This window comes from Arthrobacter sp. 05T444, from assembly GCF_056395905.1.
Window position 1 is genome coordinate 55,063 of the sequence record NZ_JBFTKK010000008.1, and the last position, 114,388, is coordinate 169,450.

Annotated in this window: 104 protein-coding genes and 3 pseudogenes (2 of these 107 running past the window's edge); 50 read left to right on the forward strand and 57 right to left on the reverse strand. The window is 63.9% G+C overall.

What is annotated here, in order from left to right; genetic code table 11:
* A protein-coding gene (locus AC1DD3_RS09810; RefSeq protein ID WP_476881526.1) for an MDR family MFS transporter crosses the window boundary here: on the forward strand, nt 1-1,023 show its 3' portion. 489 nt of this gene lie to the left of the window's left edge; only the last 1,023 of its 1,512 coding nucleotides appear in the window; the start codon falls outside the window, past its left edge; the stop codon is at nt 1,021-1,023.
* Nucleotides 1,024-1,069: 46 nt separating this feature from the next.
* Here the strand turns inward: AC1DD3_RS09810 and AC1DD3_RS09815 are convergent, their stop codons facing one another.
* Together AC1DD3_RS09815 and AC1DD3_RS09820 are read right to left on the reverse strand one after the other, a co-directional pair.
* Entirely contained in the window at nt 1,070-1,906 is an 837-nt protein-coding gene (locus tag AC1DD3_RS09815; RefSeq protein WP_230117875.1) for an alpha/beta fold hydrolase, read from the reverse strand.
* Nucleotides 1,907-1,947: 41 nt separating this feature from the next.
* Nucleotides 1,948-2,934 carry an alpha/beta fold hydrolase gene (locus tag AC1DD3_RS09820; protein ID WP_230117876.1) on the reverse strand — a complete coding sequence of 329 codons (987 nt, stop codon included), beginning with the start codon at nt 2,932-2,934 and terminating at the stop codon, nt 1,948-1,950.
* 98 nt (nt 2,935-3,032) lie between these two features.
* Here AC1DD3_RS09820 and lysS point away from each other — a divergent pair, with 98 nt between their 5' ends.
* The 9 genes from lysS (at nt 3,033) to dhaM (ending at nt 13,845) form a co-directional block, all read left to right on the forward strand.
* Nucleotides 3,033-4,571 (forward strand): lysine--tRNA ligase, encoded by a 1,539-nt coding sequence (lysS, locus tag AC1DD3_RS09825; protein WP_230117877.1) that lies wholly within the window; start codon nt 3,033-3,035, stop codon nt 4,569-4,571.
* Between the two features lie 2 nt (nt 4,572-4,573).
* On the forward strand, nt 4,574-4,840 hold the full coding sequence (locus AC1DD3_RS09830; RefSeq protein ID WP_476881586.1) for a hypothetical protein: 267 nt from the start codon (nt 4,574-4,576) through the stop codon (nt 4,838-4,840).
* A gap of 137 nt (nt 4,841-4,977) precedes the next feature.
* Nucleotides 4,978-5,304: a histone-like nucleoid-structuring protein Lsr2 gene (locus AC1DD3_RS09835; RefSeq protein ID WP_230117878.1), complete on the forward strand. Its 327-nt coding sequence runs from the start codon at nt 4,978-4,980 to the stop codon at nt 5,302-5,304.
* A 491-nt stretch (nt 5,305-5,795) separates the two neighbouring features.
* A complete protein-coding gene (locus AC1DD3_RS09840) occupies nt 5,796-8,288 on the forward strand; it encodes an ATP-dependent Clp protease ATP-binding subunit (protein WP_230117879.1) in 2,493 nt (830 codons plus the stop codon).
* A gap of 186 nt (nt 8,289-8,474) precedes the next feature.
* Nucleotides 8,475-10,598, forward strand: a complete 2,124-nt coding sequence (locus AC1DD3_RS09845; RefSeq protein WP_476881527.1) for a S9 family peptidase — start codon at nt 8,475-8,477, stop codon at nt 10,596-10,598.
* A 15-nt stretch (nt 10,599-10,613) separates the two neighbouring features.
* A complete protein-coding gene (locus tag AC1DD3_RS09850) occupies nt 10,614-11,132 on the forward strand; it encodes an amino-acid N-acetyltransferase (protein ID WP_476881528.1) in 519 nt (172 codons plus the stop codon).
* A gap of 345 nt (nt 11,133-11,477) precedes the next feature.
* A complete protein-coding gene (dhaK, locus tag AC1DD3_RS09855; RefSeq protein WP_230117882.1) occupies nt 11,478-12,479 on the forward strand; it encodes a dihydroxyacetone kinase subunit DhaK in 1,002 nt (333 codons plus the stop codon).
* A gap of 2 nt (nt 12,480-12,481) precedes the next feature.
* The gene (dhaL, locus tag AC1DD3_RS09860) at nt 12,482-13,108 is read left to right on the forward strand and encodes a dihydroxyacetone kinase subunit DhaL (protein ID WP_230117883.1); all 627 of its coding nucleotides are present in this window, start codon (nt 12,482-12,484) and stop codon (nt 13,106-13,108) included.
* On the forward strand, nt 13,105-13,845 hold the full coding sequence (gene dhaM, locus AC1DD3_RS09865) for a dihydroxyacetone kinase phosphoryl donor subunit DhaM (protein ID WP_476881529.1): 741 nt from the start codon (nt 13,105-13,107) through the stop codon (nt 13,843-13,845). The genes dhaL and dhaM overlap by 4 nt, the downstream gene beginning before the upstream one ends.
* A 3-nt stretch (nt 13,846-13,848) precedes the next feature.
* Here the strand turns inward: dhaM and AC1DD3_RS09870 are convergent, their stop codons facing one another.
* The 3 genes from AC1DD3_RS09870 to AC1DD3_RS09880 all read right to left on the reverse strand — a co-directional run bounded on the left by AC1DD3_RS09870 (nt 13,849) and on the right by AC1DD3_RS09880 (nt 16,014).
* The gene (locus tag AC1DD3_RS09870) at nt 13,849-14,352 is read right to left on the reverse strand and encodes a hypothetical protein (protein WP_476881530.1); all 504 of its coding nucleotides are present in this window, start codon (nt 14,350-14,352) and stop codon (nt 13,849-13,851) included.
* 175 nt (nt 14,353-14,527) lie between these two features.
* Nucleotides 14,528-15,346, reverse strand: coding sequence for an HhH-GPD family protein (locus AC1DD3_RS09875; RefSeq protein WP_476881582.1), 819 nt, complete (start codon nt 15,344-15,346; stop codon nt 14,528-14,530).
* A 221-nt stretch (nt 15,347-15,567) separates the two neighbouring features.
* Complete coding sequence (locus AC1DD3_RS09880) at nt 15,568-16,014, reverse strand: hypothetical protein (protein ID WP_230117886.1); 447 nt, start codon at nt 16,012-16,014, stop codon at nt 15,568-15,570.
* 258 nt (nt 16,015-16,272) lie between these two features.
* Between AC1DD3_RS09880 and AC1DD3_RS09885 the strand changes: the two genes are divergently transcribed.
* Nucleotides 16,273-16,977, forward strand: coding sequence for a hypothetical protein (locus tag AC1DD3_RS09885; protein ID WP_230117887.1), 705 nt, complete (start codon nt 16,273-16,275; stop codon nt 16,975-16,977).
* A 15-nt stretch (nt 16,978-16,992) separates the two neighbouring features.
* Here the strand turns inward: AC1DD3_RS09885 and disA are convergent, their stop codons facing one another.
* Entirely contained in the window at nt 16,993-18,069 is a 1,077-nt protein-coding gene (gene disA / locus AC1DD3_RS09890) for a DNA integrity scanning diadenylate cyclase DisA (protein WP_230117888.1), read from the reverse strand.
* Nucleotides 18,070-18,450: 381 nt separating this feature from the next.
* On the opposite strand from disA, the gene AC1DD3_RS09895 reads away from it, so the two are divergent.
* Nucleotides 18,451-20,064 carry a peptide chain release factor 3 gene (locus tag AC1DD3_RS09895; RefSeq protein ID WP_230117889.1) on the forward strand — a complete coding sequence of 538 codons (1,614 nt, stop codon included), beginning with the start codon at nt 18,451-18,453 and terminating at the stop codon, nt 20,062-20,064.
* A 77-nt stretch (nt 20,065-20,141) separates the two neighbouring features.
* The gene (locus tag AC1DD3_RS09900; RefSeq protein ID WP_476881531.1) at nt 20,142-21,362 is read left to right on the forward strand and encodes a beta-ketoacyl-[acyl-carrier-protein] synthase family protein; all 1,221 of its coding nucleotides are present in this window, start codon (nt 20,142-20,144) and stop codon (nt 21,360-21,362) included.
* 296 nt (nt 21,363-21,658) lie between these two features.
* On the opposite strand, the gene radA is transcribed toward AC1DD3_RS09900, so the two are convergent.
* The 3 genes and pseudogenes from radA to AC1DD3_RS09915 form a co-directional block, all read right to left on the reverse strand.
* The gene (radA, locus tag AC1DD3_RS09905) at nt 21,659-23,032 is read right to left on the reverse strand and encodes a DNA repair protein RadA (RefSeq protein ID WP_230117891.1); all 1,374 of its coding nucleotides are present in this window, start codon (nt 23,030-23,032) and stop codon (nt 21,659-21,661) included.
* A 213-nt stretch (nt 23,033-23,245) separates the two neighbouring features.
* Nucleotides 23,246-23,464, reverse strand: a pseudogene (locus tag AC1DD3_RS09910) (recombinase family protein); the annotation flags it as partial.
* Nucleotides 23,465-23,744: 280 nt separating this feature from the next.
* On the reverse strand, nt 23,745-24,644 hold the full coding sequence (locus AC1DD3_RS09915; RefSeq protein ID WP_476881532.1) for a helix-turn-helix domain-containing protein: 900 nt from the start codon (nt 24,642-24,644) through the stop codon (nt 23,745-23,747).
* Between the two features lie 371 nt (nt 24,645-25,015).
* On the opposite strand from AC1DD3_RS09915, the gene AC1DD3_RS09920 reads away from it, so the two are divergent.
* On the forward strand, nt 25,016-26,059 hold the full coding sequence (locus tag AC1DD3_RS09920; protein ID WP_476881533.1) for an NAD(P)-dependent alcohol dehydrogenase: 1,044 nt from the start codon (nt 25,016-25,018) through the stop codon (nt 26,057-26,059).
* Here the strand turns inward: AC1DD3_RS09920 and AC1DD3_RS09925 are convergent.
* From AC1DD3_RS09925 to AC1DD3_RS09965, 9 genes and pseudogenes are all read right to left on the reverse strand, one after another.
* Nucleotides 26,023-26,268: a hypothetical protein gene (locus AC1DD3_RS09925; RefSeq protein WP_476881534.1), complete on the reverse strand. Its 246-nt coding sequence runs from the start codon at nt 26,266-26,268 to the stop codon at nt 26,023-26,025. The two genes, AC1DD3_RS09920 and AC1DD3_RS09925, sit on opposite strands and share 37 nt — an antisense overlap.
* A gap of 157 nt (nt 26,269-26,425) precedes the next feature.
* A complete protein-coding gene (locus AC1DD3_RS09930) occupies nt 26,426-26,677 on the reverse strand; it encodes a hypothetical protein (RefSeq protein WP_476881535.1) in 252 nt (83 codons plus the stop codon).
* Nucleotides 26,678-27,751: 1,074 nt separating this feature from the next.
* The gene (locus AC1DD3_RS09935) at nt 27,752-28,216 is read right to left on the reverse strand and encodes a type II 3-dehydroquinate dehydratase (RefSeq protein WP_476881583.1); all 465 of its coding nucleotides are present in this window, start codon (nt 28,214-28,216) and stop codon (nt 27,752-27,754) included.
* Between the two features lie 33 nt (nt 28,217-28,249).
* A pseudogene (locus AC1DD3_RS09940) lies at nt 28,250-28,456 on the reverse strand (LacI family DNA-binding transcriptional regulator); the annotation flags it as partial.
* Between the two features lie 88 nt (nt 28,457-28,544).
* Nucleotides 28,545-29,558 (reverse strand): UDP-glucose 4-epimerase GalE, encoded by a 1,014-nt coding sequence (galE, locus tag AC1DD3_RS09945; protein ID WP_476881536.1) that lies wholly within the window; start codon nt 29,556-29,558, stop codon nt 28,545-28,547.
* 97 nt (nt 29,559-29,655) lie between these two features.
* Nucleotides 29,656-31,860 (reverse strand): alpha-galactosidase, encoded by a 2,205-nt coding sequence (locus tag AC1DD3_RS09950; protein ID WP_476881537.1) that lies wholly within the window; start codon nt 31,858-31,860, stop codon nt 29,656-29,658.
* 93 nt (nt 31,861-31,953) lie between these two features.
* Nucleotides 31,954-33,300: an ABC transporter substrate-binding protein gene (locus tag AC1DD3_RS09955; protein WP_476881538.1), complete on the reverse strand. Its 1,347-nt coding sequence runs from the start codon at nt 33,298-33,300 to the stop codon at nt 31,954-31,956.
* A 74-nt stretch (nt 33,301-33,374) separates the two neighbouring features.
* On the reverse strand, nt 33,375-34,277 hold the full coding sequence (locus AC1DD3_RS09960; protein WP_476881539.1) for a carbohydrate ABC transporter permease: 903 nt from the start codon (nt 34,275-34,277) through the stop codon (nt 33,375-33,377).
* Nucleotides 34,278-34,289: 12 nt separating this feature from the next.
* Nucleotides 34,290-35,234, reverse strand: a complete 945-nt coding sequence (locus AC1DD3_RS09965) for a carbohydrate ABC transporter permease (RefSeq protein ID WP_476881584.1) — start codon at nt 35,232-35,234, stop codon at nt 34,290-34,292.
* Between the two features lie 193 nt (nt 35,235-35,427).
* On the opposite strand from AC1DD3_RS09965, the gene AC1DD3_RS09970 reads away from it, so the two are divergent.
* A complete protein-coding gene (locus tag AC1DD3_RS09970) occupies nt 35,428-36,630 on the forward strand; it encodes a Gfo/Idh/MocA family protein (protein WP_476881540.1) in 1,203 nt (400 codons plus the stop codon).
* A 14-nt stretch (nt 36,631-36,644) separates the two neighbouring features.
* Nucleotides 36,645-37,664, forward strand: a complete 1,020-nt coding sequence (locus tag AC1DD3_RS09975; protein WP_476881541.1) for a LacI family DNA-binding transcriptional regulator — start codon at nt 36,645-36,647, stop codon at nt 37,662-37,664.
* 240 nt (nt 37,665-37,904) lie between these two features.
* Here the strand turns inward: AC1DD3_RS09975 and AC1DD3_RS09980 are convergent, their stop codons facing one another.
* The 4 genes from AC1DD3_RS09980 to AC1DD3_RS09995 form a co-directional block, all read right to left on the reverse strand.
* A complete protein-coding gene (locus AC1DD3_RS09980; RefSeq protein ID WP_476881542.1) occupies nt 37,905-38,201 on the reverse strand; it encodes a hypothetical protein in 297 nt (98 codons plus the stop codon).
* Between the two features lie 349 nt (nt 38,202-38,550).
* Nucleotides 38,551-39,528 (reverse strand): ornithine cyclodeaminase family protein, encoded by a 978-nt coding sequence (locus tag AC1DD3_RS09985; RefSeq protein WP_476881543.1) that lies wholly within the window; start codon nt 39,526-39,528, stop codon nt 38,551-38,553.
* A 207-nt stretch (nt 39,529-39,735) separates the two neighbouring features.
* Nucleotides 39,736-40,953 carry a CaiB/BaiF CoA transferase family protein gene (locus tag AC1DD3_RS09990; RefSeq protein ID WP_476881544.1) on the reverse strand — a complete coding sequence of 406 codons (1,218 nt, stop codon included), beginning with the start codon at nt 40,951-40,953 and terminating at the stop codon, nt 39,736-39,738.
* Between the two features lie 37 nt (nt 40,954-40,990).
* Nucleotides 40,991-42,106 carry a hypothetical protein gene (locus tag AC1DD3_RS09995; RefSeq protein ID WP_476881545.1) on the reverse strand — a complete coding sequence of 372 codons (1,116 nt, stop codon included), beginning with the start codon at nt 42,104-42,106 and terminating at the stop codon, nt 40,991-40,993.
* 204 nt (nt 42,107-42,310) lie between these two features.
* Between AC1DD3_RS09995 and AC1DD3_RS10000 the strand changes: the two genes are divergently transcribed.
* A complete protein-coding gene (locus AC1DD3_RS10000) occupies nt 42,311-43,087 on the forward strand; it encodes an IclR family transcriptional regulator (protein WP_251424542.1) in 777 nt (258 codons plus the stop codon).
* On the opposite strand, the gene AC1DD3_RS10005 is transcribed toward AC1DD3_RS10000, so the two are convergent.
* Nucleotides 43,018-44,196 carry an alcohol dehydrogenase catalytic domain-containing protein gene (locus AC1DD3_RS10005; RefSeq protein ID WP_476881546.1) on the reverse strand — a complete coding sequence of 393 codons (1,179 nt, stop codon included), beginning with the start codon at nt 44,194-44,196 and terminating at the stop codon, nt 43,018-43,020. The genes AC1DD3_RS10000 and AC1DD3_RS10005 overlap by 70 nt on opposite strands.
* A 450-nt stretch (nt 44,197-44,646) precedes the next feature.
* Between AC1DD3_RS10005 and AC1DD3_RS10010 the strand changes: the two genes are divergently transcribed.
* The 11 genes and pseudogenes from AC1DD3_RS10010 (at nt 44,647) to AC1DD3_RS10060 (ending at nt 57,132) form a co-directional block, all read left to right on the forward strand.
* Complete coding sequence (locus AC1DD3_RS10010) at nt 44,647-46,014, forward strand: MFS transporter (protein WP_476881547.1); 1,368 nt, start codon at nt 44,647-44,649, stop codon at nt 46,012-46,014.
* A gap of 109 nt (nt 46,015-46,123) precedes the next feature.
* A complete protein-coding gene (locus AC1DD3_RS10015) occupies nt 46,124-47,314 on the forward strand; it encodes a CaiB/BaiF CoA transferase family protein (protein WP_251424548.1) in 1,191 nt (396 codons plus the stop codon).
* A 73-nt stretch (nt 47,315-47,387) separates the two neighbouring features.
* Entirely contained in the window at nt 47,388-48,893 is a 1,506-nt protein-coding gene (locus AC1DD3_RS10020; protein WP_476881548.1) for an aldehyde dehydrogenase (NADP(+)), read from the forward strand.
* 223 nt (nt 48,894-49,116) lie between these two features.
* The gene (locus AC1DD3_RS10025; protein ID WP_476881549.1) at nt 49,117-50,814 is read left to right on the forward strand and encodes a class I adenylate-forming enzyme family protein; all 1,698 of its coding nucleotides are present in this window, start codon (nt 49,117-49,119) and stop codon (nt 50,812-50,814) included.
* Nucleotides 50,815-50,944: 130 nt separating this feature from the next.
* Complete coding sequence (locus tag AC1DD3_RS10030) at nt 50,945-52,156, forward strand: acyl-CoA dehydrogenase family protein (RefSeq protein ID WP_476881550.1); 1,212 nt, start codon at nt 50,945-50,947, stop codon at nt 52,154-52,156.
* A 383-nt stretch (nt 52,157-52,539) separates the two neighbouring features.
* A pseudogene (locus AC1DD3_RS10035) lies at nt 52,540-52,965 on the forward strand (acyl-CoA thioesterase); the annotation flags it as partial.
* A gap of 108 nt (nt 52,966-53,073) precedes the next feature.
* Nucleotides 53,074-54,039 (forward strand): zinc-binding dehydrogenase, encoded by a 966-nt coding sequence (locus tag AC1DD3_RS10040; protein WP_476881551.1) that lies wholly within the window; start codon nt 53,074-53,076, stop codon nt 54,037-54,039.
* 501 nt (nt 54,040-54,540) lie between these two features.
* The gene (locus tag AC1DD3_RS10045; protein ID WP_476881552.1) at nt 54,541-55,491 is read left to right on the forward strand and encodes a DMT family transporter; all 951 of its coding nucleotides are present in this window, start codon (nt 54,541-54,543) and stop codon (nt 55,489-55,491) included.
* Nucleotides 55,484-55,732 (forward strand): PhzF family phenazine biosynthesis protein, encoded by a 249-nt coding sequence (locus AC1DD3_RS10050; protein ID WP_476881553.1) that lies wholly within the window; start codon nt 55,484-55,486, stop codon nt 55,730-55,732. The genes AC1DD3_RS10045 and AC1DD3_RS10050 overlap by 8 nt, the downstream gene beginning before the upstream one ends.
* A gap of 181 nt (nt 55,733-55,913) precedes the next feature.
* Nucleotides 55,914-56,180, forward strand: coding sequence for a hypothetical protein (locus tag AC1DD3_RS10055; protein WP_230117820.1), 267 nt, complete (start codon nt 55,914-55,916; stop codon nt 56,178-56,180).
* Between the two features lie 145 nt (nt 56,181-56,325).
* On the forward strand, nt 56,326-57,132 hold the full coding sequence (locus AC1DD3_RS10060) for an ETEC_3214 domain-containing protein (RefSeq protein ID WP_476881554.1): 807 nt from the start codon (nt 56,326-56,328) through the stop codon (nt 57,130-57,132).
* Between the two features lie 381 nt (nt 57,133-57,513).
* On the opposite strand, the gene AC1DD3_RS10065 is transcribed toward AC1DD3_RS10060, so the two are convergent.
* Entirely contained in the window at nt 57,514-58,425 is a 912-nt protein-coding gene (locus AC1DD3_RS10065) for a DMT family protein (RefSeq protein ID WP_230117818.1), read from the reverse strand.
* A gap of 565 nt (nt 58,426-58,990) precedes the next feature.
* Between AC1DD3_RS10065 and AC1DD3_RS10070 the strand changes: the two genes are divergently transcribed.
* Entirely contained in the window at nt 58,991-59,383 is a 393-nt protein-coding gene (locus AC1DD3_RS10070; protein ID WP_230117817.1) for a hypothetical protein, read from the forward strand.
* Between the two features lie 4 nt (nt 59,384-59,387).
* Nucleotides 59,388-60,092, forward strand: a complete 705-nt coding sequence (locus AC1DD3_RS10075) for an RES domain-containing protein (protein ID WP_230117816.1) — start codon at nt 59,388-59,390, stop codon at nt 60,090-60,092.
* 392 nt (nt 60,093-60,484) lie between these two features.
* Here AC1DD3_RS10075 and AC1DD3_RS10080 read toward each other — a convergent pair whose 3' ends face one another.
* The 3 genes from AC1DD3_RS10080 to AC1DD3_RS10090 all read right to left on the reverse strand — a co-directional run bounded on the left by AC1DD3_RS10080 (nt 60,485) and on the right by AC1DD3_RS10090 (nt 62,657).
* Nucleotides 60,485-60,631: a lmo0937 family membrane protein gene (locus AC1DD3_RS10080; protein ID WP_230117815.1), complete on the reverse strand. Its 147-nt coding sequence runs from the start codon at nt 60,629-60,631 to the stop codon at nt 60,485-60,487.
* Nucleotides 60,632-61,066: 435 nt separating this feature from the next.
* Entirely contained in the window at nt 61,067-61,339 is a 273-nt protein-coding gene (locus AC1DD3_RS10085; protein WP_354962132.1) for a HutD family protein, read from the reverse strand.
* Nucleotides 61,340-61,367: 28 nt separating this feature from the next.
* Nucleotides 61,368-62,657 carry an ammonium transporter gene (locus tag AC1DD3_RS10090; RefSeq protein ID WP_230117814.1) on the reverse strand — a complete coding sequence of 430 codons (1,290 nt, stop codon included), beginning with the start codon at nt 62,655-62,657 and terminating at the stop codon, nt 61,368-61,370.
* A 254-nt stretch (nt 62,658-62,911) separates the two neighbouring features.
* Here AC1DD3_RS10090 and glnT point away from each other — a divergent pair, with 254 nt between their 5' ends.
* The 7 genes from glnT (at nt 62,912) to AC1DD3_RS10125 (ending at nt 70,436) form a co-directional block, all read left to right on the forward strand.
* Nucleotides 62,912-64,285: a type III glutamate--ammonia ligase gene (glnT, locus tag AC1DD3_RS10095; RefSeq protein WP_476881555.1), complete on the forward strand. Its 1,374-nt coding sequence runs from the start codon at nt 62,912-62,914 to the stop codon at nt 64,283-64,285.
* Between the two features lie 25 nt (nt 64,286-64,310).
* Nucleotides 64,311-65,219: a class II glutamine amidotransferase domain-containing protein gene (locus AC1DD3_RS10100; protein ID WP_476881556.1), complete on the forward strand. Its 909-nt coding sequence runs from the start codon at nt 64,311-64,313 to the stop codon at nt 65,217-65,219.
* Nucleotides 65,207-65,926, forward strand: a complete 720-nt coding sequence (locus tag AC1DD3_RS10105) for a GltB/FmdC/FwdC-like GXGXG domain-containing protein (RefSeq protein ID WP_230117811.1) — start codon at nt 65,207-65,209, stop codon at nt 65,924-65,926. The genes AC1DD3_RS10100 and AC1DD3_RS10105 overlap by 13 nt, the downstream gene beginning before the upstream one ends.
* A gap of 13 nt (nt 65,927-65,939) precedes the next feature.
* Complete coding sequence (locus AC1DD3_RS10110; protein ID WP_230117810.1) at nt 65,940-67,310, forward strand: FMN-binding glutamate synthase family protein; 1,371 nt, start codon at nt 65,940-65,942, stop codon at nt 67,308-67,310.
* A complete protein-coding gene (locus AC1DD3_RS10115; RefSeq protein WP_476881557.1) occupies nt 67,310-68,455 on the forward strand; it encodes an FAD-dependent oxidoreductase in 1,146 nt (381 codons plus the stop codon). Before AC1DD3_RS10110 ends, AC1DD3_RS10115 begins: the two co-directional genes overlap by 1 nt.
* Nucleotides 68,456-68,531: 76 nt before the next feature.
* Nucleotides 68,532-69,788: an allantoate amidohydrolase gene (locus AC1DD3_RS10120; protein ID WP_476881558.1), complete on the forward strand. Its 1,257-nt coding sequence runs from the start codon at nt 68,532-68,534 to the stop codon at nt 69,786-69,788.
* A 27-nt stretch (nt 69,789-69,815) separates the two neighbouring features.
* Entirely contained in the window at nt 69,816-70,436 is a 621-nt protein-coding gene (locus AC1DD3_RS10125; protein WP_230117808.1) for a helix-turn-helix domain-containing protein, read from the forward strand.
* Nucleotides 70,437-70,717: 281 nt separating this feature from the next.
* Here AC1DD3_RS10125 and AC1DD3_RS10130 read toward each other — a convergent pair whose 3' ends face one another.
* The 7 genes from AC1DD3_RS10130 to AC1DD3_RS10160 all read right to left on the reverse strand — a co-directional run bounded on the left by AC1DD3_RS10130 (nt 70,718) and on the right by AC1DD3_RS10160 (nt 76,236).
* A complete protein-coding gene (locus tag AC1DD3_RS10130; protein ID WP_230117807.1) occupies nt 70,718-71,785 on the reverse strand; it encodes an LLM class flavin-dependent oxidoreductase in 1,068 nt (355 codons plus the stop codon).
* The gene (locus AC1DD3_RS10135) at nt 71,785-72,042 is read right to left on the reverse strand and encodes a tautomerase family protein (protein WP_354962131.1); all 258 of its coding nucleotides are present in this window, start codon (nt 72,040-72,042) and stop codon (nt 71,785-71,787) included. The genes AC1DD3_RS10130 and AC1DD3_RS10135 overlap by 1 nt, the downstream gene beginning before the upstream one ends.
* Nucleotides 72,043-72,047: 5 nt before the next feature.
* Entirely contained in the window at nt 72,048-73,535 is a 1,488-nt protein-coding gene (locus AC1DD3_RS10140; protein WP_230117806.1) for an aldehyde dehydrogenase, read from the reverse strand.
* Nucleotides 73,525-74,277, reverse strand: coding sequence for an alpha/beta fold hydrolase (locus tag AC1DD3_RS10145; protein WP_230117805.1), 753 nt, complete (start codon nt 74,275-74,277; stop codon nt 73,525-73,527). Before AC1DD3_RS10145 ends, AC1DD3_RS10140 begins: the two co-directional genes overlap by 11 nt.
* The gene (locus AC1DD3_RS10150) at nt 74,278-74,832 is read right to left on the reverse strand and encodes an amino acid synthesis family protein (RefSeq protein ID WP_230117804.1); all 555 of its coding nucleotides are present in this window, start codon (nt 74,830-74,832) and stop codon (nt 74,278-74,280) included.
* On the reverse strand, nt 74,829-75,440 hold the full coding sequence (locus tag AC1DD3_RS10155) for an amino acid synthesis family protein (RefSeq protein ID WP_230117803.1): 612 nt from the start codon (nt 75,438-75,440) through the stop codon (nt 74,829-74,831). Before AC1DD3_RS10155 ends, AC1DD3_RS10150 begins: the two co-directional genes overlap by 4 nt.
* A gap of 115 nt (nt 75,441-75,555) precedes the next feature.
* A complete protein-coding gene (locus tag AC1DD3_RS10160) occupies nt 75,556-76,236 on the reverse strand; it encodes a GntR family transcriptional regulator (RefSeq protein ID WP_476881559.1) in 681 nt (226 codons plus the stop codon).
* A 141-nt stretch (nt 76,237-76,377) separates the two neighbouring features.
* Here AC1DD3_RS10160 and AC1DD3_RS10165 point away from each other — a divergent pair, with 141 nt between their 5' ends.
* From AC1DD3_RS10165 to AC1DD3_RS10190, 6 genes are all read left to right on the forward strand, one after another.
* Entirely contained in the window at nt 76,378-77,316 is a 939-nt protein-coding gene (locus AC1DD3_RS10165; protein ID WP_230117801.1) for a flavin reductase, read from the forward strand.
* Between the two features lie 101 nt (nt 77,317-77,417).
* Nucleotides 77,418-78,848, forward strand: coding sequence for a purine-cytosine permease family protein (locus AC1DD3_RS10170; RefSeq protein WP_230117800.1), 1,431 nt, complete (start codon nt 77,418-77,420; stop codon nt 78,846-78,848).
* A gap of 121 nt (nt 78,849-78,969) precedes the next feature.
* On the forward strand, nt 78,970-79,455 hold the full coding sequence (locus AC1DD3_RS10175; RefSeq protein ID WP_230117799.1) for an NUDIX domain-containing protein: 486 nt from the start codon (nt 78,970-78,972) through the stop codon (nt 79,453-79,455).
* Nucleotides 79,452-79,907, forward strand: coding sequence for a riboflavin kinase (locus AC1DD3_RS10180; protein WP_230117798.1), 456 nt, complete (start codon nt 79,452-79,454; stop codon nt 79,905-79,907). The genes AC1DD3_RS10175 and AC1DD3_RS10180 overlap by 4 nt, the downstream gene beginning before the upstream one ends.
* Before the next feature lie 32 nt (nt 79,908-79,939).
* The gene (locus AC1DD3_RS10185; RefSeq protein WP_230117797.1) at nt 79,940-81,466 is read left to right on the forward strand and encodes an NAD-dependent succinate-semialdehyde dehydrogenase; all 1,527 of its coding nucleotides are present in this window, start codon (nt 79,940-79,942) and stop codon (nt 81,464-81,466) included.
* Entirely contained in the window at nt 81,463-82,026 is a 564-nt protein-coding gene (locus AC1DD3_RS10190; protein WP_476881560.1) for a cysteine hydrolase family protein, read from the forward strand. Before AC1DD3_RS10185 ends, AC1DD3_RS10190 begins: the two co-directional genes overlap by 4 nt.
* A 458-nt stretch (nt 82,027-82,484) precedes the next feature.
* Here the strand turns inward: AC1DD3_RS10190 and AC1DD3_RS10195 are convergent, their stop codons facing one another.
* Complete coding sequence (locus tag AC1DD3_RS10195) at nt 82,485-82,997, reverse strand: hypothetical protein (RefSeq protein WP_476881561.1); 513 nt, start codon at nt 82,995-82,997, stop codon at nt 82,485-82,487.
* A gap of 746 nt (nt 82,998-83,743) precedes the next feature.
* On the opposite strand from AC1DD3_RS10195, the gene AC1DD3_RS10200 reads away from it, so the two are divergent.
* Nucleotides 83,744-84,310: a recombinase family protein gene (locus tag AC1DD3_RS10200; protein ID WP_230117795.1), complete on the forward strand. Its 567-nt coding sequence runs from the start codon at nt 83,744-83,746 to the stop codon at nt 84,308-84,310.
* Nucleotides 84,311-84,808: 498 nt separating this feature from the next.
* Nucleotides 84,809-85,384, forward strand: a complete 576-nt coding sequence (locus AC1DD3_RS10205) for a hypothetical protein (RefSeq protein ID WP_230117794.1) — start codon at nt 84,809-84,811, stop codon at nt 85,382-85,384.
* Between the two features lie 19 nt (nt 85,385-85,403).
* On the opposite strand, the gene AC1DD3_RS10210 is transcribed toward AC1DD3_RS10205, so the two are convergent.
* The 13 genes from AC1DD3_RS10210 to AC1DD3_RS10270 all read right to left on the reverse strand — a co-directional run bounded on the left by AC1DD3_RS10210 (nt 85,404) and on the right by AC1DD3_RS10270 (nt 100,064).
* Complete coding sequence (locus AC1DD3_RS10210; protein WP_230117793.1) at nt 85,404-85,601, reverse strand: hypothetical protein; 198 nt, start codon at nt 85,599-85,601, stop codon at nt 85,404-85,406.
* A gap of 709 nt (nt 85,602-86,310) precedes the next feature.
* Nucleotides 86,311-87,252 carry an aldo/keto reductase gene (locus AC1DD3_RS10215; RefSeq protein ID WP_476881562.1) on the reverse strand — a complete coding sequence of 314 codons (942 nt, stop codon included), beginning with the start codon at nt 87,250-87,252 and terminating at the stop codon, nt 86,311-86,313.
* Nucleotides 87,253-87,316: 64 nt separating this feature from the next.
* Nucleotides 87,317-88,429, reverse strand: coding sequence for a Gfo/Idh/MocA family protein (locus AC1DD3_RS10220; protein WP_476875779.1), 1,113 nt, complete (start codon nt 88,427-88,429; stop codon nt 87,317-87,319).
* The gene (locus AC1DD3_RS10225) at nt 88,426-89,439 is read right to left on the reverse strand and encodes an alcohol dehydrogenase catalytic domain-containing protein (protein ID WP_476875778.1); all 1,014 of its coding nucleotides are present in this window, start codon (nt 89,437-89,439) and stop codon (nt 88,426-88,428) included. Before AC1DD3_RS10225 ends, AC1DD3_RS10220 begins: the two co-directional genes overlap by 4 nt.
* Before the next feature lie 123 nt (nt 89,440-89,562).
* Nucleotides 89,563-90,657: a nitrilase-related carbon-nitrogen hydrolase gene (locus AC1DD3_RS10230; RefSeq protein ID WP_476875777.1), complete on the reverse strand. Its 1,095-nt coding sequence runs from the start codon at nt 90,655-90,657 to the stop codon at nt 89,563-89,565.
* Between the two features lie 105 nt (nt 90,658-90,762).
* The gene (locus AC1DD3_RS10235; RefSeq protein ID WP_476875776.1) at nt 90,763-92,460 is read right to left on the reverse strand and encodes a GMC family oxidoreductase; all 1,698 of its coding nucleotides are present in this window, start codon (nt 92,458-92,460) and stop codon (nt 90,763-90,765) included.
* Nucleotides 92,453-93,013, reverse strand: a complete 561-nt coding sequence (locus AC1DD3_RS10240; RefSeq protein ID WP_476881563.1) for a gluconate 2-dehydrogenase subunit 3 family protein — start codon at nt 93,011-93,013, stop codon at nt 92,453-92,455. Before AC1DD3_RS10240 ends, AC1DD3_RS10235 begins: the two co-directional genes overlap by 8 nt.
* Complete coding sequence (locus AC1DD3_RS10245) at nt 93,000-94,112, reverse strand: ABC transporter permease (protein WP_476875774.1); 1,113 nt, start codon at nt 94,110-94,112, stop codon at nt 93,000-93,002. The genes AC1DD3_RS10240 and AC1DD3_RS10245 overlap by 14 nt, the downstream gene beginning before the upstream one ends.
* Before the next feature lie 38 nt (nt 94,113-94,150).
* On the reverse strand, nt 94,151-95,695 hold the full coding sequence (locus AC1DD3_RS10250) for a sugar ABC transporter ATP-binding protein (RefSeq protein ID WP_476875773.1): 1,545 nt from the start codon (nt 95,693-95,695) through the stop codon (nt 94,151-94,153).
* 12 nt (nt 95,696-95,707) lie between these two features.
* Complete coding sequence (locus AC1DD3_RS10255; protein WP_476875772.1) at nt 95,708-96,784, reverse strand: sugar ABC transporter substrate-binding protein; 1,077 nt, start codon at nt 96,782-96,784, stop codon at nt 95,708-95,710.
* Nucleotides 96,785-96,889: 105 nt separating this feature from the next.
* The gene (locus tag AC1DD3_RS10260) at nt 96,890-97,861 is read right to left on the reverse strand and encodes a 1-phosphofructokinase family hexose kinase (RefSeq protein WP_476875771.1); all 972 of its coding nucleotides are present in this window, start codon (nt 97,859-97,861) and stop codon (nt 96,890-96,892) included.
* Nucleotides 97,858-98,658, reverse strand: coding sequence for a DeoR/GlpR family DNA-binding transcription regulator (locus tag AC1DD3_RS10265; protein WP_476875770.1), 801 nt, complete (start codon nt 98,656-98,658; stop codon nt 97,858-97,860). The genes AC1DD3_RS10260 and AC1DD3_RS10265 overlap by 4 nt, the downstream gene beginning before the upstream one ends.
* Nucleotides 98,655-100,064, reverse strand: a complete 1,410-nt coding sequence (locus tag AC1DD3_RS10270; protein ID WP_476875769.1) for an FGGY-family carbohydrate kinase — start codon at nt 100,062-100,064, stop codon at nt 98,655-98,657. The genes AC1DD3_RS10265 and AC1DD3_RS10270 overlap by 4 nt, the downstream gene beginning before the upstream one ends.
* A 15-nt stretch (nt 100,065-100,079) precedes the next feature.
* Between AC1DD3_RS10270 and AC1DD3_RS10275 the strand changes: the two genes are divergently transcribed.
* From AC1DD3_RS10275 to AC1DD3_RS10290, 4 genes are all read left to right on the forward strand, one after another.
* Nucleotides 100,080-101,075 carry a class II fructose-bisphosphate aldolase gene (locus AC1DD3_RS10275; protein WP_476875768.1) on the forward strand — a complete coding sequence of 332 codons (996 nt, stop codon included), beginning with the start codon at nt 100,080-100,082 and terminating at the stop codon, nt 101,073-101,075.
* Nucleotides 101,072-101,797, forward strand: a complete 726-nt coding sequence (locus tag AC1DD3_RS10280; RefSeq protein ID WP_476875767.1) for an SDR family oxidoreductase — start codon at nt 101,072-101,074, stop codon at nt 101,795-101,797. Before AC1DD3_RS10275 ends, AC1DD3_RS10280 begins: the two co-directional genes overlap by 4 nt.
* A 34-nt stretch (nt 101,798-101,831) precedes the next feature.
* A complete protein-coding gene (locus AC1DD3_RS10285; protein WP_476875766.1) occupies nt 101,832-102,791 on the forward strand; it encodes an aldose 1-epimerase family protein in 960 nt (319 codons plus the stop codon).
* A gap of 229 nt (nt 102,792-103,020) precedes the next feature.
* On the forward strand, nt 103,021-103,827 hold the full coding sequence (locus AC1DD3_RS10290; protein ID WP_476881564.1) for a DeoR/GlpR family DNA-binding transcription regulator: 807 nt from the start codon (nt 103,021-103,023) through the stop codon (nt 103,825-103,827).
* 132 nt (nt 103,828-103,959) lie between these two features.
* Here AC1DD3_RS10290 and AC1DD3_RS10295 read toward each other — a convergent pair whose 3' ends face one another.
* From AC1DD3_RS10295 to AC1DD3_RS10330, 8 genes are all read right to left on the reverse strand, one after another.
* Entirely contained in the window at nt 103,960-104,466 is a 507-nt protein-coding gene (locus AC1DD3_RS10295) for a hypothetical protein (protein WP_476875764.1), read from the reverse strand.
* Nucleotides 104,467-104,855: 389 nt separating this feature from the next.
* Nucleotides 104,856-105,932 carry an SIS domain-containing protein gene (locus tag AC1DD3_RS10300; protein ID WP_476881565.1) on the reverse strand — a complete coding sequence of 359 codons (1,077 nt, stop codon included), beginning with the start codon at nt 105,930-105,932 and terminating at the stop codon, nt 104,856-104,858.
* Nucleotides 105,929-106,711, reverse strand: a complete 783-nt coding sequence (locus AC1DD3_RS10305) for an ATP-binding cassette domain-containing protein (RefSeq protein WP_476881566.1) — start codon at nt 106,709-106,711, stop codon at nt 105,929-105,931. The genes AC1DD3_RS10300 and AC1DD3_RS10305 overlap by 4 nt, the downstream gene beginning before the upstream one ends.
* Nucleotides 106,712-106,735: 24 nt before the next feature.
* Complete coding sequence (locus AC1DD3_RS10310) at nt 106,736-107,941, reverse strand: alanine racemase (RefSeq protein ID WP_476881567.1); 1,206 nt, start codon at nt 107,939-107,941, stop codon at nt 106,736-106,738.
* A gap of 13 nt (nt 107,942-107,954) precedes the next feature.
* The gene (locus tag AC1DD3_RS10315; protein WP_476875760.1) at nt 107,955-108,929 is read right to left on the reverse strand and encodes an ABC transporter permease; all 975 of its coding nucleotides are present in this window, start codon (nt 108,927-108,929) and stop codon (nt 107,955-107,957) included.
* Nucleotides 108,926-109,924, reverse strand: a complete 999-nt coding sequence (locus AC1DD3_RS10320; protein ID WP_476881568.1) for an ROK family protein — start codon at nt 109,922-109,924, stop codon at nt 108,926-108,928. The genes AC1DD3_RS10315 and AC1DD3_RS10320 overlap by 4 nt, the downstream gene beginning before the upstream one ends.
* Nucleotides 109,921-110,994, reverse strand: coding sequence for a phosphotriesterase family protein (locus AC1DD3_RS10325; RefSeq protein WP_476881569.1), 1,074 nt, complete (start codon nt 110,992-110,994; stop codon nt 109,921-109,923). Before AC1DD3_RS10325 ends, AC1DD3_RS10320 begins: the two co-directional genes overlap by 4 nt.
* A 136-nt stretch (nt 110,995-111,130) precedes the next feature.
* The gene (locus tag AC1DD3_RS10330) at nt 111,131-112,264 is read right to left on the reverse strand and encodes a substrate-binding domain-containing protein (RefSeq protein WP_476881570.1); all 1,134 of its coding nucleotides are present in this window, start codon (nt 112,262-112,264) and stop codon (nt 111,131-111,133) included.
* Between the two features lie 239 nt (nt 112,265-112,503).
* On the opposite strand from AC1DD3_RS10330, the gene AC1DD3_RS10335 reads away from it, so the two are divergent.
* Nucleotides 112,504-113,721, forward strand: coding sequence for an ROK family transcriptional regulator (locus tag AC1DD3_RS10335; protein ID WP_230117770.1), 1,218 nt, complete (start codon nt 112,504-112,506; stop codon nt 113,719-113,721).
* A gap of 161 nt (nt 113,722-113,882) precedes the next feature.
* Here AC1DD3_RS10335 and AC1DD3_RS10340 read toward each other — a convergent pair whose 3' ends face one another.
* Nucleotides 113,883-114,388 carry the 3' portion of a recombinase family protein gene (locus AC1DD3_RS10340; RefSeq protein WP_476881571.1) on the reverse strand. It continues 37 nt past the right edge of the window, so 506 of the gene's 543 nt are visible here — the last part of the coding sequence; its start codon lies beyond the right edge, outside the window; the stop codon is at nt 113,883-113,885.

Below are 114,388 nucleotides of genomic sequence, written 5' to 3' on the forward strand. Positions count from 1 at the left end.
GCCAAGCGCGGTGCCGTCATGGGCAATGTCAGCATCGCCATCTCCGTGGCCCCGGCCATGGGCCCCACGGTGTCCGGCCTGATCCTGCAACACTTCTCCTGGCGCTTCATGTTCGTCTTCGTGCTGCCCATTGCCCTGGCGGCGCTGGCGATCGGCGCCAAGTACCTGACCAATGTCGGCGAAACGGAGAAATCCCGGCTCGACTTCCTGTCGGTAGTGCTGACCATCCCGGCTTTCGGCGGGCTGGTCTACGGTCTCAGCCAGATCGGCGGCGGCCACGGCGGCGACGGCGGTCCGGGCACGCTTGCCGTGGCGGCACTGGTTGTCGGCGTCACAGGGCTGGTGGCCTTCGTGCTGCGCCAGCTGCGGCTGCAGAAGTCCAAGGCGCCCCTGCTTGACCTGAGGGCCTTCAACTTCCGCATGTTCACGGTATCCGTGCTGCTGATGGTGGTGGCCATGGTGGCACTGTTCGGTGCAGTGATCCTGCTGCCGCTGTACCTGCAGGAGATCCGGGGCCTGAAGTCCCTCGAGACGGGCCTGGCGCTGCTGCCCGGCGGGCTGGCGATGGGCCTGCTCGGCCCGGTCATCGGACGCCTGTTCGACAAAGTGGGCCCCCTGCCGCTGACAGTGACAGGGTCGTCCCTCATGGTGCTGGCGCTGTGGCAGTTTTCCATGCTCGACGCCGGCACTCCCGTGTTGTGGATCGTCACCCTTCACGTCGGGTTGAGTCTTGGTCTCGCGCTGCTGTTCACCCCGGCTTTCACCACCGGGCTTAACCCTCTGCCGCCGCACCTGTACTCGCATGGTTCGGCCATCATGAGCACCCTGCAGCAGGTGGCCGGCGCCGCCGGTACCGCGCTGCTCGTGTCGATCTTCGCCGTCGTCTCGGCGGGCTCGGGCCTTGTCGCCGGAATGAGCGCCGCCTTCCTGACGGCCACGGTGATAGCCGTAGCCGCCGTCGTCCTCTCCGCCATGATGCGCAAGACGGCCGGACCCGAAGGCGCACCAGCCGCCCCTCACTAAGCGCGGACAGACACTTCAGCCCCTCAGGGGGACCTGGCGAGCGGGCTCAGCCTGCGAAGAAGTCACTCAGTTCCGTGATGAGCTTGTCCGGGGCGCGGTTGACGCCGTCGTGCCCGAAGCCCGGCAGGATGGTGTAGCTGGAGCCGGACAGGACGTCGTGGATCTGGCCGCAGGCCACGCCGAAGTAGGCCGGGCTCTTCTCGCCCACGATGATGAGCGTCTCCAGCGGCAGTTCAAGGAACGGTTCGGCCGGCATGTCGGCCGCGATGATCGCCTTGATCTCGCGGACGCCGGTGCGCATCATCTCGCGCTGCTGCTTGCCCACGGTGGTGGCCGCCGTGAACTTGTTGGCCAGGGTCAGCATGGACAGCGGCATCCGGGATGAGAAAGCGCCGCCGGTCTCCAGCCCGCGCAGCAGGACCGCGAGGGCGCGGTCGTCATCCCCCGCCGCAGTCGCGCGCTCATACTCGGTGGTCCAGTCGGCCTTAACGCTGTGGTTTACCGAGACTGCGGGGTCGTAGACCGCGAGCCGTTCCACCGGGAGGTGCCTGGCCGCGTGGAGAGCCACAGCGCCACCGAAGCTGTGGCCGAAAACGTCCGTGCTGGACGTGTGCTTCATGACGGCATCGAGGTCGTGGATGTCGACGTCCAGGGTGTAGTCGCCCGGCTGCTCCGACGACCCCCCCCGGCCGCGGCGGTTAAAGGTGTGGACCGGACGGCCGAGGGCCGCACTCAGCTTTTGGGCGAAGCGGGTGTAGTCGGCGGCAGTCACCATGGAGGCCGTTACGACCACGACGCCGGAGCCGGCCGACGCGAGCTCCGCGCCGGTGCTGAACAGCTCAAGTTTGCCGCCGTCAGGTGTGCTGATGATCTCGCTCGTCATGCTCCGAGCCTATCGGAGGCGGGGCCCGGCTGACAGCCGGGTCACGCTCGGAAGGAGTCCGAGATGTCGGTCACCAGTCCGGGCGGCAGCGACCCGCGCCGTCGCCGCCGGCTCAGCGAGTGGACGCCGCCGTCGGTGCCGTTGAGAAAGCGCGCCATACGGACGGCCAGGCGCTTTCCGGGGCGGATCGGGCCTTCGTGGAGCTGACCAGGGACCAGCGCAAACTCGATCGCCGGAACGGCCGCGGCCAGCTGGCGGCCGGTGTCCGCGAAATACCCCGGGCTCCAGCCGCCGCTGAGCATGAGCGTGGGGGTGGTGAGACCGGTGAAATCGCCCAATTCGGCGTCGGCGTCGAGCACGGCCCGCATTTCCTTGACGGCGGTGGGCAGGAGCTGCCTCATTTCGGCGCCGACGTGGGTCCGGGCGGACATGATGCTCAGCATCCGGAGCGCCCCCAGCGGCAGGTAGGACACCGGCCCCGCCGTCGCCAGCCCCTGGACCAGATGTGCCCATGCGTGGTTGAGCTGCCCTTCCGTCACGGCCACTTCCAGCTCCGGACGCCAGCGGTGGTTCAGATTGCCGGAGAGCGAGACTGCTGCGTCATAGGTTATGAGCCGCCTGACCGGAATGCTGCGGGCCGCCTGCAAGGCCACGAAGCCGCCGTAACTGTGGGCCACCACATCCTCGGATCCGGTGGCGCGCATCACGGCGGCCAGGTCACTGATCTCGGTGGCCGCAGAATACCCGTCCGGCTGCGGTGCGGACCCCGCGCGCCCACGGCGGTTGTAGCAGTGCACCGGCCGGCTGAGCAGGAGGCTGAGTTTGCGGGCGAACGGCCGGTACAGTGCGTCCGTCACCAGCGTGCCGTGGATAACGACGACGCCGGGCGCCTCCGCCACAGGTCGGGCGCCACCCGCGGTGGTCACCGGGGCGGGGGTCCCGCCGGCGGTGGCGGGCAATGCGGGCCGGAAGGAATGCACCTCAAGCTGGCCGCCGTCGTCGTCCGTCTGAACAGTCCAGGTCTCCACAGCCCGAGTCTATGCCCCACCCCTGGCGGGCTCTTGAAGGGGTGGGGCGGGCGCCCGTGGAGCCCGAAAGCCGCGCAGGCGAAGTCCCGGTAAACTTGATGCTTGTGACTTCCCAAAACACCCCCGCCCCCAAGAATGCCCCAGAGCCGCTCGACGCCAGCGAGCAGATGCGCATCCGCATGGAAAAGCGCGCCAAGCTGATCGAACGCGGTACCGAGGCGTATCCGGTGGGTGTTGAGCGGACGCATTCGCTCACCGAAATCCGTGAAAAGTACGCGCACCTGGAAGCCGACGAGACCACCGGGGACGTCGTCGGCGTGACCGGCAGGATCGTGTTTGTCCGGAACACCGGCAAGCTGTGCTTCGCCACGCTGCAGGAAGGCGGCGTGGACGGCAAGGGCACCCGGCTGCAGGCCATGCTCAGCCTGGCCAACGTGGGCGAAGAGGCGCTCGCGGACTGGAAGGCCCTGGTGGACCTTGGCGACCACGTCTTCATCAAGGGCGAGGTCATTTCCTCCCGCCGCGGCGAGCTGTCCGTCATGGCCGACTCCTGGTCCATGGCGTCCAAGGCATTGCGTCCGCTGCCGGTGCTGCACGCCGAGCTGAGCGAGGAAACCCGCGTCCGCCAGCGCTACGTGGACCTCATGGTGCGTGACGAAGCCCGCGAGATGGTCTACACCCGCGCGGCGATCACCCGCTCCATTCGCGAAAGCCTGCACCGCCACAGCTACGTGGAAGTGGAAACACCCATCCTCCAGCTGGTCCACGGCGGCGCGCTGGCGCGCCCGTTCGAGACGCACATGAACGCCTTCGACCAGAAGATGACCCTCCGCATCGCCACCGAGCTGTACCTCAAGCGCGCCGTGGTGGGCGGCATCGACCGCGTCTACGACATGGGCCGCGTGTTCCGCAACGAGGGCGTGGACTCCACCCACAGCCCGGAATTCACCACGCTGGAATGCTACGAGGCCTGGGCTGACCAGTTCGTCATGGCGGACCGGATCAAAGAGATGATCCTGGACGCGGCGGACGCCGTGGGCGCCGGGCGCACCCTGCAGAGCGAAGCCGGAGAGATCAACCTCGACGGCGACTGGGCCTGGCTGGCCGTGTACCCCGGGCTCTCCGACGCCGTGGGCCAGGAGATCACCCCGGAAACGCCGCTGGAAGAATTGCGCGCCGTGGCGGCGAAGCACGAGGTCAAGGTGGATCCCAAGTGGGACGCCGAGAAGCTCGCCGTGGAACTGTTCGGCGAGATCGTGGAGCCCACGCTGCTGAACCCGACCTTCGTCTACGACTACCCGCCGTCCGCGCAGCCGCTGGCCCGCCCCCACCGCGAGGACGGCCGCCTGATCGAGGCCTGGGACCTCATCATCGGCGGCATGGAGCGCGGCACCGCCTTCTCCGAGCTCATCGACCCCGTGATCCAGCGCGAACGACTCACCGAGCAGTCGCGCCACGCCGCCGCCGGTGATGTCGAGGCCATGCAGCTGGACGAGGACTTCCTCCGTGCCCTCGAGTACGGAGCGCCGCCCATGGGCGGCATCGGCTTGGGCATCGACCGCCTCGTGATGCTCTTCACCGGCGCCGGGATTCGGGAGACCATCCTGTTCCCGCTCCTGAAGCCCGAGGGGCACTGACCATGGAGTATGTAGCCGTACTGCTGCCCTCCCTCGTGGTGGGCCTGATCTTCTGGTTCGCCATGAAGTCGATCTTCAACGCGGACAAGTCCGAGCGCCAGGCCGAGGCCAGGGCGCAGGCCGAAGCCGACGCGCAGGCGGAAGCGGCCGCGCAGGCCGCGGGGCAGGAAAAGAGGCAGCCGGGTACCCGCCCGGATTTGCAGCCGAATGCCCGGGAGGCATTTCCGCCCGCAGGCCCTTCGGCTCCCTCGACGGAATCCGACAAATAACAGGCAACATTTCTTCCCCGGGTTTTCCCCATGGAACCAAAGCGTGTTTTGACGCGTTGCCTTATTGAGGGACATACTTCATAGGGAAACATCCTGCTTTTCTGATTACACGTCCCTTTCCCAAAGAGAGAACTTTGATGGCACAGAAAGTTAATATCGTCCTCGTTGACGATCTGGATGGGGGATCGGCGGACGAAACTGTCCGTTTTGGGCTGGATGGCGTCGGTTACGAAATTGACCTGTCATCTGCCAATGCTTCAGAACTGCGGTCAGCCCTGGAACGCTTTGTTGCAGCTGGCCGCAAAACTTCCGGCGGACGCCCTGCCCGCACCAAGGCAGCAGGCGGACGCAACCAAGACTCTGCGCAGATACGCCAGTGGGCCAGGGACCACGGCTACACGGTTAATAGCCGCGGCCGCATCCAGGCTGAAATCCAGGAAGCGTACCAAAAGGCTAATTCCTAGATTGCTGAAGTCCTGAGCATTAAGAGCGGCGCCCCCGGCCTGACCCGGGGGCGCCGCTCTTTAAGCACCGAGTACTGCACGCGGCATTAATCAGCAGGCTTCCCTCTTTGTTCGGAGGAATCTGCGGGCAACTGTATTCGGTTTACCGAAGGAATCCTCCTCATCCCCGCGAATCTTCGCGGGCGAGCGAAACTTCCTGGCCCCACAGTCCGGATTGGCCCTTCCCGTAGTTCGGCCGGGACGAAATTCCGAATGTTCCGGGTCGGTCATTAAAATCCCCATTTGCGGTCCGGCTGCTAATTAGCGCCCGGGCAGCGCGCAACTGGACGTGAACATGCGCTGCGGCCCTTTCCCGACACCGGAGAGATGGTTCCGGCGGCCCGCGGAAGGAGGTGCGCAACAGTTGCGGTTTCCCCTGTGGCGAACAAGCTCCCCAAGTCATGCCTTGCCCACGTAGCATCAAAGTACGTCGTAGCTAGGAGTGTGGCGAAATGTTTGAGCGATTTACGGACCGTGCCCGTCGCGTAGTTGTGCTTGCCCAAGAAGAGGCACGCATGCTGAACCACAATTACATTGGTACCGAACACATCCTCTTGGGTCTGATCCATGAAGGTGAGGGCGTTGCCGCCAAAGCTCTTGAGTCCTTGAGCATTTCGCTCGACGGCGTCCGCGAGCAGGTGCAGGAGATCATCGGGCAGGGCCAGCAGGCCCCCTCCGGCCACATCCCCTTCACCCCCCGTGCAAAGAAGGTGCTGGAGCTCTCGCTGCGCGAAGCCCTGCAGCTCGGCCACAACTACATCGGCACGGAGCACATCCTGCTGGGCCTTATCCGTGAGGGTGAGGGCGTTGCGGCCCAGGTGCTGGTGAAGCTCGGGGCGGACCTCAACCGTGTCCGCCAGCAGGTCATCCAGCTGCTGTCCGGCTACCAGGGCAAAGAGACCACTGGGGCCGGCGTCGGCCAGGGCCAGGCCGAAGGCACCCCTGCGGGTTCAGTTGTCCTGGACCAGTTCGGCCGGAACCTGACGCAGGCTGCCCGCGAGAACAAGCTGGACCCCGTCATCGGACGCGAGCAGGAAATGGAACGCGTCATGCAGGTCCTTTCCCGCCGCACCAAGAACAATCCGGTGCTGATCGGCGAGCCCGGCGTCGGCAAGACCGCCGTCGTCGAGGGCCTTGCCCAGGCGATTGTCCGCGGCGACGTGCCGGAGACCATCAAGGACAAGCAGCTGTACACGCTGGACCTCGGGTCCCTCGTGGCCGGCTCCCGCTACCGCGGTGACTTCGAAGAGCGGCTGAAGAAGGTCCTCAAGGAGATCCGCACCCGCGGTGACATCATCCTGTTCATCGATGAGATCCACACCCTGGTGGGTGCCGGTGCCGCTGAAGGCGCGATCGATGCGGCCTCGATCCTGAAGCCCATGCTGGCCCGCGGCGAGCTCCAGACCATCGGCGCCACCACGCTGGATGAGTACCGCAAGCACATCGAGAAGGACGCCGCCCTCGAGCGCCGCTTCCAGCCCATCCAGGTCAAGGAGCCTTCGGTTGCGCACGCGATCGAGATCCTCAAGGGCCTGCGTGACCGCTACGAGGCGCACCACCGCGTCACGATTACCGACGGCGCCCTCGCCTCGGCAGCGAACCTCTCCGAACGCTACATCTCGGACCGCTTCCTGCCGGACAAGGCGATCGACCTCATCGACGAAGCCGGTGCCCGGCTCCGCATCCGCCGCATGACCGCTCCGCCGGAGCTCAAGGAGATGGACGAACGCATCTCCGAGCTGAAGATGGAGAAGGAGTCCGCGATTGACGCGCAGGACTTCGAAGGCGCCGCAGCGCTCCGCGACAAGGAGCAGAAGCTCATCACCGAGCGCTCGGAGAAGGAACGCCACTGGAAGACCGGCGGGATGGACGACATCTCCGAGGTTGACGAGGACCTGATCGCTGAAGTCCTGGCCAACTCAACGGGCATTCCGGTCTTCAAACTGACCGAGGAAGAGTCCTCGCGACTGCTCAAGATGGAAGACGAGCTGCACAAGCGCGTAGTCGGCCAGAACGAGGCCATCCGGGCCCTGTCCCAGGCCATACGCCGCACCCGTGCAGGGCTGAAGGATCCGAAGCGCCCCGGCGGCTCGTTCATCTTTGCCGGCCCCACCGGCGTCGGCAAGACCGAGCTGGCCAAGGCCCTTGCCGAGTTCCTGTTCGGCGAAGAGGACGCCCTGATCACCCTGGACATGTCCGAGTACTCGGAGAAGCACACGGTATCGCGGCTCTTCGGTGCCCCTCCGGGCTACGTCGGCTACGAAGAGGGCGGTCAGCTGACCGAGAAGGTCCGCCGCCGTCCGTTCTCCGTGGTCCTGTTCGACGAAGTTGAAAAGGCCCACGCGGACCTCTTCAACTCCCTGCTGCAGATCCTGGAGGACGGCCGCCTGACCGACTCCCAGGGCCGTGTGGTGGACTTCAAGAACACCGTGATCATCATGACCACCAACCTCGGCACCCGGGACATCTCCAAGAGCGTCGCCACCGGCTTCCAGTCCGGCACGGACACGCAGACCGGTTACAACCGGATGCGGGCGCGGGTCACGGAAGAGCTCAAGCAGCACTTCCGGCCTGAGTTCCTGAACCGTGTTGACGACGTCGTGGTGTTCCCGCAGCTGACCCAGGACGAGATCATCGAGATCGTGGACATGTTCGTGGGCCGCCTCGAGAAGCGCCTCAAGGACAAGGACATGGGAATCGAGCTCACCACGGCAGCCAAGGTGCTCCTGGCCACGCGCGGTTACGATCCCGCAATGGGTGCGCGGCCGCTGCGCCGCACCATACAGCGCGAGATTGAGGACCAGCTATCCGAGAAGATCCTCTTCGGAGAGATCCACGCGGGCGACATCGTTGTGGTGGATGTGGACGGCGAGGGAGACGAAGCCAAGTTCACCTTCGCCGGCAACGCCAAGCCGCGCATCCCGGAGATCGCTCCGAGCGCCTAGGCTCCAGCCGCACTCTGCTCCATCGAGGCCCCGCCCGCACCCGCAAGGGAGCAGGCGGGGTCTCCTGCGTGCCGCTGCCGCAGCGCACAGGCCGATCACGCGTACCGCCCGCGTAGTCTGAAAGTACTGTTTCACTGTCAGTGAACGCATCTGTGATCCATGGCACAGGCAGTGTTGAATCGGCACATGGCTTCTGATGACGCAGCGATCCTGCGCGACCAACCTGCGACCCCCTTCCACGACGTTGGCCACTATCTGGCGATCCCGCGCGTCAGCGGCCTTGCCCTGAGCCCGGACGGGCGCCGGCTGGTCACCACCGTTGCCACGCTGAACAGCACGGGCACCGAGTACGGCACGGCCCTGTGGGAAATCGACCCTGCGGGCGAGAAACAGGCCCGCCGGATCACGCGCAGCGCCAAGGGCGAGGCCGGTGCCGTGTTCGCGGCCAACGGGGACGTCTACTTCACCTCGGCCCGCCCCGATCCGGAGAAGACGGACACCGACAGTGACCCCGTGAACGCCCTCTGGCTCCTGCCAGCCAGCGGCGGCGAGGCCCGGGTGGTGCTGGCCCGGGCCGGCGGCGTGGAGAAGGTCATGGCGGCGAGGAACGCGGACGCGGCTTTCGTCGCGGCATCGGTGCTTGCCGGTTCCACGGACGAGGACAACGACGCCGAACGCCGGAAAGCGCGCAAGGACAACAAAGTGGCGGCCATCCTCCACAGCGAATACCCCGTGCGGTATTGGGACGCCGACCTCGGCCCCGCGCAGCCGCGCCTCTTCGCAGTGGAACCCGGGCCCGACAAGGAGCCGTCAAAGCCAGACACGGTGGACAGCGCCGCGCCCCTGAAGCTGCGGAATCTCACCCCGAACGCGGGGTCCAGGCTCCGCGAGGCCGAGTCCGTTGTCAGCCCGGACGGCACAACCATCTACACGAGCTTCGCCAAGCCCCTGCCCAAGGCGGACCTCCGCTCGGTCCTCGTGGCCGTGGACGTCGCCACCGGCACGCAGAAAGTCCTTCTCGACAAGGAAGGCATGAGCTACTTCCCGGGCCCGGTCAGCCCCGACGGGCGGACGCTCGCCGTTGTCAGTGAAAGCGACACGACTCCCCAGGAGGCCCCGCAGGTCAAGCTTCACCTGCTCGACGTGTCCGGGGAGGCGGACGCGGAAGACCTCACGCCACTGGCCCACGACTGGGACCGCTGGGCCCACCCTGAAGCGTGGCTCCCGGACGGTTCCGCACTGCTGGTCACGGCTGACGACGACGGCGCGTCCCCGGTTTTCAGTGTCACGGTTGCGGCAGGAGCCGCCCGGGGGAGCGTCGCCCGGGTGACGCCGGACGCAGCCGCCTACACCGACGTCGTGGTCTCACCGGACGGCCGGAGCGCGTACGCGCTGCGCAGCTCCTACGAGTTTCCGTCGGAACCGGTGCGCATCGACCTCGCCGCCGGGGCGGTCACCAGGCTCCCGGCACCGGCCGGGCGGCCGCACTTTGAGGGGACGCTGGAGCGCGTGGAGACGACCGCGGCGGACGGCTCCCGGATTCCCGCTTACCTTGCCCTGCCGGCGGGGGCGTCAGCGGAAAGCCCGGCACCTCTGCTCCTCTGGATCCACGGCGGCCCGTTGGGATCCTGGAATGCGTGGACGTGGCGCTGGAACCCCTGGCTGCTCACGGCCAAAGGCTACGCGGTCCTGCTGCCGGACCCGGCCCTGTCCACGGGCTACGGCCAGGCATACATCCAGCGCGGCTGGGGCGGCTGGGGCAAGGCGCCCTTCACCGACCTGATGGCGATCACAGACGCTGTGGTACAGCGGCCGGACATCGACGAAACGCGGACAGCCGCGATGGGTGGATCCTTCGGCGGCTACATGGCGAACTGGGTGGCCGGGCAGACCAGCCGGTTCAAGGCGATTGTGACCCACGCCAGCCTGTGGGCACTGGACCAGTTCGGGCCCACGACTGACGCCTCGCAGTACTGGCTCAAGGAAATGACGGCGGAGATGGCGCTGGAGAATTCGCCGCACCTCCATGTGGAGAAGATCAGGACGCCCATGCTCGTGATTCATGGGGACAAGGACTACCGGGTGCCCATCGGCGAAGGCCTGCGGCTTTGGTACGAACTGCTCTCCAAGTCCGGGCTCGCCGCCGACGAGAACGGGCAGACCAGCCACCGCTTCCTATTCTATCCGGACGAGAACCACTGGATCCTGCAGCCGCAGCACGCCAAGGTCTGGTACGGCGTGGTTGAACACTTCCTCGCCAAAAACCTGCTGGACAAGAACATCCCGCTGCCTGCCGAACTGGGCCTGTGAGCTGGCCGCCGTAAGATGGGGGCTGTGACTGACTCCTTCACCATCCGCCCCGCCCGCACCAGCGACGTGACTGCCATCAAGCGACTGGTGGCGCCCCTGGCGGAGCAGCGGATCCTGATGGCCAAGGAGACGGTGGCCTACTACGAAAGCCTGCAGGAGTTCCGGATTGCGGAGTCGACCGACGGCGAGGTGATCGGCTGCGGAGCCCTGCACGTGATGTGGGAGGATCTCGCGGAGGTCCGCACGCTGGCTGCTTCGGACGCCTGGCGCGGCCAGGGCGTTGGCCATGTCCTGGTGGAAAGCCTCCTGGAGGAAGCAGCGGCGCTCGGCGTCTCGCGCGTGTTCTGCCTGACATTCGAGGTGGACTTCTTCAAGCGGCATGGCTTCGAGGTGATGGCCGATCAGTCGGCGCTGGACCCCCAGGTCTACTCGGAACTGCTGCGCTCGCACGACGAAGGCGTGGCAGAATTCCTGGACCTCGCCCGGGTTAAGCCGAACACGCTCGGCAACACCCGGATGATCAGGACCCTTTAGGTTCCTTGCCGGGGGCGTTGCGTCGCCGGGCGGGCGGCTGCCCGCCCGGGTTGATGCTGCCGCTCTCCGAGCGTTGCCCGCGCCGAATTTACGCTGGAACAGACCAAAATCCGCTCAACTTCCCCAAAGTCATATCTTTTCTTTTGTACATTTGCTGGATAAACTTTTCGGACGCCGGAAGGGACAGTCATTGGGGGCTGTCCCTTCCGGCGTTTCCGCAGCTGGGGCCGCGGTTTGGGCACATGGCAGCAGCCAGAGCTACCGAAGGGGCGGTGCCGGTAGTAGGGTCAAAGCACATCCTGACCGATGTCAATGACGAAGCACCGAGAGCCCAGGAGCCCGGCCGTGAAAAAGCTCATAAATGACCCCCGCGCTGTGGTGGACGAATCAGTGGAAGGCTTCGGGCTTGCCCATGCCGACCTCGTGACCGTCAGCGCAGAACCGAAGTATGTCACCCGCCGGGATGCCCCCGTTGCGGGCAAAGTTGGCCTTGTGTCCGGCGGCGGCAGCGGGCATGAACCGCTCCACGCCGGTTTCGTGGGTCTGGGAATGCTCGACGCCGCCGTGCCGGGCGCCGTCTTCACTTCACCCACCCCCGACCAGATCCTCCCGGCCACCCTCGCCGTCAATTCGGGGGCAGGAGTGGTGCACATCGTCAAGAACTACACCGGTGACGTCCTGAACTTCGAGACGGCCGCGGAAATGGCGCAGGCAGAGGGGGTGGAGGTCCGCACGGTGCTGGTCAACGACGACGTCGCCGTGGAGGATTCCCTGTACACGGCCGGCCGCCGGGGTGTGGGCGGCACAGTGCTGGTCGAGAAGATCGCCGGTGCCGCAGCCGAGCGCGGTGACGACCTTGACGCGGTGGCCGCCATCGGGGACCGGGTGAACCAGAATGTCCGGACCATGGGCGTGGCCCTCTCCGCATGCACGGTCCCGCACGCGGGCAAGCCCAGCTTCGACCTTGAGGACAACGAAATCGAGATCGGCATCGGAATCCACGGCGAGCCGGGGCGGCACCGGATCGCCATGGAACCCGCGGACGGCATTACGGACCGCCTGATGGAGCCGATACTGAGCGACCTCGGCGTGGCTTCCGGAGACAAGGTACTCCTCTTCGTCAACGGCATGGGCGGCACGCCGCTGGGCGAGCTCTACATCGTGTACCGCCGCGCGGCCCAGGTCCTGGCGGACAGGGGCGCCACCGTGGAGCGTTCGCTCGTGGGCAACTACATCACATCGCTCGAAATGCAGGGCTGCTCCATTTCGGTGCTGCGGCTCGACGACGACATGACGGCGCTGTGGGATGCCCCCGTCCACACCGCCGCCCTGCGCCGGGGCGTGTGACCGTGACCCTGGACGTCACCTGGGCTGTCAAGTGGCTGACGCTGTCCGCGCAGGCCATGGCCGAGCACCGGGTGGAGCTCATCGAGTTGGACAGGGCGATCGGCGACTCGGACCACGGTGAAAACATGGACCGCGGCTTTCAGGCCGTCCTGGACAAGCTGGCTGAAACCCCGCCCGAGACTCCCGGGGCTGCGCTCAAGCTGACAGCCATGGCTCTGATGTCCAAGGTGGGTGGCGCGGCGGGCCCGCTCTATGGCACGGCGTTCCTGCGGGCGGCAACGGCTCTAGGCGACGCGGCATATGTCGATGCTCCGGCTCTCGCCGCAGCGCTCGGAGCCGCGCGGGACGGCATCGTCGCCCGGGGCAAAGCCGAGTCCGGCGACAAGACCATGGTGGATGCGTGGACTCCGGCCGTCGAAGCGGCCATGGCGGCGGCAGGTGACGGCGACACACTCGCGGTGCTGATCGCGGCGGCCGAGGCCGCCGAAGCCGGCGCTGTGGCCACCGATCCCCTCGTGGCCCGCAAGGGACGCGCAAGCTACCTCGGCGAGAGAAGCGCCGGGCACCGCGATCCGGGGGCGGCCTCCAGCGCCCTGATCCTCCGGGCAGCAGCCGGAGCCGCCGCATGACCGTGCGGATCGTGGTGGTTTCCCATAGCGACAAGATCGCCGACGGCGCCGTGGAACTGGCAGCCCAGATGGCGCCGGACGTGATGATGGTGCCGGCCGGCGGAACCTCGGACGGCGGAATCGGCACCAGCCTGGACAAGGTGATGGCCGCCCTCGAGCAGGCATCAGGCGGCGACGGCGTGGTGGTGCTTACCGACCTCGGATCAGCCGTGATGACCGCAGAATCGGCCCTGGAGTTTGCCGAGGGAACGGCTACTGTTCTGCTCGCCGACGCGCCGATTGTTGAGGGCCTGGTGGCGGCGGCCGTGGCTGCGCAGGGCGGCGCCAGCGTCCATGCTGTCAGGCGCGCTGCCGAGGCCACCCACGGTTACCCCGCCTCACGCCCCAAGGACGAGCAACACGTTCCTGCGGGTGGGCATGCCCCTGCCAGGCACGGAACTGCGTCCGCGGGCGCCTTTGCTGAGGACGGCCAGACGCCGCCGGATGCGAGCGGAGACTTTGAGCTGGTGAACCTGGCGGGCATGCACGCCAGGCCTGCGGCGAAGATCGCCGGCGGCATCTCCGGGATGGACGCCGAGGTCACCGTGAACGGCGTGGACGGGGCATCGATGACCGGGCTCATGACGCTGGGAGCAGGCAAGGGGTCGGTGCTGCATGTGGAGGCGTCCGGTCCGGATGCGGAGCGCGCGGTCGAATATGTCGGCAGCCTCGTCAGGGCAGGTTTCGGCGAACCCTGATGGCTAGCCTGCCGTGCCGTCCTGACGGAGACCGGCTGCGTTCAGCACCACCGACGCCGAAACGAACCGACCGCACTGCTCGCCGAAGGGGTAATTCCCCTTGGGCGTGAAGTGCAGGGTCCGGGACGGAAGCGGTTTGCCGTCCCTGAGGGCCCCCGTAACCGTGACGTCCAGGGGCGACTCGCTCAGCGTGGCCAGCTGGAGGATGCCCCTCTTAGTCCCGTCGGGTGAGGACGTGGCGGAGCAGACGCTGCCGGGGCCGTAGCCGCCCGGCGGCTCGGCATCGGGGGAGCAGCCCTGGTCTGCCGATGCAGTGCCCGGTACCAGTTGAACGTCCGCCGCCTTGCAGGTGCCGTCCTGGCAGGCCTTGACGTGGAGCGCCTTGACCGCGGCAGCGTAGTCATTTGCCACTGTCACCGCCACCCCGGGGGCCTGGGCAATCGACGGACACGCGACCTCGAACGACTGACAGCCGGAGACGAGGACTGTTGTTGTGATTGTGGCCAAAAGTACCCCTGCCTTGCCCATACTTCAGCGTAGAGCCGCTGCCGGGCAGCCCGGTCCGCCGCACGGAAACTGGTGCAGACATCGTTATGGCCCTGGGCGCATCGACTCCCAAACTGTGACCAAAACGCGCCCCCGGCTCCAGGTTTCCGGCCGGGTCCGGCCGGGCCTGCACTCATCAGCCGGGCAGCCGGTAGCCGCCCTGATGGAGCTCGGTAAGGCCGTCCTCCAGAAGCCCGGCGAGTGCCCGCTCGAGCTGTTCCGGTGCCGAGTTCAGCCGGTGCAGGGCGGCGAGCGGAACGCCGATCCCGGACGCCTCGAAGCCGAGATCTGCAGGTGCCTGCTGGAACATTTCCGCAGGTACGGGTGCATCAGCCAGCCGAAGCACGGCCATCACGGCACCGCGGACCTGCCGGTCCGTGCCGTGCCATGCCTGTCCTTTCGGCGTGTACGACGGCGGCGGCTCACCGGCGGCCCGCCAGGCGCACCTTTCGCGTACCGGGCACGCGGAACACTTCGGCGCGCGCGCCGTGCAGACCAGGGCGCCCAGCTCCATGACCGAAGCGTTCCACCGGACTGAAGTGCCGGCGTCGTCCGGCAGCAGCCCTGCCGCCAGCCGCATTTCTGCTGCCGTCAGCGCGGGCGACGGCAGCGCCGTCCCCGAAAAGAGGCGCGCATGGACGCGCCTGATGTTGGTGTCCACCACGGTCTCGCGCCGGCCATAGGCAAAGGCGGCGACGGCGGCAGCCGTGTAACTGCCGACGCCCGGCAGGCTGAGCAGCTGGGCGTAGTCCGCGGGCACCTGCCCGCCGTGGTCCTGCCCGATGGCAACGGCTGCGGCGTGGAGCCGGAGGGCGCGCCGCGGGTAGCCCAGCCGGCCCCAGGAACGGACGGCTTCTCCTGCGGGTTCTCGGGCGAGGTCCGCCGGCTCGGGCCAGCGGCGGAGCCATTCCTCCCAGACAGGCAGGACGCGCACCACGGGCGTCTGCTGGAGCATGATCTCGCTGACAAGGACGCCCCAGGGCGGGCAGGCGGCTGACCGCCACGGCAAGTCCCGCGCCTCAGCCGCGAACCAGCTGCCCAGGGAATCGTGGATCTCGGTCAGCTCCGGACGGGCGGTCGCGGACGTGGCGGGGTAATCGGTTGTGGTTTTGATGCCAACACTCTAGTTGAAATCCGCTCGGTTGAAATCCGGTCGGGCGAATCGGAGCGGAACTGTCAGCTGGCCTCCTGGTGTACGTCCGGGCTGGGTTCCGGCCGGTGATAGAGGCGCTTCACGTGGCCGTGGATGGTTTCACCGCCCCGGCCATTCGCAGCCGGCACGGCCAGTGCAACCACGAAGCTTGCACCTTCGGCGTCCACTGACCGGATGGTCAAGCTCCGGGTTCCGGGTGGAATCGAAGGCGCAAAGAACTGCAGCTGCCGGGAACCGATCGTAGCAACCTGGTCGAGCCCGTACTCGGTACCGAAATGATCGTGGATGACGATTTCTGGGGTGTGGGGTTCGGTTCCGTTGGTTGAAGCCAGGTGCAGGTTCACCACGATGCCGGTGTCCCAGATCTCAACGGCGAGAACTGTGAACTCCGTCCCGTGGCTCTGGTGTTTTCCGAAAGTCAGCGGCAGCAGGACGCGTTCGAGTTGACCGCCAGACACATGATCTACCATCAGTGGTCCTTTCCTACTTGGCCCGATAAGTGGTAACCGGGATTCAATTTTAGTAAGCGTGCTGACAGTTGTCACGGGAAATTGTGCAACGAATTGGGCATGGTTTGTGCCGCGGCACGGCGTGGTGGGGCACCGGAAACCCCGGCGTTCTCTAGCCTAGAAAGACGGGCAGGCGGCAAACCGGCATTCGGGTTGTGCCGGTCCCCGGCGCCATGGGCGGCCGCGAAAATCAGCAGACACAACGGGGACGAAGAAGCAGTGAAAACACCGGCAGGAAAAACATCGGCAAGCAAGGCGCCGGCGGGCAAAAGCACAGGAAAAGGCGCCGGCGTTACGGCGCCCCGTGCCGCCCGCAAGCCGAGCGCCGCCGTCTACCGCCGACGTCGGCTGTTCGCCGGGGGAGCGCTCCTGCTGGTCCTGGGACTCACGGCGGGCGGCGTTGCCACCGTGTCCGGCGCCCTGAACGCCAAGACGGAGCAGGCTTCCTCGACTGAAGGAGGGGGCGCATCCGAGCCGAGCGGCGGCCAGACTGCGCCGGCGGCCTCCGCCGCTCCGTCCGCCACGCCGACGGCGTCGCCCACCTGCGACCAAAAACTCGTGACGGTCTCGGCGGCCACAAACAAGACGTCGTATGGTCCGGACGAGAAGCCGGTACTCACGCTGAAGGTAGCCAACGGCGGAAAGCTGCCGTGCAAGGTGAACATCGGCACATCCCAGATGGAGTACCTCGTCACCAGCGGTTCTGACCGGATTTTCTCGTCAAAGGACTGCCAGGCTTCCAGCAACGACCTGGTAAAGACGATCGCCCCGGGCAAGAGCGAAACCGCGAACTTCCCCTGGCCCCGCAACCGCTCCGTGCAGGGCTGCGAGAAGATCTCGGACGCGGCCGGCGCCGGATACTACGTGTTCATTGCCAAGCTCGGCGCCAAGGTAAGCCCGCCCACCGTCTTCCAGCTGAACTGACACTCTGACCAGGATCTAGAGGAAGCGGTCCAGCAGGCTGGCTTCGGCCATGCGGCTGAGGCCTTCACGAACTGTGCGGGCGCGCTGGTCCCCGATTCCGTCCACCGTCATGAGATCGTCGATGGTGGCGGCCATCAGGTGCTGCAGCCCGCCGAAGTGGTCCACAAGCCGGTCCGCCACGGCCTTGGGGACGGCCTTGAGCCCGGAAAGGAGCCGGTAGCCCCGCGGCTGCACCACGGCGTCGAGGGTGTCCACTCCGCCCGCGAAGCCGATGATCCCGGCGATTTTTCCTAGGTCGATCAGTTCGGTGGGGCCGAGGCTGAGCAGCGCGTTGACGGCGCCGTCGATGTCCTCAGGGGAGGCCTTCGGCCCGGCGTAGTCGCGGATGATGATGTCGCTGCCCGGCCCGCGGCCAACGGTGAGCTCGTCCAGCTGGAGGGACAGCAGCCTGCCGTCCTCACCCAGTTCCAGCACATACTGCGAGATTTCCTCGGAAATCCGGCGCACCATTTCCTGGCGCTGCAGTGTGACGGCCACGTCCCGGACGGTGACCATAGCCTCGATCTCCAGGGCGGACAGTGAGCTCGTGACCTGGTCCAGCCGGGACCGGTAACGTTCGAGCGTTGCGAGGGCCTGGTTGGCGCGGGCCAGTACCTTTTCCGAACCCTCCAGCACGTGCCGCAGCCCGTTCACGTACAGCGCGATGATCTGCATGGACTGGCTCACCGAGATCACCGGAACGCCGGTCTGGATGGCCACCCGCTCGGCGGTCCTGTGCCGGGTGCCGGATTCCTGCGTCTCGATGCTCGAGTCGGGCACCAGCTGCACGGCGGCGCGGAGGATGTTGCCGGCGTCCTTGTCGCAGATGATGGCACCGTCCATTTTGGCCAGTTCGCGAAGCCGTGTGGGGGAAAAGTCGATGCCAATGTCGAAGCCGCCCGAACAGATCGATTCGATGGTCCGGTCCGAGCCCAATACGATCAGTGCGCCGGTGCGTCCGCGGAGAATGCGTTCCAGGCCATCCCGCAGGGGGGTTCCCGGGGCTACCCTCCCCAAAGTCGCCTTCAGCGATTCTTCAGGGCTCCGAGCCATAAACATTCCCTTCACAGGTGCAGGCCGGGCCTGCAGGTATGCCGGTTTTCGGAAGTCTGCCGGCAGGATCAAAAGTACTCGGTTTCCCGCTTGCACCATCCTAGACGTAGATTACAGCAACAACCGCACAGACAAGCCTTAAAGTGCCCCATTTGAGACCTGCGGGGAGGGCGTTCGGAGTGCACCCGACGGCGGCCGGCGAGACTCCATTTTGGCCCTGTTTCGGCGTTGCTTCCGGCCCTGCGATAAACTTGAACCCTTGGCTGGTGCGCCCTGCCGCCGCCCGCCTCCAGATTCCGGGAACCCGGTTTCCAGGAATCCGGTGTCAAGTCTCCATTCCCACATCCAGGGTCCTCCGCGGATCCCAGCGAAAGTAGCACCGTGTCCCAAGAAGTCCTCAGCCCCGCCCGGGTCCACGAGATTCACAAGCAGGCGGCCCGGCGCCGGACGTTCGCTGTCATCTCCCACCCGGACGCCGGCAAGTCCACGCTGACAGAGGCCCTGGCGCTGCACGCCAAGGTGATCGGCACGGCCGGCGCGTCCAGCGGCAAGTCCAACCGCAAGGAAACGGTCTCGGACTGGATGCAGATGGAAAAGGACCGCGGCATCTCCATCAGCTCCGCTGCGCTCCAGTTCTCCTACCGCGACACCGTCATCAACCTGCTGGACACCCCGGGCCACGCCGACTTCTCCGAGGACACGTACCGGGTGCTGGCCGCCGTCGACTGCGCAGTGATGCTCGTGGACGCCGCCAAGGGCCTGGAAACGCAGACCATGAAGCTCTTCGAGGTCTGCAAGCAGCGCAACCTGCCCATCATCACCGTCATCAACAAGTGGGACCGCCCGGGCCTGGACGCCCTGGCGCTCATGGACGAGATCACGGAGCGCACCGGCCTGCAGCCCATGCCGCTGACCTGGGCCGTGGGCATCTCCGGCGACTTCCGCGGCGTGTGGGACCTGCGCAATGACAGGTTCGCGCGGTTCCAACGGAACAACGCCGGGGCCAACATCGCCCTCACCGAGTACTTCACCCCGGAGGAGGCAGCGGAGAGCCAGGGCAACAACTGGACCGACGCCGTGGACGAGGCCGGACTGGTCATCGAATCCAACCTTGAATTCAACGTGGAGAGCTTCCACGCGGGCAAGGCCACCCCTATCCTGTTCAGCTCCGCCGCGTTGAACTTCGGCGTCAAGGAGATCCTGGACGCTCTGGTTGACTTCGCGCCGCCCGCCGCGCCGCGTCCGGACGTCGAAGGCCAGCCCCGTGCTGTTGAGTCACCGTTCGCAGGGTTCGTCTTCAAGGTCCAGGCCGGCATGAACAAGGCCCACCGTGACCACGTGGCCTTCATCCGCGTCTGCTCGGGCGTGTTCGAGCGCGGCATGGTGGTTACCCAGACGCGCACCGGCAAGTCCTTCGCCACCAAGTACGCCCAGCAGGTTTTCGGCCGCGAACGCGAGGTCATCGACGAGGCCTTCCCGGGCGACGTCGTGGGGCTGGTCAACGCCTCGTCGCTTCGGGTGGGGGACAGCCTTTTCCTCGAGGAGCCGGTGGAGTTTCCGGCCATCCCACTGTTCGCGCCCGAGCACTTCCAGGTTGCGCGTTCCAAGGACCCCAGCCGCTTCAAGCAGTTCCGCCGCGGCATCGAGCAGCTCGAACACGAGGGCGTCATCCAGGTGCTGCGCTCCGACGTCCGCGGTGACCAGGCACCGGTGCTTGCCGCCGTCGGCCCCATGCAGTTCGAAGTGGTGGAGGACCGCATGGCGCACGACTTCAGCGCACCGATGCGGCTGGAGCGCCTCCCGTACTCCATGGCGAGGATTTCGACGGCGGATGCCATGCCCGCGCTGGCCAACGTGGTCGGGGCTGAGGTTCTTCTGCGGTCCGACGGCGAGTACCTCGCCCTGTTCAACGACGTGTGGGCGCTGCGCCGCATAGAGAAAAACCACCCTGACCTCACGCTGGTGCCGATCGGGACGCACAACCCGGCCAAGTAGCCGCGGCCATCCGGCTGCCGGCCGGTTCCGAATACTCAACGGGAGTTTCGCTCCAGTTCCAGGAAGCAAGGTGTGTCATGTCTGCAGTTCCGCCCCGGGCCGTCGTCACCGGAACGGGCACGATGAATCCGCTCGGGTCCACGGTCCCCGAAACCTGGACCTCCATGCTGGCCGGGCGATCAGGCATTGCCGCCCTTGACGAGGACTGGGCGCAGGCCCTGCCGGTGCGGATCGCGGGGCGGGTCACGGCTGACGTGGCGTCGTTGCTGACCACCCGCGAGTTCAAGCGGATGGACCGCTGCGGGCAGCTTGCGCTTGTCGCTGCCCGTGAGGCCTGGGTGCAGGCCGGGACCCCCGACGTCGACCCCGAAAGGCTCGCCGTGGTGATCGGCTCGGGCTACGGGGGACTGGACACCACGCTCGCGCAGACCCGGGAGCTGGACGGCGGTGGCCCGCGAAAGGTCTCACCGCACACGCTGACCCGGATCATGGTCAACGGCCCGTCGGCCTGGGTCTCCATCGACCTCGGTGCCCGCGGCGGGGCACGCACACCGGTCAGCGCCTGCGCGTCCGGGGCCGAGGCGATCGCCCAAGGCGCCGAAATGATCCGGTCCGGAACGGCCGACGTCGTCATCGCCGGAGGCGTGGATGCGTGCATCAACGACCTGATCATCAGCGGCTTCGCGCAGATCCGGGCCCTTTCCACCCGCAACGGCGATCCGCAGGGCGCTTCCCGTCCCTTTGACCGGGACCGCGACGGATTCGTCATCGCGGAAGGCGCCGGAATCCTGGTGCTGGAGAGCGAGGACCATGCCCGGGGGCGCGGCGCGGAAATCCTGGGTGCGGTCGCGGGAGGCGCAGTGACCTCGGACGCCAGCGACATCGTGGCCGCGGATCCGGAGATGCAGCGCCGGGTCATGCAGAAGGCGCTCGCTTCGGCCGGGCTCAGCGGGGCGGATATCGGGTTCGTTCACGCCCACGCCACGTCCACCCCGGTGGGCGACCGCCTCGAGGCCCAGGCCATCAAGGCGGTGGTGGGAGACGGAGTGCCGGTGACCTCGACCAAGTCGCTCACCGGACATCTGCTCGGCGGGGCGGGCGCGCTTGGCGCCATTGCCACGCTCCAGGCCCTCAGGACCGGCGAACTGCCCGGGACATACAACATCGGCAGCCTTGATCCCGAGGTCGATTTGAACATCATCACCGGAACCGTGCGCGGCAGCACCGCGACGGCGGGACTCGTCAATGCGTTCGGCTTCGGCGGCCACAGCGTGGCGCTGGTGGTCACCGGGTCCTAGGTGTGCTGGCAAGCGTGGCGCTCGGCGTCTCCGCCGCCCTTGAGATCCCCGCCCTGCTCGTCATCGGCCGGCTGGGCCGCGGCTTCTCAAGCCGGGCGCTCATAGCCTCGGGGTGCCTTGCCGGAATCGCCTACTATGCCGCGATGGCATTTGTCGGCGGCCGGCTATCAGGGGATCTTTGTTGTCTGCGCGGCTCTCACCGTCCCCGCTCTGGCGATCCTCAACACGGCAGGCCGGCCGCCCAGGCTCACGCGGAGGGCTGCGGCCGAAAAGGCCGGCGCAACCGCTTACCCTGTCTAGCTGATCAGCAGGCTCAGCGCCTCGGCCAGGTGGCTGACCTCCCGCACCGAGAAGCCCGATGGAATGGGGCCCGGGCCGTTGTGGCTGGACGGAACCACGGCGTGCGTGAAACCCAGCCGGTGCGCCTCCTGAATGCGCTGGTTGATGCCGGGAACCGGCCGCACCTCGCCGGCCAGTCCCACCTCGCCGAACGCGATCAGCCGCTGCGGCAGCGGCTTTTTGGCCTTCGCGGACGCAACGGCCAGAGCAACGGCCAGGTCTGTGGCAGGTTCGCTGAGCTTCACGCCGCCCACCGTGGCCACGTAGGAATCGTCCTTGTGCAGCAGGCAGCCCGCCCGCTGCTGGAGCACTGCCAGCAGCATGGCCACGCGGGAGCTGTCCAGACCGCTCGTCGCCCGCCGCGGCTGCGAATTGGGGCTTTCCGCCAGCAGCGACTGGACTTCGGCCAGCAACGGGCGCCTGCCCTCCATCGTGACGGTGATGCAGGTGCCGGACACGGGATCCTTGGTGCGCGTGACGAACAGTCCGCTCGGATCGGCGAGACCGACGATGCCATCCTCGTTGAGGTCGAAGCAGCCGACGTCGTCCGTGGGCCCGTACCGGTTCTTGACCGCGCGCAGCAGCCGGAGCCGTGAGTGGCGTTCGCCTTCGAACTGGCACACCACGTCCACCAGGTGCTCGAGCAGCCGCGGCCCGGCGATGGAGCCGTCCTTGGTCACGTGTCCCACCAGCAGGGTGGTCATGTTACGGCGCTTGGCGGCCGCGATGATGGAGGCCGCCACCTCGCGCACTTGTGAGACGCCGCCGGAACTGCCTTCCACGTCGGCGCTGCTGAGCGTCTGCACCGAGTCCACCACGAGGAGCTTGGGTTCCACCTTTTCCACCTGGCCCAGGGCCTGGCCAAGGTCGGTCTCCGCCGACAGGTAGAGGGTGTCCGCTATGGCATCGATGCGTTCGGCCCGCAGTTTCACCTGGGCGGCGGATTCCTCGCCCGTGACGTACAGGACGCTCTGGCCGGTCCGGGCGAACTTGGCCGCGACGTCCAGCAGCAACGTGGATTTCCCGACGCCGGGTTCCCCGGCCAGCAGGATGACGGCACCGGGCACCACGCCGCCGCCCAGGACGCGGTCAAGCTCGTCCACGCCTGTCGGCAGGAAGGCCGCCGTCGTGGCGTCCACCTCAGCGATAGGGCGGGCCGGCTCCAAAACTGTGGTGGCCGCCGTCGTACGCGCAACCGCGGTGCCGGTTTCCTCAACGGTTCCCCACGCCTGGCACTCGCCGCAGCGTCCCACCCACTTGACCGTCGTCCAGCCGCATTCCGCGCATTTATAGCCCGGGGCCTTGGCGGCCCGGGAAGTCTTTGTAGCCATTGCTCCACACTATCGGGCGGTTCCGACATTCCAGTTCCGGGGTTCCGCACCGCAAGCGCGAGCCGGTGCGGTGGTCGCCTCGTCGAACAAGCGCGACATCATGGACGTCACACGCGCGATCCGGTCAGCGGCAGGCGACGTGTGGGTTTTTGATCCCCAAGGGACGGGAGACCCTTTGCGGGTTGGGGGCGGAAACCTGGACCAGTGCACGCAGAGGTCATCCAGGTTGCGGGGAAGCCGGTCCATGCTATGGACCACGACAGTGTCTCCGTCACGGGCGAAGCGCAGCAGTACAGCCAATTGGGGCCGGAGTGTGTCCCGGCCCGAGGCCTTGTTGCTGAAAATCCGATCCGGAGCTTGGCCGTCGAGCTGCCGCGATTCATTCTGGTCCAGCGTGCTGACCCTCGTATACCCGATTCGTTGACCCGCCACCGAAGTCACCCCTACCGAAGCTGTCAGGATGAAACCTATGACTTTCCAAAAGGTATGTCTAGAAAAGGAACTTCAGATCCTATTCTGACAGCCGCTCCGGGTGGTGCCTGACGTCAGGGTGGGGTGTAGTTCAATTTGACTGCTATACAGCGACATCAGCGCCGCCGGGCGTGACATAGAGCGGATAGCCCAAATGCGTCCAGTGTTTGGGGTCTTGGGCTCTGAGCCCCGGATTTCAAAATCCAGGGCGGAATACTGGCGGCATGACAGAATAGGCTGCCTAGTTCTTGGATTCTGCTGCTTCTGCGACAGCTGTGGCCGCCCAGCTTGTCAGGAGCCTGATGCGTTCTTCGTTAGTGGTTCCTGGTTCTGCGGTGTACACACTAAGTTCCTGCCGGGACGGCGACGACGTCTGCAAAAGGAGAGATTGGTAAGTCAGCTCTAGTTCGCCGACCACAGGGTGCCGTAGCCGCTTGCTTCCTTCATGGCGAAAACGGATGTCGTGCGAGGCCCACAGGATGCGGAACTCCGGGCTCAGAGTAGACAATTCGCCCACCAGCGCACGCACGGCTGGGTCGTTCGGGTTGCGGCCGGCTTCTGTCCGCAAGAGCGCAGCGGTCGTAGCCGCGCCGCCGTCCCAATCCACGAAGAACTCCCGCGAGGCCGCATCTAGGAAGTGGAATCGGGCGAAGTTGGCCCGGCCATGGGAGGTGGTGATGTCGCTGGCGAACATTGGTGCGTGAAGTGCTCGAGCCAGTGGATTGGTGGCTATGACATCAAGACAACCATTGTGGATGAAGGCCGCTGACATGTTCATGGAATCAAGCAGCCAGTGGACGGGGGCCGCGACTACAGTTTCATTCCGGCGGGAAGGAACGCGGCGTTGGGGTCGAGCAGCGCGGGCCAGCTCGAAAAGGTAGGCGCACTCCTCATCGTTCAGGTGCAATGCCTTAGCCACTGCCTTAAGGACATCTTCGGACACGCCACCGATGTTGCCTTTTTCCAATCGCGCGTACCACTCCGGGCTCACTCCCGAGAGAATCGCTACCTCCTCCCGGTGTAATCCGGGAACGCGCCGCCGGCTCCCAGCGGGCAGGCCGACCTGCTCCGGGCGAAGCTTTGCCCGACGACTTGCCAGGAAGTCCCGGATGTCGGCGCGGTTGTCAGAGTGATTGACCATGCCTACACGATAGCCCCGGTACCTTCGGGTTAAGGGGGGTCAGTTTGTCCCCCCTATAAACGCAGTCTTCTTCAGGCTTTATGGACGCGGTCTCATTGATAAAGACATCATCGATGGCAACGAGGAGCTTTTATGACGGCGGAATCCCATACCCCCTCCGGAAGGTTGGCCCTGCTGCTGCGCCTTTTCGCAGGGTCGTCCGATGTCACTTTCCGCTCCGGGCAGCGTCGTCTGCCCGCCACCAGTTCTCGGATGCTCTTTAAGCCCTTCAGTCTTCGCCGTTGGGACTTCTCACCAAAATTTCTCGTCGGCAACTGAGCCATTTGGATGTCAAGAACCAAACCAGTCCGCCACACAACAACAGGAGAATCATGCTTACTGTCAAAGCCTATGCAGCACCGTCCGCCACCGGAGATCTGGTGCCCATCACGATCGAACGACGGACTCCCGGCCCCCACGATGTCCTCATTGACATCGATTACGCCGGAATTTGCCATTCCGACATCCACACCGTCCGCGGTGACTGGGGTCCGGTCACGTACCCTCAGGTCGTAGGCCACGAAATCGTCGGCCACGTCGCCGACATCGGATCCGCCGTCACTAAACACAAGGTCGGGGACCGAGTGGGCGTCGGCTGCGAAGCCGGGTCGTGCGGTGAGTGCGCACAGTGCGTCAAGGGTGAAGAGGTGTACTGCCTGAAGGGCAACGTGCAGACATACAACGGTGTCGACGGTGACGGCTCGATCACTCAGGGCGGGTATTCGCAGGCGATCGTCGTGAATGAGGACTTCGTGCTCAGTGTTCCTGAGTCCCTGGACCTTGAGAAGGTCGCACCGTTGCTGTGCGCTGGCGTCACGCTTTACTCACCGCTGAAGCACTGGAACGCCGGACCGGGTACGAAGGTCGCGATCATCGGCATGGGTGGGCTCGGCCACGTCGGTGTGAAACTGGCCCACGCCCTTGGCACGGAAGTCACTGTGCTGTCCCGGACTCTGGCGAAGCAGGAAGACGGCCTGAAACTCGGCGCAGACCACTACTACGCCACCAGCGAGCCGGCGACGTTTGAGAAGCTGGCAGGTGAGTTCGACTTGATCCTGAACACCGTGTCGGCAGGGTTGGATTACAACCAGTACGTCAACCTCCTCGCCGTCGACGGCACCCTCGTAATCCTAGGCGCCCCGAGCGAGCCCGTGTCAGTCGATGCCATGTCGCTCGTGGCAGCGCGGCGCAGTATCGCCGGTTCGGCTAACGGCGGTATCCCTATCACCCAGGAGATGCTGGACTTCTGCGCCGAGCACAACATCCTTCCCGAGACGGAACTGATTAAAGCCTCGCAAATCAATGAGGCTTACGGGCGGGTCCTCGCCTCGGACGTGCGCTACCGCTTCGTGATCGACGCGAAGACATTCGCCTGAGCGCCGGCCGGCGAAAACAGGACACAGTGAACGGATGGCGGGTTCCCGACGCTGTCGTATTTTTCACTGGCCGGGACCAGACCGCACTTGATGACGGCAAAGGCTTCTAGAAGGCCGCTGCCGCGGAAACCGGTGGGGCCTTCTTCGTGCTGGTCTCCGCCTTTGCCGGCATCGAGCGTGCTGACGGTGTCGGTGAAGGCGTCGAACACTACTTCGAGGTGACACGGGTGCAGAATTCTATTCGCCTCGCACGGAACGAAAGTGGGTCATCGTCCGACCGGGACACCGCCTCGGCGCGGGCGATGGGCTGATTGCGGCCGGGCTCGCGCTGCGGGAGAGCGACATCCGAACAGGTGATCGATGACCCTAGCCGGCCAGGTTGGCGGTCCATCCAATGACCGGCAGAAGGTCAGCAGCAATCTGCTGGACGCTGCGGTTGTCCGTGGGGCAGCGATGGACCCACTGTGGCGTCAAGCGATCCAGTTCCCCGGCAGCGGCTTTGCTGCGGTCTAGATGTTCCTGAAAGTCACTGCCCTGGATGCGCCGGCGCAGACGCGCCGATGATGTCTCATCGTTGGCGGTAAGCAGAACAGCAGTAATTTTGGGTTCATCTCCCATGGCGGCGGCCAATTCCTGGGTGATCGGACGCTGACTGTGTTGGTGTAGATCATCCGCCGGTAGCCAAGGGCGCGGTAGTTTGCCCAGATCGCTGTCAGATTCCGCTCAGCCAGACGGTGTTCCCTAGGGTGGGGGAAGGCCAGATCGAGGCTGTCCCCTTCGATCAGGCAATGTTTGATGTTCAGAGCGGCGAGCTGAGCATGGAGTTCAAACGCCACGGAACTCTTCCCAACGCCAGACCGGCCACCTATGAAGAGAACCTCACTCCGCATATTCATCTCCCGAGTATCGTCGATAAGCCACCCGGAGGATGAACCGTTCCGGATCGCAGAGGGCCGCACTTGCAGGACGGGGTAGGAATGGCCCGGTGGGATGGCTGGATCTCTCCGCGGGCACAGCCGCAGAGGTGATCGGCACGTCGTCCTGACGGGCGCAAAGGAGATTCGAGGTTCGACAAGTCACCACAGGTAAGGTTCCTCAAACGGAACCACCGACCCGGTTCAAGCGGTAATCTAACCGCCATGTCCATCAGAGTCTAGCCAAGGGGTATAAGCGACGCCCGCAGGAAACCCGCAACGTACGCTGGCTGAGCGTCCTTCATCAGGTACCAGGACTCCCCACCGCTCATTCCAAAGATCTGCCTGATGGGCTGGCGGGAGGCCGGGTGTCCTCACCGGAGCCCACCGCTGTCCTGCTATCCCTGGTGCTCGGACTCTTGTTCGTGCGTGAGGCCGTATGGGACTTGGTCGCTCAGTTCCAGCACGTAAAGGTCCGGCTGGCGCCTCGTTGCCAATATGCCATGTGTTCCGTTGCAGATGGCGGCCGCCCGCAAATCCCTCTCTGCGGCATTCAAGAGGTCCTCGAGCTGGCTACGGCTTGAAATTTGTACTTCTCGGCGTTGATGTTGAAGAGCCATTCTGGTCATTGTCCTTCTGGATTTATTTCCCACCCGTTTGTCTGCCTGCTGGGCCACGGATTTTCTCGATCGGCGAGATGACGACAGAGGGCCGGGAGGGGGCGGTGATGGCCGGGAGCGGCGGGCAGATCTTGTGCCCGCCTAACGGTGACTTGTGGCTAGACGGCTGTGCTCAGATAGTCGATGGCCAGTTTGTAGCCGTGGATGCCGGCGCCGGAGATCACGACGGTGTATGTGGAGGGTGGAGGGGAGATGTTGATTTTTTCCCTGCGGTAGTAGTCGTTGTTGATGTGGATTTCGACGGCGGGTACGTGTGCGGAGGCCAGCGCAAGGTGCAGCTCGGTTGAGGCGGGACTGAGGCCGCCTGTGTTGATGACAATCCCGACGGCCGATGCAGCGGCGGCCCGAACGGTATCCAGCATGCCGGCTTCATTGCAGTACTTTATGCATGCGGTGAAGCCGTGTGCCGACGCAACCGACTGGACGAGGCGCTCGATCTCGGCTGGTGCAGGCGCGGGGCGTTCTTCGGATTTGCCTGTGCCGCTCAAGTGCCCGTTGACAACGAGGATGGTCCCCCTGCTGGCTGAGGGCCGGTGAACGGAAGCGTCGAAGGGGTCAGCCATGGGGGATCTGGCGGCGTTCGTAGCAGGAGGTTCAAACCGGTTCAGCTGCTCAGAGAGGGTGGCCCTCGGGGTGCCCCGTCCCCGTGCAAGCTCCGATGCTGCGGAAGAAGCAACGTAGCCTAGGTTGGCTGCGGCAGCCAGGATTTTTTGTCGCGTGGGTTGTGAGACGTGTGGGAGTCCGCGCACGGCACGCGAGACGGTGGCGGTCGATACGCCGGCGGCGGCCGCGACGTCTCGGATGCTTGTGGCATGTAGGGATTGGTCCGGATGTGCCTTCGCCGCCCCGGCGGCCGTGTGATCGCCCGCGTTGGTCATGGGGGTCTTCGACCTAGCCGGCATAGCCATTGGGGTTGTTTTTCTGCCAGCGCCAGTGGTCCTCGCACATCTGGTCTACGGTCTTGGTGGTGGACCAGCTGAGGTCGGCAAGGGCGGACGTGGCATCAGCCCAGAACGCGGGAAGGTCGCCGCCGCGGCGTGCGGTCATTTCGGATGGGATGGGCTGGCCCACGGCTTTTTCGAAGGACCGCAGGATCTCCAGCACCGAGGAGCCTTTGCCTGAGCCGAGGTTCCAGCGGAACACCCCGGTGCGGTCGGCCACGTGTTTCAGGGCTGCAACGTGGCCTTCGGCCAGGTCGACGACGTGGATGTAGTCGCGCAGGCACGTGCCGTCCGGAGTGTCGTAGTCGCCGCCGAACACCATGAGCTTGTCGCGGCGTCCCACGGCCACCTGGGCGATGAAGGGCACGAGGTTGTTGGGTATGCCCTGGGGGTCTTCGCCGATGCGGCCTGAGGGGTGTGCGCCCACCGGGTTGAAGTAGCGCAGCAGGGCGATGTGCCAGCGGGTGTCGGCGTCGCCGAGGTCTGTGAGGATGTCCTCGATCTGTTCCTTGGTGCGGCCGTAGGGGTTGTTGGCGCCGATTTCCATCTTTTCGACGTAGGGGATGGGATTGTGTTCCCCATACACGGTGGCGGACGAGCTGAAGACCAACGAGCGGACGTCGTGCCAGTCCATGATACGGATCAGGTTCAGCGTGCCTACAAGGTTGTTGTAGTAGTACTTGAGTGATTCGCGGACTGACTCACCCACGGCTTTGAGCCCGGCGAAGTGGATCACAGCGTCGATGGCGTTGGCGGCGAAGACGCTTTCCACCGCGGCCTCGTCTGTCAGGTCAACGTTGTGGAACTCAGCAGTCCTGCCGGTGAGCTCGGCAACCCGGCGGAGCGATTCCTCACTGGAGTTCACGAGGTTGTCGATGACCACCACGTCATGGCCGGCTTCCAGCAGGGACAGAACTGTGTGGGAGCCGATGTATCCGGTGCCACCTGTGACCAGTATTCTCATATGCCTTCCTCTGCCTGGGCGAAGACCGCCCCGATGTCCCGGCAACCCCTGAGAGGTGGGGAACGGCGGGGCAGTCTTCAATTGGTTTTGTCGACCGCTAGAGCGCCGTGAATCTCAGCAGCAGGGCGTGTTCCGGGTTGAGGACCGGCATGGGCAGCCCGACCTCGGCCAGGAAGCTGCCGCTGGCCTCGGCCCCTGAAGCCAGCCAGACCGGCGGCTGGGCCTGCGTGAACGTGTGGGCATAGTCGGCGTCGCTGGGCGCGGGGAAGATGGCCTCCACGCGGTAGTTCCGTGCTGCCTCCAGTCCTGGAACGGTGATCCGTCCGGGCTGCTCGGCAAACGACGTCCGCGTGCTCACGAGGGCGAACAGCGCCGCGGTCGTGCCCGGTGCGGCGGGATCCGCCGCCGCGGCATCCGCAACAACACCGTGCAGCATCAGCGAGTCGTCGGGAACGTCCGCGCGGACCATCCGTCCGCTGTGGATAAGCCCGCGGTGCTCCTTGTAAATCCCGATGAAGCGCTTGAGTTCGTCGCGTTCCGCCCCCTGCACCTGCCGGACGTCCCATTCCATGCCGAAGTGCCCAAACAGCGCCGTGATGGCGCGGAATGACAGATCGTGCGTGCGGGCCGTGGTGTGGGAGGTGGTGGGGCCGATGTGGCCGCCCACGAGCTCCGGCGGGACCACCAGGCCGGTCCAGCGCTGGATGGTCTGGCGCTCAAGGGCATCGTTGCAGTCTGAGGCCCAGATCCGGTCCGTCCGCTCCAGGATGCCCAGGTCCACGCGGGCACCGCCGGAGGAGCAGCTTTCAATCTCGACGCCGGGATGGGCCTTTCGGAGTTCGTCGAACAGCCGGTAGGCGGCGAGCGTCTGTTCGTGGACGGAGGAGCGGCCGCCGTGGCCGTGCTCCAAATGGTCCCGGTTCTGGTCCCATTTGAGGTAGCTGATGTTGTTTTCGCGCAGCAGGGCATCGATTCGTTCGTAGATGTATTGCCAGGCGGCGGGGTTTGCGAGGTCGATGATGTGCTGGTGCCGCCATTCCAGGGGCAGGCGTCCGCCGTCCTTGTAGCTCTGGACCGAAGGTCCCACGATCCATTCCGGGTGTGCCCGGACGGTGTCGGAGTCCAGGTTGACCATTTCCGGTTCCACCCAGAGTCCGAATTCCATCCCGCGCGATGTCACGGCATCGATCAGCGGTGTGAGCCCGTTGGGCCAGAGCGTCTCGTCCACGTACCAGTCACCCAGGCCGGCGTGGTCGTCGCGGCGGCCGCGGAACCAGCCGTCGTCGAGGACGAAGCGCTCGACGCCGAGGTCGGCGGCGGAATCGGCCAGTTCGATGAGCGTGGACAGGTCGTGGTCGAAGTAGACCGCTTCCCAGGTGTTGAGCACCACCGGGCGCGGTTTTCCGGTTCCGGCATTGGCAGAAGCCGCGGGCAGGACATGGTGCGGGCGGGAACGGAACCAGCTGTAGAACGCCTCGCTGATCCCGTCCAGGCCGCGGTCAGAATAGGCCGCGAAGAGTGCCGGCGTGGTGTAGCTTCCGCCCGGTTGGAGGATCACTTCGGCCGGTCCCAGGAGCTCCGAGCCGCCGATCATGGTGCGGCCGTCGCCGATGGTGTCGGCGAACTGTTCGTGGTTGCCGCTCCAGGCCAGGTGCGTGGCCCAGACTTTCCCGTGCCGGTTGCCGAAGCCGGCGGTGCCGGCGGCGAAGAGCAGCGAGGAATCATGCCCGGTGCGGCCGTGCCGGCCGGTGCGGACCCAGGTGCCCTGCTGGATGGGGCGGCGCTGCGGGTGGCGTTCCCGGCACCAGCGTCCGGTCAGGTCAAGGAGTTCGACGGCGTCCGGAGCCACCGGGAGGACAGTGGCAAGTTCGTCGACTTGGAACGGGGAGGTGCCGGAGTTGGTGACGGTGTGGCGCAGTTCCAGCAGGCCGCCGTCGTGCAGGGCGAGCGTGGACTCCACGGTGATGCCGGCGTCGGCATCCTCCTGGGTGATGACGGCGGAGTTGCCGTTCACGGCCGAATGCAGGGCGCGCAGGCGGACGGAGAAGTCGAGGCCCGAGGCGCCGTCGGCAATCCGGTGGCCGCGAAGGGCGGGACGGCCGCGCCAACTGGACGATGTTTGCGGCAGGAGGCCGGCGGGCACGGTGGCGTCGACGGCGGAGGGCGGGATCGCTTCAGTGAGAATGGCGAGGTCCGGCAGGGCGGTGCCAAGTTCGGCGCCCCAGTGGATGACCTCGGCTTCTCCGCTGTCGAAGCTGATCACCAGGCTGGTGCCGGCGGAACGGAGGTGGAGGGGGTCCATAAATGCTGTCCTTCTGCGTGGTGGGGGAGTAGGTGGGGCTGCGCGCCACGGGGAAAACGATGCCCGCGGCGCGCAGCCGGTGTAGCGGATGGCCTACTTGAAGAGGGCGTTGACCTTCTCGTTGGCCTGGCCCAGGGTGCTGGCGTCCTTCTTGCCGGACAGCACAGCGTCCATTGCGGGGCCCATGAGCCCATCGACCTTCGCCGCGTTCTCGGTAATGGGGAAGAGGAAGGTCGTGCTGTCCTTGACGTGCGTGGTGAAGGCGCTGACGTCGATGCCCTTGGCCTTGAAGGCAGCTGCGGCCTTCTCGGAGGAGGTCTTGATGGCGGGGAAGACGACGGCCTTGGAGGCCACGACGTCCTGGCAGGCGCTGGAGGCCAGGTACTCGACCCACTTCAGGGAAGCAGCCGGGTTCTTAGTGCCGGCGTAGACGGAGTCGGCCAGGCCGTTGAACATGGACGCGCGCTTTCCCTCAGGTCCCTTGGGGGTCGGGGCGATGCCGGTTTCGATGCCCTTGTAGCTGGTGTACTGACCGATCATCCAGGAGCCGTTGGTGTTGATGGCTGCCTTCCCGGCGCCGAAGGCATCAGCAACGCTGGCGCCCACAGTGGTTTCCAGCTTGGGCATGTAGCCCTTGTCGGCCAGACCCTTCCACCAGTTGATGGTTTCCTGGAACTTGGGATCGTCGTAGTTGAACTTCGTGCCCCACGGATTCTTGTCCGTGTGGGTCCAGCCGGTGGTCGCGGTGAGGAAGCTCCACTGGGTCTGGCCCTGGCCGTTGCCGGAGTTTTCCAGGCCGAGGCCGTAGACGGCCACATTGTTCTTGTCGAAGCCTGGCTCGTCGCCGCGCTTGCCGCTCTTGTCCACGCTCAGGTGGGCGATGGCCTTTTCGTAGCTGCCGCCGTCCTGCGGGTTCCAATCCAGGTTTCCGAGCTGTTCGTCCGTGTAGCCGGCGTCCTTGACGAGCTTCTTGTTGTAGAACATCGCGACGGTGTCCCAGTCCTTCGGCAGTCCGTAGCGCTTGCCGTCCTGGCCAACCCACAGGTCCGCGAGGCCCTCGTTGTAGACGTCCAGCTTGACCCCGTCCTTCTTGACGGCGTCGTCGAGTGCCAGGAGCTGCTTCTTGGCGGCGAATTCGGGGTACTTGGACAGGTGGTCGGCGAAGACGTCCGGGGCGTTTCCTGCCACGAAGCCGTTGGTCAGAGTGGTCCAGTAATCGCCCCAGCCGCGCTGGGTGATTTTGACCTTAATGTCCGGGTTTGCCTTGGTGAAATCCGCGGCGCACTGCTTGTAGGCCGGGAGCTGGTTGGCATCCCACATCCAATAGTTGATGTCGCCCTTGGCCTCACCCGCGGTGGCGGAGGGGGATCCCCCGCCGCAGGCGGAGAGGGAGATGGCGATGGCTGCGGCGGCAGCGACGGCGCCGAGGGTTTTCTTCATGATTGGCCTTTCGAAGAGGGCAGGAGGTTGCCCGGAGTGGAGTGTGTGGAGGGTGAGCGGTTGGGGTTAGCGGTCTATTTGATGCCGGAGAATCCGATGGAGTTGACCACCTTTTTGCCGAAGGCAAGGAACAGGATGAGGATGGGCACTGCCGCAACGATGGTGGCGGCCATGAGTCCGGACCAGTCCGGGGCGCCCTGGGGGGCCTGGGACTTAAAGACGCTCAGGCCCACGGTGAGGACGCGGACGTTTTCGTCATTGCCCACCAGCAGTGGCCAGAAGTATTCGTTCCATTGGCCGATGAAGGTCAGTAGCGCGAGGGTGGCCATTGGTGCGGCGGCGTTGGGCAGGACGATCTGGAAGAAGATGCGCAGGTGCTTGGCGCCGTCGAGCATGGCTGCCTCCTCCACTTCGCGGGACATGCTCAGGAAGAACTGCCGCAGGAAGAAGATGGCGAACGCGGACATAAACAGGAAAGGCAGTGTTAGGCCGGCAAACGTGTTCAGCAGTCCTAGGTTCTTGATGAGCAGGAAGTTGGGCAGGGCGGTGAAGATCCCCGGAATCATCATGGTGGCCAGGAACACGGAGAAGACCTTGTCCCGTCCGGGCCAGCGGAGCCGGGCGAAGGCGTAAGCGGCAAGTGCGCTGAAAAAGACCTGGGCTGCGGTAGTGACGGTGGAAAAAATTATCGAGTTGCGCAGGTACAGCCAGAAGTCGATGGCTGCCCCGGAACCTCCGTCGGCGAGGGCCTCCTCGGTGGTCTGCATTCCAAAGACACGCTTGAAAGCGCCCCAGGAGAAGTCCGCCGGCAGGAGGTTCCCGGAGTTGGAGGCCAGCGAGTGGTTGCTGGAGAGGGCCGTGCGAAGCATCCAGAGGAACGGGAAGATGGTGATGGCCAGGGCCAGGGCGATGATGGCCCACGCCCCGATGCGGTGCCAGTCGAGGGCTTTGCGGGTGGTGAGGGTTTGAGTGGTCATGGCAGGGGTTCCTTAGTCCAGATCCGATTCGTTGCCCTTGAGGAACTTCATCTGGATGAAGGCCACGAGTGCGAGGATCACGAAGAGAATGACGGACAGGGCGGAGGCGTAGCCGAAGTCCGATTCGCCGAAGGCTTTTTGGTAGATGTACATCTGGATGACGCGGGTGGCGTTGACCGGACCGCCGCCGGTGGTGACCGCGACGGTGTCGAAGACCTGGAACGACCCGATGACGGTGACCACCAGGACCAGTGCCAGGACCGGGCGAAGGAGCGGCATGGTAATGCTCCAGAACGTCCTGGTGGGCGACGCCCCGTCCAGCGAGGCCACTTCGTAGACGTGGTGGGGGATGGCCTGGAGGCCGGCGAAGATCAGCAGGGCGGTGTAGCCCATGTGGCGCCAGACGTTCACGAAGGCGATGGTGGGGATGGCCCACTGTTCACTGCCGAAGAAGGCAATGCGGGGGAGTCCCATCCAGCTGATGATCTCGTTGACGATGCCCAGCTGATAGTCGAGCATCCAGAACCACAGCAGGGCAACGATCACGTTGGCTACCAGGAACGGAAGCAGCAGGGCGCCACGGATGAACGTGGACTTGGCCACGCGGTGCATCAGCAGCGCCAGGCCGAGGGCGATGACTGTCTGGAAGACGATGTTGATGGCGACGTACTGGACGGTTACAGCCAGCGCGTTCCAGAACAGTTCGTCCTGGAAGATCGCCGTGTAGTTGTCGATCCCGATCCATTCGGGCTCTCCGAGCAGGCTGTACTCGGTGAAGCTCAGGTAGACGCCGCGGATGGTCGGGACCAGACAAAAGGCAACGAGGCCGATCATCGCCGGGAGGATGAACAGCAGCGCGACTTTGAGGTCACGCAGTTTGGTCATGGCACGGACCCGCTTGGAACCCTGCGGCGCCTTGTGCGCTGCGGTGGGTGGGTGCTTGGTAAGGGTGGTCATCATCGACCCTTCCTGAAGATGTGATGTGACTAACAATCGACACTGAATCTACACGTATAGAAGTAGATGGGCAACCCCACCGCCCGAACTTTAAGGCAAAATCCGTGTTTTCAGTGCTGGTGGTTGACGCGTGTAGATTAATTGCGGAAGATTTGAAGAACAAGTCAGCGCACTCAGAGGAGATAGAGGAACAATGACGTTTTCCATCGGAGTAGTGGGCGCGGGTCAGTTCGGTGGCCAGTTCGCGCATCTGTTCAACCTGCACCCGGGGGTGAGTGAAGTCTTCGTTGTCGATGAGCGGCCCGAACGGGCTGCGGAAGCGATCGAGCGGTATGGCCTTGCCGGCGCCAAAGGCAGCTTCGAGGAGCTCCTGGAGTCAGACGTCGACGCCGTCGCCATCTTCACCCAGCGATGGACCCACGGCCCGCTCGTGGAGCGGGCCCTCCGGGCCGGCAAGCACGTCTACTCGGCGGTGCCCATGGCGGTCTCCGAAGACGAAATTGCCCGCATCATCGATGCCGTCCGGGAGACCCGGAACGTCTACATGATGGGTGAGACCAGTTACTACAACCCGGCCACCGTCTACGCCCGGAAGCAACATGCCGACGGCAAATTCGGCCGGGTCTTCTACGCCGAGGGTGACTATGTCCACGACATGGATCTCGGCTTCTACGACGCCTACCAGTACAGCGGAGGTGATCGCTGGAAGGAAACCGCGAGCTACCCTCCCATGCTGTACCCGACCCATGCGATCGGCGGAGTCCTTGGCGCCATTCCCGCCCACGCCGTCAGCGTCAGCTGCGTCGGGGTGAAGGACGACCGCAAGGACGGCGTCTTCGACAAGGGCATCAGCATGTTCGACAACGACTTTTCCAACGCCACGGCCCTCTTCGAACTGAACGACGGCGGCGCGATGCGGACCAACGAGATGCGCCGCGTGGGCTACCCGTCCCACATCAGGGAGTCCCGGTTCAGGTTCTTTGGCACAGAGGCCAGCTTTGAACAGCTGGCCAGGGTTACCGTGTGGCAAGACAAGGCCAACGTCCACGACATTTCTGAACAGATGGAGTCCCGGCCCAGCATGTCCCTCGATGACCCCTCACTGGCCAACGTGGCGCCCGAGCTCCGCGATGCCTTCGTGTCGGGCCTTGCGCCCGTCCACGACAGCAGCCGCCTTCCGGAGGAATTCCAAGGAGCCCCGAACGGACACGAGGGCAGCCACCACTTCCTCGTTGATGACTTCGTCACGGCGGTCAATAACCGCGCGCTTCCGCCGGTCAACGCCTGGACCGCGGCACGGTTTACCCTGCCGGGCATCGTGGCCCACGAGTCCGCCCTCCGCGGCGGAGAACGCCTGCCTATCCGGGACTTTGGCGATGCGCCGGCCTCACTCTAGCTAGCATGGACCTCATGACAACTTCGGCAGTGCCCGCCCCGCGTACCCAGGTGACCCGCAAGGATGTTGCCCGGTACGCCGGGGTGAGCACCGCCGTCGTCAGTTACGTGGTCAACAAAGGTCCTAAGAAGGTCGCGCCGGCCACGGAAGCTAAAGTGCAGGAAGCCATCCGTCTCCTGGGGTACCGGCCCAACGCCGCAGCGCGGGCGTTGAAGCTGGGCTCGACCGAGACAATCGGCCTCATCATCCCGGACAATAGCAACCCGTTCTTCGCTTCGCTGGCCCGCGCGGTGGAGGACGCGGCAGCCGAGCTCGGTTACGCCCTCTTGCTGACTAACTCCGACGGGAACCTCGCCAAGGAACGCAGGAACCTTCGCAACCTCGCCGCCCGGCAGGTGGATGGCGTGATTTTGTCCAGCGTCCTGTTCGAGCCAGACCTCGCCGAACTTGCGTTCGACGAAATCCCAGCCGTGCTCCTGGACCATGATGCCGATACTCCCGGTTTCAACAGCGTGGGCGTGGACCGGGTCGCGGCTGCAAGATCCGCGGTGGAGCATCTCATCGGTCACGGACACACGAACATCGCCCTCGCCATGGGCACGAACACCGGTAACTTTTTTGACGGACGTGAACAGGGCTGGCTACAGGCCCTAGCCGAGGCAGGACTCCCCGAAGGCCCCATCGTACGCAGCTTTTTCACGCGCGACGGCGGCTACATCGCAGGCCAGCGGTTGCTGGCAGCAGCGAACCGGCCGACCGCGATTTTCGCCAGCTCGGACATGCAGGCCATTGGCGTCCTCCGTGCACTCCGGGAAGCCGGCCTGTCGGTGCCCGAGGACATGGCCCTGGCCTCATTCGACGGTTCCGCGGAGGCTGAGTACAGCTGGCCGCCACTGACCACGGTGGAACAGCCCGCGCAGGCCATGGCCGAAGCGGCCGTCACGGCACTTATCGGAGCTCGACGCGGAGAAAAGTCGGAGCACCGGACCTTCCCCACGCACCTGCGCGTCCGAAACTCCTGCGGCTGCCACTAAGGCACACTGCCAAAGACACCCTGCATACGCCCACCAGCCGGCATCGGCGGCAGGGCTCTCAAAGCTGAGACGAGGGATGCAGGGTAGCGGTGATCGAGGAAGTTGCCGCATTCCGGCCCGAGGTTAACCCATTTTCCCCTGAGAATCACAGCCCGGGACATGTGCTCTTCCCCGGCATGCTGCCGTCGTGCCCGCGGGGCAATGGTTGCGGTCCTGAGGTCAGCTGCTGATCCCCGGCCCCTATGCTGTAGTGCCGGCGGGGCTGCCGCGGAGCATGGCCTTGTAGAGAGCCTCGTGCCCGGGCGAGGGGGGCAGGGGGCCGCGGGCGGGGGCCTCGAAGGACTGAATCATCAGGGCCACGACACGTCGCCAGGCATCGGGTGCTGCGTCGCCGGTGGCGTTGACGACACCGGCATTGGCCATGTGCATCAGCACCAGGTCCGAGGGGGCGAAGTCCTCGCGCAGGCGGCCTGTGGCCTTGGCACGGTTGATGAGCCGCACCATCGCCTCGTATGCCTCGTTACGGCGCTGCTCCAAGGTTCCGAAACGCCGATAACGGATCTTCCGTCAAGCTAGCTGTTGTATGATCGGCTTCTTCGACGAGCTGCGCAGGCGGGGCGTCAATCTCCGTGTCTTGAACCTCGACGGCGGCAACGTCGACACCGGCACTCCGATGGGCAAGCACAGTGTTCACCGCCATGGCCGCGTTGGCGTAGATGGAGCTGGCGATCAAGCGGGAACGGATCCACGACAACCTGAGGAAGAAGCGTGCCGCCGGCAAGGACCTGGGCCGCCGATGGCAACAGACAGCGGAGAACAGGCCACACGAGTAGCCAAAGACCTGGAGTGTCGTGCGCCACCCTGTACGGGGCGCATTCATGAACTGTCATGAAACCAAGACAGAGTCGCTGACTTCCGAGGCGATTGCCTCGTAGGCAGCGGTGGCGATGGCTAGATCTTGCCAGGGCATGCCGGTGGTCTTTAGCACGGCGGGTCGCCCATGTGGGATGTGCTTAAGGCCGGACACGATGTCCGCCAGTGTGATGAGGCTTTCCGGGCCTTCGATCGCGCCAGATTCCATCGCCTGGATGATGTCGCCTGCTTCGAGCTGTGAAGTGCGTAGTGATTCGACGCAGATGCTCGCGTGTGCCATGAGGGCGTCATCCAGTTCGCGTCGTGCCGGTTCATGTGAGCCTATGGCGATGACGACTGCGGTTTCTTTTACCTGTGAACCGTCAAAGAGTGGCTCGGCTGAGCCGGTGCAACAGATGATCAGATCGGCATTCGCGACCTCTTCGGTGCTGCAGACCTTGGACTTTAGCCCGAGTCCGGCTGCGCGGGCAGACAATGACTTTGCAGCACCTGGGTTCCGCCCTACGATGCCGACATGGTTCAGTGTTAGTACGGTGCTGAAGGCCTTGATGTGTTCCCAGGCTTGTGGTCCGGTACCGAAAATCAGGAGATTCTTGGGCCCTGGTGAGGTCAGTCGTAAGGCGCCTAAGGCAGATACGGCGGGAGTGCGAATATTTGTCAGTGCCGTACCATCAAGGACCGCCAGCGGGCGCTGCTCCGCGCCGCCGAAAAGTGCGTAGAGGCCTTGAATCACGGGCCGGTTGGAGGATGCATTTTCGGGGCTTATGGTGAGCAGCTTCGTTCCTGTGTAGTTTCCCGAGGTGGAGGGCATCTGTAGGAAAAGCCCCCGGTCGGTCTTTAGACTCGAACGCAGGCCATCACGTTCAGGATCAAAGCCTGCCAAGAGGAAACTCTCGAGCAATTTGACGGCATCCGGGAAAGGGACAGCCCTTTGGATGTCACAGCTGCTGATAAAAACCGGAGCAGGAAAGGATGACGACTGGGGATTCATTGGCGTTCCTGGTTCTATTGTTCGCATGCTCTGGTTGGCGTTGTGGAGGCTTCGATGACGGCGTATGCGCCGCCATCGAAGCCTTTCCGGTTTACAGCGATTTGCTGTTCCCCATAGATGCTCCGACGTTCGTGGGATCTGCCATCGGCGTCGGCGTTGGCGGAGCGCTGCCCGGGCAGTTCTTGCCGGGGACATGGCGTTGTTGCCTTAAGCGAAGCTGGGTCGGGAGGGGCTGCTTATGAGGCCGTCGACGCGAAGTTCATCGATCTCGGCGGATGAGTAGCCGAGCTCGGCCAGGATTTCCTCCGAGTGTTGTCCGAGCAGTGGTGCGGGGGAGTACTCCCTGCTGCCTGCGGCGGACAGGCGGATCGGGTTGTCGATGACTTTGATGGGTCCGGCGGTTGGGTGGTCCACTGTCCGGATGATGTCGTTGTTTATGACCTGGGGGTGGGCCAGTACTTCGTCGTAGTCCAGCACCTGTGCGCAGAGGACGCTGCGGGCGCTGAGTTTCTGGACGGCTTCGTCGGTGGTGAACCTGCTCAGTTCGTGATCCAGAATCGACCACAGGGCTTCCCTGTTTTCCATCTGGAGTTCCGAGGTTGCAAATTGGGGTCGGGTGGTGAGGTTGTCGATGCCCAGAGCATCACATACGGCTTCGAGGGGGTCCGGGCGGAAGAGGCCGACGATGTTGACCCATCCGTCGGAGGTTTTGAATGAGCCGACGAGGTTGTCCCTTTCCCAGTTGATCTCGAAGCGCCTCATCATCCACTGGGTGTATTCGTTCATTTGGGCGAACAGCGCGGTGTCCAGCAGGGATACGTCGACTCGTTGACCTTTGCCCGAGACAGATCGCTCGACGAGGGCCATCAGGATCCCCTGCACGAGGGCCATGCCTGCGCCGAAGTCGACGAAGGGGATCGGGAATATTCCCGGGCGGCCTGTGTCGTCTCTGTTGTGCCAGGTGGATCCGCTGAAGGACTGGAGCGCCATGTCCTGTCCGCCCATGTTTTTCATGGGACCGCTCTCGCCAAAGCCTGTTCCCGAGGCGTAGATCAGGCCCGGGTACTTCTCCTCCAGGGAGTCGTAGCCGAGGCCCATGCGTTCGGCCACGCCTGCGCGGAAGTTCATGACGATGACATCTGTTTTCTCCAGCAGCTCGTGAACGATGCCCATGGCACGCGGATTCTTCATGTCGAGGACGAGGGAGCGTTTGTTGCGGTTGACTGCCAGAAAGCTGGCACTGTCTTCAATGCCGCTGGATCGGACGTCGATGGTGCGGCTGATGTCACCGAGCTTCGGACGCTCGACCTTTGTTACCTCGGCGCCGAAGTCGGCGAGAATCTGCGTTGCCATCGGGCCGAACTGCACTTGGCTGAAGTCCAGAATGCGGATGCCTGCCAGCGGGAGTGATCGGATAGCGGTCATGGTGGTTCTGCTCCTGTGCCTGGGTTTCGGGGCGGGGTTATATGCGGCCGGCGGGGATTGACCCGGCGAGAACGGCCAACGATTCGAACAGGAAGTAGCTGCCGAAGATAAGTTCAACGTCGGTTGCGGCGTCTACGCTTCTGACTGTGCTCCTGCGGGTGAAGCATCCTCCGGTCAGGATGCCGCTGGGCCGGGCGTCGTCCGGGCGGCAGGGCGTCAGGTAGCCGGAGACGAGTGCTGATGCCGTCTCGCGGGCCATTTGTGCGTAGCGTGAGCCGTCCTTTGCCCCCAGGGCATGACTGAGCCGGAGGAAGGCCGCAGTGGCGATGGCGCTGGCGGCCGTATCGCGGCTTGTGTCCGGTATGGCCGGGTCCGCGAAATCCCAGAAGGAAATTTTGTCCGCCGGAACGTTGGCGATCCACCAGTCAGCCGTGCGACGTGCGTATTCGCGCCACATGGGTTCAGTGGGGCGCACGACCGCAGCGTGGGCGCTGAAAATCATGGCCCACGCTTGGGCGCGGCCCCAGGTGCTGGTGTCGCTGTAGCCCTTATGGGTGTGGGTTTTCAGGACTGCACCTGTCGAGGGGTCCAGGGTGGATGACTGGACGACCGATCCGTCCTCCCTCACGTGATTCTCGAGCACTCTTTGAGTGTGGCGGATGGCAACTTCCTCCAAGCGGTCATCGCCCAGTTCGGATGCTGCCCAGAACAGGAGGGGGCTGGCCAGAAGAGAGTCGATGCTGCTTTCAGCCGCACCGGTCGAGGATGCCTCCTCGGCATCCTCGCCCAAGGGTATGAGTCCGAGCCGTTCATCGAACATTTCGGCGAGGGACTTTGCCGCCTGCAGGGCTGTTTCGCGGGCGTGGGGATCGCCGGTGAGGAGGTGTCCTATTGCGGCACCGCAGTAGAAGCCGTACCCCTTAAAGACGGTCTGCTTGAACATCCGTGGTGTGATCAGCTCAAGGGCGCGGTGTGCGTCCGTGAGGCTGAACCTGACCGGGTCGATGCTGTGGGCCAGCCACAGCTGTCCAACCCAGCCGCCACCGGTCCAGTCCCCGTCGGGGGTGGTGGTCCATTCTCCGGTCTCTGTGTCGGCCCAGTGCGGAACACCGGGCCGCCCGGAGTCTCTGGTGGCCTGAATGCGTGTGAGCATCCGCGACTGAGCTTCCAAAAACTCTGACGACGACATGCAACTCCTTTGTCCAGTCGGTTAGATCGTGTCTGGTACCGTCTGTTGGTTGTGAACGGGTGTATGATTCTGTCTGATACTTCAGACGGTGTCCGATATTTATAAAGTTTACTGTCTGGCCGGTGCAGGGTCTACCGGCCGGCGGTGCCGACTCAGGATTGGAAAGCCATGAACCGCACCACCGCCCCCGCGCTTCGCCGGGGCCTTGACATTCTCGAACTGTTCCTCGAGCGCAATAACGGGCTTCGCGTGCCCGAGATCACCGAGAAACTCGGCATTCCCCGGGCCAGCGCCCACGAGCTGGTTGGTGCCCTGGCGGAACGCGGCTACCTTCAGGCAGTTTCGGAACCGCCCAGCCGTTACGTCCTCGGAGTCCGCGCATTCCGTCTGGGTGGTGCCTACGAACGCGGGCTGGACCTGGCTGCCCTGGGCCGTGAGAGTGCCCGCAAGATCGCCGCGGAGTGCGGGGAGACCGTGCAGATTGTCATCAGGGAGGGACGGTTTGCTGTGTTCATCGTGCGCATTGACAGTACGCATTCCATTCGCCTTGTCTCCGACGTGGGAAGCAGCCTCCCCGCCCACTGCACCGCCGGAGGCAAGATGCTGCTGTCTTCACTGCCCTCGGAGGAGCTGGACGCCCTGTTCCCTGATGATGCGGCTCTTCCTGCCATGACTGCGCAAAGCATTAACAGCAAGAAGCGTCTGTTGGCTGAGCTGGCGACGGCGCGGGAACGGGGATGGTCCGAGGAGAACAGTGAATCCAATGAGAATGTCGCCTGCGTGGCCGCTCCCATCTATGACCGCTCGGGCGCCTGCGTTGCTGCGATGAGCATCTCCACTCCCACCCTGCGGTGGGGCGAGAAGCAGAAGGAAGACTACGTCAAGCTGGTCGTCAAGGGGGCGCGGGAGATTTCGACGAACCTGGGGTCGCTGTCCACACGATAGTCCGGAGCGTCGGCCGACGGCAGGATGACGGCGCGTCCCGTGGCCCCGGTGGACAGCGCTTCGTACGCTTCGTTGATCTGCGAAAGGTCGAACCTGTCGCCGACCAGCCGCTCCAGCGGCAGCTTGCCCGCCGTGTACAGCTCGAGGATCTTCGGTACCTGCACCAGGGTGTTGGATGACCCGTAGAGGCTTCCGATGATGCGCTTTTCCTGCTGGACGAGGGCGTTGACGGGAACCTCGAAGGATGTTCCAGCCCGGCCCAGGCCCACGGCCACTACGGTGCCGGAGGTTCCGACGTTGTTCACTGCCTGGGAGAGAGTGGCGGGGATTCCCACGGCATCCAGCGCCCATTTGAGCCCGCTTGGGCAGATTCGTGCGATCTCCGCTTCCAGATCCTGCGTCACGGAGTTGATCGTGTGCGTAGCGCCGACCTCGCGGGCAAGGTCGAGCCGGGCGTCGACGGTGTCCACCGCGATGATGGGATGCGCACCGATAAGGTTCAGGCCCATGATGGCGCTCAGTCCGACTCCGCCGGCTCCGATGACGAGGGCCGCCTCCCCGGTGGAGTCCTTCATCAGATTCAGTGCTGCTCCAACACCGGTAATGACGGCGCATCCGGTAATGGCGGCGATTTCCGGCGGTATCTCCGATGAAATGCGGATCACGGAGCGCTCGGAGACCACACATTCTTCAGCGAAACACGAAACGCCCATGAGGTGGTGGACCTTCTGCCCGTCCAGACTCAGGCGCGAAGTTCCGTCCACGAGCCCGCCCGTGGTTGCCTGCACCTTGCCGGCCACGCACAAGGCGGGGCGCCCGCTGGTGCAGAATTCACAGTCGCCGCAGCGGGGACGCCAGGTAGTGATGACAGAATCCCCGGGGGAAACGCGTGTCACGCCTTCACCGACGCTCACCACAATGCCAGCCCCCTCATGCCCCAGGACGGCAGGAAGCTTCCCGTTCAGGTCCCCGTTCATATAGTGAAGGTCGCTGTGGCACACCCCCGCCGCCTGGATGCGGATCCTGACTTCGCCTCGGCGGGGAGGCTCCAGATCTACTTCTTCGATGCGGAGCGGGGTCCTGGCCTCAAATAGGACGGCTGCTTTCATGGTGGTCTCCTCGTGGTGTGGATCGTTCCGGCGGCCAGAGTGGCACCGCTTTGCGGTTCATGCCTCTGGCCCCTCTGGTGCGTCCCTACGCTGTGGTTAGTTGGTTCCGCAACTCTGCGTCCCCATCCACAGTCGCCCGGATCAATCGGGGCCTTTCCCGATTATGTACGAAATTTCAGACAGTGTCTGGAATAACAAACAGCCTAGTAATCATTCCCGGCGCCGTCAAGCACTTCGGAGGTCGGCATAATCCCGCCTGCCCCCCGCTCGGCTCTTCCATGTCGCCGCTTACCGACAAGCAAGACGAGGGGGTTGACCTCACGACTCGCCCCATGCAACGATTTGTCCATATACCAGAACCCGTCTGAAATATTAGACGAGCGGTTCGGTGGATTTTTCGGGAACGCAGATTTCTAAGCCTTCCCACCCAAATGGCAAGGAGGCCATCACATGTCCAGAATGTCCCAAATGCAGAAAGTCGGTTTGGCCAGTGGTGTGGGCACCACGGTCGAATGGTACGACTTCTTTATCTACGGCACGGCCGCAGGGCTTGTGTTCAACAAAATCTTTTTCCCCGATTTTGACCCGTTGGTCGGGACGCTGCTGGCGTTCGCCACGTTTTCCGCGGCTTTCGTAGCGCGCCCCTTGGGCGGGGTCCTGTTCGGGCATTTCGGGGACCGGATCGGCCGGAAGTCCATGCTCATCATCACCCTGACGCTGATGGGCCTGACCACCCTGGCCATCGGCCTTCTTCCCACCTACCAGACCATCGGCGTCGCGGCGCCCATTATCTTGGTCGCCTTGCGCTTCGTGCAGGGACTTGCGCTGGGCGGCGAGGTCGGCGGTGCCATCCTGATGACCGTGGAGCACGCCCCTGCCAACAAGCGCGGCTACTACGGCAGCTGGGTGCAGATGGGCGTTCCCGCCGGTCTGATGCTGGGCAACGCTGTCTTCCTTCTCATGGCAGGCCTGTCGTCCGAGGCCTTCCTCGCCTGGGGATGGCGCATCCCGTTCCTGGTTGGCGGCGTCTTCGTCGTGATCGGTCTGGTTGTTCGGCTGAAGGTCGTGGAAAGCCCGGTATTTGATCAACTGAAAAAGCAGGAAAAGACCGAGAAGATGCCCATCGCCGTCGTCCTTCGCCACTACCCGAAGCAGATTCTCCTGATCTGCGGATCCTACTTCGCAATCGGCGTCACCTTCTACGGAGCCACGGTGTTCGGCCTCAGCTACGGCGTCCAGACCGTGGGTTTCTCGCGCAACGAAATGCTGGGCATCGTCCTGATTTCCATGGGCGTCACGTTCTTCGCCCTGCCGCTGTTCGGAAGGCTCTCGGACAAACTCGGCCGCAAACCCGTCTTTCTCGGCGGCGTCATCGCCATGCTCCTCTTTACCTTCCCGTGGTTCTGGCTGGTCAACACCGGGTCCTACGTCCTGGCACTGCTCGGGTTCGTGGTCTTCTGCCTCGCATTCTCCACGTCCTATGGACCGCTGGCCGCGTTCTTCGCCGAGGCTTTCGAGACGAAAATCCGCTACACCGGAATCTCCTTCGGCTACACGATCGGCACCCTGGCCGCCAGCGCCCCGACGCCCATTGTGGCCGCATGGGTGATTGCCGAGACCGGATCCTACGAGGGTGTGGCCCTGTTCATGATGGCCATGTGCGTCATCTCGGTGATCTGCGTGATCGCCATGAAGGAGACCAACAGGCTGGATCTTTCCGAACTCGGCAAGAAATACGACCAGGAGCCCCCGGCCGCCGGCGCGGACAGCACGCCCCACGCCGACACAACCAGCCAGCACCTAAAAACCGCCAGCTAGAAACCACCGCGGCACCGAAACCCGGCACAGACGCCCCCCGCAGCCGCCGCCAGCGCGGGCAAAGCATCCGCGCCCGCGACCAGACATCGCATGAACAAGGAGTAACCACGTGATTGAAGCATCCACACGAGCAATCGACAGCCCACAGATTAGCGGCGCGGAAATCAGCGACCCGGCAGGCCCCCTGGCCGGAATCCGGGTGCTGGACATGACCCGCCTCGCGCCCGGGCCCTACGCGAGCATGCTTCTTGGCGACCTGGGCGCCGAAGTTATCGTCATCGGCGGCGGCCGCTCCGGCCTCCCCGTTCCGTCACTGTCACGGGGGAAGGAATTCATCGCCCTTGACCTCAAGAGCGACGACGGTCGGCAGGCCTTGCGGCAGCTCGTCTCAGAAGCCGATGTCTTCATGGAGGGCTTTCGTCCAGGGGTGGTGGACAGGTTGGGTGCAGGCTACGAGGAGCTGTCCGAAATCAATCCCGGCCTCGTTTACTGCAGCGTCACGGGTTACGGCCAGACCGGACCGCTGGCCCAGCGCGCCGGTCATGACATCAACTACCTTGCCGCTGCCGGTGCCCTGGGCACGTTTGGGCCGTCCGACCAGCCGCCGGTTCCGCCGCTGAATCTTGTCGCCGATCTGGGCGGCGGAGGCATGCTCTCTGCCTTCGGCATCGTCAGCGCCCTTTACGAGCGGTCCAAGACGGGCAAGGGCCGCTACATCGACTCGGCCATGGTGGACGGTGTCCTGTCCATGATGGCGATGAACTTTGCTGACTGGCACACACCGACCCTGCCCCGCCGGGGCGAGGGTGTCCTGACAGGCACCACACCGTTCTACCGGTGCTACAGCTGCTCAGACAACCGCTATGTAGCGGTCGGAGCCCTCGAAACGGCCTTCTTCGCAGAACTGTGGAACACCCTCGACCTGGGGGCAGTGCCGGACCATTTCGACAGGGCAACGTGGCCGTCCATCGAAGAGTCACTCACTGGCGCATTCGGCACAAAAACGATGGGGGAGTGGGCCGGAATCTTCGCCGAGGTCGACGCCTGCGTCACCCCCGTCCTGGAGCCACATGAACTGGCATCGTTTGAGCAGATCATCAGTCGGGATCCCGGCTTCACCCTGGATTCGGTACCCGTGATTCCCGCGTTCCAGGACGGTCCGGAACGCCGGCAGACCGACATGGAGCCGCGCACCGAAAAGGTGCTGGTCCGTCAGGGTCTTGACCCTGAACTGGCAGCCAGGGTCGCGGCCCAGAGCGAACGCACAGCCGTCACCGGCCTCAGCTGGCCGCCCCTGTAAACCGGAACCGGCAAACTATCCAGTCCAAATCCCCCGGGGAGCGCCGTGCATTGCGGTGCGCCGACTCCCGCCAATGACCATCGAGGAACCCATGGCACTGACCAGCACCACACCCGCCCCCACCAGCACCGACAGGCTCAACAGCATTCTTGCCCGGGCAGCAGACGCGGCCGTCATCTGGGCTGAGACCACGCCCCAGGAGCGCGCCGCAGTACTCCTGTCCGTTGCCGACCACCTGGACAGCGCGGCGGACGAGCTCATCGAGATCGCCCACGAGGAAACCCACCTCTCCCAGGCACGGCTGAAAGGCGAACTGAAACGCACCACCTTCCAGCTCCGGCTATTCGGCGAAGTCCTGGATGAAGGAAGCTACTTGGACGCACGGATCGATCAGGCCGATCCGGCCTGGGGCATGGGGCCGCGGCCCGAGATCCGGCGCACTCTGGAGCCCTTGGGTCCCGTTCTCGTGTTCTCTGCCAGCAACTTTCCGTTTGCCTTCAGCGTCGCAGGGGGGGACACCGCCTCCGCTCTGGCCGCAGGTTGCCCCGTCATCGTCAAAGCACATTCGGGTCATCCCCGGCTCTCGGAGCGAACGGGAGACGTCGTGGCAGCCGCCCTCGCGCATGCCGGAGCCCCCGCAGGGCTTTTCGACGTCATCTTCGGCACCCAGGCCGGACGCGATGCGCTGCTTGATCCAAGGGTGAAGGCCAGCTCATTCACCGGCTCCATCCCTGGCGGGCGGGCACTGTTCGACCTGGCGAACTCCAGGCCTGACCCGATTCCCTTCTACGGAGAACTGGGCAGCGTCAATCCCACCTTCATCACCCGCGCGGCCGCCCAAAAGAGGAGCGGACAGATCGTGACCGACTTCGTGAACTCCTACACGGTCGGAGCGGGCCAGTTCTGCACAAAACCGGGCATCCTGCTCGTACCTGCCGAATCAGACATCGCTGGCAGCCTCGCTGCAGCCCCGCACCCCGCCGCCGCCATGCTTCTGAACGAGCGCATCCAGTCCGGCTACGTCGAAGCCCTGCAAACACTCAGCGGACACGAAGACGTCGAGCCCCTGGTCCTGGGGCCGGCAGCGTATGAGAACCCGCCGACGCCGACCCTCCTGCTCACAACCGCAGCCCGTGTACTGGCCGAACCCGAGAAACTCCTCGCAGAGTGCTTTGGCCCGGCAGCCCTCGTGGTCACCTATCAGGACGAATCCGAACTGCTCCAGATCGCCCGGATCATCGACGGACAGCTGTCTTCCACCGTGCACGGGGAAGACGACGATGACATCGCCCCGCAACTGGTTCGCCTGCTCGCCCGCAAATCCGGGCGCATCCTGTGGAACCAATGGCCGACCGGCGTGTCGGTCACCCACGCCCAGCAACACGGCGGCCCCTACCCGGCGACCACCTCAGTGACATCCACGTCCGTCGGAACCGCCTCGATCTTCCGCTTCCTGCGGCCCGTCGCCTACCAGGGCCTGCCCCAGCACCTCCTGCCAAGCCAGCTGCAGGACACCAACCCCCTGCGCATCCCCCGCAGGGTAGACGGCCGACTTCAGAACCCAGACTGCAAAGTCTGACACCAGCGAGGCCCGCCGGTCGGCGACTTCCCGTACACAGAGGGTCGGCCGCCCACTTGCGACGTGATCCAACCCACGCTAGCGTTCTACATATCATTCACTGATCGATATGTCAGACGCGGCGGGGGGAAATCCACTTTCGAGCACTCTGATTTCACGACTATTTGCAGTTCAGGCGCGATCAACGCGACCAGTGTTCCGCATTCAGAAAAGGTTCCACATGATGACTGAGCAGCGCTGCCGGCCGACGGCAGCCGAACCTGTTGCACGGCGCGATATCGACGATTACTCGCCGCCCTGGGCGGATTTTGCGGCGTTCTTCCGCAGCCGGAAGGACGATGACCGGACGTTCCTGATCGCTGTCAGCCGAGGCCAGGGAACGCGGGCGGAATGGAGCGTAGGTCAGTGGCGGAATGCGGTCTACAACGTGGCCGACCAGCTGACCCGGCATGGCGTTAGGGCCGGTGACAGTGTGGCCGTTCTGGCCCACAACTCCGCCGAGACGCTGGCCCTGACCTTCGCGGTCTGGCTGCTCGGCGGCTGCCTGGTACCTCTTGACCCGCGGGACGGCGACGAGAGACATGAGGAAATCCTGCAGGAGTGCGGGGCGCGATGGATAGGCGTGGATTCGGGTGTGGAATCGGTTGCCCGGGCGCGTCGCCATGCGTCTGCGGACGCGATCGTTGTTGGCGGTCTGATGTCCACTCAGCGGCGGGAACGTCCCTCGGTGATCGGGGGACCGCTGGACGCTCCGGCCCTGCGCATGCACAGCAGCGGAACAAGTGGCCGCCCCAAAGCAATCGTCATCCCGATGCGCAGCATTCTGCTCAATTGCCATGCAATGCAGGAAGCGTTCGGCTGGACGCAGGAAACGAGGGTGCTGACTGTGCTGCCCATAAGCCACGCCAACGGTTTGCTCATCAACAGCTTCCTGCCCTGGTTTGTCGGGGGATCGACGGTGCTGGTTGACAAGTTCCGAGGAAGCACGTTCTGGCCCATCGCCGCTGAAACACGGGCCACGACGAGCAGCATCGTGCCGACCGTGCTGGAATATCTGCTCGCCGGTGAGGCCGGGGACCACCCTGCGCCGCTGATGAAGGAGGTGATCTCCGGAAGCGGTCCGCTGCGCTCCACTGCCGCATCCGAATTCGAGCAGCGTTTCGGGATGCCAGTTCGGCAGCTGTACGGCCTGTCGGAGACCACTGCCGTCTTGACCGCCACACCGCCACGGACGGGAGGATATCTTGAGCCCGGGCTTCGGAAATCCATCGGCACGGCCGTTCCTCACGCCCAGGTGGACGTCGTAGACTCCGACGGGATCCCGTGCGGCCAAGGCGTGCGGGGGGAAATAGTGGCACGCGGCGGCATGCTCATGACCGGCTACGCCAACAATGACACCGCGAACGCCGAAGCATTCAGTGGCGGCTGGTTCCACACCGGCGACCGGGGATACTGGGAACGCGCGGCCGATGGAAAGATCTGGTATTTCCTGGAAGGACGTCTGAAGGAAAGTATCGTCCGTGGCGGCCTGAATATCGCGCCCCAGCTGATCGACGAGGTCGTCGCAACTCACCCGCTGGTCCAGAGCGCCGCAGCGGTTCCCTTCGCCAACCGCTGGCAGGGCGAGGAAATTGCCGTGTTCGTGATCGCCAGCGGGGACCTGACCGAAGCAGAGCTTCTTGCCTGGTGCGCCGAACGGCTCGAGCCGCACATGTGCCCGAAAGTCGTCATCTTCGGATCCGAGATGCCCTCCACAAGCGTGGGTAAAATCCGCCGCAGTGCTTTGACCCAGCAGTTGGCCGGCGAGCTTGCCCGCTTCTGGGAAACGTCCTTCCGCACCGAAATCCGGAGCCACAGCCCGGCGGCCGTCGTCCCTGAGCGCAGGGCGGACCCGCAGAGCCATGGACCTGCCGCCCAATGACCAATCTGACTACGCATCCGGGTTCCACGACGAGCCCGGCCATCACACATGAATCGAACTATCCAGGAGAGAGACAAATGACAACGATCACCACCGTAACCCCCGGTACCCGCGGCATCGGAGCAGGCGCATGAGCATCGCGACCGCCTTCGCCACCGAGCAGGTCCTGGCCCACGTCGAAGACTTCGCCACCAAATTGGCCGAGCGGGCAGAGACCATGGATAGAAACGCCAAATTCGACAAGCAGATTCTGGACGAAGGCGCAGCGCTGGGCCTCGTGAAACTGATCTTTGACGAGAATCTGGACCTGGACCTGTCGCGGATGCCGCTGGTTCATGACGTGACGGAGCGCATCGCCAGTGTCTGCCCCCCTGTAGCCATGGAACTTGGCGTCATGCGGCTCGTGGCCTATCTGCTCTCGCGGTATGCACCTCCGGCCGTCAAAGAACGCTGGCTGCGGCCCACCATCGAAGGCCGCGCCTACGGCTCCTTCGCCCTCACGGAGCCGCAGGCAGGAACGGACCTTCGCGGCATGCTGACCGTGGCGCGCAGGGACGGTGACAATTACATCCTCAGCGGACAGAAATGCTGGGTCGGGTTCGCTCCCGTAGCTTCCTACGCCATCGTTCTGTGCAAGCTGGAGTCCACCGACAGAGACGCCCCCACCATCGCGCTCGTGGTCGACATGTCCAGCAAGGGAGCCTCGGGCGAGCCAGGCCCCGAGCTCTCGGGTTTCCGCGGCCTGACCAACGGCGCCCTCCGCTTCGACAACGTCGTGGTCCCCGCGGGGAATGCCCTCCAGGTGGATGGCTTCGCCGGCATGATGGACGGCCTTAACATGGCACGCATTGACGCCGCCTCCTACGCCTGCGGTCTGCTGCGCGGTGCCCTGGAAGTCAGCGTGGAACGAGCAGCTACACGCACCGCATTCGGCAAGCGCATCGGCGACCTGCCCAGCATCCAGATCAAGCTCGGCCGCATGCGCGCTGCCTACCACACCGCCAGGGAACTCGCGATGCGCGCCACCGAAACCTACATGCAGGGCACCGGGGGAGATCAGGACATCATCTCGATAGCTAAGATGACCGCCAGCGACCTCGCCCGGGAACACACGGACCAGGCCATGCAGATCTTCGGCGCATCAGGCCTCATCGCCTATTCTCGGGTCGAACGGCTGCACCGGGATGCCAAAGCAACCCAGATCTTCGACGGCACCAGCGAAATCCACGAAACAATGCTCGGACGCCGACTGGTCAACGCATTCGCCAAGGACGGCCACGGCGGCTCCTACATGCCCTCCTGGAAGACCGGCCGGCCAGCCGAAACCCCTACCGGCGCGTAGCCGCACGTCCGAAAATCCTGCCCACGTCAGGCAACCGAGTTCGGGATCGGACCTCCGTTGGGAACGCTCCCGGCGGCGGTCCGGTCCCGAGCCCCGTAGCAACCCAGGATGGCTTCCACACACCCGAATGGTGTTATTCGCGCGGCGCCCGTCAGCGTCTCGACAACCGATCCACCCGCGGCCGCGGTCCCGGGACGGGAAACCATCACCAGCAGATTCCAGCCCGGGTCCGCGCAACAATCCATACTGCACGCCCACAGATCCAAGGAAGACGAAATGAACCGCACGGAAAACCCTCTTGAGGAGGTCGTCGACGAAAAGGGCAGGCTGTCCATGAGGGTACTCATGACGCCGGACATGGTTAATTTTCAGGGAAAGTCCACGGCGGAGTCCTGCTCAAGTACCTCGACCAGGTCGCATACATCTGCGGGACCTGCTACGCCGGCACCTACGTCGTCACCCTTTCCGTGGACCGCGTGGATTTCATCGCCCCCATCCAGGTCGGTGAACTCGTAACGTTCCAGGCCTCCGTCAACTACACCGGCCGCACGTCACTGGAAGTCGGAATCCGGGTGCTCAGCGAAAATCTCCACGAGCAAAGCGTCAGGCACACGAACAGCTCGTACTTCACCATGGTGGCCATCGGCGACAACAACAAACCCACGCCCGTGCCCGAATTCGAGCCCTCCGACACCATCGAAAGGAGGCGCTTCCGGGAAGCGCACCAACGACGGAACGACAGGATGCGCCGAGCACGGATCAGGCGGGACCGGAGGGAACGGAACCCTCTGGATCTGCTGGCCGCCTGATCCACGGTGCCCCCGGGCCGTGGCTGGTCCGTACTGTTTAAACCCTCACACAAGATGCCTACCCAAAACGGGGCGGGCCAGAGACTCAGCCCGAGAAGGCAGACAAGAATGCGTGCAGTCTATGCAACATCGCTCGCCCCTGACGACCCACTTGCCGGACTCGAGATCGGGGACCTGCCGGACACAGAAGCTCCAGCCAACGGCTGGGAGAAGATCACGCTCAAAGCCTCCGCCCTGAATCACCACGACCTGTTCTCCCTCAAAGGCATACTCGACAAAGAGGATCTGCCGATGGTGCTGGGCTGTGACGGCGCGGGAGTGGACGCGGCCGGCAACGAGGTGATTATCCATCCCGTCGTTGCAAGCCCTGGATGGCGTGGCGACGAAACGCTGGACCCTGAACGCACCGTCCTCTCGGAGCGGCATCCGGGAACCATGGCCGACCACGTCTGGGTTCCCGCAGGAAGCACAGTCCCCAAACCGGCGGAACTGAGCTGGGAAGAAGCCGCCTGCCTGCCCACCTCCTGGCTGACTGCCTACAAAATGCTGTTCTCCGTCTCTCCAGCGGCGCCCGGATCCACCATCCTGATCCAAGGAGCCGGCGGAGGGGTCTCCACAGCATTGACATCGTTGGCAGCAGCCAGCGGGTTCCGGGTGTGGGTTACCAGCCGCAGCCAGGAAAAACGGCTCCACGCATTGACTCTCGGGGCGGAACAGGCCTTTGACAGCGGTGCGCGGCTCCCGAACCGGGTGGACGCCGTCTTTGATTCTGTGGGCCAGGCAACATGGGCACATAGCCTCAAGGCGCTGCGACCCGGCGGGGCCGTCATCACGTGCGGGGCCACTTCAGGCAGCGCTGCAGCAACCGACTTGAATCGGCTCTTTTTCACCCAACTGAAGATCCTTGGCTCCACCATGGGCACCAGGGACGAACTCGAAAGACTCACCCGATTCCTTGCGGGCACCGGGATACGCCCAACGATCGACACGGTACTGCCCCTTGGCGAAGCCATCAAAGGCTTCACCAAGATGCTTGAAGGCAACCTGATCGGAAAGATCGTCTTCACACATTGACCTGGGCGAAACCGGCGCGAGCCACGTCCGAGAGACGACAAACGGTTGATCCACGCAGCGCTTAATGTCTTCGCGGAACCTAACGCCCAGGTTTACGCAATATCGGCCATGAGCAGTCTCCCGCGGCAGGGGAGTAATGGCGCTTTCCGACGCTTAGCGCGGCTAACGGGAACTGAGCTCTAGGGAATGGGGACATCCATCCCGAACATCCGCATGGTGTTTCCGTCCTTGACACCCGGATCCTGTCCGCCCGGCACCAGCCCCTTCCCGGCGCTAGCTTGACGTAATACCTCGCCATTGGCACGGAGCCGGAACTGTTTACGTGCGGGTGGTCTTCGGGATCGTGGCTCTGTGTGGGGCTTCGAGATACTCTCGCCCACGCGGGCCAAAGAGGCCGCATCTTTGAATTGATTCACAATCACAAGGTGGCCATATACGCCGATCAGGGTGTGATGGTCTTGATGCTGGAGGCCGCCGCCGGCTTCCGGAACAGGAGGATCTTTGCATCGTCAACCGCTGCTCATCGCCGTCGTCTCCCTGACTGCGGCCACTCTTTTCTGGGCCGGCAACTATGTGGTTGGAAAGGTCGTCATCGGTGAGATGAGCCCGTTCAGTCTCGTTTATCTGAGATGGTTGATTGCACTCGTGCCCCTAATCCTCGTCGCCCATTTGGCGGAGCGGCCCCCGTGGCGTGAACTGCTGCACTTCTGGCCGTCGATCCTCGCGCTGAGCCTTTTGGGTCTTGCCGGCTACAACTTCCTGCTCTACTCGGCACTCCAGTTCACGGACGCCTTCAATGCCTCGCTGATCAACGCGTTCAACCCGGCGCTCATCGTCCTTGCGGCAATGGTCTTCCTAGGCGAACGGCCGAGCTGGAAAGGCAGTGTCGGCCTGGTGCTGGCTCTCGTTGGTGTGCTGATAATCCTGAGCAAGGGCGAGCCGATGGCGCTCTGGAATATCCATCACAACGGAGGGGACCTGTTGATGCTCGGAGCGATCCTGAGCTGGACCGCCTACACCATCGTGGGCCGCAGAGCCTCGGCGCTCATCCCGCCAATCACTTCGACTGCGCTCCAGGCAGGCGTGCTGGTCACGGCACTGACCCCCATTGCACTCATCCACGGCGTTCAACTCCCCGGTAGTGCGGGTGGGGCCTGGTCGCTGGCCTATATCGCTGTCTTCCCGTCTCTGCTGTCCTACGTGCTCTGGAACCGTGCCCTGCAGAGGATCGAACCAGCCAAAGCCGGAGTGTTCTTGAACCTCATAACTGTTTTCACTGCCTTCCTGACGATTGTCATGGGACAAACCATGAGCCCGGCTCAGATCGTTGGCGGCACGATCGTAGTGGTAGGTGTCGTGCTCGCCAACGAGCGAGGCCTCAGGCGCACCCGACCCTTGTCCGGCCGCCGTTCAACCCCAGTCGCTTCCCCCACAGGAACCCTTCATGATTGAATGCTCGTTTGCACAGATTGATGAATTTTCTGCCAACCCATACCTCGGCAACCCGGTTGCGATGATGCCGGGCGCGGACGACCTAACGGACGTCGCCATGCAGCGCTTTGCCCCGTGGACGAATCTGTCTGAGACGACGTTCCTGGTGCGACCCACAACGTTGGAGTCGGACTACAGAGCTGTTGTGGGCCGTTGGATGGAAAAAGCGCTTCAGCCCACGCAGGTGTGCCGTTGCTTATAGGCTTCCCTAGTTTTGAGGGACGCACCTTTTCGTCTCGGACGCCGCAATCGCAGCAATCCTGCATCCAGGGCTTCCCAAGGTGGACTTTTAGATCATTTCTGGCCACTCCCCTGCGCGTTTTCAAACGCCGATAACGGATATTCCGTCAACCTGCCTTGGCCGGGCTGAAGACTGCGGCGGCATGCCTGCCGGGTGGTGGCTGCAGCAGATGGCCGACGGCAACCGGCCGGTGAAGAACTTCCCTGACCGGGACACGCTCAGTGCCATGGCCAAGGGCTTGGCCGTCACCGAAGCGGAAGTTATCCCGGCCAGCGCCGGGTCCCTCGGGTTCCAGATGGACAGAACCGGCGCGGGGGAGCTCCACATCCCCGGGGCCGGGTTCTGCCCGACGACGCCGAATGGCGATCATGAATGTGCCGCGGGCATTGATGAACGCCCACCCCACTAAGTCCAGTTCCGACGCCCATCAGGGGGACTAGCTACCTAATACCGCCCCTACTTGAAGCATCTGGGGGATTTTCATGACCTCGCGGGGAGGTGCGGGTGCACCATAGAACTACCGGCATGAGCGGGTCCCGAAGACAGGGGGCGTCATGGCAGATGAAGCTCAAGACGAGAAGGGTGTGCCCGCACGCCTTGTGCACATAATTCAAAAACACAAGAAGAGCAGCTGGGCGGTCCTCATCGTGTTTCTTCTAGCCGTGATTGCGGCCTTCAACGATGTGCGCCAACTCGGCACCGACGCCTGGGCCGTGATCACCCACAACCAGCGCGAGCAGGATGCCGTGGCTTCCCTGGCGCTGGGGGATGCAATCTCGTCGGTAAGCAGCCGACTGGGCGAACCCCGCCAGTCCATGGACCTGTGCTCGGAGATCGGGTGTAAACCGACGGAGTCGCATGAACCCGTGCTGAACATTTATCGGCATGAGGACTACACCGTCCGGGCAGTCTTCGACGGAAACAAACTGGAGTTCTATGCGGTGACACGGGAGACCGAGAGGTACAAGCCGCACTTCAAGATGCCCTTTGACTGGGGCGAGCTGGGAGAGTTCACCTACAAGGATGGCATCACACCCGACGATGTTGATGCTTTCCACCGCCGGTTTCCGTCCTACGCTGAAGTGAAGCCCCTAGGCCCCGCGGGACATGATCTTGGGACGGTGCTGGGTTTCACACCAGATGGATACAGCGATAAACAAAGCTTGTACTTGGAGGGGCTGTCGGCCCTGGACAGTGCACTGTCGAAAGAGCCAACGGAGCGGGTTGCGGCAGCAGAGCCCTTCCGCGAGGGTTCAAAGCCGAATACGCAGGGCATTTTTCACGACGACGGCTATGTCGGTAACCTGCTGCACAGTGCGCAGAACGCCCGGCAGATCATCTCGGTGGGCGCCGAGCGGTGAGACCTGCAGCAGGACTTGCGGCCGAGGGCCAGATTCCGCCGAAGCGGCCCACAAACCGGGTAGCCACCGAAGCCCATCTCGAAGACCCCCAACTCGACATCCGCGGCCCGGCCAAAGCCCCTAACCGCCACCAAACACGCCGTCCTTGACAGCTGCATTTGCAGATCAGGACTTCCGGTGTGCCCGCTTGGTACTGCCCGTGAGGCTCGGGCTGGGTGAGCCGTCGGGGCCACGAACGCCCGCCGAAGCAAGCGTGGGTAGATTCAGGGAAGCAGCCATCTAGTAGTGCATCCCATCCGCTCGTCCGGAAGCGGCGCAGGCTAGCGAGGCATGATGGCCCGGCACCCTCCCGTTGGCCGGCCAGGGGTTGACCCGGCCCTGTCATGCGGCTCGGGTGGTCGGTACCTTTTTGACCGTCGCGAGCAGGATGACGCCGGCGATGGCTGTGGCGCCGGCGAGGAGGAAGGCGATGAACGCCAGAGGCGGGGCGGAGTCGGCTTCTCCGAGAATGGTGATGCCAATGGTTACCGCGACGAGCGGGTCGATGACTGTGAGTCCGGCGACGACGAGCTCGGATGAGCCGCGCGTGTGTCCTGTCTGGACCAGGAACGTTCCGGACAAAGCCGCAATGACCAGCCCGGCCAGGCAGGTCAGGGACAACCATTCAAAGTCGCCCTGGAAAAGCCGGGCGATGACGGTCTTGGCCAGGGCCGCGACGAAGCCGAACAGGATCCCGGCCGCGGCGGTGTACACGATGGCGCCCCACCGGCGGCGCCAACGCCCGTAGGCCACTGCCAGTGCGGCGAGGACGACGCCGAGCACGACCAGGATCGTGATCAGGTGCCGGTCACTGATTTCAACGTCTTCGGCGGACACTGCGGCGACAGCAACGAAGGCACCCACACCGGCCACGCACAGGGCCACAGATGTGAGGGCGCGGCGGCCAGGAGACCTGCGTGTCGTGAGGGCGGTGGCCACGGTGGTCACGACCAGGGCCACCGCACCGATGGGCTGGACGACGATCAGGGGAGAGAACCGCAGGCTCGTGAGCTGCAAAAGGATCGCCGCCCCGATCATGGCCGTTCCGCCCAGCCATACCGGTTTGCCCAGGAGGGCCTGCAGGCGCCCACCACCCATGCTCCCGGCCGCCCGGCCCCGTGCTGCGGGCTGATCTTCGACGGCCCTGTGCTGGAACAGGGTACCCAGGGCCAGCAGGACCGCCCCGGCCATGGCGATCGGGATGCCCAGCCAGTGATAAGAGGACAGCGCCGGCACGGCAACGGTGGGGATCATGATCTGACATTACCGAACCAGCAGCAACGAGGACCGCAGCATCCATGCTTTGCGCGTGTACGGAGGCCGGGCAGTTCCGCCAGGGCTGATCGGTGGAGTCTTCCTAAACGGGCAGGCAGTACAGGGTTGCTTGACGGGAGAGTGCACAACCGGTGCCACGGACGGCGAGGCTTACACGCCCGGTGCCGTTTCTTCGCCAGCCCCCGGACCGAAGGTGGCCGCCGCAGAACTCTTCAAGGTTTCGCGGGCACCAGTCCAATTCCTGGACCAGCACTCGAAGCTTGTCTGTCGTCACGAAATCTTCTCTGCTCTAAGTTGGGTGCCACAACGCTGTGGCACCCCGGACAACCAAGACCAGATGTGATCCATGCAACACACCGGCCGGAGCTGGATTTATTGCCGCGAACCGGGACGCGGGGGGCCCGTCGGGTGTGGCAAAAAGCCCGGCCGGAAGCCCCTTCTCGGCCGTAGGCTTACATAATCACGCTTATCGGCGTAAACCGCTTGTGATTCTGCATGGGATTCAGACCTTGATCCGGCACGGGTTTTCGTGGGATCATGAAGCATGACAGCAGTGACAGGCGCCCGCGGCGGGCTGAAGGCGCACCAGGATTCCATCCGGCTGGCCGATGACGTGCTGGTCCGTGATCTGAGAGACCTGCTCGGCGCAAAGCTGGTCGCCTACATCGGTTCCGTGAAGGAAACCCGCGCCGTCCGGCAGTGGGCCGACGGGGAACGGAAGCCCTCCGCCGACGTGATGCACCGGTTAAGGACCGCCTACCACGTGGCCGCCCTGCTCGCGGAGCGTGATTCCCGGGCCGTAGTGCAGGCCTGGTTCCAGGGCATGAACCCGCAGCTGGAGGACGTCCCGCCGGCGCGCCTGCTCCGCGAAGGCCAGCTGGACGACGCCGGCCCGCAGGTGCTGGCCGCTGCACGCGCATTCGCGGCCGCGGGCTGACCGGGTGGCGTCTGCAGAACTGACGGCGGCCGAGGCCGCCGGCAGGGTCTGGCGTGTCGGCTTCCGCCCGGAACCGTGGGCCTGGAGCGGCTGGGAATGGGCCACAGACGGCCGGTTCCCGGGCCGGTGGGATGACCTCCACGGCAACTTCCGCACCATCTACGCCGGCTCGTCCCTGCTGGCGTGCCTGTTGGAGGTTCTGGCACATTTCCGCAAGGATGCACGGCTGAGTATGGAGCTGGACGAGATCGTCGAGGACGATGAGGATAAGGTCCTGCACCCCACCATCGTCCCGGGGCAGGTCCCCAGGGAGTGGCTTGATGTGCGCGCTGCCGTGTCCGCAGGGCTGTCCGGGCGGTACTGTGCCGTGACCGCCTCAGGCAGCGTCGCGGCCCTGTACCCGCACTTCATTGGCCTGGCTCTCAGTCTGGGTCTGGCTGACTTTGACGCCGCTGCCCTGAAAGACGCCCGCCCGCGTCGCCTTACCCAGGCTGTCGCCTCTTGGCTCTACGAGATGACAGACTTCGATGGCGTCACCTTCGCGTCCCGCCACGGTGATGATCTCCAGCTCTGGGCGATCTTCGAGCGCCCTGGCGATTCTCCCACCACGCCGAGAATCCAGGAATCGCTGGCCGAAGAGCTGCAACACGACAGCCACGAACTCACCACTGCCTTCCACTTCCTCGGACTGGTATGGGAGAACGACTAGAGCCATTCCCAACCTCGCTCAGGTCCTGCCGTCGCCCACGAGGCGGTGGCTATTGGCGAAACAGCCGAAGAGGACTCAGCTGCCTTGTCGACGTGGTTGGCGCATTCGAAGCCGATTCCCCAATCACAATTTCTCCACCGAAGCTGAGGATTCGTCAGCGCGGTTTCGTGGATGCTCGATCCGTCTAGCTGCGGTTCTACTTGGGGGCTTCCCTAAAGCTCGGGCGCTGCTTCACGCTGCGCACCAGCTCCCAGACAATCTGGCGGACAGACGGCGGAGGCGACCGGATCGCAGAGACGATTGAAGAATGTGGTCAACTTCAGAGCCTTGCCCGAGAATGCGGCAACAGCTCACATCTCGCCGTCCCGCAGCGGCGGACCAGAGTTTCGTATCTAAACGCGTGACCTGCCGCGGATGAAGTGGATGATCAAGACGACCACGGCGATGACCAAAAGTATGTGAATTAACCCGCCGCCGATGTTGCCGAGCAGGCCGAGAAGCCAGAGAACTGCGATAATGATCGCTATCCAAAGCAGCATGAGAGTCTCCTTTAGTCCCACACGGAAATCGTGTGGTGCGTATCACCATATGTCAGGACCGGGTAGTTGCAAATGGCACCCTCAGGCCGCGGGAATCAGTGTTTGGCGGATTGCTGGCGCAAGGTGACGTAACGACGCCTATCGGTGGCTGGCCCATAGGGAGACGACAGCGCCCTAATCGAAGCAGCTGGCCGGCGCGCTGTATGCCGCGTCGCTTTGGGCTTGCTCAGGTTGGAGGCTGCCCGCAATCCCGTTTGTCCCCGCAGTCTTTCGGACGAGTGCTGATGTTGATTCGTTCTTGGCGGTTCTCACCGGACCCTTGGAGCCACGGGTTCCGAGTCGGCGGGATCGCGGCGTTGGCCTGGTGGAGTGGTCTGAAAAGCGCCCCAATGCAGAGGCAGTTGGGGAGTCAGGTCGTACTGCTCCTTCAGAACGTCATCGATCGAGGTTTGGCCCACCAAGAGGGGATGAGCTCCCGGCCCGTTCTCCGCTCGTCCTCTCGGCATGTTTTGACCCTACGAGCACTTCGTGGGGCGGGTGGACTAGACACGCAGAACCAGCGCCGTCGTGGTCAATGCCGCCCACATTGAGCCTCCATCGGAAGCATGGCGACCCTGCCGGAGCCGTATCTACGGCAACTTCCCGGGTGATGCCTGCCGCGTTCCTCCACGGGATGCGCGGCAGGCGGCCGGTGGGGCCTGGAGGCATCAGAAGCAGCGGACTGTCTTCTGCCGCCTTAGGCACGGCTCGGGGAGCCGAGTTCTACGGGTTCCTCGTCGCTGAGGTATGCGGCCTCCGAGTGTGCGGCGATGTCTATGCCGCGAAGTTCATCGGCCTCATGCACGCGCAGGCCCATTGTGACGTTGAGGACCTTTGCGATGACCCATGTCACGACGAAGGAATAGGCAAGCACGGCCAGGGTTGCCAGTGCCTGGACGCCGAGCAGTCCAAATCCACCGCCGTAGAAGAGCCCGTTGACCTTGTTGGGCGCGGCCTCCGTGGCGAAAAAGCCGATCAGGAGCGTTCCGAGGATGCCGCCCACCAGGTGGACGCCGACGACGTCGAGTGAATCGTCGAAGCCGAGCCGGAATTTCAGTTCGATTGCCAGGGAGCAGACGGCGCCGGCGATGAGTCCGATGGCGAGGGCGCCGAGTGGGCTGACGGCGCCGCAGGCCGGGGTGATGGCAACGAGGGCAGAGATGAGGCCGGAGGCGGCGCCCATGCTGCTGGCGCTGCCAAGCCTGATGCGTTCCACCAAGGCCCACGATAGAAGGCCGGCGCACGCGGCGACGGCGGTGTTGAGGAACACTACGGAGGCGGCCTGCCCGGCGGTGAGCGCGGAGCCGGCGTTGAAGCCGAACCAGCCGGCCCACAGGAGCCCGGCACCGACCAGTACCAGCGGCCGGCTGTGGGGCTTGGTGTGTTCGCTCTTGGGCCAGCCGGCGCTGCGTCCGAGGACCAGGGCGAGGGCGAGGGCCGCGATGCCGGCGTTCATGTGGACGGCGGTTCCGCCGGCGAAGTCGATGGCTTTGAGGCTGTTGACGATCCAGCCGCCGGTCACCGAGCCGTCCGTCGAGCTGAACGCGAATACCCAGTGGGCGACGGGAAAGTAGACCAGGGTTGCCCAAAGCGCGGCGAACGTCACCCACGCGCCGAACTTCATTCGGCCCGCCGCAGCCCCGGCGATGATGGCCGTGGTGATACCGGCAAAGAACAGCTGGAAGGCCGCGAACAGCGCCGCGGGGATGGGTGCGTTAGGGTCCTCCGCCAGCAGTTTCTCCATCCCGAAGTACTCGGTGACATCACCAAGCAGTCCGGCACCGCCGATGGAATTGCCGAAGACCATGGAGTAGCCGAACACGGCCCACAGGACGGCGACGATGCTCATTCCGCCGAAGCACATCATCATCATGTTCAGGATTCTGCGGGACCCGACCATGCCGCCGTAGAACAGGGCAAGGCCGGGAATCATGATGCACAGCAGTGCGCCTGCGGCCAGGATCCAGGCGACGTCTCCAGAATTCATGGAACTCCAATCAAAAGGGGTGGAAGTCAATATCCGGCGGAAGCGGAGGAACTCAACGCAACCGCGGGATGAAACCATGATTCATGACAGTGAACGATTGCGGGTTTCGCGCACGTAAAATTCCGGTTGCGTTCGCCGCCATACCGCGACACACGGATTTAACACTCGGGGAGTACGGCCGTAACATCGCTTTGACTACTGTGGTTCAACAAGGTTTCACCGCAGGTAACACCAATTTGAACAGGACAGTTCCGATGACCAGTGTCGCAACCCCTGAAGTACTCACCGAGCAATCGGTGCCGGCCGAAGCCGGACAGATTTCCCTCGCGGACATCGCCAAGGCCCACGACGTGCGGTTCCTCCTGGCCACGTTCGTGGACATGACCGGCAAGCCCTGCGCCAAGCTCGTTCCCGTCGAAGCCGCGGATGAGCTCGAAGCCGGCGCCATGGGTTTCGCCGGCTACGCCGCAGGGCTCATCGGGCAGAAGCCCCAGGATTCGGACCTCATCGCAGTTCCCGACCTCACCTCATTTACCCCTGTGCCGTTCATCAAGGAGGGCCTGGCGATCATCCACTGCGACCCGCACGTGGACGGCAAGCCGTGGCCCTTCGCCCCCAGGGTGATCCTGAAGAACACGCTCGGCCGTCTGACAGGAAAAGGAATGCAGGCCAAGATCGGCGCGGAAGTTGAGTACTTCCTGGTCAACAAGGACCCTGATGGCTCCCTGAGCACGGCCGATTCCCGTGATGACTCGCCCCGCCCCTGCTACGACGCCCGCGGCGTCACCCGCATGTATGAGCACCTGACGTCCATTTCCGAAGCGATGAATGGCCTGGGCTGGGGCAATTACGCCAACGACCACGAGGACGCGGCCGGACAGTTCGAACAGAACTTCAACTACGCCGACGCCCTCACCACGGCGGACCGCGTGGTCACCCTGCGCTACATCCTGAACATCCTCGCGGAACAACGCGGGATGACCGCCACGTTCATGCCTAAACCGTTTACGGACAGGACCGGCACGGGCCTGCATTTCCATCTGTCCCTGTGGTCCGGCGCGGAAGCGCTGTTTCCGGGGGACGACGGCGAACGCGGACTGGGGCTGTCGGAGCTCGCCTACTCCTTTATCGGCGGAGTGCTGGAGCACGCCCCGGCACTCCAGGCCTTCCTGGCACCGACGGTCAATTCGTACAAGCGCTCAGGGGCGACCACCAGCTCCTCCGGTGCCACGTGGTCTCCAAGGAAGGCTTCGTTCGGGGGCAACGACCGCACACACATGATCCGCGTCCCGGACGAAAAACGCATCGAACTCCGCTCCGGGGACGGTTCCGCCAACCCGTACCTCGCCATCGCCACGGCGATCGAAGCCGGCTTGGACGGAGTCGCGAAAGGAACCGACCCGGGTGCGCCATCGGGCCCGGGTGAAGCCCGCCCGGATGCCCACTCCCTTCCCGCGACGCTCCTGCACGCCGTCGAGGCCCTTCGTCGTGACCCGGTCATCCTCGCCAGCCTCAGCGGCGACGCCGAGATCGGAAAGTACTACGCGGACGCCAAGGAAGAAGAGTTCCTGAGCTGGCACAACCAGGTCAGCGACTGGGAAATCAGAACCTACCTGACCTCGATCTGACAACCACTAGAAAAGGACACACAATATGTGCGGAATCGCCGCGCTGCAGCTGCGCAATCCCCGGCTGCACCCCCAGATGGGCAGCCTCCTGTCCTCCATGATGTGCCAGATCGTGGACCGCGGACCGGACTCCGCCGGACTCGCCGTCTACGACACCCCGGGACTGGTGTCCAAGGGCACCGCCACCCTGAGCCTCTTGGGCAAGGACCAGGGCATGCCGGTCGGTGACATCACCGCAGCGTTGGAAACCCTGCTGCCCGTCTCCGCATCCACCGCCGTCAGGGTTGTGGGGGACACCACCCTGGTGAGCGCCGCCGTCGACACCGGTCTGCTGGTGAAGGCCGTCAGCGAAACCCTCCGGGGCTCCACGATCATCGGCCGCGGCGAGCACGTAGCCGTGATGAAGAGCGTGGGCCACCCGATGGACATCGCGGCGGAGCACGGGCTGGAAGCCCTGGCCGGAAGCCAGGGCTTGTCCCACACCCGCATGGCCACCGAGTCCGCCGTCACCGCCGGAGGCTCCCACCCCTTTTCCGTCGCGGACGACCTGTGCCTGGTGCATAACGGCTCCTTCTCCAACCACGCCACCATCCGGCGGGGCCTCGTGCGCGACGGTGTGGTGTTCGACTCCGACAACGACACCGAGGTGGGGGCCCGTTACATCGCCTCCCGCCTGCAGCAGGGCGATGATCTGGAAACCGCGCTGACCAACCTGGGCAAGGTCTTTGACGGCTTCTACACCCTGGTGGTCACCACCGCCGACAGCATGGCCGTGGTCCGGGACCCGATCGCCTGCAAGCCGGCCATCATCGCCGAAACCGCCGACTACGTCGCCATGGCCTCCGAATACCGGGCCCTGGCTGCCCTGCCCGGCATCGAAAACGCCCGCATCTTGGAACCGGAACCCGGAAAGGTCTACACATGGTCACTCTGACAGCCCCCGAAAACTTGGAAACCACCCTTGATTCCTTCAGCGTTGACCTGGCCGGCGGCACGGTCCGGGAACTGAACCATGCCCTTCATGACGCCGCCGACGGGCAGGCCTGGACCGTCACCAACCCGGAAGGCAAGCACAGCCTCGCGGTGGGCATCAACGCCGACGTCAGCGTCACCATCAACGGCCACGCCGGATACTACGCGGCCGGAATGCACCAAAAGGGCGAGGTGACCGTCACCGGCAATGCCGGCGTCGGACTCGCAGAGAACATCATGTCCGGCAAGGTGCACGTGCACGGCGACGCCTCCCAATCGGCTGCGGCCACCGGGCACGGCGGACTCGTGGTCATCGACGGCAATGCCGGGGCCCGGTGCGGGATCTCCATGAAGGGCGTGGACATCGTGGTGGGCGGCAATATCGGGCACATGTCTGCGTTCATGGCCCAGGCCGGCCGGCTCGTGGTCTGCGGCGACGCCGGTGACGCGCTGGGCGACTCCATCTACGAAGCCCGGATCTACGTCAAGGGGACCGTGGCGTCTCTGGGTGCTGACTGCATCGAAAAGCCGATGGAATCCGAACACCTCGAGGAAGTCGCCGGCCTGCTCACTGCCGCCGGACGCGCCGATAATCCGGCGGACTTCACACGCTACGGCTCGGCACGGAGCCTCTACCACTTCAGCGTCCACAACTCGACGTCGTACTAAAGGACAACCCCTCATGACCATCACCTCACTGCCCCAGGATACGGTTCTCCCCGCCCAGGAGCGTCCCCGAAACATTGCTGAGCTGGGCCTGCGCGAGTCCGCTACCTTCGACCGGGCCACCATCGCGGACATCCAGCGCGCTGCCGCGACCGGCGTATATGACATCCGCGGCTGGGGCGCCAAACGGAAGGTCCCGCACTTCGATGACCTGCTGTTCCTGGGCGCCTCGATGTCCCGCTACCCGCTGGAGGGCTACCGCGAAAAGTGCGACACCGACGTCGTCCTCGGTGACCGGCATGCTTCCCGTCCGCTGCACCTGCAGACCCCGGTGACCATCGCTGGGATGAGCTTCGGCGCGCTGTCCGCCAACGCCAAGGAAGCGCTGGGGCGTGGCGCGTCCGAGGTGGGCACCTCCACCACTACGGGCGACGGCGGCATGACGCCTGAGGAGCGCGGCCAGTCCAAGCACCTTGTCTACCAGTACCTGCCCTCCCGCTACGGGATGAATCCGGATGACCTGCGCAAGGCGGACGCCATCGAGATCGTGCTCGGCCAGGGTGCCAAGCCCGGCGGCGGCGGCATGCTGCTGGGACAGAAGATCACCGAGCGCGTCGCCGGCATGCGCACCCTGCCCGTCGGCATCGATCAGCGCTCCGCCAGCCGCCACCCGGACTGGACCGGCCCGGACGACCTGGAAATCAAGATTGGCGAACTGCGTGAGATCACCGACTGGAAGACCCCCATCTACGTCAAGATCGGCGCCGCCCGCCCGTACTACGACACCGCCCTGGCCGTGAAGGCCGGAGCCGACGTCGTCGTCGTCGACGGAATGCAGGGCGGCACCGCCGCGACCCAACAGGTCTTCATCGAGAACGTGGGGATCCCCACTCTGGCTGCGATCCCGCAGGCCGTTCAGGCCCTGCAGGAGCTGGGCCTGCACCGCAAGGTCCAGCTCATCGTCTCCGGCGGCATCCGCACCGGCGCCGACGTCGCCAAAGCCATGGCCCTGGGTGCGGACGCCGTGGCCATCGGTACCGCCGCGCTGATCGCACTGGGCGACAACGATCCCCGCTACGCCGCCGAATACGCCGCCCTCGGCTCTGCCGCAGGCTACTACGACGACTTCCAGGACGGCCGCGACCCCGCCGGCATCACCACCCAGGACCCGGAACTCTCCTCCCGGCTGGACCCTATCGCCGGCGGACGGCGCCTGGCCAACTACGTCCGCGTCCTGACCATGGAGGCCCAGACCATCGCCCGGGCATGCGGAAAATCGCACCTGCACAACCTTGAACCCGAAGACCTCGTGGCCCTGACCATCGAAGCATCCGCCATGGCGCGGGTTCCCCTGGCTGGCACGTCCTGGATCCCCGGAGCCACGTAATGCCGGAATCCGCCGAATATGTTGTGGTCGGCGCCGGACTGGCCGGCGCCGCCACCGCCTGGCAACTCTCCTCCCAAGGCCATGACGTGACCATCCTGGAGCGCTCAGTTCCGGCGGCCCATGACGGCAGCTCCCACGGGTCCGCCCGGATCTTCCGTTATGCCTACCCGGACGAGTTCTACACCCGGGCAGTCATCGAAGCCAAAACCCTTTGGGATGAACTCGGCCGGGCCGGCGCACTGGACCTGATCACCCCTGCCGGGGCCGTGGACTACGGGCCCGAACGGCAGCCGGAACACCTGGCCGGGATCCTGGCAGACACTGGCGTGGAGCATGAACTCCTCAGCGCTGCCGACGCACGATCACGGTGGCCGCAGATTGCCTTCGACACGCCCGTGCTCTGGCACCCGGGAGCAGGGGTGATCGACGCCGAACGTTCCGTGAACGCGATGATCGACCAAGCACTGAAGCACGGCGCCAGGCTGCTGACCGGTTGGAACGTCGCGAGCCTGGAGCGGCGGGGTGCCGGCTACCGCGTCCACTCGGCAGCGGGGGAGGCCATCGACGCCGGAAACGTGATCGTCAGCGCAGGCGGCTGGCTGCCGTCACTGCTGGGACAGCTGGATCTCCCCGCCGGGTTCCTTGCCGGCCTGCCCGAGATCACCGTCCGGCAGGAGCAGGCCTACCACTTCCACTACCGCGATCCCGGCAGCGCTCCGGCATGGCCCACCTTCATCCACAAAAGCGCGGCCATCCAAACCTACGGCCTGCCCGGGGGACGGGATGCCGGCTTCGCCGGGCAGAAAGTCGCTGAGTACAACGGCGGAAAGTTCATCCCGTCGGCCGCCGCCCAAACCGGCCTCGTGGACCCCGACAACCGCCGCCGCGTAGTGGACTACGTGCGAAAATATCTGCCCGGCGTTGACCCCGAGCCGTACGCCGAGACCACGTGCCTGTTCACCAACACCCCGAATGAGGACTTCCTCATCGACAGGGCGGACGGGATCACCATCCTATCCCCGTGCTCGGGGCACGGTGCGAAGTTCGCGCCGCTGATCGGGCGGTGGGCGGCCGGCTTGGCCACCGGCAGCGGCGATGTCCCGGCCCGGTTCCGTCAGGCAACCACCCGCATCAGCACCCGCTGATCGGCCAGTATCAACAACCGGCCAGCACCAGCAGGCCGGGGCACTCCAAAGCACACCTACAGAAACGGAACAGCCCGTGACTTCTTCCGCCACCAAACCGGCGACCGGCACCGTAACGGGCCTTATGCGGGACATCTCCGGCGTCGGGACAGACGCTCGCCGCGGCGGATATTCCCGGCCGGTTTTCTCGAATGCCGAAACCGAGCTGCGGAGCTGGTTCATCGAGCAGGCCGGCCGGCGCGGACTGGACGTCGCCACCGACCACAACGGGATCATCTGGGCGTGGTGGGACACTGCCACCGGTACACGGAAGGATGCCGTCGTTACGGGCAGCCACCTCGACTCCGTTCCCGGCGGCGGTGAATACGACGGCCCACTGGGCGTGGCCTCCGCGCTGGTCGCCGTCGACATTCTCAAGAACAGGGGCTTCCGGCCCCGCAGGCCGCTGGTCATCGCCATCTTTCCGGAAGAGGAGGGCTCCCGATTCGGTGTCGCCTGCCTGGGGTCGCGCCTGCTCACCGGCGCCCTGGATCCGAACAAGGCACGCAATCTCAGGGACGCGGACGGAAACACCTATGCCGACGTGGCCGCGGCCAACGGACAGGACCCCCGGTTCATCGGCGCCGACCACAAAACCCTCCAGCAGCTGGGCCTGTTCGTTGAACTCCACGTAGAACAGGGCAGGGGCCTCATCGACCTGCGCCAGCCGGTGGCCATCGGCTCCTCCATCCTGGGCCACGGCCGGTGGAAGCTGTCAGTGAAGGGCCAGGGCAACCACGCCGGAACGACGCTGATGATGGACCGCAAGGATCCGATGATCGCCGCAGCCAAGATCATGATCGGCATCCGGGATATAGCCAGGAACTACAAGGATGCCCGCGCGACAGTGGGCCGGCTGCAGCCCGTCCCCGGAGGGACCAACGTCATCGCCTCCCGGGTTGAGATGTGGATCGATGTCCGGCACCCCCGGGATGAAGTCACCGCAGCCCTCGTCGAATCCGTCCACCTCAACGCTCAGGTCATCGCCGCCGAGGAAGACTGCACGGTGTCCTTCGGCGTCGAATCCCTCAGCCCCACCGTCCACTTTGACGCCGGCCTGCGTGACCAGCTCCGGACCCTGCTCCCGGCTGCCCCGGTCCTGGCCACCGGGGCCGGCCACGATGCCGGAGTGCTTGCCGGTCACATCCCCACTGCCATGCTGTTCGTCAGGAACCCGACAGGGATCTCGCATTCCCCGGAGGAACTCGTCGACGACGCAGACGCCGAAACTGGGGCCCGGGCCCTGGCCGACGTTCTCGCCGGCCTGCTGGGCGAGGCCCGCATAATCGGATAGAGCCATCGCCCTGCCTATGATGGCTGGGTGACCAACCAGACTGACGGGGAGACGGGCATGTCAGTAGAGGCTGCAGAAGACGGAGTGGCAGGCAAGCTCGAACGTGTCATAGCCGGGCAGCTGCGCCGCTACCGGACCGCCCAGGGGCTGTCGGCGGCCGAACTTGCAGCGCGGACCGGGCTGTCGAAGGCGATGATTTCCAAAATTGAGTCCGCCAGCACCTCGTGTTCGCTCACCACATTGCAGCGGCTCGCTGACGGGCTGAAAATACCGGTCACGGCCCTGTTCCGCGGCGCGGACACCGACCGGGACGCGACGTTCACCAAGAACGGCCAGGGAAGCCTGACCGTACGCAGCGGCACTCAGCACGGGCATGAATACCGTGTGCTCGGTACCCTCAAAGGCCGCACTGACGCCCTCGAGCCAACCCTCGTCACGCTGACTGATGCCTCGGATGTGTTCCCGCTGTTCCAGCATCCCGGAACGGAATTCATCTATATGCTCTCCGGCAGGATGATTTACGGCCACGGGGCCTACGAATACACCATGGAGGCCGGGGACTCCCTGCTTCTCGACGGCGAAGGCCCTCACGGCCCGCTGGAACTCCTGGATCTGCCCATCCGCTTCCTGGCTATTTCGGCAAGATAGAGTCGCCGGAGTACCCTCTTGGAGCATCTCCCGCTCGCATAGTTTTCGGGGCAAGCAGGAGGTCCGCTCTTGCCGGGTCCGAGGCATACGGGCGCTGTCGGCGAGGAGCATATTCCTAGCTCCGGATGATGAAGGGGATGGCGCGGAGGCGCCTCAGCTCGTGGAAATGTGGACTCTTAACTAGCTGCGCACTGCAGGCTGGAGCCGGGTCCAGTCACCTGGAACCGACGCCGGCCTGCAGTGCCGGGGAGCCATCGTCGTGGCTTAGCCATTGGTTGGCATCAGCGTGCCGCGGTAGCCGTCTGCTCCTGGAAGGCCGGTACGACGTGCTTGATGAAGAGTTCGAGCGAGCGTTTCTTCTCCTCATGGGTCAGGCTGTTGTCAGCCCAGATGCTGAACTCGTTTACGCCGAGTGCCTCGTAGTGGCGAAGCCGCTCGATAACCTCCTCAGGCGTTCCGATCATCGCGGTCTGGTGGAGGGACTCGGGCGTGAACTCCGGACGGTCGGCGAACTTCTCTGCCGGGCTGGGCTCGAGGAAACCGTTCTTGGGAGTGGTCTTGTTTCCGAACCAGGCATCAAATGTCCGGTAGAACTTCTGGATACCCTCGGCCGGACGCCGCCATCCCTCGGGCTCGTCAGCGGCGTGGACATGCGTGTGGCGAAGCACCATGAGGTCCGGGCGGGGGACGCCGGGGCTGTTCTCCACAGCGGTGTCGAACTTGCGGGCAAGGTCTTCTACTTCCTCGTCGCCCTTCATAAGCGGTGTCACCATCACGTTGCAGCCGTTGGCGACGGCGAATTCGTGCGAGGAGATGTCGCGGGCGGCGATCCACATGGGCGGGGTCGGCTTCTGCAGAGGCTTGGGGACGCTGGTGGAGGTCGGGAACTGCCAGACCTCGCCGTCGTGGGCGTAGTCACCTTCCCAGAGCGCGCGCACGGCCGGGACGAGCTCGCGCAGGTGCTTGCCGCCATCGACTGCAGACATGCCGCCCATGAGGCGGTCGAACTCGAACTGGTAGGCGCCGCGTGCCAGTCCCACTTCCATTCGGCCGTTGCTGATGACATCCAGGAGCGCGGTCTCGCCGGCGACGCGGAGCGGGTTCCAGAAGGGCGCAATGATCGTTCCGGCGCCGAGTCGGATGCGGGAAGTGCGCGCTGCCAGGTATGCAAGCTGGGGCATGGGGCTGGGAGAGATGGTGTACTCCATCGAGTGGTGTTCACCAATCCAGACGGTGCTGAACCCTCCGGCTTCCGCGATGAGGGTAAGTTCCGTTAAGTTTTCGAAGCATTCACGGTGCGAGACGGTCTCGTCCCAGCGCTCCATGTGGGCGAAGAGGGAAAAGCGCATTAGTTACTCCTTGGATCTGCGGCGATGTTCGCCGGTACTGCCCGGGCGGGTGCCGCTTCCTGGGATGCGGCGTTGCGTTCGGCGATGGTTTGGTTACCGCGGGACCAGTGTTCATGCTCGATTTCGCGGACAATGACGGTGGTGTTTTCCGGTGCCGCGCCCACCGAGCGTTCGGCGGCACGATGCAGCTCGTCGATGAGCGAGCGGAGCTGGTCGGGGGTCCGACCCCGGGCGATCGAGACTTCGATAAGTGGCAAGGTGTTCAGCTCCTCATGATGAAGGGGTCGGCGAGCGGCGATTCGTCGGTGTTGATCCAGACGCTCTTGACCCTGGTGTATTCGCGGATGCTCTCGATGCCGTGTTCGACGCCGACGCCGCTGGTCTTGAAGCCTTCCCGGGGTGATTGGGGCGACATGGCGCGGTAGGTGTTGACCCAGATGGTGCCGGCCTCCAGGCGGCTCGCCATCCGGTGCGCCCTGGAAAGGTTGGTGGTCCAGATTCCGGCGGCCAGCCCGTAGCTGGTGTCGTTCGCCAGAGCCAGGACCTCTTCCTCTGTTTCAAACGACATGATCGCCGCGACGGGGCCGAAAATCTCTTCCCTGACCACACGCATGGAATTGTCCACATCGGTCAGAACCGTGGGTTCGAAGAAGTAGCCATTGAGGCCGGTGTTGGGCCGGCCGCCGCCGGTCAGGACCGTGGCACCTTCGGAGACGCCGAGATCGACATAGCTGGCGACCTTGTCACGCTGGTCCTGGAAGGCCAGCGGCCCGAGTTCGGTGGCGTCCAGGAGCGGGTCGCCGATGACGATGCTCCGGGCGCGGTTGGCGACCCGTTCGAGCAGTTCGTCGTAGACGGACTTGTGCGCGAAGACGCGGCTGCCGGCGATGCACGTCTGGCCGGCCGCGGCGAAGATGCCGGCCACCACTCCCATGGACGCATTGGCTATGTCCGCGTCGGCGAAGACGATGTTGGGGGATTTGCCGCCCAGCTCAAGCGTCGAGCCGATAAAGCGGGACGCGGTTGAGGAAGCGATGCGGGCACCTGTGGCTGTGCTGCCGGTGAACGAGATTTTCGCCAGCCGGCGGTCTTCGACCAGCGCGGCACCGGCTTCCGCGCCGAAGCCGGTGACGACATTGATGACACCGGGCGGGAATCCGGCTTCGTCGGCCAACGCGGCCAGGCGCAGAACGGTGGCGGAGGTGTATTCGGACGGTTTGATCACGATGGTGTTGCCCGTCGCGAGGGCGGGGGCGAGCTTGCTGGTCGTCAGCGTCAGCGGCGAGTTCCATGGCGTGATGGCACCCACGACCCCGAGGGGCTCGCGAAGGGTGTAGTTCAATACCGCTCTGCTGGAGCCAGGGATGGTATCGCCCTGGATCTTGTCAGCCAGGCCGGCGTAATAGTAGTAATACTCGGGCATCGCGGCGAGCTGAGCGCGCATTTCCCTCAGGAGCTTGCCGTTGTCTTCGGATTCCATGCGGGCGAGTTCGTCCGCGTGCTCGCCCACCAAGTCACCCAGGCGGCGGAGAAGATGCCCACGCTTCGTCTGGCTGAGGTCCCTCCATGCGGGATTTTCGAAGGCTGCCGCTGCGGCTGCCACGGCCCGGTCGACGTCGGCGTCGTTACCGCGCGCGGCCTGGTACAGCACATCGAGGGTGGCCGGGTTGGTGCTGTCGAAGTATTCCCCGGATGACGGCGGAACCCAGACGCCGTTGATGAAGTGTTCGTAGCGGCGATCAGTGGACATGTGAATGCTCCTTGAACAAAGCGGTCAGGGTGTTGGCGAGCTCTTGGGGCCGTTCCACTGGCATCATGTGACGAGCCCCGCTGATGACGGAATATGTGCAGCCCGGGATGGCCGCTGCGAGCCGGGCGCTCATCTCCGGCGTCGACCCCGGGTCCAGCTCACCGGTCACGGCGTGGGACGGAACGGTGATCCGGGGGAGTTCGGGTGCGATTTCCGCGTCTGCCGTTGCGAAGACGCGGTAGCAGGCCAGGAAGGACTCGGGGTCATTGCGAAGCAGGACTTCCCTCGTCGCCTCGATGATTTCGGCCGGGACGGGGGACCCTTCCGGGTACCACCGCCGGATTGATGCTTCCACCGTTGCCGGAAAGTCTGATTCCGCTGAGGCCAGCCGCGTCATCACTGCGGCGTGTTCCTCGGCCGTACGGGCGCATACCGATCCGACGGATACCAGGGAGGCAACCAGATCGGGCCGGAACCGGGCCAGATGCTGCGCGACGAGGGCGCCCAGTGAAAACCCCACGACATGGGTGCCCGGTTCGAGGCGCTCCGCGACGTCCGCCGCGAGCTCTGCCAGTGTCACGCCTTCGGGGGCAGCTTTTCCGCGGTGTCCGTGGCCCAGTAGTTCGAGAACCTGAACATCGTATTCCGGTTCGAGGAATTCTCGCAGGGGTCCCCACATCGAACCGTCGAGGCCGACGCCGTGGATCAGGGCTACGCGGACGCGGCTCACGACGGAGGTCACCTACTTCGTTTCTGTGGCGAACGCCGCGAGGCGCTGCTGCGGGCGTCCCTGGGCAGCCGCGGCGAGGGCGATCACGATTTCGTCAGCATGGGGTGCGTCGTTGATCCGGACCTCGATGCTCTGGTGGTGGGAGCGGATGGTCGCATCGGTGATGTGTTTGAGCGGAATGTCGAACACGACGCCGGCAGGTCCGCGCTTTTCCACGGCAGGCAGTAGCGTGGTGGCGTTGGCAGCGTCACGGAAGTGGTTTCCGAAGGCAAGGGTGTGGATGAGGCCTGAACCGTGCTCGATTTCACCGTTGAGGCCCACGATGGCGGCTTTGCCGTAGGCTTCGGCGGGGGCGCCGAGGGCTTCGAGTACGCGGGGTGCGAGCAGGGCGCCGATGTCGGAGGCGTTGGCGTCGATCCCGGCGGAGAGGTCTTCAACGAAGCCCTGCCCGGCCCAGGGGTTCTTGACGATGGCGGCGACGACGGCGACCCGCGCAGTCGGCGCGACCTCCCGGCCACCTTCGATGAGGACGTCTTCGGTCAGGGTGACGATTTTTCGAATGCTCATGAAACTAGTTCTCCTAGGTTTTCTGCTTTAACGATGGGGTCGGTGAGCCGGTCCCCGATACGCGCGTGCGGGCGGGGTCCGGTTGATGCGCCGAGGACGACGACGATCTCTCCGGGCCGGGGTGCGTCGCTGATCCGGGTGGTGATGGTTTGGTAGTGCGTGCGTGTGGCGGCGGCGTTCTTGTGCCAAAGGGGTACGACGAGTGAGGCGCCGGCGTCGGCCCGGTCGTCGGCGAAGCAGATGATCGATTCGCCGTCGAAATATTCCCGAACAAGGTTGCCGAAGAACGGCGTGTGGATGAGGGCGGCGCCGTGTTCAATCTCGCCGTCGGTGCCCACAATCGCTGCCTTGCCGAAGGCTTCGATTGCGTCCACGCCCCCGAGTTCCTTAGTTAGCACGTGGGTGAGTTTGCGTGCCAGCACCGGGGCGAGCCGGATGACTTCCTCGTTCAGGTCATTGGTGGCCTTTCCACCCAACCAGGGGTTGGCTACGACTGCCGCGGCAGTTGCGCGCACTGCCGGGACGGCGGGGGAGAGGCCGTTTTCGAGCAGGATCTCCTCGCTGTAATAGACGATCTTGCGGATGCCCAGGCCCTGGTCGTTCAACATTTGGTCCCGCCTAGGGCGGACTGCTTAGGGGAACCGTAGTCCTCGGCTGCGAGGTCCACGGGGGCGCCGAGGGCCGGGAATGTGGAGAAGCGCATGGCTTCCTTTCGTGGTTGGTTCAGTTCCGGAGCGACTGCACCGGTTCGGTGAGGGCCTCTCGGGACGAGGCATGGACGTGGTTCCTCATGGCGGCTTCTGCGCCGAAGGGGTCTTTGTGTTCGATCATTTCCAGTACTGCGCGGTGTTCCCGGGTGGAGGCTGCGAGCCGGCCCGGGTGTTCAACGGTGCGCAGGACCAGCCGCTGGTATGCGAGCTGGTTCATCAGCCGTCCATAGTGCTCGACAAGCTTGAGGTTGTCCGAGCCCCGGACGATGGTCCAGTGAAACTCGTGTACCAGTCGGGCGTAGGCCTCTGTGTCGTTCGTGAGGACTGCGGCCTCGGAGTCCTCGAGGTTCAAGCGGAGCGCGGACAATTCCGTTGTCCCACCGCGGCGCGCGAGCAGCGACGCTGCGAGTCCTTCGAGGGACTCCTTGATCTGGAACAGCTCGATGATCTCCCTGCGGGTGGGCTCGCGGACGAACGTGCCCACCTTGGGACGTATCTCCACCAGTCCCTCATGCTGAAGCTGCTTGAGGGCTTCCCGGACAGGGGTGCGGCTGACGTCGAACTCCTGGGCAAGGAAAGCCTCCGGAACAACGGCACCCGGCGGGAAGTCACCCCCCAGGACCAGCATCCGGATCTTGTCCAAGAGGTTCTCCCGCTCAGCCGCCTCAACACTCAGCATCGTTTCTTCTTGCATGCATCACAGCTTATGTTGCATGCAAGAAGGGAGTCAAGGGAGAGGTGCGTCCTTTTGCCTAAGTTCACAAATTCCGCGCCATTGCGGGTTTTTGTAGATTTTTGTTGACTCGATCGTGTGATCTGCCTTACCGTCATTGGTATGCAACAGACACTTGAACCGCTGATCACATCAGCCTGGCTCGCTGCTTGGGACAAGGGTGACCTCAATGCCCTCGACGGCCTCGTGGCAGCTGGCTACAAGCGCACCAGTAAGGCGACAGGCGCAACCGTCGACATCACTGGTCTCAAAGAAGAGATCGCCGCAGTACGGGAAGCCTTCCCGGACCTGCGCACGACCATCGATGACATCGTCGAAGGCTCGGAAACAGTCGCCGTCTTCTGGACCTCCACTGGCACCCACACCCAGGAATACCTCGGCGTCCCGGCAACAGGACTTACCGTTCAGACCAGGGGCTCGAACATCCTGATCCTCCAAGACGGGAAGATCACGAAGGAAACGGTCACGTGGGACGGGAGCGAACTGCTCGCTGGTCTTGGGATTCGCCCCTTGCGCGGGATCGCCGCGCCGGAGGTTGGAGACGGCGGCGACTTTCCCGAACTTGACGCAGACCTGATGAAGGCGTTCAACCGCCAATTCATCACGGGCGTCACCGTGGTCACCACCAAGGAAGGCGAAACCCCCAAAGGACTGGCAGCAAACTCCTACTGCTCAGTCTCCATCGAGCCGCCACTAGTGCTCGTCTGCGTCCAGAAGACCTCAAGCACCTACCCTGCGCTCTTCTCCTCGAGCCACCTCGGCATCAACATCCTGGGAACAGGGCAGAAGGACACAGTCCGTGTGTTCGCTTCCAAGGCCCCGGACAAGTTTGCGGAACTCGACTGGCACGAGGGCCCGAACGGAAGCCCGCTCCTGGACGGCTCGGCCGCATCCCTCGAAGCCGAAATTCAGGAACGCTTCCAAGCAAAGACCCACACCGTCTTTATCTGCCGGGTACGGCATGCCGAGATCGACAACACGGCACCCATGGTCTACAAGGCCGGGCATTTCTATGACGGCGCACAGCTCGCCGAACTGTAAGTTCCGGCGCGGCTGACCGCCCTCGGACAGGAAACCAGCCGCGCCGACCCAATCTGCTCGTAAGCAGCGCACCGCAGTGCGCATCCAACTTTAGGACAATCATGAGCCCAGACACCATGCGCGCTGCCGAAAACAGTGTCGCCGAAGACCGCGGGTACCGCGACAGCCTCACCAAAATCGAGCCCTACGGCATCGAACACATCCCTGACGTGGAACGCCACGGCAAGCCCCGATCGCAGTTTTTCCTCTGGTTCGCGGCCGGCATGAACTTCCCCATCGTCGTCCTTGGCTTCAGTGCCGCCTATTTCGGGCTGCCCTTCTGGGCCGCCGTCCTAGCGATCGTCCTCGCCGGCATAACCTCCTCGGCAGGAATGGGATACCTGTCCGCCATGGGCGTCCGGCTCGGCGTCCCACAGCAGATGCAGGGCCGGGGACCTCTCGGATTCATCGGTAACCTGTTCCCGGTGGCATACGTGAATGTCTTCGCCGGCATCGGATGGGCCGCCGTCACCGTCATCCTCGGCGGACAGGCCATCTCACTGCTGACCGGCATTCCGTTCTGGCTCTCGTCCCTTATTCTCATGGGCATCCAGCTCGGAGTGGCCGTCATCGGATACAACCTGATCCACTTCCTCCAGCGCATCCTCTCCTTCGTCCTGGTGATCGGCTTCGCCTTCATCACCATCGTGGCCGCCGCCAACGGACGAGTCATCAACGTCGCCGACACAACCGCCCCCGGCTTCAACGGGATCGGCGGATGGATTGTCTTCTTCGGATGGTTCTTCTCCTTCATCGTCGCCTGGATGCCATTCGCCTCCGACTACTCCCGCTACCTCCCCAACACACCGGGCAACAGGCGCGGTGCCAGCTGGGCGACCATGCTCGGCAACTTCATCACCCTGGTCTGGATGGGAATCCTGGGAACCGTCCTCGGATCCACTACCAGTGCCTCCGACAGCATCGGCGCCCTCAAAGAAGTCCTGGGACCCTGGGCCGCCATCGGACTCGGCGTCGTCGCGTTGTCATCCTTCACCCAAAACTTCCTGAACGTCTACGGCGGCGCCATATCCATCCAGACCATGGGCGTGCCCGTCAAACGCCACACCGCCGTCGTGGTCATCTGCGTCGCCTCATACGTCGTAGCCTTGTTGGGCCAGGAAGGGTTCAACGCAGGTTTCACCGCGTTCCTCAATCTGACGGCGTACTGCATCGCCCCATACGTGGCTGTCCTCGTGTGCGACTACCTCTTCGGAGGTCGCCGCACCGAACGAGGCCTCCGCGAACTCTTCGACAAGAGCAGGAAATTCGAATGGGGCTTCGTGGCCTGGGCTGCAGGCGTCGTCATCTCCTCCCCATTCTGGATGTCCTCGATCTACACCGGCCCCATCGCGGCCGCGTTCCCCCAAATCGGCGACCTCTCCTACTACGTCGGAGCCGCCGTCGCGACCGGCGTCTACTTCGCCACCCACCGGCGCCAGCGCCTCTCGGGACACAAAATGCTCGACCGCAGCATCGCCGGGCAAACCCTCTAAGACCAGGTGGCTCCCCGACCGACAGGCGGGGAGCCACCTGTCCCATCCACAACAGCCATGGACGCCACCGCCACACGGTAGAACCGCATCCGCCCAACAACCGAGCCGGACAAGGATCGACATGAGTATCGCACCGCTCCTACGGGTAGGCGGAGTGGCACATGCACTCGCAGAATGCCAGCCCCGCACCGTGGTGGCCGTGATCATTCAGTGGCGAGGACGGATCGCCCTGTTCAAACGAAGCCAGTCCGTCGGACATGACCGCGGACTCTGGCATTGCATCACCGGATATCTCGAACCTGGCACCACGCCTGAAGGGCAAGCCCTCACAGAACTTCGCGAGGAAACAGGGCTTACCGAGAACGACCTGACTGATTTCCGGCAGGGGACGCCGCTTCTGTTGCCAGACAAGCAGGGCAACCCGTGGTTGGTGCACACCTTCACAGCCGTCACCCGGCGCCGCAGGCTGACCATCAATGACGAACACGACACTTTCCGCTGGACGGCGCCTTCGAAGATAAGGCGATTCAGCAACCGTGTGACGTGGCTGGATCAGGTCCTCGAGGCCGCCCCGGTACCACCGGACCAGCACGGAACAGGATCATGACAGTCATTCAAGGCATCGTTGAACACGGGGACGAACGAGGCAGGACACTCGGATTCCCCACCGCCAACATCCAGCTCTTCGATAACCAGGCCGAGGACGGGGTATGGGCTGCGGTGATCCGGACCGACTCCGGAAAGCCCTGGCTCGCGGCAGTTTCCATCGGACGACGGCAGACGTTTTATGCCCAGACCGGGAACAAATTGCTCGAAGCCCACCTCCTTGACTTCAACGACGACCTCTACGGGCGGCAGCTGACCGTCACCCTGACTGCCAAGCTGCGGGATCAACAAACCTTCTCGACCATCAACGCCCTCACCGAGCAACTGCACCACGACGTCACAGCAACCCGGAACTGGGCACAACAGCACTATCGTTGGCTCGTTTCGCCAGGATCGCACGAGAACGGCGCCGCGATTTGGCCGCTGCCCCGGACGTTGGCTGCTGCACAATGACCAACTCACAAGGACTTTGGAAGGAGCCCTAAGTGGCTGAAGGAAACACCACGACCACCGAGACCGTAATCACCGGGCCTGAAGCGAGGCTCCTCGCCTCCGTGCCCACCGGCCTCCTCATTAATGGACAGTGGCGGGACGCGTCCGACGGCGGCACGTTCGACGTGCACGACCCCTCCACCGGCGAGGCCATAGCCACCCTCGCCTCGGCCACCAGCCAGGACGCCGTCGCGGCGCTCGACGCGGCCGACGCCGCCCAGGCCTCCTGGGCGCACACCGCACCACGGGAACGGGCCGAGATCCTGCGCCGCGCCTTCGACCTGGTCACCGATCGCGCCGAGGACTTCGCGCTGCTGATGACCCTGGAAATGGGCAAGCCCCTGGCCGAAGCCCGCGGCGAGGTCATCTACGGCGCCGAGTTCCTTCGCTGGTTCTCCGAAGAGACGGTCCGCGACTACGGCCGCTACCTCACTACCCCCGAGGGCAAAAACAAGATCCTCGTCCAGCACAAACCGGTAGGACCCTGCCTGCTCATCACCCCCTGGAACTTCCCGCTCGCCATGGCCACCCGCAAGGTCGCCCCCGCGATCGCCGCAGGCTGCACCATGGTCCTCAAGCCCGCCAAACTCACGCCGCTGACCTCCCAGCTGTTCGCCCGGACCATGCTCGACGCCGGCCTGCCCCCCGGCGTGCTGAACGTGGTGTCCTCCTCCAGTGCCGCCGGGATCTCCGGTCCGCTGCTCGCGGACCCGCGCCTACGCAAGGTCTCCTTCACCGGCTCCACCCCGGTAGGCAAACGACTCATCGCCGACGCCGCACAGAACGTGCTCCGCACCTCCATGGAACTGGGCGGCAACGCCCCGTTCATCGTGTTCGAAGACGCCGACCTGGACAAAGCCGTCGAAGGCGCCATGGCCGCCAAAATGCGCAACATGGGCGAGGCCTGCACCGCCGCCAACCGCTTCCTCGTCCAGGAATCCGTGGCACAGGAATTCACCGCCAAGTTCGCCGCAGCCATGGGCGCCCTGACCACCGGCCGCGGCACCGAACCGGACACCCAAGTCGGCCCGCTCATCGACGCCAGGGCCCGCGACGACGTCCACGCACTCGTGAGGGCCGCCGTCGCCGCCGGCGCCACCGCCGTCACCGGCGGCACACCCGTGGACAGTCCCGGCTACTTCTACCCGCCCACCGTCCTGGCTAATGTCCCGAACGACGCCGAGATCCTCCGCCAGGAAATCTTCGGCCCCGTCGCCCCGGTGACCACCTTCGCCACCGAAGAGGACGCCATCCGGCTCGCCAACGCCAGCGAATACGGGCTTGCCTCCTACCTCTACAGCCGCGACTTCAACCGGCTTCTACGCGTGGCCGAACAGATCGAGTTCGGCATGGTCGGCTTCAACGCCGGCGTCATCTCCAACGCCGCAGCACCCTTCGGCGGCGTCAAACAATCAGGGCTCGGCCGCGAAGGCGGCACGGAGGGCATCGCCGAATACACCACCACCCAATACATCGGCATTGCCGACCCCTACACCGGCCGGGAAGGCCAGAAATCATGACGGGCAGCCCGAACGTGGTCCCGCCGGGCGGGCAAAAGCGTCATCTGGTCGTGATTGACATGCAACGTGCCTTCCGCCAAGAAGGGGAGTGGCACATCCCTCGCTACGACGAAGCGGCCCGAACCATCGCACGTCTGGCGGCATCCGGACTGGAACCCATCAGCACACGCTTTATCCCCGACCCTGCGGAGAATGGCGCGTGGTCGTCGTACTACGACCGCTGGCAAAGCATGCGCCTGGATCCCGCCGATCCCATCTGGCACACCGAGCTTCCAGACATTGAGACCCGAGGCTCCATCGACCTTCCAACGTTCTCCAAATGGGGGCAAGAGCTGGCCGAACTGATTCCGGTCGGGGAAGAGATCATCCTCACCGGTGTGGCAACTGACTGCTGCATCCTTGCCACCGCCCTGGGTGCCGCGGACGCAGGTCGATATGTGACGGTGGTCGAGGACGGGTGTGCTGGTCAGAGCGACGCTGCGCATGTCCAGGCGCTCAACCTTCTAGAACTACTGTCCCCAATGATCAACGTCGTCAAAAGCGATGTCCTCCTTACCTGACTGTTGCAATGCGAATCGGGGCAATGTGCAGAGGCCGGGGAGAATCGCCAGCTCATTACAAGGGTGCCAATATCAAGTGGTGCTCGGACGGCACTGGCCGGAGCCACAGCGAAGGTACGCATCCGGCACCCCGCGGACCGAACCGGTCATTTACTAATGAAACCGTCCGGACCCACGCACCGTTCAGACAGTCCCGTTGGGAGAAAACGCCACCAAATGCGGGCAGGAAACAGCCTCTCTTGAAGCCGCTCCCCCACGTATTTTGGAGCGCCGATAAGCGTCGTTACGTAAGGCTAGGGGCTAAAAGGGCTCCCCTAACGAAAAGCGCTTTGCGTGCGGACTATTGCGGCACGGTTAAGCAAGCTTTGTATATCCGAATTTGTCGTTTTCATCTTCGTGCCGAAATTCCCGCTTCAACTTGCTTAACGAAACCCATTGTCGCCAAGAACTGCATGGCCTCAGTGTAAGTTGCACCTATCCGCATCTCTCTCCGCCCGGAGTCTTCGGGCCCGGCGGGGTCCATTAGTGAATGTGTAGTCCACATAACGGAAGTAGGCTGGCCTCGTTACTCGTAGGAGCCCTTTGTCAAAGTACGCCTGCTGTACCAGTCCGCTGTCATACCTCAAGGTGAGCTTGGTATCTCCGGCTGATATGTCCCTTACATCCAAGCCGGCTGCCCCTGGGTTTGGGGAAAGCGGCACGACTGCTTCGTAGCCAAACGCAGAGGTCCCGAATTGGGTTATCACGAGCGCGAAACCGGCGAGGCCAACGCTACCCCCGATAGCCACCCTTGTGACAGATCCTGGATCCATGCGATGGACCTTGACGGCGAGCAGAACCCCCATAGCTGCCAGTGATATCCAGAAGGAAAACATCAGCGGAGGCATGCCGACCACAGCGGGGATTTCCAGAGTAATGCAAAGAACCCAAGGAACGACAAGCGTGTTCACTATCCCTATAAGCACGGCCATAGTGGTCCACCACGCATTTGGACCCTTGCTCGCTTGAATAACTAGCGCCACTACGGCTGCCGTAGCCAATGTCACTAACCAAAATCCCAGGTCCGCTCCCGCCGTGTTCTCTGACTGAAAGCGGGAGCTCGGTGTTACCACCATAAAGGTCAAAATGGAAGCACCAAAAGCAAGCAGGGGGATGTGAAGGCCGCCTCCGAGGCGGCCTCGATGGGCCCCCCGCCCCAAAGGTGTTTGGCGAACGGTCTGGGAAAGTAGACGCCGCCGGTTGTGCCAGCCCGGGGCCCTCCTTCCCTTTCGAGATGAAGGGGAAGGAAAGGAGGAAAAAACTGCTTCTCATATGTCCATCCTCAGAGCCGGGCGCCAATCCAGTCGTACAAGCTTAGGACCTCTCTGGTCTTCCGGGAGAACTAATTGCCCATCCCGATCGTGCCGAACCCTGGAAGAGCGGGAAGCCTCAGAAATCGTCTGAATGCGGGCTGTCAGGACCGGCATGTCTCCAGGATCTACCTGATCAACGCGGGCACTGGCATCGAACCCTAGGGGTTTGCCGCCTGAGACGAAAATGATGGACCATAATTCCCTGGATATGCCTCTGTACCTACAGCTGCCACGCGATCTGGCGCAGGCAGGTCTTTGGGGCATTCTTAGCTGCACCCAAAACTGTTGATGTCCACACCTGGTCTTGACTTTCTTCTGGAAGGAGCCTAGAACTCAACCTGACAGGACGATGGTTGGAGGTGCCGATGGCTGGCCAGCGGATCGGGTACGTGCGCGTAAGCACGCTGGACCAGAACGAGAAACGCCAGCTTGACGGCCACGTTCTGGACCGGGTCTTCACGGACAAGGCCTCCGGCAGGGATACCGCGAGGCCAGAGCTTACGGAGTTGCTGCGGTTCGCCCGTGACGGGGACACCGTGGTGGTGCACAGCATGGACCGGCTCGCTCGTAACCTCGATGACCTGCGTGCCCTTGTCCAAGGCCTAACCCGAAAAGGAGTTCGAGTGGAGTTCATCAAAGAGAGCCTGGTCTTCACCGGCGAGGACTCCCCTATGGCCAATCTCATGCTCTCCGTCATGGGCGCCTTCGCCGAATTCGAACGCTCCCTCATCAGGGAACGCCAGCGGGAAGGCATCGCCCTTGCCAAGCAACGTGGCGCATACAAAGGACGGAAAAAGACCCTCACGCCAGAACGGGCCGCCGAACTCGTTCAGCGCGCCGTCACCGGTGTTCCAAAAGCCCTCCTTGCCCGTGACTACGGGATCAGCCGGGAGACCGTCTACCAGTACCTCCGGCTCGCAAAGCTGGAATGAGTTTCGCCGCCGGGCCGGCATTGCGTATATCCGGAGTCGCCGTAGCCTGACGGAATATCCGTTATCGACGTTCTAAAATGGTCGGGGAGGGACCTGCATATGGATCCGCTTCACCTGCTGATGAGAGTCCTGTCGGCCACGACCCGGCGGCATGTGGTTGACGCCGATGCTATAGATGGTCTCCTTCTCGCCGTCAGGCGGTTTTACTGATTGTTGTGGCTGACCTCGGTGATGGCGACCTGGCGACGGTAACCGCAACGCCGTTCTCGAGGGAGTCCACTTCGAATACTTCAGTTTGACTCTAGTGCGCTCGGTGCAGGAAGCCACGCTTGAAGCCTTTCGGTATCAGAAGTATCTGCCGGCTGTACATATGCGCAGGGCTTAGCTCCGGCGGCGCTTCCCTTCCAGCCCACGAGGCCCTTGAAACCCAACAGCTTGGGTGCCACACTGCACTATTACGAGGGGTCTGGGGGGTCCTGCGCGACGAGAGGACCTCTGATGAGAAAACAACCAGGAGCAAGGTTCACTGTGCTCACGGCCGTGGCGGTCGTCGCCTTGGGCCTGACAGCCTGCACCGGAGGAGAACGGGAAGCTGCCGTTCAGCTCGCGAAAAGCGCAACGTCCAAGGTTTCCAGCGCAGTGGGCCACGACGCCGGAGAAATCAAAGTCGCCGCCTCTGATGCGTCCAAACTTGCCAGCCGGTATCACACCTCTGCTGAGGAGGTCACCGCCGTGGCAGGGCAAGCCGACAACTACAGCGGCTGGTCGATCCCTCAAGCGAGTGCAGACCGGATGGCGGAAATAGCCAAGGCCGCAAAGAAGAACAAGGCCGTCTCCGCGGGGGTCGACATCGCCTGCGCCTGGGCAGCAGGAGAGATTAAGAACTCGGAGCAGTTCCAGAGCTCCCTGGTCGATGCCACGGTCGGAATGGCCTACAACGACGCGTATGCGTTCCGACAGGCCACCGAACAGCTCGCGGATAGACTGACGAAAATGCAGGCCGAGGGCACAACCAAAGACAAAGCTGCCGCAGCCCTGTTCTGCTACGGCTACTCGGTTGTTCAAGTGGAGTAACCCGGCGAGAGCCTCTCGACTATTTGGCCTGATTGGGGTCCCATTCGTCCGGCGGGTCGCGCTTCTCCAAGGTCTGGATGAGCGGGTCATACCCCTCGTCCGGTGCGCTGTGGTTGGTGGCATTCGTATCAGTCGGGCGGTCCTTTGCAGGAACATACGCGCCCTGGTGCCGGCCCAGTGTGCTTGGGGCGGCTGGTCCGGCGAAACGAGCTGGCATTAGCTTTACGGAATCACGGCTATCGGCGGTGGGTTGTAGCACCTCCGCGCCGCGAGCGGAGAGCCTCGTCCCTGCGCCGTGGCTTCGGACTCGTTTCGCCGCCAATGACGGCATCCCATTGATCTAACCGTCAGCATCGGGCACTAATAGACCGCCGCGAGCTCCGGACCATGCAGGCCCGTGGTTCTTTCACGGGGCCGAAAAACCTGGCTGAGCTCGTCGCGGCGCGCCCCTTCGCATGTCCCGCCAGGGCGGCGCCGCCGATCCCGACGGGCTGGCCAGAAAGCTGGCACTTCTCCTGGAAGGGGCGCAGGCGCTCGGCATGCCCCCTTTGCATACCGGCTACCCGCGCCTGGCACACGCTGCCGCCCGCCAACTCATCCAAGAAGCCCTTCCCTTGGCTCCCAACAAAGCTCCTGCACCCACGAAACTCAGATGACGTTCGGCACGCTGGCCAGGATGTAATCGGTCGCGGCAGGACCGGTCATGGCCAGGGCATTGCTCGTGGGACTGATGCCATGCACGTCCTTCAGCGCCTTAAATTCCACCAAGGGAGGGGCCCTTGGGGAGTGGGTGATCAGGCACCAGATGGTGTACAGGCCGTACAGTGCATCGGGCCCGAGTCCTGGTCCTGCCTCCCGGTCGGCAGCGATGGCTTCGGCAAGAAACCGGTCAAAGTGGGCGGAAACGTCGAACTCACGACCTGTGGCTAGCCCAGTTCTCCCGTACCGGCAGCGGCCAGGGGAAGGAGCTGGGACCAGAGTTCAGCCGGAATGTCCCATTCGGCCAGACGTGCTGTTTGGTCGACGCGGCCGGGTTCGGACATGCCGACGATGGTGGATGCTACACGGAGATCGCGGGTGGAGAACTGAAGGGCGGCGGCGGCCAGAGGCACCGAGTACGTCTCACAAAGCTTCTGCATCTTTCGCACCCGCTCGATGATGGCCTGGCTGGCCGGTCCGTAGCAGTAGTTGGGAACGGTGTCGGGGCCTTTGACGAGCATTCCGCCACCAAACGGTGCGGCGTTGACGAACGCGACGCCCCGGGAGGCTGCGTCCTGAATGAGCGGTTCGGCTGTTTGGTCCACAAGGGTGTATCTGTTGTGGCTGATGACGACGTCGAAGGCGTCGGTTGCCAGATACTTCAGCTCAAGGTCGATGGGGCCGCCGGCGACGCCGAGGTGTTCGATCACGCCCTGGTCCCTCAGTTCAATGAGGGCCTCGAGGGGACCCCCGGCCGCGGTGCCTTCTTCGAAGGTGATCTTTTCGGGATCGTGGAAGTAGACGAGCTGAAGACGGTCCAGGCCGAGCCGTTGAAGGCTTTCCTCCACGGACCGGCGGACACGGTCTCCCGAGAAGTCCCTGGTCCCGACGATCGGGTCTACCTTGGTGGCCACGACGAAGCCCTCCGGCAGGCCGCCCGCTTCCGCGAGTGCCTGGCCGATCCGGCGTTCGCTGTCGCCCCCGTGGCCGTATTCGTTGGACGTGTCGACGAAATTGAATGGACCTTCCATGACTTTGCGGATGGTCGCCACGGCGGTATCAGTGCTGACTTCGTAACCGTACTGAGTGGGATGGCTGCCCAGGGCGCTCGTTCCCACGCAAACGGGCGAGACTGACAGCCCGGTACGGCCAAGAGCTCGGTTTTCCATGCTTTTTCCTTTGCTTATCTGTTGTGTACGACCATGGGTTGTATCAAAAGTCGTAGTTTTACGGTCAGGACAGAGTCTCCGCGCAGTGCTGCGCGTTTGACCAAGGTTGAAGCCTGGAGTTGGTGCTCCCTTCCGATCCAGCAGCTTCATGTATCAGAAGGGAGAGATAGTGGTCCTGGCAGCCGTCAGCAAGGGAGTATCCCTCGGAACGATTTTCTGGAAGTGTGTTCAGCAGGCATACGGCAATGGCGATCTCCTCGTCCGAGAGCCGCGCGCCCGGGAACGGGTTGCGGTAGATGACCCGGCCCCCGACGCTCAGGGTGTCCAGGTCGGCCCCCTCCAGGTTGCCGTCGATGCCGAGTTGACGGCGCACGATCGGGGCGCTGACAGGTGCGCCGTCGTCCGCTAGCCACGTGAGCTGGTCGCTCACCAGTTCGGCGTGGCTGCCGCGAACCTGGATCTGCCGCCTACGCAGTGGATTGAACCACTGGGTATCGGTGAAATCGTAGAAGCCCGTCTTGCTGCCAAAACGGAGAATGGCGAGCGTCTGGTGTTCGGTCCCAAGATTCTGGTTTTCGGGCCATCCGGTTCGGTCCGGCCCGGCCATGATGGGAACATCCTGGGCGCTTGCGAGGACACGTACGGGATCGCTGCCCGTGTCCATGAGCGCCCGGAGGATGGCAATGGCATGATAATCATGGGTCCAGGAGACGGACGCAGAACTAACCTCGCCGAACGCACCGTCTTCGATCAGGCATCGGACACCGGCAATTGTAGGCAGGTACGGGTGCTGTTCAGCTACCTGAACGAGTCCTGTGTGGCCGACGTCGTTCCACAACTCAGTCATCGAGAAAACGTCAATCGCGGGCGGGGTCTCGGTCAGGACGGGGATGCCCAGCGCGACCAAGGTCCGCAGTACGTCCAGGTTAGCTTCCCGCGGAACACAGGTCACTGCTACGTCCGGCCGCAAAAGCTGGACAGCCTCATCGATGGTGCGGAAAGTCGGCAACTGCCACTGCAGCTCGATCTCCGCTCCGCCCTCGGCGGTCCGCGTGACCGCGCCCACGCAGGTGAAAAGTTCCGGCAGTTGCCGGGCGATGCGGAAGTAGAAGTCGGCGCGCCAGCCGCGTCCGACGATGAGAAACCGGTGCGGTTGCACTTTGGCGTTGGTGTTCATGCGCCCGGAATCAGAACGGCCCGAGCCAGAAGGTCACCGGACTTCAACCGCGACAGCGCGAGGTTGGCTTCGCTTAGAGGAAAGTCCTCGTGCACGGAGCGTAGTTTTCCGTCGGAGGCCAGCCCCAGCACCTCGGACATCTCCCAGCGGCTGCCCAGCACGGAGCCGACCACTGTCTTTTCGTCCCCAATGTCCAGGGGCCCTACCGACTGGGCCACCCCGAGAACCACGCGTCCGCCTGGCCTGACCACGCGGATGGCATCGGCAACGGCATGATCCGATGGCGCGAAGACAATGGCAGCGTCCAGCGAGGCGTCCGGCAGCACCGGGCCGCCTTCATGCCCGGCCGGGACATACGACGCTGTCGCACCCAGCTCTTCAGCCAAGTCACGGTGGGCTCCACTCCTGGAGACGGCGTAAACGTCGGCCCCGGTGAGGGCGGCCATTTGTAGGACCATGTGACCGACGCCGCCGACGCCGAAGATGCCCACTTTCTGGCCCGGGGACAATTGCGCTTTTTTGACTGAACCGTGTGCGGTTATGCCAGGGCACAGCAACGGGGCCGCTTCGGCGTCGGAGAGCCCGTCAGGTATTTTGTAGGCGTAGGCCGCGTTGGCCAGCATGACTTCGGCATAGCCGCCGTGGCGCGTTTCACCGGTGATCTGGCGTGCACGGCAGCGCTGCTCGTTCCCTGTCAGGCAATGTCCGCAGAGACCGCACGTGGACCAAATAGGCTGGACGCCGATCCGGTCACCTACGGTCAGGTTGGTGACGCCGGCGCCGAGCTCCTTGACCCTGCCGACCACCTCGTGGCCCGGGATGATGGGCAAGCTGGTCGGGGTTCCTGGTAGCCAGTCCCCTTCGATCATGTGGAGATTGGAACGGCATACTCCGCAAGCCAATACCTCGACCGATACTTCGCCGGGGCCAGGTGTCGGTTCGGGGACTTCGACGTAGTCCAGCGGGTTGCTTTCGATGGGGCCGGGGGTGCGGAGGATGGTGGCGTACATGCGGCTCGCTTTCAGGTGCTCCGGATGATTTCGGAGGACGACGATGGTAAAGGGTGTGCGGGCGCCCGGGCCCGGTGACCGGGGCGCCCGCATTATCCGTCAGTGGACCAGACGGACGCTCTCCTAGAGGGAGCTGCCCGACGGCGGGACCAGCAGGCCGCGTTCGATGAGCTTGTCGATGTTGCCTGCGCGGCGCTTCTCCTCGCGGGCCAGCCAGCCTTCAGTGGGGGGTGCCGTCAGGTACTGGTTCTTTTCGTAGATCGGCTGCTCGTAGATGCCGGCGTACATTTCGGTGCGCAGGTCCTTGAACCAGTTGGTGACGCCGTTGGCGCTGCGTGAGCGGCGCAGGGCCTCGAGGTCGATGACGGAGCTCACGAACGAGTCGCCGCCGCTGACGCCAGCCTGCTTCACCAGCACGTTACCCTTGTGGTCCACGATCATTGACTGGCCGCCGAACAGATCGAACAGGCTGCCGTCGTCGTTGCGCTGCGGGCCGAGGTTCGGAGCGACGACGACGACCTGGTTGAACATGGCATGGGCGCGGTTCTGCAGGTCCCACATTCCGGCGCCCACCTGCGGTTCGATCAGCGTGCCACGAATGATGATCTCGGCACCGTTCATCGCCAGGCCACGAGAGGTCTCCGGGTAGGCGCCTTCGTGGCAGATGATGTAGCCGATATTGCCGATCTCGGTCCTGGCCACCGGGAAGAACGCGTCCAGCACGCTGCCGTTGCCGCGCTTTTCTACGAACTCGTCCCAGATGTCGTGCGGGTTCGTGGTGCCCAGCGCGCCCCCTTCGTAGGCGTCGGATGTGGACTTGTAGCGCTTGTAAATGACTTCACCGTTGGGATCGATGATGAACGCCACGTTGAACAGGTGGCCCGGGAAGTCCTCGTCCTTGACCAGATACAGCTCACCGGCGATGTAGGTGTTAAGCTGGCGGGCTTTCTGGCCCAGGATGTCGGTTTCGGGTCCGGGGATCGTCATGGCGAACGCTTCGTGGGCCTCCTTGTTGCCGGCCTTGAAGTCCGGCAGCATGCCCTGGATCGCCATCTCGGGCAGGACTACCAGCTTCACGGGTGCGCCGTCGGTGCCGGCGACCATGACGGCCGGGTCCATGAAATCGCAGATGCGCTTCGTGTTTTCGATCGCGTCTTCGCGCTTCTTGATCGTGTGGACGACGTTGGACAGGGCCACGATGGAATACGGGTCAACCATTGGTTTCTTCTCTTTCTTTTTCTTCACTGCAGTCGACCTGGATTCAGGCCGACTGTTCGGTTTACAGATGGTCTTGCTGGTCTGGAGAAGCATCACCCGGAGGTGCTAGACCTTCTCCAGAATTCGGTCGGCGCTCAGGTACGCGAGAGCCTGCAAGGTCTGGGTGGGGTTGTAGCCGGACAACGTAGGGAACTGCCCGCCTCCAACCACGTAGAGACCCTTGCATTCATGGGACTCGCCGTAAATGTCCACGACGGAATCCGCGGGATTCTCTCCCATGCGGTGGGTGCCGACTTCATGGGTGGAAAGGTGATAAGCCGGCGGGTTGGGTTCGGACCAGAACTGGGTGGCGCCCATTTCGTCGGCGATGTTGCACTTTACTTTTTCGAAGTAGTTCAGCGCCGCAACGTCGTGCTGGGACCAGTCGTGGGTGATTCGAAGCGCGGGCTGACCGAACTTGTCTTTTACCACCGGGTCCAGGTCGCAGTAGTACCGTTTCGTCGGGAAACTCGGAATTTGGTTGTGGATGCCCATGAGTTTGCGGTAATTCTCGGAAAACCAGTCCTTGAATTCCCCGCCCCAGCGGCGCATGCCCGGTGGCAGGTTGTGTGCGGCCTCGATGGGCTGCAGGTCTCCGGGGATGCTCGTGAGGACGGATCCCCAGAGAACACCTTCGTCGTTCTCCGGCACACCGTCGCAATTGAGATCATCCACCACACTGGCGGCCACCAGGGGCGCCATGAACGGGTTGCTGAACTCCGGCAACACCAGTGTGCACCAGCCGAAGCTGTGGGTCATAAAGTTCTGACCCACCTGTCCGTTGGCGTTGATGCCGGAAGCGAGCAGCAGCCGGCTGTTTTCGAGGGCGTAGCAGGCGACAACCACCAGGTCCGATTCAACGTCGTGCACCACGCCATCAGCGTCGAAGTAGGAGACGCCGGTGATTCTGCGTCCTGTCGCGTCGCGGTTCAACCGGAAGACGCGGGAGGAGGAGCGGATTTCGAGGTTGCCGGTCTGGAGCGCCATCTCCACCGAGGTGATACGGCTGGACTGCTTGGCGTTGACGTGACACAGGAACCCATGGCAGAAGCCGCAGTATTCGCAGCCCTTCAGCGACTTGTAGTCCGTGGAGGCCACGGCCGCGGGCTGCTGGAATGGGCGGTAGCCAAGTCTTTCACAGGCGGCCCTGAAACGGTCGTCGGCCGGTGCCCGGCGCAAGGGCGGCATCGGGTACTCGCGCTGGCGGTCAGATTCGAATGGGCTGCCTGCCGGATTGTGTATTCCCTTGACGTTCCCGGCCTGGCCGGAGACGCCGAGTTCCCATTCGACCTTGTCGTAGTAGGGCTCCAGATCGCCGTAGCTCACCGGCCAGTCCACCATGGTGGAGTCGCCGTCCAGCGCCGCGGGCCCGAAGCGTTCCTCGATGAGTGACTTCATACGGAAGTCGGAGTCGCGGTGGCGCCAGGAGGCACCGCCCCAATGAAGCGTTCCGCCGCCGGGGCCGATCGACGGCGGCAGGTGCAGCGGTTCGCTGTTGCCGCGGACGCCGGCTGCCCACGGCAGAAGTTGGGCCTCGGTCGCTTCATTCGGCCGCCACGTCACCGGATCGGTGGACAGCTGGGGAACGAGGGAGCCTCGGGAGTAGTACTTGACCTCGTCATGCTTGAAGGTGAACTCCTCGTTGCTGTGCATCGGGCCCTTGTCCAGGGCAAGGACACGCACGCCGGCCTTGGTCAGCTGTTCAGCGATGATGCCGCCCGATGCGCCCAGGCCGACGACGATGGCCTCTGCTTTTTCAGGCATTCGCGCCCCTCAATTCGTTGCGTAGATCTTCCAGGGATTTGATGGGGATGATGGTTGAGTCGAACCCGGGCTTCATCTGTTCGGCGTTGTAGCCCCATTGCGCTCCGGGGAAGCCGACCAGCTGCCAGCCGAGTGTGTCGTGGTTTCCGCCGTACTTCGGGTCACAGAACATGCCTTGGATGGTGTGTTCCCAGACAAGGGCGAAGAAGGTCGCCAGCGGGTGGGGCACATCCGGGTGGGAAGAGGACTCAGCATTCTCAATCCGCTCCAGGAGGCTGTCCGCGGCGTCGCCGGACAATTCGGCGAACGGGGACCCGTACAGGTCGTTACTGAAGGCATTGAGTGCCTGGACGCCTTCTCGGTAGCACAGGCGCAAGGCTTCGTCCTCGTCCGCAGCGGTCCGATCGATGAAGACAATCACGCGCGCATCGCGGGCACCCGCCCTGCCGTCGTCGTTCGGGAAGATACGTTCGCAGACGGCCTCGATTGTCTCGGCCTCTGCCTGCGTGAGGAACTGCCACTGGGTCACGGTTGTATCGCTACTTGGCGGCATCGATCTTCTCCTTTTCCTTTCCTTCGGACGGGAGGTCGGAACCCTTCCCGGTATAGCGCTTCTGGAACACGAGCTTTCGTATCGCACCAGGGAGCTTGTTTCCCACCCCGCTGGTGAACAGCACTGCGAGGAGGATGACTGCACCTTTGACGATCAGCTGCGGCTGGGCCTGGATTCCAAGCAGATCCATGATGTTGAGAATCACGGCGATGATCAGGCCGCCGAGCACCGCGCTGATGGGGTCTCCCGTGCCACCGAACAGTGACGCGCCGCCTACCACTACGGCCGCGATAGCGTTCAGCTCGTATCCTTCGCCGATAATTGCGCTGCCTTCCGTCAACTGGGCGGCGATCATGACGCCGCCGAGCCCTGCCAGCAGAGACGAACAGAAGTAGGCACCCACGATGTCCCGCTTGATCGGAAGACCCGAAAGCCGTGCAGCGTCGGGGTTCCCGCCGATCGCGAAAAGGCGACGTCCGTAGCGCGTCTGTGACATGGTCACGGCCAAGACGATCATGACAATCATGGCGATGACGACAGGGGCAGGCAGCGGCCCCAAATCTGCGGTAAAAGCGGAAAGGAAACCCTGATCATCGATGGCCACCTGGCGCCCGGTCTGCAGGATGTACGCCACTCCACGGGCAATGCTCATCATCGCGAGTGTCACGATGAACGGGGTAATTCCTCCATAAACGATCATCAGACCGTTGAAGACGCCCACGAAGCCAGCGACCAGCAGCGCCAGCAGCAGCGCCAATGGCCAAGAGACGCCTGCCTGCAGGGCAAGCCCCACAGTGACGGAGGATAGTGCGGCTACGGCCCCGACGGAAAGATCAATGCCGCCGGTGACGATGACCAGATACTGGCCGACGGCAAGCACGGAGACAACCGATGCCGTAATGAGCACGGCTATCAGGTTCCGGGACGTCATGAAATAGGGAGAAAGAACGCTCCCCACCGCCAGCACAAGGGCTCCGACCACGAAGAGATATCCCTTGGAGCCAAGCGAGTTGGTGAATGTCCGGAGGGCATTGACGGCAGCGGACAGACCGGAGGTCTGGGGCTGAGGCGGGGTGACTGGACTGGTATTGAGGGCCACGAGTTACAACTCCATTGTTAGAACTGGTTCTTGGGTGATCAGTTGAATCGATTGAGGACGGCGGCTTCGCCGTGTTCGTCGATCTCGGCACGGTCCACGGACCCGGAGATCCGGCCACGGCTGAGGATCAGCACGCGGTCGCACATGAGCGCTTCATCGATTTCTGAGGTGATCACGATGACGCTGCCGCCGTCTTCCACGAACTGACGGATAAGCTCATAGATTTCGAGCTTTGCACCCACGTCCACGCCTCTTGTGGGTTCCACGATGATCAGCGTCTTGACGCCGCTGACCAGCCACTTGGCGAGGGCAACCTTTTGCTGATTGCCGCCGCTGAGGTTGCCGACGGGTTGCCCTACGGACGCCACTTTTATGGCCAGCGCGTCCCGCATGCGGAGGGCGGCCCTGTGTTCGCTGCCCCGGTTTAGGAAGAACCCGGGCGAAAACTTCGCAAGTGAGGCCATGGTGATGTTCTCGGTCACGGACATCGTCAGCGCCAGGCCTTGGGTCTTGCGTTCCTCCGGCAACAGCCCGAGGCCGAGCCTGATCGATTCTGCGGGATCCGCTGTGTGCCGCTTCCGGCCGTTAATCTCGAAACTCTGCTGGGTCGATTTCTCGGCCCCGAACAGGGCCGCCGCCAGCTGGCTTTGACCGTTCCCGGACAGGCCGGCGACGCCCAGCACCTCCCCGCGATGGAGCGTCAAGTCGATGCCATGCAGGTCATGGCCATCCCGGAGCCCCCGGACGGCCAGGGCCACCTCTCCGGTGGCTCGGCCCACCCCCAGCCGGGGCGTCTCGCTGGAACCCAGTTGCAGTTTCGCCGACTGTTCCGTGCTCACTCCGCCCAGCATTGCTTGCAGGATCAGGTCATGGCGGCTCGCGTCGGCCTCATGGACCGCCACCCGCCTGCCATCACGAAACACGGAGATTTTGTCGCAGATCTCATACATTTCGTCGAAATGATGCGAGATGTAGATGATGGCGATGCCAAGTTTCTTCAGCTGGTTGAGGAGGTCAAACAGCTGGCGGACGTCGTGCCGGGGCAATGTAGCGGTCGGTTCATCCAGAATCAGCACCCGGGCGTCGCCGCTGACAGCCTTGGCGATTTCCACTGCCTGCCGGTGCGCGATCGGCAGGGAACCGACGGAGGCCCGGACGTCGAGATCGAACCCGAGGCGGAGCAACTGTTCGCGTGCCTGCGACCGGACCGCCCGCCAGTCGACAGTTCCAAGCACCGTCCGGGGCAGCTCGCCGACGTAGATGTTCTCGGCAACGGACAGGTGTGGCATCAGGCTCAATTCCTGATGCACCGTCATGATCCGCGCCCGCTGGGCCGCATGTGGATTGTCGAAACTGACCGGAACCCCGTCAAGGAGGACTGTTCCGGAGTCAGGCTTTTCCACTCCGGACAGAATCCTTACCAGCGTGGACTTCCCGGCACCGTTCTGCCCGGCAATGCCGTGGATTTCTCCAGGCATGATGTGCAGATCGATATTACTCAGGGCCTGGGTGCCGGGGTAGGCCTTGGACACCCCGGCCACTGCGATCAGTGACCGTGAGGCAATCTCAGCGGGCGCAGTCATGATTTCTCCTGCTTATTCTTCGCCGGCGAAGGCGAGGCTGTCGGTGACGTACTTGGACGCGTCCTGTGGTGTGACAGCGAGAGCGGGGAGCACACGCGTGGCAGGTGAGCCGCTGCACTTGCCGGTCGGTTTGCCGGCCACGGCGGCGATCGCCTCATCCACGGCGTAACCCGCCTGCAAGGCCGGCTGGTTCAAGCCGTCGGCCACGACAGGTGAAGACGGGTTAGTGGACATGCTCTTGATCACGTCCATTCCGCCGTCAAATCCGGCGATGACGACCTTGGTGTTGCCTTGCTGGTCCATCAGCCCGGAGCCCTTGAGTGCTTCGGTAACGGCGGGCATGACGACGTCCGTCTGGTTGAACACGACGTCGATATCCGGGTTGCCGGCGAGGACGTTCCGCATGGCGGCCAGCGTCTTGTCCGGCAGCGCTTCGCCGTAGTTGTTAGGGATCCGCTTGGTCTTCACACCCGGGTGCTGGGCCATGTACTTCTCCCAGCCGGCCATGAAGCCCTTCTCCCGGCTCTCCGTTACGAGTTCCTGAGGGAACAACGCCTGGATGTACAGGTTGATGGTGGAGTTTTCGCCCTTCTTCGCCACGGCTGCGGCGGCTGCCTTCTCGCCCACGAGCGCTGCGGTAGCCTCGCCGTCGTCGTGAACGTTGCAGGCGACCTGCTTGGCGAGCTCTTCGGAGACCCTGTCGTTGACGACAACGACGGGGATGCCGGCAGCCTTTGCAGCTTCAATGCCGCTGGCTACGTTTCGGTCACCAACGGGTTCGATGATGATCGCCTTGGCTCCCTTGTTGATGAAGGTGCGCATCTGCTGGATCTGGGTCTGCGCGCTTCCTTGCGCATCGACCGCCTCCATGGTGTAACCCTTGGCTTTGCCTGACTTCACGGCGCCGTCGGACATGGTACTTAGCCAGGAGTTTCCGGCGATGAAGCGCATCGAGATGCCGATCAGGCCTTTTTCGTTGGAGGACGGGGTGGCGGCTGGGGCCGACCCGCTGCATCCCGTCGCGACAATCATTGTTGCGGCAGCCAGGGAGGAGATGAGAGCGAAGCGCGTAGAGCGTTTTGTAAGCATGATGCTCCTAAAATGGGTAGGGTGTAGCCACAAATTGGTGGGGTGCAAGCCCGATGACGGACGTAAGACCACCGCCGTGGCGTAGAGATTGTTGGCCGGCAGGGACTAGCGGGGGCATTCTTCCGGCTGATACCAGTCAGTGCATGGTTCCTTGAGGGCTCGGGTACGGTCGAGATCGTCGCTGATTTCCACATTTATCGAGACGCCCTGGCCCTGATAAAGAGTGCCCTCGTGCTGAACGGCGGCAGCCGCCCACGCCATGCCCTGACGCAGGGCTTGGCTTCCACTTCCACCGCCGGCCAGGAAGCCGGCAAGCAACGCGTCGCCGGCGCCGACGGCGCTGACGACGCTATCAACTCGAGCACGACCGTAGTAGCAGCCGGAATCGTCGAGGAGGATTGCTCCGTCGGATCCCAAGCTGGCCAGGACTGCCCGTGCACCTCGTTGCCGGAGTTCTGCAGCGGCGTCGACGACGTCACCGAGATTCTCCAGCGCCCTGCCGGTGAGCTCAGCGAGCTCGCTGGCGTTGGGTTTGATGAGGTCCGGCCCGTACTGCAGCACTTTCCGCAGGGCCTCGCCCGAGGTATCGACAGCGACGCGTGCGTTCCGCACCTGTGTGCCGACTACCAGGTCCGTGTATATGGACTCGACTTCGCCGACGGGCAGTGTCCCGCAGGCGACCATCCAGTCGCCTTCGCCGACGCCGTTCAGTGCCGCGCTGACCAGAGATGCCGCTTCCGCCCGGTCGAGCGTGGGGCCGAGCTCATTGATCTTCGTCACGGTCGCGTCGGGCTCCACGAGGCTGACGTTGCTGCGGATCTCGTCCGCGATCGGTACGGCAAGGAAGGGCACACCCATGGCGGCCAGCATCGAAGTGATCTGTGTGCCGGCGAAGCCGCCTGCGGGTAGAACCGCCAGGACGTCGATCTCGTGGGCGTGCAATGCAACCGCCACATTCACGCCTTTGCCGCTCGGCTCGCTGTAGGCCCGCAGGCTGCGTACAACCTCTCCACGGGGCAGCGCTTCAACGCGCATGGTCCGGTCCAAACTGGGGTTCGGTGAAACGGTCACAATCATGCCAGCTGCACCTCGACTCCCGCCGCTCTCAGGGCCTTAAGTTCACGGCTGTCCGCGCCTTTGTCGGTAATCATGAGGTCGATATCGGCCAGATCAGCGTGCTTGCAGTTACTTACGCAGCCAAACTTGCTGTGGTCAGTCAGTAGGATTCTCTTGCGCGCGCTGGAAAGCATGATCCTCTTGACGGCTGCCTCTGCAGGGTCCGGAGTGGTCAACCCGCGATCCACGGACACTGCGTTTGCTCCTAGGAAAGCCACGTCAACATTGATCTCACCGAGTGATCTGGCGGCCCAGTGGTCCACTTGGGCCGCCGTCAGCGGCCTTATCCGGCCACCAAAGGTGTAGACGGTCAGCAGAGGCCGGTCAAGCAGGGAGGCCGCGATGGTGAGCGTATTCGTATAAACCGTCATCTCCCGGTCGCGGGGGAATAGATCCGCCAGACGCGCAGTGGTCGAACCTGCGTCGATCAGCACTGACCCGCCCGTGGGAAGGTGTTCCAGGGCCGCCTTGGCGATCCGGGTCTTTTCTTCGGCAAAGCCAGTGCGTCTGGCAACCGCGGGTTCATAGGTCAGGCGACCGACCGGCACCGCACCCCCATGTACGCGCCGCAACAGGCCAGACTGTTCCAGGAACACCAGATCTTTTCGGACCGTTTCATTGGTTACAGCGAGGTCCTCGGCGATTCCTGTTGCGTCGACCCGTCCCTCTGTACGGAGCATGGTTAGGATGAATTCGCGGCGTTGTTCCGGATAGAGCAGCCGCTGGTCTTGACGGGAAGCGTCTTCGATTTCGGTCATGAGGGCACCCTGTCTTTTGAGGTGTTGTCCGGCCCGGCGGGGGAGCCCTGCTGCGGGAAAGCCGCAACGGGAGCTTGGGCCGGCGCCGGAAAGTCATGAATGTCTCCAAAGAGGCCCGCAGCCATTCCGCCAAACAGGGCCGCTCCGCGGGCTCCGGTCTCCTGGACCGAGGAGAGCCGCACCTTACCGAAGGCGCGCTCCTTGGCCTCGAGGAGTGCCGTACTGCGGGACCATCCACCAGTCACCACCATGGAGGCATGCGGACCGACCACGGCGTTCATCGAGGAGTGGACTTCGTCCGCCTGGGCTGTGACCGCGTCCACGGCGGCCATCCATACCCGGGCCGGGGTCACGTGGCCCGATATCCCTTCGAGAGTTAGCGCCGCGGGATCTTTGCCTCTGAGTCGAAGGGCGCCAGTGCGGGTGCCTGCTGCTTCCCCGTCCAGACGGCGGATGTCACGGGTGGACTGCCCGAGCATGGACAGGGTGGTCTGCAGGATCACGCCGGCTTGCGTGCCGCCCAGCATCGTCCACTTGTCCGCAATAGCCGACCAGCCAACGGTGATGCCCGCCCGGGTCAGTTTAAGGACAGCGCCCGGCTCCAGACCGGGATCAATCGTTCGAACGAGGGCTTCTGCGGTGCCGCAGGAGTCCAGTACGTCTCTTGTTCCGCCGGCACCTGCGCCGACAACCGCGGCCTGATGGTCATGACCTGCGACCGTGAGCGCGGCTCCTGTTAGACGGCTCAAGCCCGCCTTGGCCGCAACGGTGCCGATATTGGTGCCGGCCGTGACCAGCTCCGGCAGGAGGGATACGTTGAGGCCCGACCACTCCAGGGCTTCGCTCCACCAGTCTCGGGTCGCCAAGTCAAGCCAGCCCGTGCGGGATGCCAAAGATTGTTCTGTGACCGCTTCGCCGCCGAGTGAAAAAGCTATCCATTCGGCGATATTCAACCGGCGCACGGCGCGGCCGGCGGCGGGGACATGGTCCAGCAACCACCGGTGTTTCGTCAGCGACCATTGGGCCCGCAAGGGCAGACCCGTCCGCCTTGCGAAATCGTCCTCCGTGACATGGTTCCTCAGGTCCGCCAGCTCCTGGCCGTCCCGGGTGTCATGCCACGCGATTATGGGAGTGAGTGGCCGGCTTTGGGCATCAATGAGGACACCCGACTCGCCCATGCTGGTAATGCCGAGCGCGACAATCCGGCCGGAGGGCGCATCCTTCAGGGCTAGTGACAGAGCCGCCTTTGCTGATTCCAACAAATCGCAAGCGGCGACCTGCACGCCGGACGGCGAGGTGTCCCACGGCGTTCGGGCACGGCCCTGAGCCAGGACCTTCCCGTTTTCACTGACAACTACTGCCTTGCTTGATGTAGTTCCGACATCCAGACCGACTGTTAGCACCATCGCTTTGTCACCTCCTTGGCTCCCATTGCTTATTGCGTTCTATTGGATATTATTGTGTTTGCTTGGAGTGTTGTCAAGGTCACATCCGAAAGTCCTGTGATCGCAGCCGCCTACAAAGCTTTCGTCCCGGGTTTCGGGAAATTAACTGAGGAGAATTGCATGCCTGTGGTCCACACCGGAGAGTTGTTGCGGGAGGCGATGGCCGGCGGGGTCGGGCTGGCTGCCTTCAACGTCATCAATCTTGAACATGGCGAGGCGATCGTTGAAGCCGCCGAAGAACTCGGGCTTCCTGCCGTGCTGCAGGTGAGCGAAAACTGCGTCAAGTTCCACCGGGGCCAGGTCAGGCCGCTGCTGGCCGGTCTAGCCGCCATGGCGGAAGCGTCGGATGCCCGCGTTTCCTTGCACCTGGACCATATCGAAGAGTTTCAGTTTCTGGAGCAGGCAGTGGGGACGGGGGTCTCCTCCGCCATGTTTGATGCATCGAAGCTCGCCATCGCGGAAAACATTGCCGCTACCCGGAGAGCGGTTTCCTTTGCCCGAACCCAGGGCTGGCATCTTGAAGCCGAGCTTGGCGAGGTGGGGGGGAAAGACGGTGCGCACGCCCCTGGCGTCCGAACCGATCCGGCGGAAGCGGCGGCCTTCATCGAGTCCACCGGCGTCGACTCTCTTGCTGTTGCCGTGGGGAGCTCACATGCGATGACCGCCCAGACAGCGCTTCTTGACCATGACCTGATCGGACGGATCCGCGCCGTCGTCGACGTGCCCCTCGTATTGCACGGATCTTCTGGCGTTCCGAGCACAGAACTAGCGTTTGCCATTGAGGCCGGCATGACCAAGATCAACATCGGGACCATGCTGAACATCGCCTTTACGGAGGCCGTCCGGGAGGCTCTCCGCGCCCAGGACCTGGTGGATCCCCGCAAGTACCTGGCACCAGCGCGGACCCGGACCGCCCGGGTCGTACGTGAAGCGTTGAAAGCTATTTCTTCACCTAGGACAGGACAATCATGAACGAGACCGTCAACCGGCCGCTGTTGGGCAAAACCGCTTTCATTACGGGAGGCAGCGGCGGCATCGGTGCCGCCGTCGCGGACGCCCTGTCCCAATCCGGAGCGGCTGTATGCATCGTGTCCAGATCCGGCTCGGGTTCCCGGCTTCCCAACAGTTTGACGGTTGCGGCCGATGTCAGGGATAGGGAGGCGATGAAGGGCGCCGCCACGCGGGCGGCCGAGCATTTTGGAGGTATCGACATCGTCGTCGCCAACGCCGGGGTCGGCTCCTGGGGACCTTTCATCGACACCCCCGACAGTGACATTCAGGAGATGACCGAGGTGAATGTGACGGGCCTCTTCCACACCGTGGAAGCCACTCTTCCCTATCTGAAGGAAAGAGGCGCAGGGGACATCATCACTGTGGCGTCCGAAGCTGGCCGCCGGGGGCTGCCCGATGAAGCCGCATACGTTGCCACCAAGTTCGCCCAAGTCGGATTCACGCGATCGCTGGATCACGAGCTTAGGGGCAGCAGCATCCGCTGCACGAATATCTGTCCCGGAGGTGTCGCTAGCAATTTCGGGATGGGACGCGGCCTGCGCCGGCCGGGCATGCCGGAACTGGAAGACATGATGACTCCTGCCGATGTCGCCGAGGTTGTGCTCTTTGCTCTCTCCCGCCCGCGGCACATGCGGATACTTGAGGTTGCCTTCCGGCATATGTCCGAACAATCGTGGGGCTAGAAAGCCAATATGCCGACAAGGCTTAGGAATTGCAGTGGAGAAGACCAGCCAGGAAGAAATCGTGAAGACAGCCCAAAATGTGAGCATCGGCGCCACCGGGGCGCAGTACGAAATATCGGCGGCCAACTACACCGCCGTCGTAACCGAACAACTAGCTACCGTCAGACAGCTCCGCTTCCGTGCCCGCGACCTCATTGCGGGGTTCATGGCAGACGAGCCGGTTCCCGACTACCGCGGCGCGTTGGTGGCCCCCTGGCCAAACCGCATCGCGGATGGACGCTATACATATAAAGGGCAGGAGCTTCGGGTGCCCGTAAACGAACCAGAACGTGACGCCGCCCTACATGGCCTGGTCTGTGAACGGCCGTGGACCCTGGTTTCATCGGAGCCATCCGGCGTCCGGTTGCGGCACCAAATCAGGCCAAGCGCAGGCTACCCGTTTTCGGTGTTGCTGGACGTCACCTATCGGCTGGACAATGGCGGCTTCCACACAAAAGTGTCAGCTACCAATACGGGCGATCACACCGCACCTTACGGGATCTGTCCGCACCCCTACCTGGTGGCCGGGAAATCACCACTCAATTCCTGGAGCCTCGAGCTGCCGGCCGACACATTCCTGGAGGTCACCCCCGACCGGCTTCTGCCGCTGGGCAGGCGCCGGGCTGCTGACGGGCCTTTTGACTTCCGCGAGGCACGGACATTGGGCGGCGTCGAAATCGATCATCCATTCACCGACCTCGTCCGGGATCCGCAGGGGAATGCAACGGTTCGGCTCACGGATCCCGGTGGATCCGGCGTCGGAATCCGCTGGGATCGGTCTTGCGACTGGGTCCAGGTCCACACCGCCGACCACGTGGTCGCTGAGCGCCACCGGCTCGGACTTGCCGTCGAACCGATGAGCTGCCCGCCCGATGCGTTCAACTCCGGCGAAGACGTCGTTCACCTCCTGCCCGGGGCGAGGCACATCGCAAGCTGGACCATTTTCGCCATCTAACGGCGGGTGACAACTGAACAGGGGCCAACTGCATACCCATAGGAGGGCCGCGCGGGTGGGGATCATGGCGCGGCGTTCCTGCCGAAACATGGCCACGGCACCCTTTGCGGACCTAAAGTGTCACGTCCGGCGGTGAACCAGCCAAGGTTGTCTTAACCTGGCTTCTCATTAGGGCACTTTTCGTGACACGGTTGGGTACATCACTGACGCCACACTTGAAGGAGGCCGCATGACCCCAGCCGCAGACCCGGCCACCACACGTCTCGAGACCCGTGTTCCTTTTCCCGACCAAAGGCGGGAACTCATCCTGACGACGCTTCGGACGGAAGGGCGTGCCGATGCCACAGCTATTGCCCTGGAGCTGGGAGTCACGAACGAAACCGTCCGCAAGGATCTGGTGGCCCTTGAGCAGCTAGGGCTCATCAAGCGGGTCCACGGCGGAGCGGTACCCGTCGGACGGCTCACCTACGAGCCCCCCGTTGCCTCCAGGACTGCCTTCACAGAGGAAAAGACCCGAATAGCCGCCGCAGCACTCCGTCACCTCCCTGCCGACGGGTCGGTGCTCATCGATGCAGGGTCAACTACCGCACGGTTCGCTGACTTGTTTCCCCGGGACAGGTCGATGAGGGTTTACACCAACACGCTCTCGATCGCCATGACGCTGATGGACTCTCCTCTCCTCACGGTATACACGCTCGGGGGCCGGGTCCGCCCGGTTACTTCAGCGGAAGTGGATGACTGGGCCGCCCGCGCCCTGTCCGACATCAACGTGGACGTCGCCTTCCTGGGAGCCAGCGCCGTTTCACTCGACCGAGGACTCACCACGCCCGACGCCGCCGAAGCAGCAGTGAAGCGGCTGATGTGTGCCAGCGCCCGCCGCCGGATCCTCTTGGCAGACCACAGTAAATTTGGACGGGTCAGCAATTGGAAACACGCAGGGTTGGCCGACATCGACCTTGTCCTAACGGATGATGGCATAGAGCCACAGATGCTCGAGTCCCTACGCTCAGCTGGCGTGGAAGTGGAAACGGTCTGAAATTACCCACCGAAGGCCGCCGCGCACCTCATTTCTCAAAGCCAAACCAAGCTCGCTCGTGGCGAGGAATCCGCCCGGACAGCTGCCACAGAACTGCTGGGCATAGAACCTGAGATACTCGAAGCTCTGCCGTCAGTTGGGCTCGAAGTGGAAACGGTCTGACACAATATCAGTGGTCGCCCGGCGACTCGACTGGGTAGCAGGTGGGTGGAGGTCACTCACTGCTTCCGGCCCTGCCCGGCCCCGAGACTGCTCGACTTCGATGCCGCGGGCGGTGGTCACTCCGTTTTGGATGCAAAACGCCGAAAATGACCATTCGGCACCCGGAGTGCCGACCGCCCAGGCTGGAAACCGTCCTTCGAGAACGGATCCGTTCGAGTTCACGGTGGCAACGTCATGGGCAAACTGAAGGTTCTCTGTGAGGTCGAAAGTGAAGATACCGGCCGGCGAAGCGTCTGAATACTCGATGCAGCAGTGTCGGATCCCCCCGCCATCGCCTTTCACCTCAAGCCCCACGATGAAGGACCCGGAACACGGGATGTCTCCCTGACAATGAACGAGAAGCTGACATTCGTCATCGAACCAAGTCAGCACCGCTAGCACAGGGATCGGAAGTGGCATGCGGACATGCGGCGCCATACGTTCTCCTTAATTTGAATTACTTGACGTCAAAAACGGCGAGAAAAGTCTGCGCGAAGGACTCTGATCCTAGGGGCGGCTCCTGCATCGTCCCCTTCGCCCACATCTCGCCCCGAAGAGGAAAACGCATGAAACAAATAACCACCCCTCCGCCACGACCAACCCATCAGCGAAGGACACCATGCACCAGGTACAGGTCCTGGTCGTACGGCAGCGAGCTCATGGAGGTCGTTTGGGGATTTCAAGCTCCGGCCGGTCCCTTGACGTTCAAGAATCCGGACAGGCGTAAGGGGTTGGTACCTTGGGCCGGTGTTGCCGCCGCGCTGTAAGTGGCCATCTCCACCGCTACGTCTACTGACGGCGGCGCGGCGGCCGTTCCCCGGGAGCTGTCAAATAGTTTTTGTCACCTTCTTGAGTCCTGCGGGGCGGTCTGGGTCCAGTCCTCGGCGCAGGGCCAGGCACAGCGCCAGTTGCTGCAGAGGGATGATTTCCATCAGAGGCAGCAGCGCCGGATCGAGGCCGGGGGCACCGGCAGCCGGAATTTCAAGGCCGTCCTCATCATCACTTCCGTGTGGCCCGATGATAATGGTTCGGCCGCCAAGGGCGCGGGCCGCCTGGGCAAATGCGTGAACGGATTCGCGCCCTCCGGGGCTGGCTGTGAGAGCAATGACGGGCGTGCCCGGCTCCACTTGTCCGAGGGGCCCGTGGGTCGCGTCGGCGGCGCTCCAGCCCGAGGCTGCCATGGAGTTGGTCTCCATCAGCTTGAGCGCTCCTTCCTTTGCCGTCGACATTGAGTAGCCACGGCCGACCACCAGGACCCTGTCAGCGTCCTGGAGGGTCTCTGCAAGCCGTTTCCCCCACGCCGCTGCCCGGTCCATTACCCGGTTCGCGGCTTCGATGGCTGCGTTCGCCCGTGTTTTAATCTCGCTCCAGGAACCGCCAGCGGCGAGTGTCAGTACGACATACAGGGCGAGCAGTTCGGCCGTGTAGGTTTTGGTGGCTGCCACTGAAAGCTCAGGTCCTGCCGTGAGGTTCACATGCACATCACCCAAAGCTGCAAGCGTGCTCGATTCGTTGTTGGTTAGGGCAATAACCGGGACTCCGGCCCGCTTTGCGGCGCGAACCGTGTCGAGGAGGTCCGGTGACTCGCCGGACTGCGACACGGCCAGCATGATCGACCTCGGATACCGCAGTTCCGTGCCGAACGCCGTGACCGTGCTCGGCGTCGATAGCGAGGCGGGTATGCCGAGGAGGTTGTGGGCCAGATACTGGCCGTACATGGCGGCATGATCGCTGGACCCGCGCGCGGCGAAGACCAGCAGCTCGGGGTTGACCGTGCGGAACAGTTCGGCAGCCTTCAGGAAGGCGGGCTGTTGCTGACTGATGAGATCCTGCCAGCGTGCTGGCTGTTCAGCGATCTCGGACCGCATGTGCCCCCCTGCCGGGTGGTGCCCTTCGATGGTCATGAGCTCAGTCCCGTAATCATGGCGACGACTTCGTTGTGGGATGTTTCGGCCAGCCTTTTGGTGCCGACCTGGGTTCCGCGGCGAAGTACCGAGACGCGGTCGGCGATGCGAAACACCTGGTCCATGTTGTGGCTGACGATGAGAACGGCAGCACCCCTGGAGCGGAGCTTGAGGATGACTTCCTCGACCTTCGCCGTCTCGGCGACGCCAAGCGCCGCCGTGGGTTCGTCCATGAGCACCAGGCTGCTGGCCCAGTGCGTGGCGCGGCAGATGGCGACGCCCTGGCGCTGACCGCCGGACAGGTCGCTCAGGGTTGCCTTGGCGGAGGGGATGCGGACGTCCAGGGTGTCCACGAGCTCCTGCGTCTGAGTGGCCATGGCCTTCCTGTCCAGGACGCCCAACGGCCCCTTGGTCAGTTCCCGGCCGAGGAACATGTTCATGTAGACGGGCTGGTCCTCGACGAGCGCGAGGTCCTGGTAGACGACCTCGACGCCTTTGGTCCGCGCGTCGGAGGCGTCCCGGAAGCTGACCTGCTCGCCGTTCAGCCAGATTTCACCGTCGCTGGGCTGGTACAGCCCGGAGATGATCTTGACCAGGGTTGATTTGCCGGCGCCATTGTCGCCCACCAGGGCCACGATCTCGCCGGCCTTTACTTCCAGGTCAAAGTGCTTGATGGCTACCACGCCCCCGAAGTTTTTGTGGATGCCCTTCAGTCGGAGGGGCGGAGCGGAAGCGGATTCAGGGGTGGCAGCCTCGGCTGCCGAAGGTGAGAGTGTCATGATGTGTCCTATCTGTCTTCGGTGTCAGGATTGGGCCAGGGCGAGCGGTGCGGAGCCGTCCGCTGCCCAGATGCCCTCGACCCGGGGGGTGCCTGTGGAGATGCCGGAGATGGCCGCGGTCAGTGCCCGGGTGACAAACACCTGCGGACGGAACCCGAAGATCACCGTGTCGCCTTCTGCGACGGGACTTGCGTGGTCCAACGGGATGGTGGCGTAGTAGTCGATCGCGTGTGGCGCAGGCATTTCCACCGGAAGCGCCGGGGCGGCCGAGACGTCCGAAGCGCCGGGAACGACGATCGCGCGCGTGGTGCCTTCACCAAGGACCGGGTCGACGTAGAATCCTCCGCCGAAGACGTAGGCCCTGTCATTCCACAGGTGCGAGACTTCGGTGACGTACGCGATGGCAGGCTCTTCGGCCAGATCGGCCACGGCATGCAGGGGGGTGGTTCCCGTTAGCCCATGGCCTGGCTCCACCTGTGTGGCTCCGTCGCGGGCCAGCCCCTCCAGCACCGAAATTGACGTGGTTCCGGGCGCGTTCACCGCGAATCCCGTCCGCCCGTTGGCTTCGAGGAGCGCCGCTGCACGGGCGAGGGTCCGGCGGTTCGGGGTTGCCTCTGCCGTCCCTGTCGCCGGATTGAAGAGGGTGGCGGGGAACGTGGTGATGCCGGCGAAGCGCACGCCGGGGAGAGCGTCGACGGTGTCGGCCGCCTGCACGATTCCTTCCAAGGCAAAGCCGCCCTCGTGCCCGGTGTAGAACCGGTCATCGGGGGCGACCACGCGGAGGAGGACATCCTGGACGCGGCCGCGCCTTAGTGCGGCGGCACCTGCCTCCCGGGCCTTGGTCTCGCTGAAGACCGTCCAGTACAACGGTTCCAGCGACGCGGCCAGATCGGCCTCGTGCCGAGGTATCTGAACGAGATGGCCAAGGTGCCCCACGCGGAGGCCTCCCGAAGCCGCTGCCACCGCGCACTGCAGATCGACGCCGACGGCGTGGGTGATGCCTGAGCGCACGAGTGTCTTGGAGACGTCGGGGTTGCGGCCTATCTGCTTGGTCATGGCGAACGGCGTCAGTCCGAGACGCGCCGCTTCCGCGGCGAATGCGACAGCATTCCGTTCGACGGCGTCAAGGTCAATTGCGTAGCAGTTGACGGGCAGGTCGCCGGCTGTGTGCAGCTGGGAAATTGCCGAGAGGAAACCGGGGTTTCGTCGTCGAAGCAGGTCGAGGAACATGGGGATCCTTTCTCTAGCTTTTCTTGCCGCGGAGGGAGAAGGAGACCGCAACGAGGATGATCAGGCCGCGGACGATCATCTGCTGGGAAACGTTGAGCCCGGCGAGGATGAGTCCGTTGTTGATCATGCTCATCAGGAGGCTGCCGATCAGGGCACCGATGACCGTCCCCTTGCCGCCAAACAGGCTGGTGCCGCCGACGATGGCAGCCGCGATGACTGTCATCAGGTCGGTTTCACCCAAGGTGTAGCGGGCGCCGTGCAGGCGGCCGGCGTACAGGAGACCGGCGAGGGCCGCGGCCATGGCGCTACCGACGAAGACCATCAGCCGGATACGGTTGACCTTGATGCCGCTCACCCGGGCTGCCGACGCGCTGTTGCCCACGGCCAGAACGTGGGCGCCATACCGGCGCTGCCGTAGCAGGTGCCAGCCGACGAGGACCGCCAAGACCGTCCACCACAGCATGATCGGCAACCCGAGAAGATCACCGCCGCCGAAGAGCCAGACGAAGGCGCGGTCGGTCACCGGTACCGATTGGAGGTCTGTTAGCTGTCGGGCGAGGCCGGCGATCAGGCCCATCGTGGCCAGAGTCACCAGGAATGAGGGAAGACGGACCATCGTGATGAAGAAGCCGTTGACGAGCCCGACAATGATGCCCACCCCCAGCCCGGCCAGAGCGCCGATCCAAAACTGCCCGGTTCCTTGAAGGACGACGCCGGTTGTCAACGCAGACAGTGCTACGGTCGAGCCGATGGAGAGGTCGATTTCGCCTGTACTCAGCACGAAGACCATGCCGACCGCCATGATCGTGATCGGTGCTGCCTGGATCACGATGTTGAGCAGGTTAGTCGCGTTGAGGAAGTACGCCGTCTGTGTCACTGCAAAGAACAGGAACACGAGCGCGAATCCGATGTAGACGACGTAGTTGCTCCAGTTCATCTCCTTGACGTGGGTGAGGAAATTTGGTTTCGCTAGAGTTGTGGTGCTCACGGTGTGTGTCCTTTCTGAGCAGGGCCGTGCAGTGCGGAGACGGTCTCGGTAGGGCTGGGCAGTCCGGTTTTGGCGGCCGCGAGTGCGAGCCGGACCGCGCCGGCTACTGGTGCGCGGTGGCCGAGTTCGCTGATGCGGACATCGAGTGAAGACACTCCGTGGCGGGTCAGCCAGGTGTGGAGGTGGGGCAAGAGCTCCTTCCTGCTGCCGATGCCGCCGCCGATCACGAAAACTTCCGGGTTGAGGACCGCGTTGACTGCGACGAGGGCCGCGGCGAGCCATCGTGCCTCATCGTCGATGGCGGCCAGCGCGTGTGTGTCACCGTCCTGGGCCTTCGCAAAGATCTCCCGGGTGGAGATTCTGTACCCTGTAGCCATCTCGTACCGGCGTGCCAGTGCGTCGCCTGCTACCGCTTCCTCCAACGGGCCACGCACCTGGTTTTCCGCGGTCAGTGGGTCCGTTCCGAAGGGAAGGTATCCGATTTCCCCTGCCGCCCCACTGGCACCGCGTATGAGCCGGCCGTCCGCCACGATGCCCATGCCGATCCCGGTACCGACGGAGACGAAGACGAAGTCAGAGTGGCCGAGTCCGAGGCCGTAGTGCAATTCTCCGAGAGCGGCGACATTGACGTCATTTTCGATGATCACGGGATGCCCGAGCCTCTGCATGAGGTCCTGCGCAAAAGGCACGTCCCGCAGTCCCGAGAGGTTGGGAGCCTGGTCGAAGTTCTCCCCGGAGCTGTCCGGAACTCCAGCACCACCGATGCCGGTCGCCGCGACCTGATCGGTGCCGGCGCCGACGACTGCGCACAACTCACTGACGAGGCCGACAATCTGTTCAATAACATTGACGCCTCCGGCGTTGGTGGGCACCTTCCGGTCAGCCAGGATGGTCCCGGTTTCGCTGGCAATGCCGGCCCTGATCTTTGTCCCACCGAGATCAACGCCCACCACGTAGGCCGCAACTTTGACGGCATGATTTGAGCCGGTGCTCACGGCGCCTCCTGCGTCAGGAGCCAGAGTGGATTGTCCCGCAGCATCAGATCGGCATGGGCCTGTGACAGGCCCAGTTCGGCTGCCATCGGGATGAAGGCCGCGCCAAGGTAGTTGTAACCCCACTCTCCGTGGGTTCTGGGGTTGAGGTAAACCTCGGCGCCGGTGAGATCCTGCGAGAGCAGAACTTGCCCTGCGTAGCCCCTGTCGGCCAGGTCGGCCAGGTGTGCTGCCCTGCTCGCGTCGGAGCGGTAGTAGGCCCTTTTGGAGTATTCGCCTTCGGTCGGCTGGGCGGGGCCGGGCTCCAGGACGAAGTCCCAGAATTCCTTGCCGATGGTGTCGAAGGCGATGTTGACTCCGGTGTCCAGCACCTTGAGCAGGTACTCGAGCTCGGGCTGAATGTCCATGTGCCCGATGACCACACGGCTGAGATCGGCCCCCTCCTCGTTCAGTATCTGGATCTGCTCAAGGGCCATCGTCCCGTGTGTAGTGTGCGTCACCAGCGACACTCCTGTGGCTTGGTGCGCACGCGCGGCAGCCCGAAGACACTTCTCTTCGTGGGCTGTGATTTCGTTCAGGCCCGTGGCCTGTTCACCCAGGATGCCGGCTTTGATCGACGTGGAACCGATCCCCGTGGAGACGTCCAGGGTGAACCGCTCCGTCATCTGCTCGAGGGTCGCCTCGGCGGTCCAGGCCGGGCTGTAAGGCTCCAGGTAGACGGAGCTTCCCGCCACGATGTGCACCCTGGATTGCTCCGATACGCGCTGCAGGATGTTCAGGTTTTCGCCCAGCGCCGAGCGGCCGACGACGCTGTAGGGGCTGAGGTCCACAACCGTGTCGAAGCCCAAGTCCTTGAGCCCGCTAAGGGCACCGACGGCTTGGCACACCTGGTCGTCTGCATAAGCGGGGTCGGTTGGCGAAACCACCAGCCGGTGCGGATCAGCGAGCGTCTCCGGACGTCCACCTGACAGCCATGGTCCGGGAACCAGGGATGTGAGGTGTTCGTGGTGGAGGATTTTTCCAAGTCTGGCCGGGTCGACCGGACCGAGTACGGTCTGCACAAATTGTGCCATGGGAGGTTCCTTTATAGGGGTGCCCGTAGGTTGGGCCTTAGTGATGAGGGCATGTGGCGCGTCAATGGCCAACGGGGTCTAGCCTTTTCTGATTCCGGGCCCAGCGCTTTTCCGCCGGGCCCGGATCAGTGTCGGGTCACTTGCCCGTGACGCTCGATGGCGGTTCGGTGCCGTAATCGTCCTTCCAGCCCTGGGCCAGGTTGTCCTTGGTGATCCCCGTCGGAGTCGCAGCCACGAGCGCAGGCGCCTGCTTCTTGAGCACGCCGTAGGCGGAGGCGGTGGCCAGTCCCTTGCCAATAGAGATGGAGCTGTTGCCCACGAGGCCGGCCGCGTTGCCGTCGCGCGCCATGTCGGCTGCAAGGGTGGCGTCGAGGTCGTTGGTCACTACCTTGACATCGGATCGGCCGGCGTCGCGAAGGGCGGCGAGCACACCTTGGGCGGCAGTTGCCCACGGGACGTAGATGCCCTTCAGGTCCGGGTGGCGCGCTATCATCGCCGCGGCGATCTCCTGGGTCTTTGATTCGTCAGTGAAGCCCTCCTCGGCGACGATCTTCTCGTTGGGGTAGAGGTAGGACGTCCAAGCCTTGAAGGCCTTGTCGCGCTGGTTGGTGAACCAGAAGTCGGCATCGTGGTACATGTAGCCGATGTCGCCTTGGCCGCCGAGTGCGTCTCCGAGGATTGTGGCGTTCAGCTTGCCGGCTTCAGTAAGCGATTCCGTCACGATGGACACGAACTGCTGCCCTGCCTTGTAGTGCGCGGGGGGTGTGGTCATGATGACGAGCTTGATCCCCTTCTCGACTGCCGGCTTGAATGTCGCTTCCGCCGAAACCGGGTCCACTGCGATGGTGACGATGATGTCAGGGTTCAGAGCCAGCACTGTCTGAAGGTTGTTGGCCTGGGTGGCAGCGTCGAAGCCGGCCTGCGTGCTCGCAACGACTTTGATCCCCAGGTCCTTGAACTGTTCACGGGCGCCCTTTTCAACTGCGGAAACAAACTCCGAGGACGTGTGCCAAACGAACGCGGCCGTGTAATTGCCGCTCTTGACTTTGGCCTTTTCGTCAGCGGTCAGCACGAGGTCAGCGAGCTTGCCTGGCTTTTCGCCGTTGGGGCCAACGAATGCGAGGCTCGGCTCAGTTGCCTGTGTGGCCGGAGCTCCTGTCCCGGGTGCTGCCCCGGGGCTGGAGCAGCCGGTTAGTGAAAGTGCCAGCGCCATTGCGCCGGCGACGAGCCACCGCATCTGGCGCCGTCCTGTGAGTGCGAGTGTTTCCATCGGGTCCTTGACCTTCCTTGAGCTGCTTGTCAGGGGACGATGCCATGGCACCCAGTCGCTGGAGTCCGGACTTCTGGACGGAGTCGCCCTTGACGTGTTCATCCATTTTGATTTCAGAGTGCAATCAAAGTCAAGAGCTGCGATGGGAAAATATTTGGAAAATGTGCTTGGGGTGGTGGAAAAGTAGTGATCTCGGGTATCTTTTACTTCATGCTGATTCCAAAACTACGAGGATCTCGATGGTTCAAAGCACGAGGATGATGAATCGTGGCACCGTGCTGGCCGAGGTCTTCCGGCTGGCCCCAGCGAGCAGAAAACAGATCGCTGAAGCCACCGGCATTTCCACGGCAACTGTCACGCGGGCCGTTGACTCGCTGATTGACGAAGGACTTCTGCTCGAAGGCTCGGAAATCGTGTCCGAAAACAGGGGCCGCCGAGCCGTGCTTCTGGACGTCGTCGCGGGCCGGTCGTACGTCGTCGGCATAGACCTAGGTGCCTCGAACACCCGCATTATTGTTGCCGATCTTCTGGCCAACCCGATCCTGGCGCTTGACGTGGCCACCCCCTCGGCCCTGAACGCCCCGGATCTCGCTGAATGGTTGGCGGCGGAGGTGCGCTCGGCCGCTGGTAGTAACTGGCGGCTCGTAGGCGCCGTCTGCCTAGGTCTCCCAGGAGCGGTCGGCCGCATCGACAGATCTATCTCCAACGCCCACCACCTGACGCAGGTGGAAGACCCCCGCTTTCTGCAAAGGTTTGAGGCAGCGGTCCAGAAGGTCGTCATGATAGACAATGACGCAAACCTGGCCCTCCTCGGCGAGCAAAGATTCGGGGCCGCACGGACATCGCCGACCGCTGCGATGCTGACCCTCGGAACAGGGCTCGGTGCAGGGATCGCCATCGATGGGAAGGTCCTCCAGGGAGATAGGGGCCTTGTAGGAGAATTTGGCCAACTCCCAGTGGGTCCGCTTGGTACAAAACTCGAACACATGCTTACGGGTCCGGGAATACTGCGGAGGGCTGCTGAAGCAGGTGTTGCGCTGCTGAGTCCCGCGGAACTTTTCGTTGAGAAGGACAAGGGCGGGATTGAAACCCTGCGTGCACACTTCGATCATGCTCTTCTGATTGCACTGACGGCCATCACGGTCTCTTGCGAGCCGAACATCATTGTGCTCGGGGGAGGCATCGCCAAATCACTGACGTCGAGCCTTGGCCGATATGAGAGCGCCCTTGAACACAACCTGCGGATGTCCCCGAGGCTGCTGCCCGCAGCCCTTGGTGACTTTTCCGGCGCTGTGGGGGCCGTGGTAGCGGGCCTTCATGCTGTCTACGCGGACCTCGGAATGCAGCAGGAGTCACTGGCAGACCTGCCTGTCTCGCAAACGCTGACGCCGGAAACTATTAGGCGGGTCCAAGGCGGCCATTCCGCCTCCAACCCGTTCCAAATTCTGAATCAATGATTCATTAGATTTACGTTTTGCCCAAAGCCGGCATCACGCAGGGGGAGCGGGGATTACATGACGGAAGATCTTGTGGGCAACGGCTTTAGCAGTGCTCAATGACGCCGATATCGGGCCTTCCGTCAGGCTACGGCCGCGTCGGCGATGGCCCGGGGAGTGGTTCACTCCAGCTTGGCGCGGCGCAGGTACTGGTACACCGTCTCCCGGCTGATCCCGTAATCACGGGCAAGGACGGCTTTCGGAACACCGTTGCCGGAGCGTTGAACGAGCTCGGCCGTCCGTTCCGGCGTGAGAGTCTTCTTCCGTCCTTTGTAGACGCCCCGCTGCTGTGCCAGGGCGATGCCCTCCCTTTGGCGTTCCCTGATCAGGGTGCGTTCGAATTCAGCGAACGCACTCATGACAGAGAGCATGAGGTTCGCCATGGGGGAGTCCTCGCCGGTGAAGACCAGTCTCTCTTTGACGAACTCCACGCGCACGCCCTTACGGGTGAGGCCCTGGACGAGGGCACGCAGGTCATCGAGGTTGCGGGCGAGCCGGTCCATGCTGTGCACAACCACGGTGTCCCCGTCGCGCGCGAACCGTAGCAGTTCCGTCAGTTGCGGCCTGCCTGTGTCCCTTCCGGAGGACCTATCCGTAAAGACCCGGTCCAGAACCTGGTCTTCGAGCT

Bases quoted from the DNA above. Each gene is read 5' to 3' on its own strand.
- AC1DD3_RS09815 (WP_230117875.1), bottom strand. From the start codon at position 1,906: ATGACGAGCGAGATCATCAGCACACCTGACGGCGGCAAACTTGAGCTG.
- lysS (WP_230117877.1), top strand. From the start codon at position 3,033: ATGCTTGTGACTTCCCAAAACACCCCCGCCCCCAAGAATGCCCCAGAG.
- AC1DD3_RS09830 (WP_476881586.1), top strand. From the start codon at position 4,574: ATGGAGTATGTAGCCGTACTGCTGCCCTCCCTCGTGGTGGGCCTGATC.
- AC1DD3_RS09835 (WP_230117878.1), top strand. From the start codon at position 4,978: ATGGCACAGAAAGTTAATATCGTCCTCGTTGACGATCTGGATGGGGGA.
- AC1DD3_RS09840 (WP_230117879.1), top strand. From the start codon at position 5,796: ATGTTTGAGCGATTTACGGACCGTGCCCGTCGCGTAGTTGTGCTTGCC.
- AC1DD3_RS09845 (WP_476881527.1), top strand. From the start codon at position 8,475: ATGGCTTCTGATGACGCAGCGATCCTGCGCGACCAACCTGCGACCCCC.
- AC1DD3_RS09850 (WP_476881528.1), top strand. From the start codon at position 10,614: ATGGGGGCTGTGACTGACTCCTTCACCATCCGCCCCGCCCGCACCAGC.
- dhaM (WP_476881529.1), top strand. From the start codon at position 13,105: ATGACCGTGCGGATCGTGGTGGTTTCCCATAGCGACAAGATCGCCGAC.
- AC1DD3_RS09875 (WP_476881582.1), bottom strand. From the start codon at position 15,346: ATGCTCCAGCAGACGCCCGTGGTGCGCGTCCTGCCTGTCTGGGAGGAA.
- AC1DD3_RS09880 (WP_230117886.1), bottom strand. From the start codon at position 16,014: ATGGTAGATCATGTGTCTGGCGGTCAACTCGAACGCGTCCTGCTGCCG.
- disA (WP_230117888.1), bottom strand. From the start codon at position 18,069: ATGGCTCGGAGCCCTGAAGAATCGCTGAAGGCGACTTTGGGGAGGGTA.
- AC1DD3_RS09900 (WP_476881531.1), top strand. From the start codon at position 20,142: ATGTCTGCAGTTCCGCCCCGGGCCGTCGTCACCGGAACGGGCACGATG.
- radA (WP_230117891.1), bottom strand. From the start codon at position 23,032: ATGGCTACAAAGACTTCCCGGGCCGCCAAGGCCCCGGGCTATAAATGC.
- AC1DD3_RS09915 (WP_476881532.1), bottom strand. From the start codon at position 24,644: ATGGTCAATCACTCTGACAACCGCGCCGACATCCGGGACTTCCTGGCA.
- AC1DD3_RS09920 (WP_476881533.1), top strand. From the start codon at position 25,016: ATGCTTACTGTCAAAGCCTATGCAGCACCGTCCGCCACCGGAGATCTG.
- AC1DD3_RS09930 (WP_476881535.1), bottom strand. From the start codon at position 26,677: ATGGGAGATGAACCCAAAATTACTGCTGTTCTGCTTACCGCCAACGAT.
- AC1DD3_RS09935 (WP_476881583.1), bottom strand. From the start codon at position 28,216: ATGGCTGACCCCTTCGACGCTTCCGTTCACCGGCCCTCAGCCAGCAGG.
- galE (WP_476881536.1), bottom strand. From the start codon at position 29,558: ATGAGAATACTGGTCACAGGTGGCACCGGATACATCGGCTCCCACACA.
- AC1DD3_RS09950 (WP_476881537.1), bottom strand. From the start codon at position 31,860: ATGGACCCCCTCCACCTCCGTTCCGCCGGCACCAGCCTGGTGATCAGC.
- AC1DD3_RS09955 (WP_476881538.1), bottom strand. From the start codon at position 33,300: ATGAAGAAAACCCTCGGCGCCGTCGCTGCCGCCGCAGCCATCGCCATC.
- AC1DD3_RS09960 (WP_476881539.1), bottom strand. From the start codon at position 34,277: ATGACCACTCAAACCCTCACCACCCGCAAAGCCCTCGACTGGCACCGC.
- AC1DD3_RS09965 (WP_476881584.1), bottom strand. From the start codon at position 35,234: ATGACCACCCTTACCAAGCACCCACCCACCGCAGCGCACAAGGCGCCG.
- AC1DD3_RS09970 (WP_476881540.1), top strand. From the start codon at position 35,428: ATGACGTTTTCCATCGGAGTAGTGGGCGCGGGTCAGTTCGGTGGCCAG.
- AC1DD3_RS09975 (WP_476881541.1), top strand. From the start codon at position 36,645: ATGACAACTTCGGCAGTGCCCGCCCCGCGTACCCAGGTGACCCGCAAG.
- AC1DD3_RS09985 (WP_476881543.1), bottom strand. From the start codon at position 39,528: ATGAATCCCCAGTCGTCATCCTTTCCTGCTCCGGTTTTTATCAGCAGC.
- AC1DD3_RS09990 (WP_476881544.1), bottom strand. From the start codon at position 40,953: ATGACCGCTATCCGATCACTCCCGCTGGCAGGCATCCGCATTCTGGAC.
- AC1DD3_RS09995 (WP_476881545.1), bottom strand. From the start codon at position 42,106: ATGCTCACACGCATTCAGGCCACCAGAGACTCCGGGCGGCCCGGTGTT.
- AC1DD3_RS10000 (WP_251424542.1), top strand. From the start codon at position 42,311: ATGAACCGCACCACCGCCCCCGCGCTTCGCCGGGGCCTTGACATTCTC.
- AC1DD3_RS10005 (WP_476881546.1), bottom strand. From the start codon at position 44,196: ATGAAAGCAGCCGTCCTATTTGAGGCCAGGACCCCGCTCCGCATCGAA.
- AC1DD3_RS10010 (WP_476881547.1), top strand. From the start codon at position 44,647: ATGTCCAGAATGTCCCAAATGCAGAAAGTCGGTTTGGCCAGTGGTGTG.
- AC1DD3_RS10020 (WP_476881548.1), top strand. From the start codon at position 47,388: ATGACCATCGAGGAACCCATGGCACTGACCAGCACCACACCCGCCCCC.
- AC1DD3_RS10025 (WP_476881549.1), top strand. From the start codon at position 49,117: ATGACTGAGCAGCGCTGCCGGCCGACGGCAGCCGAACCTGTTGCACGG.
- AC1DD3_RS10030 (WP_476881550.1), top strand. From the start codon at position 50,945: ATGAGCATCGCGACCGCCTTCGCCACCGAGCAGGTCCTGGCCCACGTC.
- AC1DD3_RS10040 (WP_476881551.1), top strand. From the start codon at position 53,074: ATGCGTGCAGTCTATGCAACATCGCTCGCCCCTGACGACCCACTTGCC.
- AC1DD3_RS10050 (WP_476881553.1), top strand. From the start codon at position 55,484: ATGATTGAATGCTCGTTTGCACAGATTGATGAATTTTCTGCCAACCCA.
- AC1DD3_RS10055 (WP_230117820.1), top strand. From the start codon at position 55,914: ATGCCTGCCGGGTGGTGGCTGCAGCAGATGGCCGACGGCAACCGGCCG.
- AC1DD3_RS10060 (WP_476881554.1), top strand. From the start codon at position 56,326: ATGGCAGATGAAGCTCAAGACGAGAAGGGTGTGCCCGCACGCCTTGTG.
- AC1DD3_RS10065 (WP_230117818.1), bottom strand. From the start codon at position 58,425: ATGATCCCCACCGTTGCCGTGCCGGCGCTGTCCTCTTATCACTGGCTG.
- AC1DD3_RS10070 (WP_230117817.1), top strand. From the start codon at position 58,991: ATGACAGCAGTGACAGGCGCCCGCGGCGGGCTGAAGGCGCACCAGGAT.
- AC1DD3_RS10080 (WP_230117815.1), bottom strand. From the start codon at position 60,631: ATGCTGCTTTGGATAGCGATCATTATCGCAGTTCTCTGGCTTCTCGGC.
- AC1DD3_RS10085 (WP_354962132.1), bottom strand. From the start codon at position 61,339: ATGCCTCCAGGCCCCACCGGCCGCCTGCCGCGCATCCCGTGGAGGAAC.
- AC1DD3_RS10090 (WP_230117814.1), bottom strand. From the start codon at position 62,657: ATGAATTCTGGAGACGTCGCCTGGATCCTGGCCGCAGGCGCACTGCTG.
- glnT (WP_476881555.1), top strand. From the start codon at position 62,912: ATGACCAGTGTCGCAACCCCTGAAGTACTCACCGAGCAATCGGTGCCG.
- AC1DD3_RS10100 (WP_476881556.1), top strand. From the start codon at position 64,311: ATGTGCGGAATCGCCGCGCTGCAGCTGCGCAATCCCCGGCTGCACCCC.
- AC1DD3_RS10105 (WP_230117811.1), top strand. From the start codon at position 65,207: ATGGTCACTCTGACAGCCCCCGAAAACTTGGAAACCACCCTTGATTCC.
- AC1DD3_RS10110 (WP_230117810.1), top strand. From the start codon at position 65,940: ATGACCATCACCTCACTGCCCCAGGATACGGTTCTCCCCGCCCAGGAG.
- AC1DD3_RS10115 (WP_476881557.1), top strand. From the start codon at position 67,310: ATGCCGGAATCCGCCGAATATGTTGTGGTCGGCGCCGGACTGGCCGGC.
- AC1DD3_RS10130 (WP_230117807.1), bottom strand. From the start codon at position 71,785: ATGCGCTTTTCCCTCTTCGCCCACATGGAGCGCTGGGACGAGACCGTC.
- AC1DD3_RS10140 (WP_230117806.1), bottom strand. From the start codon at position 73,535: ATGTCCACTGATCGCCGCTACGAACACTTCATCAACGGCGTCTGGGTT.
- AC1DD3_RS10150 (WP_230117804.1), bottom strand. From the start codon at position 74,832: ATGAGCATTCGAAAAATCGTCACCCTGACCGAAGACGTCCTCATCGAA.
- AC1DD3_RS10155 (WP_230117803.1), bottom strand. From the start codon at position 75,440: ATGTTGAACGACCAGGGCCTGGGCATCCGCAAGATCGTCTATTACAGC.
- AC1DD3_RS10160 (WP_476881559.1), bottom strand. From the start codon at position 76,236: ATGCAAGAAGAAACGATGCTGAGTGTTGAGGCGGCTGAGCGGGAGAAC.
- AC1DD3_RS10165 (WP_230117801.1), top strand. From the start codon at position 76,378: ATGCAACAGACACTTGAACCGCTGATCACATCAGCCTGGCTCGCTGCT.
- AC1DD3_RS10170 (WP_230117800.1), top strand. From the start codon at position 77,418: ATGAGCCCAGACACCATGCGCGCTGCCGAAAACAGTGTCGCCGAAGAC.
- AC1DD3_RS10175 (WP_230117799.1), top strand. From the start codon at position 78,970: ATGAGTATCGCACCGCTCCTACGGGTAGGCGGAGTGGCACATGCACTC.
- AC1DD3_RS10180 (WP_230117798.1), top strand. From the start codon at position 79,452: ATGACAGTCATTCAAGGCATCGTTGAACACGGGGACGAACGAGGCAGG.
- AC1DD3_RS10190 (WP_476881560.1), top strand. From the start codon at position 81,463: ATGACGGGCAGCCCGAACGTGGTCCCGCCGGGCGGGCAAAAGCGTCAT.
- AC1DD3_RS10195 (WP_476881561.1), bottom strand. From the start codon at position 82,997: ATGGCCGTGCTTATAGGGATAGTGAACACGCTTGTCGTTCCTTGGGTT.
- AC1DD3_RS10200 (WP_230117795.1), top strand. From the start codon at position 83,744: ATGGCTGGCCAGCGGATCGGGTACGTGCGCGTAAGCACGCTGGACCAG.
- AC1DD3_RS10205 (WP_230117794.1), top strand. From the start codon at position 84,809: ATGAGAAAACAACCAGGAGCAAGGTTCACTGTGCTCACGGCCGTGGCG.
- AC1DD3_RS10210 (WP_230117793.1), bottom strand. From the start codon at position 85,601: ATGCCAGCTCGTTTCGCCGGACCAGCCGCCCCAAGCACACTGGGCCGG.
- AC1DD3_RS10215 (WP_476881562.1), bottom strand. From the start codon at position 87,252: ATGGAAAACCGAGCTCTTGGCCGTACCGGGCTGTCAGTCTCGCCCGTT.
- AC1DD3_RS10220 (WP_476875779.1), bottom strand. From the start codon at position 88,429: ATGAACACCAACGCCAAAGTGCAACCGCACCGGTTTCTCATCGTCGGA.
- AC1DD3_RS10225 (WP_476875778.1), bottom strand. From the start codon at position 89,439: ATGTACGCCACCATCCTCCGCACCCCCGGCCCCATCGAAAGCAACCCG.
- AC1DD3_RS10230 (WP_476875777.1), bottom strand. From the start codon at position 90,657: ATGGTTGACCCGTATTCCATCGTGGCCCTGTCCAACGTCGTCCACACG.
- AC1DD3_RS10235 (WP_476875776.1), bottom strand. From the start codon at position 92,460: ATGCCTGAAAAAGCAGAGGCCATCGTCGTCGGCCTGGGCGCATCGGGC.
- AC1DD3_RS10240 (WP_476881563.1), bottom strand. From the start codon at position 93,013: ATGCCGCCAAGTAGCGATACAACCGTGACCCAGTGGCAGTTCCTCACG.
- AC1DD3_RS10250 (WP_476875773.1), bottom strand. From the start codon at position 95,695: ATGACTGCGCCCGCTGAGATTGCCTCACGGTCACTGATCGCAGTGGCC.
- AC1DD3_RS10255 (WP_476875772.1), bottom strand. From the start codon at position 96,784: ATGCTTACAAAACGCTCTACGCGCTTCGCTCTCATCTCCTCCCTGGCT.
- AC1DD3_RS10260 (WP_476875771.1), bottom strand. From the start codon at position 97,861: ATGATTGTGACCGTTTCACCGAACCCCAGTTTGGACCGGACCATGCGC.
- AC1DD3_RS10265 (WP_476875770.1), bottom strand. From the start codon at position 98,658: ATGACCGAAATCGAAGACGCTTCCCGTCAAGACCAGCGGCTGCTCTAT.
- AC1DD3_RS10270 (WP_476875769.1), bottom strand. From the start codon at position 100,064: ATGGTGCTAACAGTCGGTCTGGATGTCGGAACTACATCAAGCAAGGCA.
- AC1DD3_RS10280 (WP_476875767.1), top strand. From the start codon at position 101,072: ATGAACGAGACCGTCAACCGGCCGCTGTTGGGCAAAACCGCTTTCATT.
- AC1DD3_RS10290 (WP_476881564.1), top strand. From the start codon at position 103,021: ATGACCCCAGCCGCAGACCCGGCCACCACACGTCTCGAGACCCGTGTT.
- AC1DD3_RS10295 (WP_476875764.1), bottom strand. From the start codon at position 104,466: ATGGCGCCGCATGTCCGCATGCCACTTCCGATCCCTGTGCTAGCGGTG.
- AC1DD3_RS10300 (WP_476881565.1), bottom strand. From the start codon at position 105,932: ATGACCATCGAAGGGCACCACCCGGCAGGGGGGCACATGCGGTCCGAG.
- AC1DD3_RS10305 (WP_476881566.1), bottom strand. From the start codon at position 106,711: ATGACACTCTCACCTTCGGCAGCCGAGGCTGCCACCCCTGAATCCGCT.
- AC1DD3_RS10310 (WP_476881567.1), bottom strand. From the start codon at position 107,941: ATGTTCCTCGACCTGCTTCGACGACGAAACCCCGGTTTCCTCTCGGCA.
- AC1DD3_RS10325 (WP_476881569.1), bottom strand. From the start codon at position 110,994: ATGGCACAATTTGTGCAGACCGTACTCGGTCCGGTCGACCCGGCCAGA.
- AC1DD3_RS10330 (WP_476881570.1), bottom strand. From the start codon at position 112,264: ATGGAAACACTCGCACTCACAGGACGGCGCCAGATGCGGTGGCTCGTC.
- AC1DD3_RS10335 (WP_230117770.1), top strand. From the start codon at position 112,504: ATGGTTCAAAGCACGAGGATGATGAATCGTGGCACCGTGCTGGCCGAG.